68 protein-coding genes, 1 tRNA gene and 1 pseudogene (2 of these 70 cut by a window edge) are annotated in these 115343 nt (G+C 42.0%); 52 read left to right on the forward strand and 18 right to left on the reverse strand.

The features are described from left to right. The 5 genes in view from H8796_RS09240 to H8796_RS09260 are tightly spaced (at most 27 nt apart) and all read right to left on the reverse strand, a layout consistent with a single transcriptional unit that may run on beyond the window. Window positions 1-285 carry the 5' end (the start) of an aspartate aminotransferase family protein gene (locus tag H8796_RS09240; protein WP_008649668.1) on the reverse strand. The gene continues 837 nt to the left of window position 1, outside the view, so only the first 285 of its 1122 coding nucleotides appear in the window; the start codon lies at window positions 283-285; its stop codon lies off the left edge, out of view. Between the two features lie 12 nt (window positions 286-297). Then, on the reverse strand, window positions 298-1266 hold the full coding sequence (argC, locus tag H8796_RS09245; protein ID WP_004313800.1) for an N-acetyl-gamma-glutamyl-phosphate reductase: 969 nt from the start codon (window positions 1264-1266) through the stop codon (window positions 298-300). Further along, window positions 1263-2471 (reverse strand): argininosuccinate synthase, encoded by a 1209-nt coding sequence (locus tag H8796_RS09250; protein ID WP_117936122.1) that lies wholly within the window; start codon window positions 2469-2471, stop codon window positions 1263-1265. The genes argC and H8796_RS09250 overlap by 4 nt, the downstream gene beginning before the upstream one ends. 13 nt (window positions 2472-2484) lie before the next feature. Further along, on the reverse strand, window positions 2485-3063 hold the full coding sequence (locus H8796_RS09255; RefSeq protein WP_004299851.1) for a GNAT family N-acetyltransferase: 579 nt from the start codon (window positions 3061-3063) through the stop codon (window positions 2485-2487). A gap of 27 nt (window positions 3064-3090) precedes the next feature. After that, a complete protein-coding gene (locus tag H8796_RS09260) occupies window positions 3091-3564 on the reverse strand; it encodes an arginine repressor (RefSeq protein WP_004310466.1) in 474 nt (157 codons plus the stop codon). A 220-nt stretch (window positions 3565-3784) separates the two neighbouring features. Here H8796_RS09260 and H8796_RS09265 point away from each other — a divergent pair, with 220 nt between their 5' ends. From H8796_RS09265 to H8796_RS09350, 18 genes and pseudogenes are all read left to right on the forward strand, one after another. Next, window positions 3785-5026, forward strand: coding sequence for an ATP-binding protein (locus H8796_RS09265; RefSeq protein ID WP_117936120.1), 1242 nt, complete (start codon window positions 3785-3787; stop codon window positions 5024-5026). 165 nt (window positions 5027-5191) lie between these two features. Then, window positions 5192-6652, forward strand: a complete 1461-nt coding sequence (gene rhaB / locus H8796_RS09270) for a rhamnulokinase (RefSeq protein WP_117936118.1) — start codon at window positions 5192-5194, stop codon at window positions 6650-6652. A gap of 46 nt (window positions 6653-6698) precedes the next feature. Then, entirely contained in the window at window positions 6699-7955 is a 1257-nt protein-coding gene (locus H8796_RS09275; RefSeq protein WP_004299875.1) for an L-rhamnose isomerase, read from the forward strand. A gap of 3 nt (window positions 7956-7958) precedes the next feature. Beyond that, window positions 7959-8978, forward strand: a complete 1020-nt coding sequence (rhaT, locus tag H8796_RS09280) for an L-rhamnose/proton symporter RhaT (protein WP_008997895.1) — start codon at window positions 7959-7961, stop codon at window positions 8976-8978. Window positions 8979-9071: 93 nt separating this feature from the next. After that, on the forward strand, window positions 9072-9881 hold the full coding sequence (rhaD, locus tag H8796_RS09285; protein WP_008997894.1) for a rhamnulose-1-phosphate aldolase: 810 nt from the start codon (window positions 9072-9074) through the stop codon (window positions 9879-9881). 88 nt (window positions 9882-9969) lie between these two features. Beyond that, window positions 9970-11124 (forward strand): lactaldehyde reductase, encoded by a 1155-nt coding sequence (fucO, locus tag H8796_RS09290; protein ID WP_117936116.1) that lies wholly within the window; start codon window positions 9970-9972, stop codon window positions 11122-11124. A gap of 175 nt (window positions 11125-11299) precedes the next feature. Continuing rightward, window positions 11300-12199: an AraC family transcriptional regulator gene (locus H8796_RS09295; RefSeq protein ID WP_004310460.1), complete on the forward strand. Its 900-nt coding sequence runs from the start codon at window positions 11300-11302 to the stop codon at window positions 12197-12199. Window positions 12200-12307: 108 nt separating this feature from the next. Further along, window positions 12308-16333 carry a hybrid sensor histidine kinase/response regulator transcription factor gene (locus tag H8796_RS09300; protein ID WP_117936113.1) on the forward strand — a complete coding sequence of 1342 codons (4026 nt, stop codon included), beginning with the start codon at window positions 12308-12310 and terminating at the stop codon, window positions 16331-16333. A gap of 335 nt (window positions 16334-16668) precedes the next feature. Continuing rightward, window positions 16669-19806 (forward strand): TonB-dependent receptor, encoded by a 3138-nt coding sequence (locus tag H8796_RS09305; protein ID WP_008997890.1) that lies wholly within the window; start codon window positions 16669-16671, stop codon window positions 19804-19806. A 13-nt stretch (window positions 19807-19819) separates the two neighbouring features. Further along, window positions 19820-21288 (forward strand): annotated as a pseudogene (locus H8796_RS09310) (RagB/SusD family nutrient uptake outer membrane protein). A 13-nt stretch (window positions 21289-21301) separates the two neighbouring features. Then, complete coding sequence (locus H8796_RS09315; protein ID WP_117936109.1) at window positions 21302-21913, forward strand: fasciclin domain-containing protein; 612 nt, start codon at window positions 21302-21304, stop codon at window positions 21911-21913. Window positions 21914-21941: 28 nt separating this feature from the next. Beyond that, window positions 21942-23459, forward strand: a complete 1518-nt coding sequence (locus tag H8796_RS09320) for a hypothetical protein (protein ID WP_117936107.1) — start codon at window positions 21942-21944, stop codon at window positions 23457-23459. 131 nt (window positions 23460-23590) lie between these two features. Then, window positions 23591-25144 carry a hypothetical protein gene (locus H8796_RS09325; protein ID WP_117936105.1) on the forward strand — a complete coding sequence of 518 codons (1554 nt, stop codon included), beginning with the start codon at window positions 23591-23593 and terminating at the stop codon, window positions 25142-25144. A gap of 57 nt (window positions 25145-25201) precedes the next feature. Then, on the forward strand, window positions 25202-26215 hold the full coding sequence (locus H8796_RS09330) for a DUF6528 family protein (RefSeq protein ID WP_117936138.1): 1014 nt from the start codon (window positions 25202-25204) through the stop codon (window positions 26213-26215). A gap of 56 nt (window positions 26216-26271) precedes the next feature. After that, a complete protein-coding gene (locus H8796_RS09335) occupies window positions 26272-28065 on the forward strand; it encodes a glycoside hydrolase family 71/99-like protein (RefSeq protein WP_117936103.1) in 1794 nt (597 codons plus the stop codon). An 8-nt stretch (window positions 28066-28073) separates the two neighbouring features. After that, window positions 28074-30431, forward strand: coding sequence for a TIM-barrel domain-containing protein (locus H8796_RS09340; protein ID WP_117936101.1), 2358 nt, complete (start codon window positions 28074-28076; stop codon window positions 30429-30431). Window positions 30432-30450: 19 nt separating this feature from the next. Continuing rightward, window positions 30451-33126: a glycoside hydrolase family 2 TIM barrel-domain containing protein gene (locus tag H8796_RS09345; protein ID WP_117936099.1), complete on the forward strand. Its 2676-nt coding sequence runs from the start codon at window positions 30451-30453 to the stop codon at window positions 33124-33126. 17 nt (window positions 33127-33143) lie between these two features. After that, the gene (locus H8796_RS09350) at window positions 33144-33941 is read left to right on the forward strand and encodes a sialate O-acetylesterase (protein ID WP_117936097.1); all 798 of its coding nucleotides are present in this window, start codon (window positions 33144-33146) and stop codon (window positions 33939-33941) included. 260 nt (window positions 33942-34201) lie between these two features. On the opposite strand, the gene H8796_RS09355 is transcribed toward H8796_RS09350, so the two are convergent. Further along, a tRNA-Met gene (locus tag H8796_RS09355) sits at window positions 34202-34274 on the reverse strand. 237 nt (window positions 34275-34511) lie between these two features. On the opposite strand from H8796_RS09355, the gene H8796_RS09360 reads away from it, so the two are divergent. The 4 genes from H8796_RS09360 to H8796_RS09375 all read left to right on the forward strand — a co-directional run bounded on the left by H8796_RS09360 (window position 34512) and on the right by H8796_RS09375 (window position 39036). Continuing rightward, the gene (locus H8796_RS09360) at window positions 34512-35102 is read left to right on the forward strand and encodes a TetR/AcrR family transcriptional regulator (RefSeq protein WP_074558967.1); all 591 of its coding nucleotides are present in this window, start codon (window positions 34512-34514) and stop codon (window positions 35100-35102) included. A gap of 16 nt (window positions 35103-35118) precedes the next feature. After that, window positions 35119-35865, forward strand: a complete 747-nt coding sequence (gene fabG / locus H8796_RS09365; protein ID WP_117936095.1) for a 3-oxoacyl-[acyl-carrier-protein] reductase — start codon at window positions 35119-35121, stop codon at window positions 35863-35865. Window positions 35866-35874: 9 nt separating this feature from the next. After that, complete coding sequence (locus H8796_RS09370) at window positions 35875-36546, forward strand: RluA family pseudouridine synthase (RefSeq protein WP_074558966.1); 672 nt, start codon at window positions 35875-35877, stop codon at window positions 36544-36546. A 219-nt stretch (window positions 36547-36765) separates the two neighbouring features. Next, window positions 36766-39036 carry a GH92 family glycosyl hydrolase gene (locus tag H8796_RS09375; protein WP_117936093.1) on the forward strand — a complete coding sequence of 757 codons (2271 nt, stop codon included), beginning with the start codon at window positions 36766-36768 and terminating at the stop codon, window positions 39034-39036. Between the two features lie 301 nt (window positions 39037-39337). On the opposite strand, the gene H8796_RS09380 is transcribed toward H8796_RS09375, so the two are convergent. The 5 genes from H8796_RS09380 to H8796_RS09400 form a co-directional block, all read right to left on the reverse strand. Further along, window positions 39338-40498, reverse strand: coding sequence for a glycoside hydrolase family 130 protein (locus tag H8796_RS09380; RefSeq protein WP_187343963.1), 1161 nt, complete (start codon window positions 40496-40498; stop codon window positions 39338-39340). 495 nt (window positions 40499-40993) lie between these two features. Beyond that, a complete protein-coding gene (locus H8796_RS09385; RefSeq protein ID WP_117936091.1) occupies window positions 40994-42439 on the reverse strand; it encodes a glycoside hydrolase family 125 protein in 1446 nt (481 codons plus the stop codon). 59 nt (window positions 42440-42498) lie between these two features. Beyond that, complete coding sequence (locus H8796_RS09390; RefSeq protein WP_117936089.1) at window positions 42499-43656, reverse strand: glycoside hydrolase family 76 protein; 1158 nt, start codon at window positions 43654-43656, stop codon at window positions 42499-42501. A 52-nt stretch (window positions 43657-43708) separates the two neighbouring features. Then, window positions 43709-44659: an endonuclease/exonuclease/phosphatase family protein gene (locus H8796_RS09395; RefSeq protein WP_117936087.1), complete on the reverse strand. Its 951-nt coding sequence runs from the start codon at window positions 44657-44659 to the stop codon at window positions 43709-43711. A 53-nt stretch (window positions 44660-44712) separates the two neighbouring features. Then, window positions 44713-46995: a GH92 family glycosyl hydrolase gene (locus H8796_RS09400; protein ID WP_117936085.1), complete on the reverse strand. Its 2283-nt coding sequence runs from the start codon at window positions 46993-46995 to the stop codon at window positions 44713-44715. 210 nt (window positions 46996-47205) lie between these two features. Here H8796_RS09400 and H8796_RS09405 point away from each other — a divergent pair, with 210 nt between their 5' ends. From H8796_RS09405 to H8796_RS09435, 7 genes are all read left to right on the forward strand, one after another. Continuing rightward, window positions 47206-51246 carry a response regulator gene (locus tag H8796_RS09405; protein ID WP_117936084.1) on the forward strand — a complete coding sequence of 1347 codons (4041 nt, stop codon included), beginning with the start codon at window positions 47206-47208 and terminating at the stop codon, window positions 51244-51246. A gap of 188 nt (window positions 51247-51434) precedes the next feature. Next, window positions 51435-53408 carry a LamG-like jellyroll fold domain-containing protein gene (locus H8796_RS09410; RefSeq protein ID WP_117936083.1) on the forward strand — a complete coding sequence of 658 codons (1974 nt, stop codon included), beginning with the start codon at window positions 51435-51437 and terminating at the stop codon, window positions 53406-53408. 18 nt (window positions 53409-53426) lie between these two features. Beyond that, window positions 53427-54674, forward strand: coding sequence for a SusE domain-containing protein (locus tag H8796_RS09415; RefSeq protein WP_117936081.1), 1248 nt, complete (start codon window positions 53427-53429; stop codon window positions 54672-54674). Between the two features lie 14 nt (window positions 54675-54688). After that, entirely contained in the window at window positions 54689-56080 is a 1392-nt protein-coding gene (locus H8796_RS09420) for a glycoside hydrolase family 76 protein (protein ID WP_004313036.1), read from the forward strand. A 36-nt stretch (window positions 56081-56116) separates the two neighbouring features. Then, on the forward strand, window positions 56117-59362 hold the full coding sequence (locus H8796_RS09425) for a TonB-dependent receptor (RefSeq protein WP_117936079.1): 3246 nt from the start codon (window positions 56117-56119) through the stop codon (window positions 59360-59362). 13 nt (window positions 59363-59375) lie between these two features. Then, window positions 59376-61304, forward strand: coding sequence for a RagB/SusD family nutrient uptake outer membrane protein (locus H8796_RS09430; RefSeq protein ID WP_117936077.1), 1929 nt, complete (start codon window positions 59376-59378; stop codon window positions 61302-61304). Window positions 61305-61340: 36 nt separating this feature from the next. Next, window positions 61341-62912, forward strand: a complete 1572-nt coding sequence (locus tag H8796_RS09435) for a LamG domain-containing protein (RefSeq protein ID WP_117936075.1) — start codon at window positions 61341-61343, stop codon at window positions 62910-62912. Window positions 62913-63032: 120 nt separating this feature from the next. Here H8796_RS09435 and H8796_RS09440 read toward each other — a convergent pair whose 3' ends face one another. The 6 genes from H8796_RS09440 to H8796_RS09465 all read right to left on the reverse strand — a co-directional run bounded on the left by H8796_RS09440 (window position 63033) and on the right by H8796_RS09465 (window position 73408). Then, window positions 63033-63299, reverse strand: coding sequence for a hypothetical protein (locus H8796_RS09440; RefSeq protein ID WP_117936073.1), 267 nt, complete (start codon window positions 63297-63299; stop codon window positions 63033-63035). Between the two features lie 274 nt (window positions 63300-63573). Continuing rightward, window positions 63574-65130: a sulfatase gene (locus tag H8796_RS09445; RefSeq protein ID WP_008776381.1), complete on the reverse strand. Its 1557-nt coding sequence runs from the start codon at window positions 65128-65130 to the stop codon at window positions 63574-63576. A 60-nt stretch (window positions 65131-65190) separates the two neighbouring features. Then, window positions 65191-66573, reverse strand: coding sequence for an alpha-L-fucosidase (locus H8796_RS09450; protein WP_117936071.1), 1383 nt, complete (start codon window positions 66571-66573; stop codon window positions 65191-65193). Window positions 66574-66581: 8 nt separating this feature from the next. Continuing rightward, window positions 66582-68024, reverse strand: a complete 1443-nt coding sequence (locus tag H8796_RS09455) for a sulfatase (protein WP_117936069.1) — start codon at window positions 68022-68024, stop codon at window positions 66582-66584. Between the two features lie 149 nt (window positions 68025-68173). Continuing rightward, window positions 68174-70222 carry a RagB/SusD family nutrient uptake outer membrane protein gene (locus H8796_RS09460; RefSeq protein ID WP_117936067.1) on the reverse strand — a complete coding sequence of 683 codons (2049 nt, stop codon included), beginning with the start codon at window positions 70220-70222 and terminating at the stop codon, window positions 68174-68176. Between the two features lie 15 nt (window positions 70223-70237). Then, window positions 70238-73408: a TonB-dependent receptor gene (locus tag H8796_RS09465; RefSeq protein WP_117936065.1), complete on the reverse strand. Its 3171-nt coding sequence runs from the start codon at window positions 73406-73408 to the stop codon at window positions 70238-70240. A gap of 178 nt (window positions 73409-73586) precedes the next feature. Between H8796_RS09465 and H8796_RS09470 the strand changes: the two genes are divergently transcribed. Beyond that, window positions 73587-77678: a two-component regulator propeller domain-containing protein gene (locus tag H8796_RS09470; protein WP_117936064.1), complete on the forward strand. Its 4092-nt coding sequence runs from the start codon at window positions 73587-73589 to the stop codon at window positions 77676-77678. Window positions 77679-77867: 189 nt separating this feature from the next. Here the strand turns inward: H8796_RS09470 and H8796_RS09475 are convergent, their stop codons facing one another. Continuing rightward, window positions 77868-79241 (reverse strand): sigma-54 dependent transcriptional regulator, encoded by a 1374-nt coding sequence (locus H8796_RS09475; RefSeq protein WP_117936062.1) that lies wholly within the window; start codon window positions 79239-79241, stop codon window positions 77868-77870. Window positions 79242-79328: 87 nt separating this feature from the next. Between H8796_RS09475 and H8796_RS09480 the strand changes: the two genes are divergently transcribed. The 22 genes from H8796_RS09480 to mrdA form a co-directional block, all read left to right on the forward strand. Then, window positions 79329-80168, forward strand: a complete 840-nt coding sequence (locus H8796_RS09480) for a peptidylprolyl isomerase (protein WP_004304934.1) — start codon at window positions 79329-79331, stop codon at window positions 80166-80168. 5 nt (window positions 80169-80173) lie between these two features. After that, window positions 80174-81412, forward strand: a complete 1239-nt coding sequence (locus H8796_RS09485) for a pitrilysin family protein (RefSeq protein ID WP_117936060.1) — start codon at window positions 80174-80176, stop codon at window positions 81410-81412. Between the two features lie 84 nt (window positions 81413-81496). Further along, the gene (locus H8796_RS09490; RefSeq protein ID WP_008997864.1) at window positions 81497-82855 is read left to right on the forward strand and encodes an MATE family efflux transporter; all 1359 of its coding nucleotides are present in this window, start codon (window positions 81497-81499) and stop codon (window positions 82853-82855) included. A gap of 40 nt (window positions 82856-82895) precedes the next feature. Next, window positions 82896-85226, forward strand: a complete 2331-nt coding sequence (locus tag H8796_RS09495) for an ATP-binding protein (protein ID WP_117936058.1) — start codon at window positions 82896-82898, stop codon at window positions 85224-85226. A 65-nt stretch (window positions 85227-85291) separates the two neighbouring features. Continuing rightward, window positions 85292-85867, forward strand: coding sequence for an RNA polymerase sigma-70 factor (locus H8796_RS09500; RefSeq protein WP_187343964.1), 576 nt, complete (start codon window positions 85292-85294; stop codon window positions 85865-85867). Window positions 85868-85900: 33 nt separating this feature from the next. Then, window positions 85901-87073 (forward strand): FecR family protein, encoded by a 1173-nt coding sequence (locus H8796_RS09505; protein ID WP_117936054.1) that lies wholly within the window; start codon window positions 85901-85903, stop codon window positions 87071-87073. A gap of 16 nt (window positions 87074-87089) precedes the next feature. Continuing rightward, window positions 87090-90434 carry a SusC/RagA family TonB-linked outer membrane protein gene (locus H8796_RS09510; RefSeq protein ID WP_117936051.1) on the forward strand — a complete coding sequence of 1115 codons (3345 nt, stop codon included), beginning with the start codon at window positions 87090-87092 and terminating at the stop codon, window positions 90432-90434. A gap of 20 nt (window positions 90435-90454) precedes the next feature. Beyond that, complete coding sequence (locus tag H8796_RS09515; RefSeq protein WP_117936049.1) at window positions 90455-91870, forward strand: RagB/SusD family nutrient uptake outer membrane protein; 1416 nt, start codon at window positions 90455-90457, stop codon at window positions 91868-91870. A gap of 12 nt (window positions 91871-91882) precedes the next feature. After that, window positions 91883-92338 carry a hypothetical protein gene (locus H8796_RS09520; RefSeq protein ID WP_117936047.1) on the forward strand — a complete coding sequence of 152 codons (456 nt, stop codon included), beginning with the start codon at window positions 91883-91885 and terminating at the stop codon, window positions 92336-92338. Window positions 92339-92350: 12 nt separating this feature from the next. Further along, on the forward strand, window positions 92351-95152 hold the full coding sequence (locus tag H8796_RS09525) for a pitrilysin family protein (protein ID WP_117936045.1): 2802 nt from the start codon (window positions 92351-92353) through the stop codon (window positions 95150-95152). 48 nt (window positions 95153-95200) lie between these two features. Beyond that, window positions 95201-96703, forward strand: coding sequence for a hypothetical protein (locus H8796_RS09530; RefSeq protein WP_233530348.1), 1503 nt, complete (start codon window positions 95201-95203; stop codon window positions 96701-96703). 99 nt (window positions 96704-96802) lie between these two features. Continuing rightward, entirely contained in the window at window positions 96803-98326 is a 1524-nt protein-coding gene (locus tag H8796_RS09535) for a calcineurin-like phosphoesterase C-terminal domain-containing protein (RefSeq protein ID WP_117936043.1), read from the forward strand. A gap of 268 nt (window positions 98327-98594) precedes the next feature. After that, complete coding sequence (locus tag H8796_RS09540; protein WP_187343965.1) at window positions 98595-103106, forward strand: translocation/assembly module TamB domain-containing protein; 4512 nt, start codon at window positions 98595-98597, stop codon at window positions 103104-103106. Window positions 103107-103108: 2 nt separating this feature from the next. Next, window positions 103109-105451 carry a BamA/TamA family outer membrane protein gene (locus tag H8796_RS09545; protein ID WP_117936039.1) on the forward strand — a complete coding sequence of 781 codons (2343 nt, stop codon included), beginning with the start codon at window positions 103109-103111 and terminating at the stop codon, window positions 105449-105451. A 128-nt stretch (window positions 105452-105579) separates the two neighbouring features. Then, a complete protein-coding gene (locus tag H8796_RS09550; protein WP_074558949.1) occupies window positions 105580-106491 on the forward strand; it encodes a nucleotidyltransferase in 912 nt (303 codons plus the stop codon). 142 nt (window positions 106492-106633) lie between these two features. After that, a complete protein-coding gene (locus H8796_RS09555; RefSeq protein ID WP_117936132.1) occupies window positions 106634-108592 on the forward strand; it encodes an ABC-F family ATP-binding cassette domain-containing protein in 1959 nt (652 codons plus the stop codon). A 47-nt stretch (window positions 108593-108639) separates the two neighbouring features. Further along, window positions 108640-110676, forward strand: coding sequence for a M13 family metallopeptidase (locus H8796_RS09560; protein WP_117936130.1), 2037 nt, complete (start codon window positions 108640-108642; stop codon window positions 110674-110676). Between the two features lie 151 nt (window positions 110677-110827). Then, window positions 110828-112351: a bifunctional phosphoribosylaminoimidazolecarboxamide formyltransferase/IMP cyclohydrolase gene (gene purH / locus H8796_RS09565; RefSeq protein ID WP_117936037.1), complete on the forward strand. Its 1524-nt coding sequence runs from the start codon at window positions 110828-110830 to the stop codon at window positions 112349-112351. Window positions 112352-112366: 15 nt separating this feature from the next. After that, window positions 112367-113389 carry a rod shape-determining protein gene (locus tag H8796_RS09570; protein WP_004304915.1) on the forward strand — a complete coding sequence of 341 codons (1023 nt, stop codon included), beginning with the start codon at window positions 112367-112369 and terminating at the stop codon, window positions 113387-113389. 7 nt (window positions 113390-113396) lie between these two features. Further along, the gene (gene mreC / locus H8796_RS09575; RefSeq protein ID WP_117936035.1) at window positions 113397-114242 is read left to right on the forward strand and encodes a rod shape-determining protein MreC; all 846 of its coding nucleotides are present in this window, start codon (window positions 113397-113399) and stop codon (window positions 114240-114242) included. Further along, window positions 114239-114736, forward strand: a complete 498-nt coding sequence (mreD, locus tag H8796_RS09580; protein WP_117936033.1) for a rod shape-determining protein MreD — start codon at window positions 114239-114241, stop codon at window positions 114734-114736. The genes mreC and mreD overlap by 4 nt, the downstream gene beginning before the upstream one ends. Before the next feature lie 2 nt (window positions 114737-114738). Next, window positions 114739-115343, forward strand: the 5' portion of a protein-coding gene (mrdA, locus tag H8796_RS09585; RefSeq protein WP_117936031.1) for a penicillin-binding protein 2. The gene runs 1258 nt beyond the window's last position; the window shows 605 of its 1863 coding nt (coding positions 1-605); its start codon is at window positions 114739-114741; the stop codon falls past the right edge of the window.

Below are 115343 nucleotides of genomic sequence, written 5' to 3' on the forward strand. Positions count from 1 at the left end.
ACTGTTAATCAGGAACAGGCTGTAGTCTTCGTAACCGGAAATTTTGCCCAGTCGTTCGGCTACCTCTTGTTGGAGCTTGTTGATGACAGAGTTTGAGTAGAAACCAAGTTTAGCCACCTGGTTACTGATCATTGCTGTATAGTGAGGGTGTGCATGTCCGATAGAGATAACGGCATGACCTCCGTAGAGATCCAGATATTCCGTTCCGTTCTCATCCCATACCTTGCAACCGTCGCCCTTGACAATGTTGATGTTATATAAAGGATATACGTCGAATAATTTCATAATTCTTTGTTTTTAAAAAGCTGAAGGCTTCAAACGTAGTCCTACGGTTTCTTCCAGATTGAACATCAGGTTCATGTTATGAACCGCTTGTCCGCTGGCGCCTTTCAGCAAATTGTCGATACAAGAGATAATCAATAGTTTGTCACCGTGTTTCTCCAGATGTATCAGGCACTTATTAGTATTAACGACTTGTTTCAAGTCAATATTCTTGTCTACGATGTGTACAAAGGAGTCTTTTGCATAATATTCCTCGTACATACGAACGATTTCTTCCAGTGCTACTTTGGTTTTGACTACCATCGTTGCAAAGATACCACGGGCGAAATCGCCACGGTATGGAATGAAGTCGATCTCCGCATCGAAACTGTTTTGCAGCTGTTTCAGTGATTGCTTGATTTCCGGAACATGCTGGTGCTCGAATGCTTTGTACACACTCATATTGTTGTTTCTCCAACTGAAATGACTGGTAGCACCCGGTTTCACTCCGGCTCCCGTACTTCCTGTAATGGCATTTACCATTACATCATCCGTCAGCATCAGATTCTTGGCAAGCGGAAGCAAACCGAGCTGGATGCAGGTTGCAAAACAGCCGGGATTGGCTACGTGCTTTGCCGTACAAGTGGCACGGCGGTTCAGTTCCGGCAGGCCGTAGATAAAGTCGTGGTCGTCGCTCATAATGCGGTAGTCCATCGAGAGGTCGATAATCTTCAGGTCTTCCGGTATGTTGTGACTTTCCATGAATTTCTTTGTATCGCCGTGGGCGGTGCAGAAAAAGAGAACGTCGATTTCGTCCAGAGGTAACTGGTCGGTGAATCTTAGATCTGTTTCTCCATACAAGCCTTCGTGTACGTCGGTAATTCTGTTTCCGGCATTACTGCTGCTGTTGATAAATACGATTTCAGTTTCCGGATGGTTGAGCAGCAGACGGATTAATTCGCCTGCTGTATATCCTGCGCCACCAATGATTCCTGCTTTAATCATATCTCTTCGTCTTTGTGGTTATTATAGTAAACACGTAGCGGAGTAGAAGTGACTTTGATAAAGCCTTTGGCGTCTTCGGCTGTCCAGCCTTTCTGCATTTCACCGTATTCTCCGAATTTAGTCTTCACCAGATCGTCTTCCGATTCTACACCTACGGTAGAGAAGGAGAGAGGGCGAAGCTCGAGGATAGCCGTACCGTTTACGTTACGCTGGCTTTCCTGCAACATCGCTTCGATGTCACGCATCACCGGTTCGAGGTATTGGCTTTCGTGGAGGAACATACCGTACCAGTTGGCAACCTGGTCTTTCCAGTATTGCTGCCATTTGCTCAATGTATATTTCTCAAGGAAGCGATGGGCGCCGATAATCAACATCGGGGCTGCTGCTTCGAATCCTACACGGCCTTTAATACCGATAATTGTATCACCCACGTGCATATCACGGCCGATACCGTATGCTGCGCCAATCTCTTCCACTTTCTGGATGGCTTTGATCGGATCGTCAAACTTCTCGTCGTTGACCGCTTTCAGTTCCCCTTTTTCAAAAGTCAGGCGGAGCTGTTCACTACCTTCTTTTTCAACATGTTTGAGGTAAGCTGTTTCCGGCAGTCCTTGTGCAGAGTCGAGGATTTCGCCACCACAGATGGAAGTACCCCATAAGCCGACGTTATAAGAGTATTTCAGCTTAGTGAAGTCTGCGCTGAAACCATGCTTGTTCAGGTAATCGATTTCTTCTTGACGGCTCAATGCCATGTCGCGGGTTAATGTGATAATTTCCACATTCGGAGCCAGTACGAGGAAAGTCATATCGAAACGGATCTGGTCGTTACCAGCTCCGGTAGAGCCGTGTGCTACGGCGTCCGCACCGATTTCGTTGGCATAACGGGCGATGGCAAGCCCCTGGAAGATACGTTCGGAACTAACTGAAATTGGATAAGTACCGTTGCGCAGTACATTTCCGAAAACCATGTATTTCAGGCTCTTTTCGTAGTATTCTTGAGTAACGTCCAGCGTTACATATTTTACTGCTCCCAGTTTGTAAGCATTTTCTTCGTTTGTTTTCAGTTGTTCTTCACTGAAACCACCCGTATTGGCACAAGCTGCATATACTTCGTAACCTTTTTCTTTGGCGAGGTACATGACGGTGAACGATGTGTCCAGTCCGCCGCTGAATGCCACCACTACTTTTTTCTTCTTCTCTTCCATAGTGCTGTATCTTTTAAATATTATTTCTTTCTTGTTCTTTTTTTATGTTCCGTGGCTCTGTCGGATCGTACAGCATGGCTGTACAGATGCAGAATTTACGGTTCTTCGCTACCAGAATATCATGGTTGATGCATCCTTCGCATCCTTTCCAGAAAGCTTCGTCGTCTGTCAATTCGTTGAAGGTGACAGGTACGTAACCCAGTTCGGTATTCATCTTCATGACAGCTGCTCCGGAGGTCAGACTGAATATTTTTGCTTTCGGCCATCGGAGACGTGCCAGTTGGAAAGAAGCCTGTTTGATACGCTTTGCCAGCCCTAATCCACGAAAATCGGGATGAACGATCAAACCGGAAGTAGCCACGTACTGCTTGTTTCCCCATGATTCGATATAGGTAAATCCGGCGAAAGTGTCACCGCAAAGAGCAATAATCGCCTTACCTTCTTTCATCTTTGTCGCTACGTATTCGTGTGTGCGTTCCGCAATTCCTGTTCCTCGTACGGCGGCAGCATTTCTGATAGTTTCCAAAATAGTGTCAACGTAAACCTCATGTGAGGCGTCGGCTACCATAACATCTATTTGTTGAGTGTCCATTTCTTTATTATATAATAATAGGTATAATTATTCGATATTGGGAATGATGAGTGACAAAAGCTGGCGTATTTTGCTGATGGCAACTCCTTCACGCAACACCAACATGATCGTATCGTCACCGGCAATGGTTCCCAGAATTTCACTGAATTCATTGTTGTCGATGTCATAAGCCATGCTGCTGGCATAACCGGGACGGGTGCGGATAACGGCGATGTTACCGGAAAACTGCAAAGAGATAAATCCGTTGTTGCGTAACATTTCACCGGCACTCTGGTCGGTAGAACGTTTATACATAATATTGTTCGGCAGTACATATACGTACTTTCCATTCATACTGGCAGCCTTGGCTACTTTCAATTGTTTCAAGTCGCGGGAGAGGGTGGCCTGTGTCAGTTCGAAGCCTTCGCGGTTCAGCTCTTGCAGCAGTTCTTCCTGCGAACCGACCTCCTTGCTTGAGATAATCATTTTGATGGCGTCTAACCGATTTGCTTTCTTCTTCATTGTATAATTATTCTAAGAATGGCGCAAAAGTATGCATTATTTTGGAGAAAATATGCATAAAACCAAAGTTTTTTTGCATAAAAGTGAAAAAAGTGCACTTTGTAATAAATAGGACTGAAATCCTTGAGATATGCTTGACGTATATGATAAATATGATGAAAAGTTCAATTACGATTGAAACTTTTATTATATTTGTGGCTGGATTAAAACATAATTGAATATGAAAAACTATATCCCTCGTCCTTTATATGCTAAGAGAATAGAGCCTTTTATCGATAAAGAACTGATAAAAGTGATAACCGGTCAACGTAGAATAGGTAAAAGCTATATTCTTTTGCAAATATCAGATATGATAAAAAAAGAAAAGCCGGAAGCTAATATAGTTTTTGTGGATAAAGAACAGCTCGCCTTTGCAGATATCAGGAACTACATGGAACTCTATCAATATGTACTGAAAATGACGGCAGGACATGGATGTAACTATCTTTTTATAGATGAGATACAGGAAATAGAAGATTTTCAATTATGCTTGCGGAGTTTGTTGAACGAAAATAGATGTGACATTTATTGTACAGGGAGCAATGCAAAGATGCTTTCTGGTGAATTGGCTACTCATTTGGCGGGAAGATATGTAGAGTTTCCGGTTCACTCGCTTAGTTATGAGGAGTTCTTAACATTCAATCAGCGACAAGATTCTTCGGAAAGTTTGAGACTCTATCTCACTTTCGGAGGAATGCCTTATATCCATAATTTAACAATGGAAACAAATGTAATATTCGAGTATTTGAAAAATGTCTACTCTACCATCTTGTTGAAAGATGTGGTTGCGCGGGAATCTATTCGAAATGTATCTTTTCTGGAGAATCTGGTAGCTTATCTGATAGACAATACCGGTTCTCTTTTCTCTGCCCAGAATATCAGTAAGTACTTGAAATCGCAACAGGTAAATATACCTACACAAACCATTTTGAACTATTTGAGAGCATTGTGCAACAGCTTCTTTATTTATAAAATACAGCGGGCGGAAGTTCAAGGGATGAAAATCTTTGAGATTGGTGAGAAGTATTATTTTGAAGATTTAGGATTGCACAATGCCATACGTCATTTTGATTTCCGAAAAGATATCAATAAATTGATGGAGAATGTTGTCTGCATTGATTTGCTAAGATCCGGTTATGAAGTATATGTTGGAAAGTACGGAAATAAAGAAATAGATTTTATTGCCTCGAAAAGCGATCATCGGATTTATATTCAAGTAACATATATGCTTTCTGATGATACAACTATTCAACGGGAATTCGGCAATCTGTTGGAAATCCCCGACAACTATCCTAAATATGTGGTTACCATGGACGAGATGCAAAGCGGAGGTAATTACCAGGGAATCAAACAGATTTCTTTGCGTGATTTCTTGTTGGCGGAAGATAAGGAAAACATAAAAAGCTCTCTCACATTTCTGTGAACGGTCATCTGAATATTGTCTTATTGGTATTCTAAAAAATCCGAAACGGATTTTTGTGTCAAAATGTATACCCTTTCAATCAAAATACATAAGGAAAAGGAGGAGGGAATCGCCTATCTTTGCCATGTAGGTAAATGTATACCTTAAATATATAGACAGAATACCATGAAACAAAACTTTTTTGCAGTCGACCTGGGCGCAACGAGCGGCCGTACAATCTTAGGAACTTTCATTGAAGGCGGATTGAATCTGGAAGAGATTAATCGTTTTCCTAACCACCTGATTGAAGTGGGTGGACATTTCTATTGGGATATTTATGCATTATATCGTCACATTATTGATGGATTGAAGTTGGTTGCTCACCGTGGCGAATCCATTGCTTCTATCGGTATCGATACCTGGGGAGTGGATTTTGTATGTGTCGGAAAAGACGGTAACCTGCTTCGCCAGCCTTATGCATATCGTGACCCGCATACAGTAGGAGCACCAGAGGCTCTTTTCTCTCGTATTTCGCGTAGTGAAGTCTATGGCAAAACGGGTATTCAGATTATGAATTTTAATTCACTTTTCCAATTAGATACTTTACGTCGCAATCACGACAGCGCGTTGGAGGCGGCAGATAAAATTCTGTTTATGCCGGATGCGTTGAGTTATATGCTTACCGGAGAGATGGTGACGGAATATACGATTGCTTCGACAGCCCAGCTGGTGAATGCACAGACACGACGTTTGGAGCCGGAGTTGCTGAAAGCGGTAGGATTGAGCGAGAAGAATTTCGGACGTTTTGTATTCCCGGGTGAAAAGGTGGGAGTATTGACGGAAGAAGTGCAAAAGATAACCGGACTGGGTGCGATTCCTGTGATTGCGGTAGCCGGCCATGATACCGGTTCTGCTGTTGCTGCCGTTCCGGCATTGGATCGCAATTTTGCTTATTTGAGTAGCGGAACCTGGTCGCTGATGGGAGTTGAAACGGATGCTCCGGTGATTAATGCTGAAACGGAAGCGTTGAATTTTACCAATGAAGGTGGTGTGGAAGGAACTATCCGTCTGTTGAAGAATATCTGTGGAATGTGGCTGTTGGAACGTTGCCGTCTGAATTGGGGAGATACAAGTTACCCTGAATTAATCAGTGAGGCGGATGCTTGTGAACCGTTCCGTAGTCTGATTAATCCGGATGATGACTGTTTCGCGAATCCTGCGGACATGGAAAAAACTATTACAGAATATTGCCGGGCTACTGGACAGTCGGTTCCCGAGAAACGCGGACAAGTAGTGCGTTGCATCTTTGAAAGTTTGGCTTTGCGTTATCGCCAGGTGTTGGAGAATTTGCGTTCACTTTCTCCCCGTCCGATTGAAACATTGCACGTGATTGGCGGAGGTAGCCGGAATGATTTGCTGAACCAGTTTACTGCCAATGCGATAGGAATTCCTGTGGTAGCCGGTCCGTCTGAAGCGACCGCCATTGGTAATGTAATGATTCAGGCCATGGCGGCAGGCGAAGCAACGGATGTTGCCGGTATGCGGCAGTTAATTAACCATTCTATCCCGTTGAAGACTTATCAACCGCAAGACACGGAAGCTTGGGATGCGGCTTATATCCATTTTAAAAATTGCGTTCGGAAATAAATAGAACGATCGACAGAATAATCATTTTTAAAACTAATAGAATATCATGAAAAAAGAAGAACTGATTCAGAAAGCGTATGAAATTGCTGTGGAACGTTATGCAGCAGTAGGTGTAGACACCGAAAAAGTATTGAAAACTATGCAGGATTTTCATCTGTCACTTCACTGCTGGCAGGCTGATGACGTTGCAGGATTTGAAGTACAGGCCGGTTCATTGACCGGAGGTATCCAGGCAACCGGTAATTATCCGGGCAAAGCTCGTAACATTGATGAACTGCGTGCTGACATCTTGAAAGCTGCTTCTTATATCCCGGGTACTCATCGTTTGAACTTGCATGAAATCTATGGCGATTTCCAAGGTAAGGTGGTAGATCGTGACCAAGTGGAACCGGAACATTTCAAGAGTTGGATAGAATGGGGTAAAGAACATAACATGAAACTTGACTTCAACTCTACTTCTTTCTCTCATCCGAAATCAGGCGATTTGTCACTTTCTAATCCTGATGAAGGTATTCGTCAGTTCTGGATTGAACATACCAAACGTTGTCGTGCAGTTGCAGAAGAAATGGGTAAGGCACAGGGCGATCCATGTATCATGAACCTTTGGGTGCATGACGGAAGCAAGGATATTACTGTAAACCGTATGAAATATCGTGCGTTGTTGAAAGATTCTTTGGATCAGATTTTCGCTACCGAATATAAGAATATGAAGGATTGTATCGAATCTAAGGTGTTCGGTATCGGTCTGGAAAGCTACACGGTAGGTTCTAACGACTTCTATATCGGTTACGGTGCTTCTCGCAATAAGATGATTACGTTGGATACCGGTCACTTCCACCCGACAGAAAGTGTAGCTGATAAAGTATCTTCATTGTTGCTTTATGTTCCTGAATTGATGTTGCACGTAAGCCGTCCAGTTCGTTGGGATTCAGACCACGTAACTATCATGGATGACCCGACTATGGAACTGTTCAGCGAAATCGTTCGTTGCGGTGCTTTGGACCGTGTACATTATGGTCTTGACTATTTCGACGCATCTATCAACCGTATTGGCGCTTATGTGATTGGTAGCCGTGCAGCACAGAAATGTATGACTCGTGCTTTGCTCGAACCGATTGCGAAGTTGCGTGAATACGAAGCAAACGGACAGGGATTCCAGCGTCTGGCTCTGCTCGAAGAAGAAAAAGCGCTGCCTTGGAATGCAGTTTGGGATATGTTCTGCTTGAAGAATAATGTTCCTGTAGGTGAAGATTTCATCGCAGAAATCGAAAAGTACGAAGCCGAAGTAACTTCTAAACGATAAGTTATGGATATTTTAATCGGCTTATTGATTATAGCCATCGGTAGCTTTTGCCAGTCCAGTTCTTATGTGCCTATTAAAAAGGTAAAGGAATGGAGCTGGGAAAGCTTCTGGTTAATACAAGGTGTATTTGCCTGGTTAGTGTTCCCGTTCCTGGGTTCACTACTGGGGGTACCCCAGGAAAGTAGTTTGTTCGACTTGTGGGGAGCGGGAGGTGCTGGAATGAGCATCTTTTATGGTATCCTGTGGGGAGTAGGCGGTTTGACTTTCGGACTTTCCATGCGTTATCTGGGGGTTGCGCTGGGACAGAGTATCTCATTGGGTACTTGTGCCGGTTTCGGAACTCTTCTTCCGGCTCTTTTTGCAGGCACAAACTTGTTTGAAGGCAACGGGTTGATTCTTTTGTTGGGTGTTTGCATCACATTGGCGGGTATTGCCGTTATCGGGTATGCCGGTAGCTTGCGTGCACAAAACATGAGTGAAGAAGAAAAGCGTGCTGCCGTAAAAGATTTCGCATTAACAAAAGGTTTGCTGGTTGCACTTCTTGCCGGTGTCATGAGTGCTTGTTTTGCTTTGGGACTGGATGCGGGAACACCTATCAAGGAAGCAGCTTTAGCCGGTGGAGTGGAAGGGCTTTACGCCGGTCTTCCGGTGATCTTCCTGGTTACCTTTGGCGGATTCCTGACAAATGCAGTTTACTGTCTGCAACAGAATGTGGCTAATAAATCGATGGGTGACTATGCTAAAGGAAAAGTATGGGGCAATAATTTGGTTTTCTGTGCGTTGGCTGGTGTACTATGGTATATGCAGTTCTTTGGACTGGAAATGGGTAAGAGTTTCCTTACGGAGAGTCCGGTATTGTTGGCTTTCTCCTGGTGTATTTTGATGGCATTGAATGTCACATTTAGTAATGTTTGGGGAATTATTCTGAAAGAATGGAAAGGCGTGTCAAACAAGACCATAACTGTGCTGATAGCTGGTCTGATCGTACTTATCTTCTCATTAGTGTTCCCAAATTTGTTTTAAAAAATTTAGGTATGGATTATATGGATTACGCAGTTTTTTTATAACTTGCGACGAAATCAGTGTAATCCATGCCTAATTAAAATTATATATAGAATGAAATCAATCTTAGAGAATCGTCCGGGACTTGCCAAAGAAGTAAACAAGGTAGCAGAAGTTGCCGGATACTTGTGGCAGAAAGGATGGGCTGAACGTAACGGTGGTAATATCACTGTTAATATCACAGAGTTTGTAGACGATGAAATCCGTCAGATGAAACCGATCAGTGAAGTTAAACCTATCGGTGTGACTCTTCCTTATCTGAAAGGATGCTATTTCTACTGCAAGGGAACTAATAAGCGCATGCGCGATTTGGCTCGTTGGCCAATGGAGAATGGTTCGGTGATCCGTATTCTGGACGACTGTGCCAGCTACGTAATTATTGCGGACGAGGCTGTGGCTCCGACATCGGAATTACCTTCTCACTTGAGCGTGCATAATGACCTGTTGAGTAAAAACTCTCCTTATAAAGCGTCTGTACATACACACCCGATTGAACTGATTGCCATGACACATTGCCCGAAGTTCCTGGAAAAAGATGTGGCTACCAATCTGTTGTGGAGTATGATTCCCGAAACAAAGGCATTCTGCCCGCGTGGTTTGGGTATCATTCCTTATAAATTGCCTAGTTCTGTAGAACTGGCGGAAGCTACCATCAAGGAATTGCAGGATTACGATGTTGTGATGTGGGAGAAACATGGTGTATTTGCAGTAGATTGCGATGCAATGCAGGCGTTCGACCAGATCGATGTACTTAATAAATCGGCTCTCATCTATATCGCAGCGAAAAATATGGGCTTCGAGCCGGATGGTATGAGTCAGGAACAGATGAAAGAAATGACAGTTGCTTTCAATCTGCCTAAATAATATTTTTACCAGTCATTGAATTTAGCAACCGCAGCATTTTCTACCCTGGAAGGTGTTGCGGTTAACCCTTTAAACAAATAGCACAACCATGAATCGCATTATTTTAAATGAAACTTCTTACTTCGGTGCCGGATGCCGGAGTGTGATTGCTGTGGAAGCAGCCAGACGTGGCTTTAAGAAAGCCTTTTTTGTAACGGATAAAGACTTGATTAAGTTTGGAGTAGCTGCCGAAATCATTAAAGTATTTGATGAAAACCAGATACCTTACGAACTTTATAGTGATGTAAAAGCCAATCCAACGATTACAAATGTGCAAAACGGTGTGGCAGCTTACAAAGCTTCCGGAGCCGATTTTATCGTTGCTTTGGGCGGCGGTTCTTCCATCGATACTGCCAAAGGAATCGGTATTGTTGTGAATAACCCGGATTTTGCGGATGTGAAGTCTCTGGAGGGTGTAGCTGATACCAAACACAAAGCGGTGCCTACTTTCGCGCTGCCTACTACTGCCGGAACAGCTGCCGAAGTAACGATCAATTATGTGATTATTGATGAAGATGCCCGCAAGAAAATGGTTTGTGTAGACCCGAACGACATTCCTGCCGTAGCTATCGTAGACCCTGAACTGATGTACTCAATGCCAAAAGGACTGACTGCAGCTACCGGTATGGATGCTTTGACTCATGCCATCGAAAGTTATATCACTCCGGGTGCCTGGGTAATGAGCGATATGTTCGAATTGAAAGCCATTGAAATGATTGCTCAAAACTTGAAAGCAGCTGTGGATAATGGTAAAGATGTGGCAGCCCGCGAAGCTATGTCACAGGCACAATATATTGCCGGTATGGGATTCTCGAATGTCGGTTTAGGAATTGTTCATTCGATGGCGCATCCGTTAGGTGCATTCTATGATACTCCTCATGGGGTAGCCAATGCCTTATTGTTGCCGTATGTGATGGAATACAATGCTGAATCTCCGGCAGCTCCGAAATATATCCATATTGCGAAAGCAATGGGAGTGGACACTACCGGAATGAGTGAAGCCGAGGGAGTAAAAGCGGCTGTTGAGGCAGTGAAAGCACTTTCTGCCAGTATCAATATACCGCAGAAATTACATGAAATCAATGTGAAGGAAGAAGATATTCCTGCACTGGCTGTAGCTGCTTTCAATGATGTTTGCACAGGCGGTAATCCTCGTCCTACTTCGGTAGCAGATATCGAAGCTCTATATCGCAAAGCTTTCTAAAGTTAGTTTTTGCGGAAGTTCTTTTCACCACAGATTACACAGATTTACACAGATTATTTTCTAATCGGAAGCCGATATTTAAGAATTAAATCTGTGTAAATCTGTGTAATCTGTGGTGTTTTTCTGAAAATAATTCCTATTTTTGTCCAACTCAATTACATGAAAACACATCGGTATGATCGAGGATAATAGTTTGGGATTAGAATTTAAATATCTGATTGTAAATGACATGGATCGTAAATTCGGTCTGTGGGTAAATACCGTCGGCTATCAATCCATTCCTCCTGATTCACCTTATCCGTTGAAAGAGCATCCTTCCGGTTACTTTTTTAATGCAGAAAAAGGAAGAGTGCTTCGTGAGTATCAATTGGTATATATTACCAAGGGGCGTGGTTTGTTTTCATCTGATTCTACCTCTGAAAAGCAAGTTTGTAAAGGTCGGCTGATGGTATTGTTTCCCGGACAATGGCATACTTATCGCCCGTTGCGGCAGACTGGTTGGACGGAATATTATATCGGTTTCGAGGGGCCTATGATAGACGCCATTGTTGATGATGCTTTTTTGTCGCAGGAACAGCAAATACTGGAAATAGGCCTTAATGAAGAGTTAGTCTCATTATTCTCCCGTGCTCTTGCCGTAGCCGAAGCGGATAAGATTTCCGCGCAACAATATCTTTCCGGGATTGTGCTCCACATGATAGGGATGATTCTTTCCGTCTCCAAGAATAAGGTTTTCGAGATGAGTGATGTGGATCAGAAAATCGAACAGGCAAAAATCATTATGAATGAAAATGTTTCCGGCAATGTGGACCCGGAAGAGTTGGCTATGCGACTCAATATTAGTTATTCATGGTTTCGACGTGTTTTTAAGGAGTATACAGGCTATGCTCCTGCTAAATATTTCCAGGAATTGAAACTTCGTAAAGCTAAACAAATGCTGGTGGGAACTTCCCAGTCAGTAAAAGAGATTTCTTTTTTTCTAGGTTTCCAGTCAACCGAATATTTTTTCTCTTTCTTCAAGAAACGTACGGGACTTACTCCGTTGGAGTATCGTTCGTTCGGGCGGGAAGAATGAATAGGATGAAGTCCATATCTATTAGTTATTTGGCTCTGATTTTGGGAATATCATAAAAACTGTTACTTTTGTGGCGAAGATAATGTGCTATAAACCATCATTCTTGATATGCGCGGACAAAAACTATCTAAGATCCATTTTCTTATTCTGTTATCTCTTTTAGGATTTATATCTCCTCTTCAATCACAGGAATATAAGTTCAGAACATTGGGTGTAGAGGATGGATTGTCGCAAATAACGGTGAGCGATATTTGCCAGGATGAGAAGTCGCGTATATGGATTGCCACGCTGGACGGGCTGAATTGTTTCGATGGCAATCATATCAAAGTCTTTAATCATTTTCATAACGATTCCATCAGTTATGGTAATCTATATGTCACCCAGATGGTGGAGGACGGCCAGGGGAGTCTTTTTCTCTTGACCTCTACCGGACTTTTCCAGTTCGACCTTGAAACGGAGAAATATTATATTCTTCCGGTGCCTTCTCCTTCCACTCTTGCCAAAGGAAAGTTGGGAGTGTGGATTGCAGAAGGGGGAAAACTCTTCTTGTATGATAAGAATACCCGTTCCGTGAAACCCATGTATGCGGAGGTACATTTGCCGGACACCGGGCCGACAATGGTAGAAGGTTCGGAAGGAAATCTTTGGGTTGCTTTGAAAGATGGCGGGGTGATGCGTGTAGATACTTGCGGATCGATGTCACTTCACTTGCCCGGAATTAAAGTGATGAAACTGATAAAAAGTAACGACCAGAATATTTGGATCGGTTCGCAGGATCAGGGCGTTTTCTGTTTTTCACCTCAAGGTACGATCATACATCACTATGAATATAATGATAAGAGTGTTTACACGGTTCGGGACGATATGGCGAGAGCGTTATGTCAGGACCTGGAAGGGAATATATGGGTAGGCTACAGAAGTGGATTGAGTAAGATTGAAGTGGCTACCGGGAAAATATTCCATTATCAGGCTGATCCTAACCGGGTGGGTGCTATGTCCAATCGTTCGGTGACGTCTCTTTATACGGACAAACAAGGAACTGTTTGGGTGGGGACTTATTGGGGAGGAGTAAACTTCTTCTCTCCGGAATATCAGCATTTTGTGCATTATCATGCTTCGGACACCGGATTGTCTTTTCCGGTGGTCGGTGCTATGGCAGAAGATAAAGCCGGGAATATCTGGATTTGTACGGAAGGAGGGGGATTAGATTTATATCAACCGGAACAGGGAAAGTTCAAGCATTTTAATGCGCATACGGGATATCATTTCAGTACGGACTACCTGAAAGATGTTGTTTTTGATGAGGCTAATAATTGCTTATGGATTGCAGCCGATTTTACCAATAAGGTGAATTGTTTTCATCTTAATAACTATCGGAATGATATCTATAATCTCGAACCGCTTGGAGAAGAAAGTGTAGGAGAAGCCCTGTTTGCCTTGGCAGATACTCCTCGTAAATTGTATGTCGGGACAACATCCGCTATTGTGAGTTTGGATAAACAGACCTTGAAATCCGAGGTGTTGTTTCATCAGAAGGAACTGTTTACACATAATTATAACACCCTATTGCTTGATTCGAAAAACAGATTATGGTTTGCTGCCGACGACGGTTGTGTAGCCTATGTGATTGATGAAAAGCGGTTTGAAACCTATAGGATAAGTCTGAAGAAACGGGTCAGATCTCAAAAAGAGTTGGTCAATGTTATCTATGAAGATCGAAAAGGAAATATTTGGGTAGGGACACATGGCAACGGACTTTTCTTGCTGGATAAGAAAGAACGTTTGTTTCGTTTACATACTCCTGAAAGTGTGTTGTCGGGAGAAAATATCAGGGTACTGGGGGAAACCCCTTCCGGGAATTTATTGATTGGTACCGGGCATGGATTGTCAATGCTGGAACAGAAAGAGGGAAAAGTGATAAACTTCAATTCTAAAACCGGATTTCCGCTGACTCTTGTGAACCGGAAATCCATGCATGTATCCCGCAACCATGATATTTATATGGGAGGAGCTACCGGATTGGTAACCATTCGTGAAAGTAGTCTGTATTATCCTCCGAAAATATACGATCTGGAGTTAGCTCATTTGTATGTCAACAACAAAGAGATAACAACAGGCGATCAAACCGGTATTTTAAATAAATCCTTTGCCTATACCGGACGGATCAAATTGAATTACTTGCAAAATGTATTTTCTATCGGTTTCTCAACAGATAATTTTCTGCATATAGGCGGTGGTGAAGTAGAATATCGGTTGATGGGGTATAATGATGAATGGAGCGAGAACCGTTTGGGAAATGATATTACCTATACAAATATCTCTCCGGGTGATTATGTCTTTGAGATCAGATTGAAGAACTTCCCGGAAGTAATCAGATCGCTGGATATAACGATTACGCCACCTTTCTATGCCACTTGGTGGGCCTATACTATTTATGTATGCGTGATTCTGACTATTCTATTCTTCATCGTGAGAGAATATAGAATCCGTCTGTTCCTGAAAACTTCATTGGATTTTGAACTTCGCGAGAAGCAATACATTGAAGAGATGAATCAATCCAAACTTCGTTTCTTCACGAATATCTCGCATGAAATCAGGACTCCGATCACTCTTATCTTGGGGCAGGTTGATCTGTTGCTGAATTCCGGCAAATTGTCTACCTATGCTTATTCGAAACTGTTGAATATACATAAAAATGCAGGTAACCTGAAATCATTGATTACGGAGTTACTTGATTTCCGGAAACAGGAGCAGGGACTTTTGAAACTGAAAGTTTCTCAATTTGACTTATATTCTTTGCTCAAAGAGCATTATGTATTGTTTAAGGAGTTGGCTGCTAACAGGAATATTTCGTTTGTTTTGCATGCCGACTGCGAGCAATGCCTCGTGTGGGGAGACCGGATGCAAATACAGAAGGTGGTTAATAACTTGCTGTCTAATGCTTTTAAATATACTTCAGACGGTGGAACTATCCGTATGGAATTGGCTGATGGAACGGAGGAATGTATGTTTTCCGTTTCCGATAATGGTGCGGGAATATCCGAGGAAGACTATGTTAAGATATTCGAGCGGTTCTATCAGGTTGAGAATATAGGACAGTATGGAGGAACTGGTATCGGGCTGGCTTTGAGTCAGGGTATTGTGAAAGCTCATCAGGGGGATATAACAGTAGAAAGTCAGTTGGGAAAAGGTTCTTGTTTTAAGGTCACTCTGAAAAAAGGGGATGCTCACTTTGACTCTTCTGTGGCCCGGATTGAACCGGAGCAGGATAAGGAATATATTTATTATTCGGAAGATAAAGAACTGCTGGTTAAAGAGGTGCAGTCAGCCCAAAGTGAAAACGGGACTACTGACTGTAAATTACTGGTGATTGATGATAATGAAGAAATCAGAAATATCCTTGTAGATATCTTCTCTCCGCTGTATACGGTTGAAACTGCAAGTGATGGCAAGGAAGGGTACGAGAAAGTAAAGGTAATGCAACCCGATCTGGTAATTTCGGATATCATGATGCCCGGAATGCCCGGAACAGAGTTATGTGCCAAGATCAAGAACAATATAGAAACCTGCCATATACCTGTCGTTCTTCTGACTGCCCTTAGTGCTCCCGAACGTGAGTTGGAAGGATTGAGAATTGGAGCGGATATTTATGTGGTGAAGCCATTTAATATGCGGCGGCTGGTGATGCAATGCAATAATCTGATTAATACCCGCAGACTTTTACAGAATAAATATGCCCATCAACTGGATAGCAAGGCGGAGAAGATTGCAACGAATGAACTCGACCAGAAGTTTATCGAACAAGCTACTCAAGTGGTGGAAGATAATATGGAAAATCCCGAATTCAGTGTAGATGCTTTCTCACGGGAGATGGGAGTAGGACGTACCGTCTTATTCCAGAAGATAAAAGGTATTACGGGAAGTACGCCAAATAATTTTATCATGAATCTTCGTCTGAAAAAAGCAGCATATTTTCTACTGAATGCTCCGGAGATGAACATTTCGGATATTGCTTACCGGTTAGGATTTGGAAATCCTCAATACTTCAACAAATGCTTTAAAGAACTTTTTGATATTGCTCCTACACAGTATAGGAAATCTCATGATGCCCCTTCCGATCCCTCTGTAAAGTGATTAAAATAAGTCATCTGAATTTTTAGACTAGATAAAACGAACAATTCGATAGGGTGCAATATGCTCAAATGCGATACTTTTGTGGCGTTGGATCATGCCAGCTTGTACTTGAGTTTTCTTTAATTGGGTGTGTCCGCACACACTTTTATTTAGCAGACCGGGTATTGTATAATCTTTATTCTAATATAATAATTATTGTATAGTATTATGAAAGACGATTATCTATGTAATAAATAAAAGATAACATCTTACGGGAGAGAGCCAATGTATTTCTCCTAATTAATTAAGTAGTGAGTAAAACCTTGATAATTAACCAATTTAATTTTATTCTAGTTATGAAAAATTTGCAGAGTAGGACAAAAGTACGGTTGTTGCAGTCGTTTCTTTTGATTTCCTTGAGTCTCTTTTTCCTTGCCCATCCGGCTTATGCTCAAGGCGGGTTTGCAGTGAAAGGAGTTGTTGTGGATAAAACAGGATTTCCTTTGCCTGGCGCTAATGTGATGGAGAAAGGAACATCTAATGGAACGATTACGGATTTAGATGGTAATTTCTCATTGAATGTTTCAAAGAAAGGAGTTACTTTGACTGTATCATTCATGGGATATACCCCTAAAGATGTGGTAGTGAAAGATAAAACAACGAATATTACGCTTGAAGAGAACTCTAAGTTACTGGACGAAGTAGTGGTAGTGGGTTATGGTACGATGAAAAAGCGTGATGTGACGGGAGCTATTACTTCCATCTCAAGTGAGGCTATTGAGCAGAAGATGGCTACTAATGTTTTTGAAGCACTGCAAGGTACTACTGCCGGTGTACAGGTCGTGTCCGGCTCGGGACAACCCGGTGAATCTTCTTCTATTAAAATTCGTGGTACTTCCACTTTCTCCGCCGAAGGAGTTACTCCCCTTTATATTGTAGACGGTGTGCCTTTGGAAAGTATAGACGGTATCAATACCAATGATATTACTTCCATGGAGATTTTGAAAGATGCTGCTTCTGCAGCTATCTACGGTTCCCGTTCGGCTAACGGTGTGATTATTATCACAACCAAGAGCGGTCAGGAAGGTAAGGCTCGTATTGATATCAAGTATAATCACTCATGGGGTACATTGTCTCATAAGGTACCACAGGCAAATCGCAAAGAGCGTCTGTTGTACGACCAGTACCGCAAAGAGTATTTTGAAACATACGGCGGAGGTAATCCGGATGAAAGTATTGATATTCTGAATGATCCGTTGAACTCATTCTTCAATGTAGACAATGATTATCTGGACATGATTACAAGTACTGCGCAGAAAGATCAGGTGGATATCAGCGTAGGTGGCGGTACAAAGAAACTGAAATATTTCATCAATACCGGTTATTATAACGAGAAGGGTATTATTTCCAATACCGGTTTCCAAAGATTAAATACTCGTATCAACTCCGATTATTCACCGACAGACTGGATGAACATGGGTAGCCGTATTTCTTTGACTTATTCCAAGAAAAAAGGATTGGATGAGGGTACCTTGTTAAGTGCTGTGTTGACTCGCCGTCCTTATTTCAATACTTATTATCCGGATGGTTCTTTGGTTGGAGTGTTCAACGGTCAAAAGAACCCTATTGCACAGATTAATTATACGACTGACTTTACAGATTCTTATAAAGCAAACTTTTTCCAGTTCTTTGAAATCAAGTTCAACAAGTACCTCAAGTTCAGAGCCAATATCAATGCCAACTTCTATCTGGACAAGCGCAAAAAACTCGAACCGAGTCTTATCACCGATGAATGGCAGAAACAAAATAGAGGATACTCTTACAACTATCTGAACTGGAACTGGATGAATGAAGATTTCATCACTTATGCACGCAAAATCAAAGGACATAATTTCAGCGCGATGGTGGGTGTCAGTGCTCAACAATGGCGTTATGAAAATGAAACCTTTGTAGGTTTGAATTCATCTACCGACTTTATTTATACGATGAATGCATTTGCTGCCAATTTGGATTTGTCATCTACAGGATCTACCTTGAGTAATCATTCCATGGCTTCTGTCTTTGCACGTGTGACGTATGATTATCTGGGAAAATATCTGTTTACAGCGAATATCCGTCGTGACGGCTCTTCTCGTTTTGCGAAAGAAAACAAATGGGGTAATTTCCCTTCAGTATCAGTGGGATGGCGTTTCTCTGATGAGAAATTCATGAAGTTCTCGAAGAAATTCCTGGAAGATGGTAAGATACGTGTAAGTTATGGTATTACCGGTAATGAAGCGATCGGAAACTATGATTATATTTATTCTTATTCTCCGAATTCTATCTATGACGGAGTGGGTGGTGTTATTCCGACTCGTATCGGTAAAGACAACCTGAAATGGGAGGAAACCAAACAATTCAACCTTGGTTTGGACTTGAATTTCTGGAATAGCCGTTTGACAATCACTGCCGATTACTACGACAAATATACAGACGGTTTGTTGGCAAACTACCAACTGCCTAAAGAATCCGGTTTTGCATATATGAAGACAAACGTCGGTGAGATGAGCAACCGCGGTTTTGAAATTGCCGTTACCGGTGATATTATCCGTACAAAGGACTGGAAGTGGAATGCTTCTTTCAATATCTCCAGAAATATCAACCGCATTGAGAAACTGTCTGAAGGTAAGGCATATATGGAAGGTGATATCTGGTGGATGCAGGAAGGCGGTCGCGTAGGTGACTTCTATGGATTTAAAAGTGCCGGTATCTTTGCTTATGACGAATCGAATGCTTTTACAGATAAATGGGAGCAACTGACTCCGGTGTTTGAAAATGGTGTATTCCAATACAAGTATTTATTGAATGGAAAGGAATATGCAGGTGATATTCGCCAGAAAACGTTACCGAACGGCAAACCGTTCCGTGGCGGAGATTACAACTGGGAAGAACCGGAAGGAACCCGGGATGGTGTGATTGATGATAACGACCGTATGGTGATTGGTAATGCCATGCCTGATGTGACCGGTGGTTTGAATACAACCGTGACCTGGAAAAACGTAAGCCTGTATTTGGGATTCTATTATTCTTTGGGGGGACAGATTTATAATGCCGCTGAACATAATCGTAACATGTTCAAATATACGGGAACCACTCCTTCACCGGAAGTAATTCATAATATGTGGTTGCATCCGGGCGACCAGGCTATCTATCCGCGTCCGTATAATGATGATTATAACAATGCACGTATGGGTAACTCGTTCTATCTGGAAGATGCTTCCTTTATTCGTCTGCAGAACGTACGTATAGCCTATGATCTTCCAGAAAACTGGATAAAGAAGCTGATGTTGAAGAATATAAATATCTACGCTTTTGTAAACAATGCATTGACATGGACCAACTATTCGGGATTTGATCCTGAATTCTCTACGAGTAATCCTCTGCAGGTAGGTAAAGACTCTTACCGCTATCCGAGAAAGAGAGAATATGGTATTGGTTTTTCTGCAAACTTTTAATTGAAGATATCGTATGAAGAATATAAAATATTTTGTTGGAGCTGTATGCCTGGCTCTATCATTGAATAGCTGTTCAGACTTTCTGAATGAGGAACCGGTGAGTGAAATCCCGGCAGGTGACATGTGGCAGACCGCCCGTGACGCTAAAGCAGGTATAAATGAAATTTATGGACTGTTGCGTTCCACTTTACGCGAGAATTATTTTTATTGGGGTGAATTCCGTTCGGATAATGTAGCTCCCGGAGCACCGGTGATGGCCGATCAGGCACGTGTGATTAACAACCTGATGTCTACGGACGAGAAATGTGCGAAATGGACGACCTTGTATCAGATGATTAACCAGACCAATCTGGCCATCAAATATGTTCCTAATATCAGTATGCCGGATGTGGCAGACCGTAACGATTACCTCGGACAAGCGTATGCGTTGCGTGCTTTGGCTTACTTCTATGCTATCCGTGTTTGGGGAGATGTACCTTTGTTTATAGAACCTACTGAAAAGTATTCGGAGGCTATCTACAAGGAACGTACAGATAAGAATTATATACTGGAACATGTTATTCTTCCTGACCTGAAAAAGGCGGAAAGCCTGATTAACCGTAATAAGAATTACGAACGCAAGCGTATTTCTATCTGTGGTGTATGGGCCATCATGGCGGACGCCTATATGTGGGCTGAAGAATATAATCTGGCTGACCAGACCATCGATAAGATGGCAACTATTGCTTCCAAAAGGGGGGGCGTTTTGTTGACTTCGAACCTCTTATTGCTACATGGCATACCATGTTCACGGAAGAACTGAACAATAAGCCTTCTGATGATACGCCCGAAAATGATGAATATAACTCCAGAGAGTTTATTTTCCTGGTTCATTTCAATATGGATGAAGTCGGCACGAATGGTTACAGTTATATGTATCAATGGTTCTCCGGTTCAGGAAACCGTGCAGCAGTTATGTCTGACAAGTTTATGAGCATTTTTGACGAAGAGGATATGAAAGGTGATTTGCGCAAAGATTATACGGTGAAGAATTACCAGAATGGAAATGAATTGCGTAAATATATGGCGGGTGATATTAGTAATTCTTTGAATAAGACTTGTGAGGTTGCTTATCCGATTTATCGTTATACAGATATGATGTTGCTTCAAGCAGAAGCTCGTGCTCATCAGGGCAAATGGGGTGAGGCTTTGGAACTGGTGAAATCTGTACGTGACCGTGCTGGATTGAACACACTGACTGAAAATGATTTTGCTTCTGAAGAAGAGGTAGTCAATTATATCTTGCGTGAACGCCAGGTGGAATTAGCCGGCGAAGGACGTCGTTGGTTTGATTTGCTGCGTACCGGAAAGTGGAAAGAAGTGATGAAACCTATCAACGGAATGGAGCAGGATGGCAATGAACTTTTCCCGATCCACTATTCACATATTCTGGAAAATCCGAAGATTGTGCAGAATACGTATTATGGCAATACTAACAATTAAAAAGATAGAAACAATGAAAAAGACAATATTATATAAGGCTCTTTTCTTTTGTTGGGCCATTCTGGCGTTGACCGGTTGTGATCTGGACTTACAAAAGAACTATGACTATGAACCTTCGGTGGATGATCCGTATGTAAAAGTGACAGCGTGGGAATATTTCCAGGATCATAAAGATATGTTCTCGGAGTTGATAGCAGCTATTGAGTATACAGGTCTGAAAGACTATTATACCCAGACTGACAATAAATATACTTTTCTGGCTTTGAATAATGCAGGTATGCAACTTTATCGTGAGAATGAATTTGCAGGTGCGGCATCCATTACAGATTGTGATAAGGATAAAGTAACAAACATGTTGCTTTATCATATTGTAGACGGTGAATATAGTTCTTATGGACAGTTGCAGGTGGAACCGATGTTCGTATTGACGATGCTGAAAGGAGAGAATGGGCTGATGACAATGTCTGTATGGAAAAACCCATGGCAGGCTGCGGTAGGTAAGATTCTGGTGAATCAGACCGGAAGCAACGGGAAATCTCCACAGCGTCAGGCTAAAACCAGCAACATTCTGCCAACGAATGGTGTGATTCATATATTTGAGAACTATTGCAAATATTCCAAATAACCACAGTTAATTAAAAAGAGAACTAATTATGATTCGTAAAATATATACCTTATTAATGCTAGGACTTTGCTTGGGTTTTGCTGCCTGTAGCGATGATAATGATGGTCTGGATCCTAATTCGGCTGCTCCTGTGATTAAATTCCCGATGGAACAACTGGATGTGGATTTAAATAAAGTGGATAATCTGCCGGTAGTGGCTGTCATTAAGTCTCAGGCCGGACTCCAGAGTGTGACAATGAAATTGCAGACTGTGGAGGGAGTGACCGAATATAAAACGGTGACTGAATTCTTTAATCCCAATTCTTACAGCTTATCCGAAAACCTGGAGTACAATGCAAATTACGAAGCTTTTATCATTGAGGCTACGGACAAATTGAATCATGTTACGAGCGGGACTTTACCAATTGCTGTTACCGATGTGATGGCGCGCCCTGTCATTACATTCGATCCCGAAGAGATTATATATGATGAGATGGATGAAAATCCGGTAATGCCTCGTACCACTTTTAAAATCGTTTCGGAGGCAGGTTTAAAGAAAGTAGAAAGATTCTTGGTTTCTGTTGATGGACAAACATCGAAAGGGGGAGATGTGTTGAATGGTGATAAAATATTTGAGTATGATGAATTAATAGAATATAAAGAAGGTGATAAGGGCTTTAAAGTGAAAGCTGAAGATATATATGGTAATATCACAATTTCTACTTTGCAGGTGTCATATAAGACAGTTCCGGTTCCTGTATTGACTTTAGGTAAAGAACTTATTACTACCGATGAAGGAGTAGATACGGAAGTTCCAATGCATATTGAATCGGTTCGTGGTATCAGAGAAGTAGTTATTTATCGTATAGAAAAAGGAATCGAAACGGAAATTTTACGTAAAGGATTTAGTGGTGATAAGAATTTAGATTATAATCCAAAAGTACAGCTTACGGAAGAGACGTCTCAAATCAAAATTGTTGTATCCGATGGTAGAGAAGGAAAAGATGTGAATGGAACAGTGAAGACTTATGTTAGTATGGAAGTTGTTGATCTTCAGGTGGGTAGCCAAAAAATGGCGAACGCAGAACCATTTGCTTTGATTTCTTTGAAGGATATGAAGACTTATTCTGTGGATGAGGCTATTGTGAGTGAAGAAAGTGCTAAAAATATCGATATAAAATTCTATGCGGCATCTAATAGTGGAGTGATAACTTTCCGTCTTTACTCTCCGGAAAATGTAGATGGTAAGAATGGAGAATATGCAGGGAGTACAGGTAAGTTAACAGCCTTGAAGAAAATGAATATGACACGTTTTGCTAAATTGTCTAATTTTGATTATGAACAGGCAACTCGCTCGTCTATTGAAGAAGAGTTCGGAAAAGCGACAACAGCCGCTAGGGCAGATGTGAATGTTGGAGATATTATTGGATTTAAAACGGGAGGTTCTTCCAGTGCTGGCGGCGGTAGAATTGGTGTTATTAAAATTGTTGATATATCCGATAAGATGGGTACCGATGCAACAAAACGCATCGCGACTGTTGAAATTAAATTCCCCAAACAGAAGTAATTGTTATTTTCTTTTGATAGTTAGGTGTGTCATACTACCTAACTATCAATTGATTGCTATCTTCTAATAGAACAAATGTTATCCCGGTTTTATCTGATTCTTAAATAAATATATGCATAACTGGAATTAATATGGCAAGACCTATTTATCAGTGTTTTTTGACCTTTGGTATGGTTGTACTCCTTCTGCTGACAATAGCCTGTTCATCTTCTGAAACGACTGAATCTTCGGGATTGGAACAGCCCATTTTACCGCATCCGACAGGGAATGAATATACCTTTCTGAATGTAGAGTATAGAAAATGGCAGAACGGGACTTTCCAAGCATGGACAACGGCAGACTCGAAGGAAACTCGAACCATTGACTATATGAATTGGTATGTTCCCTCCTCGGATTATAGTCGGACTGCTTGGGGAGGACGGATAGGTTTGCAACCATCTTCTGTGGTTGGAAAAGAAGGCTTTTTCCGAGTGGCTAGTTGCGCAGGACGTTCTTATTTGCTCGATCCGGATAATGGAGCCGTTATTATTCATGGAATTCAGCACGTCCGTCCGGGAGAATCTACTGCACATAAGAAGGCTTTCAGCACTCGATATGGCAGTGAAGCACGATGGAGTGAAGAGACAGGTAAACTGATTGCGGACAATCATATAAACTATATTTCGTATGGATCGAACCGCATTGAAGCATTTCCTGCAGCGGTACGTAATAACCTGCTAACACCTAAGACGCAAAAGATTGCTTATGCGGAGAATCTGTATCTGCTTCGTACGTTTATGTGGGATATGAGCAAGAATTTAGGCTATACGTTTGAGGATGATAAGTACAATCGCCTGATTCTTCTTTTCGAACCGACGTTTGCCGCTTACATAGATCATCTTGTACAGGAAAAGTCTGCTTTATTTGCCGGTGATAAACATTTTATCGGCTTCTATCTCGACAATGAACTACCGTTTGCCAGTTATCAGAATACCGATCCTTTGCGCGGAATCGATCTGAAGCATTTCCTGTCCTTGCCCGAACGTTATAAAGCAGCCCGGGAGTATGCAGAAAGGTTTATGCGGGATAACGGCATAGCCTCTGCCGGAGCGATAACCAAGAAAGATCAGGAAGACTTTCGGGGGATGGTTGCCGATTATTATTATCAGTTGACTACCGCTACCGTCAGGAAATATGATAAAGAGCATTTGATTTTGGGAACACGTCTGCACGATTGGAGCAAATATAATCAGAAAGTAGTGGAAGCCTGTGCTCGTTATTGCGATCTTGTTTCCATTAACTATTATGCGCGTTGGCAACCGGAAAACGATTTTTTGGCAAACCTGAAAAACTGGTGTGGAGCGAAGCCTTTTTTAGTTTCGGAATTCTATACGAAAGCAGAAGATGCCAGTTATCAGGGAACTCGATATGCCAATACCGAAGGAGGTGGATGGCTGGTACATACACAAAAGAATAGAGGTGAGTTTTATCAGAACTTCTGTCTTCGTTTGCTGGAAACCCGAAACTGTGTGGGCTGGGTACACTTTGAGTATAATGACGGCTACGATTCTGATGGAAAAGCTTCCAATAAGGGAGTGGTGTCCATCGAATATGAACCTTATGGACCTTTCCTGTCGCAGATGCGGCAGTTGAATCTTGCAGTTTATTCACTGATCGATTATTATGATGCAAAATCAGTTCAATAGATCAACGGAAATTTAAAAAAGACAAATTGAATATTTAGAATTAAAATAGTTATGACCATGAAGAAGTTTAGTTTATTCGCAATCCTTTTAGGATTTAATATAGCTTTGGGAGCATGTTCCGATGATGATACCGCTCCTGTAGTGCAAGATGAAATCTTTCAACTTCCGGAAAAGGCTTATGTGCTGGCGGAGCAATCCAGACGGGCTATTGTCATCAGAGATGCGGAAACGCATCGCAATATTTGGAGTTGGGATCCTTATACTGCCTGTGTACCTGCTGCCCAACAGGGTTGGTTTGTCAATCCGAGTGAAGTAAAACCGGTTTTCAATAGACGCTATATCTTAATGACTGCCTCCGGCGGGGCTGTGGCTCTAATCCGTTTGTCGGATCATAAATTAATGTTCTATGCAAATTGCGGACAGAATCCTCACTCCGCAGAGGTGTTGCCGGATGGAAATATTGTAACAGCTGAATCTAAATCCGGTGAAATCAATACCTTTGTGGTTGATACAGTTAAAGTATTGGGAGCGAAAGCTAATACGGTGAAATTGGGTAATGCGCATAATGTAGTCTGGGATAAGAAGAGATCGTATCTTTATGCTACAGCTACCACGGCGGATAAGGTGACAGCATTATTTCGTTTTAAGTATAATGGGGATCGGAATAATCCGAAGTTGACCAATCAGACGCGTATCTATACATTCAAAGATGAATCGGGTGGACATGATTTGTTTCCGGTATATGGTGAAGAAGACAAATTATGGCTTACTGCTGCTTCGGCTGTTTATAAGTTTGATCTGACTGGGGTTACGGATGCCACGACTAATGAGTCGGCTGAACCGACCTGTGAAAAAGTATACAGCATAGCCGATATAAAAAGTATCTGCAACGGACCGGATGGCATCCTGATGTTGAAACCGACTGAAGAGTGGTGGGCAGAAGGACTTGTAAATGAGAAGGGAGAGGAACTTTTCAAAATGGACGGAGCCAAGATTTATAAAGGCCGTTGGATGATAGACAATCTTTTCAGTTATCCGGAAAAGCATGATTTTGTGTTGGGTGAGGACTGATTAAGTATGGTGGAAGATTGATTAAGTACATAAGTTGAATAATTAAGTTTGGAACAATGAGGAAACTTCTTCTTTTTTTATTGGTATCTATCGCATTACCGGCCTTGGCGCAGAATGGAAAGAAAGTGTATGCCGACTTTCACGGAGTGCGCTATACCCGGCAGCATGACGGAAAGCTGGGGCGTTGGGAGATGTATGCCAATACGGAAAAATCAAGTACCGGAAGAAAGTCGCTGTGTTATAATGCCGACCTGATAGACAGCGAAGGACGGCATGAAATAGCAGCAGTGGCCTATCCACAAGTCGGAATGCAGTCCAATCTCGATCCCGATTATATTGAATATCAGATTTTGTCTGCGAAAGCAGCCAAGATAGATGGATTCTTTATTGAATGGGGATTCAAGCCTCACGAAAATGACATCTTGTTGCGTGAAATGCAGAAAGTGGCGGCGAAGTACGACTTTGAGATTGGTGTAAACTGGTGCGACGGTTGGTTGTATTATGACTGGATTACTAAACTTTATCCGGAAATCAATACCCGTGAGGTAAAGACCGAATACATGGCTAAATGTTATCAATATTTGGTAGATAGCGTCTTTACCGGTCCTACAGCTCCTATGGTGAAGGGAATGCCTGTTTTTTATCATTTCGGTCCCGGAGCGAAAGTGGATGAATATAAGAAAGTATTATCACTGGCGAAGTTACCGCAAGGAATGAAGCAACCGGTTGCTTTACGCCGTTGGGCGGATTGGGGAAAACTGGAAAATGATAAATATATCCCCGTCACTCGTAGCGATGAAATGGATGCCTGGAAAGAAGTGGGAGAAATACCGACTGCATGGCTTCCTGCCCGTGTCCGTACAAGAGATCAGGCACATGCCGAATGGGATAATTACGCCACTCAGGATGATGTTATCGAGTTTATGAAACCTTTCCGCGATTCCATCTGGCATAGTAACAATCCTGCGTATACAATTAAGTCAGGATTTGCCATGCCGGGAATGGATAACCGCGGTTGTGCAGGCTGGGGACGCGGACATTTCTATTATATTCCGCGCAACAATGGAGAAACCTACCAAAGTATGTGGAAGTTCTGTATGGCGGAGAAAGACAGCTTGGATATGATGTTTATTGCTTCGTGGAGCGACTATACCGAAGGACACGAAATAGAGCCAACCATTGAAAACGGTGACCGCGAATTGCGTACTACTTTAAAATATGCGGCAGAGTTCAAAGGTGAACAGGCGGATGAACGTGGATTAACCTTGCCTTTGATGCTTTTCCGTTTGCGAAAAGAAGCCCGTTTCCTGGAAAAGACAAAGATGGATGTATCTGGTTGTCATCGTTCCCTCGATAAGGCAGCATTGTTAATCAGCCAGGGACGTTATCCGGTGGCGATAGGCTTGTTGTCACAAATTGAAAATGATGTCAAGACAGCAAAGTCAGCTTTGGCAGTTGAGATGATGCGTTTGCGCGATTCGGACATAAAGATTCAGGGAAAGCGAAAATCCGGTGGTTACAGTGCCGAAGAAACCCTCTCTATTTCTTTGCCAAAAGAGTTGGTTTCCAAACTACAAATGAATAACTATGTCGGGTATCTCTATTTTGAGTATTTGGACAAAGGAAATGAATCCCTTTTTATACGTTCGTCTACGCTGCGTGAACCGAAAGAACCGTTTAAAATTGTGTCCCGGATACGTACCGATAATACGGGTGAATGGAAAAGCGCAAAAGTAGAATTGTATAAGGATAATATCGTGAATGGATTCAATATGCCTACTTTCTATTTAAAAGGAAATGTCGTAGTCCGTAATTTGTCATTGGGTTATACGATCTACACAGTCAAATAAATGCATGGATGAAGAATTTAAATAATTGGTTATTAGTTTTATCTGTACTATCCTGCTTCGGATGTTCCTCTCCGGTCCATGAAGATGACAGGGGATGTGCTTTCGTTTCTGACAGTATTCAATATCGGGTTGAGTTTATGTCGGCGGGGTGCGTGCGGATTCTCTCTTTTCCCGAAGGTGATACGCTGGTAACAAAAAGATTGGTGGTTGATTCGGAAAAGCCGGCTTTCAAAGATTATAAATGGGAAGATACGGGACAGAAGCTGCTCTTTCGCACCCGTGAACTTTCCGTAGTTTTTGATAAGGCAGATGCGGCTTTCACTTTTCAGGAAACATCCACAGGTAAGTTATTACTAAAAGAGAAAGGGGATAGAAAGGCACGAAACTTCAAACGTTCGGTTGCCGGAGGTGAACAATGTCTCGAAGTCACTCAACGCTTTGTTCCTACCGAGGATGAGGCCATTTACGGACTGGGACAGTATCAGAATGGAATCATGAACTATCGGGGGAAATCCGTACTTCTGTTACAGGCCAATATGGATATTGTCAATCCGTTCCTTATTTCGACCAACGGATACGGTGTCTTATGGGATAATTATTCTTCTACGAAGTTTGAAGATACGAAGGAGGGCTACTCATTTACTTCCGAAGTAGGTGATGCTTCCGACTATTATTTTGTCTATGGCAAGAATATGGACGAAGTCGTTGCCGGTTATCGGGAATTGACGGGGGACGTGCCGATGTTTGGAAAATGGGTGTATGGCTTCTGGCAGTCCAAAGAACGTTATAAGTCGTTCGATGAATTGAAGGCAGTCGTTAAAGAATACCGTAAACGGGGAATTCCGTTGGATAACATTGTGCAGGATTGGGAATATTGGGGAGACAAACCTCATTGGAACAGCCTGACTTTCCATCCGGCAAACTTTAATCATCCCCGTCAGGTTATTGATGAACTGCATCAACAGGACCATGTTCATTTTATGCTTTCCGTATGGCCCGGATTCGGACCGGAAACGGCTGTCTATCAGTCTTTGGATTCTATCGGTGCATTGTTTAGCGAACCTACATGGGCGGGTTATAAGGTTTTTGATGCCTATAATCCTGTTGCACGGGATATCTTCTGGCAATACCTCAAGAAAGGACTCTATGATATGGGCGTGGATGCCTGGTGGATGGATGCAACGGAACCATCTTTCCGGGACGGATTCACACAGCTGAAGCAGGAAGAAAAGACCAAATCGGCAGGTAATACTTATCTGGGTAGCTTCCACCGTTATCTGAACACTTATTCTTTGGAAATGCTAAAGGACTTCTATCAACGCCTGCGCGCCGAGAGCGATCAGAAACGTATATTTATCCTAACTCGTTCCGCCTTTGCCTCGCAACAGCATTATGGTACAGCTGTATGGTCGGGTGACGTTTCGGCTTCATGGGAGAATATGCACAAACAACTGGTTGCCGGCTTAAACTTGTCTATGTCCGGTATTCCGTATTGGACTTCCGATACGGGAGGATTCTTCGTCACAGAACGGGATGCGAAATATCCCGACGGACTGAAAAGTAATGATTATAAGGAGTTGTATTCCCGTTGGTTCCAGTTTAGCGCATTTACTCCTATCTTCCGTGCTCACGGTACGAACGTGCCGCGTGAAATTTGGCAATTTGGTGAAAAGGGGACATTATCCTATGATAACCAGGTGAAGTATATCCATCTGCGCTACCGTCTGTTGCCTTACATTTACTCGACGTCTCATCAGGTAACCGCCAATAACTATACCATGTTGAGAGGTTTGGCAATGGATTTCACAACAGATACCCGGACTTTTGATATTGATAATGCCTATATGTTCGGTCCTTCCTTATTGGTGCGTCCGGTATTTCATCCGCAATCGGAAGAAAAGAACATCGGTATTTATCTGCCGGAACACAGCGGTAAATATTGGTATGACTTCTGGACTGGAGAAGCTTTTGAAGGAGGAAGGGAACAAATGCAGACAAATGTCCTCGATATACTTCCGCTCTATGTGAAGGCAGGTTCTATCTTGCCTTTGGCAGAAGTAAAACAATATGCGATGGAATATCCCGATCGTGAATTGGAACTGCGTATCTATGGAGGAGCAGACGCTTCTTTTTTATGGTATGAGGATGAAGGTGATTCCTACCGCTATGAAGAGGGTGTATGTTCGAAAGTGCCGATGCAATGGAAAGATTCGGAACGGACATTGACTATTGGGCTGCGTGAGGGAACTTATCCCGGCATGCCGGAACAAATAAAAATGCATGTGAAATTATATCTGCCTGAAGGTGCAGCTCTTGATAGCAAAGAGTGCGTCTACACAGGTAGAGAAGTAAAAATAAAGTTTTAATTATAAGCATACATCGATTATGAAGAAGTTTCTCTATATTTTTATTCTATTGTTTGTTGTGGGATGGGCACAAGCGCAACAGCGCGTGGTGTACACAATCAATGACGGATGGAAATTTACAAAAGGATCTCCGTTTGAAGCGCAGCTGGCCGGCTGTGACGACTCTTCTTGGGAGACGGTCAATATACCTCACACATGGAATAATAAAGATGCAGACGACGAAACTCCGGGGTTTTATCGGGGGCCGGCTTGGTACCGGAAACAATTGTTTGTAGATAAAAGCCAGGAGGGACGTCAGGCTGTGATCTATTTTGAAGGAGCCAATCAGGAAGTGCGATTCTATCTGAACGGTCAGTTTGTGGGAGAGCACAAAGGGGGGTATACCCGTTTCTGTTTTGACATCACTTCCCATTTGCGTTATGGACAGGAAAACCTGTTTGCCATTTATGTGAACAATGTCTATAACCCGAATATTCCTCCCTTATCTGCCGATTTTACTTTCTTTGGCGGTATCTACCGGGATGTCTATTTGCAATTTATGAATCCGGTGCACATTGCAACGAATGATTATGCTTCATCAGGAGTTTATATCCGTACACCCGAAGTGAACAACTCCGCAGCCTCGGTAGAAATCACTACATTACTGACGAATAATACACTCCAACCTGCTGAAATCAGGGTGGAAAATGTAATCTGTGATGCGGATGGTAAGGAAGTGAAAAAGACTCATGCGGAAATAAAGCTGGCATCCGGTGAAACAAAGACGGACATCTCTAAAAAGATAAAAATAGATTCTCCCCGTTTGTGGGATATAGACGATCCTTATCGGTATATGGTATATACGCGTATTCTTGATAAGAAAAAGGGGACTTTGCTGGATGAAGTGGTGAATCCGTTAGGCTTGCGCTGGTTCAAGTTTGATTCGGAAAAAGGCTTTTTCTTGAATGGCAAATGGCGTAAACTGATCGGAACTGCCCGGCATCAGGATTATTTTCAGAAAGGAAATGCCTTGCGCGACGAGTTGCATGTACAGGATGTATTGCTGTTGAAAGAGATGGGAGGGAACTTCCTACGTGTGTCACATTATCCCCAAGATCCTGTAATCATGGAAATGTGTGATAAACTGGGTATTGTGACTTCAGTTGAAATCCCCGTTGTCAATGCTGTTACGGAAACCGAAGAGTTTTTGCAGAACTCCGTTGAGATGGCTAAAGAAATGGTGCGTCAGGACTTCAACCGCCCTTCTGTTATGATTTGGGGCTATATGAATGAGATTTTCCTGCGTCGCCCTTATACCGAAGGCAAACAATTGGAAGATTACTACCGCTTTACTGAAAAAGTAGCCCGTGCCTTGGAGGCGACCATCCGCGAGGAAGATCCTTCCAGATATACCATGATGGCTTATCATAATATGCCTCAATATTACGAAGACGCCCATCTGACCGAAATCCCGATGATTCAGGGATGGAACCTGTATCAAGGCTGGTATGAACCGGATATTAATGAGTTTCAACGTTTGCTTGATCGTGCTCATAAGGTATACAAAGGAAAAGTACTGATGGTTACGGAATATGGGCCGGGAGTAGATCCGGGACTTCATTCCTACCAGCCGGAACGTTTCGACTTCTCACAGGAATACGGTTTGGTGTATCATAAACATTATCTCCGTGAAATGATGAAACGTCCGTTTATAGCCGGTTCCAGTCTGTGGAATCTGAATGATTTTTATTCCGAATCCCGTGTAGATGCTGTTCCTCATGTAAACAATAAAGGAGTTGTCGGATTAGACAGGGAGAAGAAAGATGTCTATTGGTTTTATAAGACAGCTTTGTCACGTCGTCCGATACTTGTTATAGGTAATCGGGAGTGGAAAAGCCGTGGGGGAGTGGTGAATACTGCACAGAAAGAATGTATTCAGTCTGTCCCTGTATTCTCTAATGCGGAAGAAGTAGAGCTGTTTGTGAACAATAAAAGTCTGGGAAAGAAAAAGGTAGAAGATAATTATGCCTTGTTCGACGTACCGTTCGTTGGTGGAGAGAATCTCTTGGAAGCAGTTGCCGTGGCTGGTGATAGCAAATTGCGGGATATGCTCCGGATTCAGTTCCAGTTGGTAGGCTCGCAGTTGAAAGACGAAGCAATTCCATTTACGGAAATAAATGTAATGTTGGGTTCTCCGAGATATTTTGAAGACCGTACAGCAAATGTAGCATGGATTCCCGAGCAGGAGTATAAGCCCGGTAGCTGGGGATTTGTAGGCGGAACTTCTTATCGCCGTAAAACAGGATTTGGCAGTATGCTTGGTTCGGATATTGATATTTATGGAACAGATATGAATCCAATCTTCCAGACTCAACGTGCTGGAATAAAATCTTTTAAAGCTGATGTACCGAATGGAGAATATTCCGTATATTTGTACTGGGCAGAGTTGGAGTCGGACAAAGAGAGGGAAGCGTTGGTTTATAATCTGGGAGCTGACTCGGAACAGACGTTTGCCGGAAACCGTAGCTTCGGAATTTCAATGAATGGAACGACTGTTTTGGATGATTTCAACATAGCTCGTGATTACGGATATGCCTGTGCTGTTATCAAGAAGTTTGTAGTAACGGTGAAGGATGGAAAAGGATTGAGTGTTGACTTCCATAAAAAAGAAGGAGAACCTATTCTGAACGCTATCCGTATTTATAGAAACTATTAATCATAAACACTGTCAATATGCTTAGGTCTATTTATTTACTGTCTTTTCTCCTCCTGCAATCCTTATTTGCTTTTGCCGGGAATGTAAAGGAGAGTGTTCCGTCCTCTTTTGATTTGTATGTATGCATCGGACAATCTAACATGGCGGGGCGTGCAACATTAACTCAGGAAGTCATGGATACCCTCCAAAATGTGTATCTATTGAATGATAAGGGGAATTTTGAACCGGCAGTAAATCCTCTCAATCGTTATTCTACAGTTCGGAAAGATTTGTCAATGCAGCGTTTAGGACCGGCTTATGGCTTTGCTAAAGAGATGGTCCGGCAAACGAAACGTCCTGTCGGACTGGTGGTAAATGCCCGTGGAGGCTCGTCCATCAACTCCTGGCTAAAAGGGAGCAAAGACGGATATTATGAAGAAGCTCTTTCCCGGATTCGGGTTGCGATGAAGCAGGGAGGTGTTTTGAAAGCAATCCTTTGGCATCAGGGAGAAGCCGATTGTTCGAATCCGGAAGCGTATAAACAGAAACTGATTTCTTTGGTAAAAGACCTGCGGGAGGATCTGGACATGCCGGATTTACCGGTTGTTGTAGGACAGATTTCACAATGGAACTGGACGAAAAGAGAAGCAGGTACAGTCCCCTTTAATCAGATGATTAAAAAAGTTTCTTCATTTATTCCCTATTCCGATTGGGTATCATCGAAAGGATTGGGATGGTATAAAGATGAGAAGGACCCTCATTTTAATACGGAAGCACAACTGTTATTAGGAAAACGTTATGCGAAAAAGGTCTTGAAATTCTATAAACATCAATAGAATATCCTTTTTCGAAAGAACATAAAAGCCGGCTGATTCATAAGGAATCAGCCGGCTTTTGTATGGTGAATAACTAAATACTGCCTTGTTGATAGAAAATGATTATATATAGTTAATTGTCTTATTCTGAATAAATTAACCTGTTAATAACTTTGTTAATATCCTTGTTGATAACTGAAATGAGGTTGTGAATAAAACCAGTAAAGAAGAGTCGTCATAAAAAAGAAGAACCGCATTTCTGCGATTCTTCTTTTCTTTAGTTGCGGAGATCCGACTCGAACGAATGACCTTTGGGTTATGAGCCCAACGAGCTACCAACTGCTCCACTCCGCGATGTTTAACGGGTGCAAAGGTACGGCTTTTTTTGAAACAAACAAATAATTAGCAGAATATTTTTCAGATAAATCATCACTTTTTTCTTATTTGGTTGAGAATGAGTGAAATAATGATGAAACTTTTTCTTAGCACCTATTAATATACAAATGTTAATATTCTCTCTATTTTCTTGTATGGTCTAAAGAAAAGAATTACTTTTGCTCAAAATATTCAGCAATGTGCAATTTGTAACCTATGACCGTATCCAAGACAAAAGCCAAATTAGTAGATGTAGCCCGTCAGCTTTTTGCGAAGATGGGAGTAGAAAACACAACTATGAATGATATCGCTCTTGCTTCTAAAAAAGGTAGACGAACGCTCTATACTTATTTTAAAAGTAAGGATGAAATTTATTTGGCTGTTGTGGAATCGGAATTGGATATTCTGTCGGATATGATGAAGCGGGTAGCCGAGAAAAATATCTCACCGGACGAGAAATTGTTGGAGATGATATATACCCGGTTGGACGCAGTAAAAGAGGTCGTCTATCGAAACGGAACACTGCGTGCTTATTTCTTCCGTGATATATGGCGGGTGGAGAAAGTTCGCAAGAAGTTTGATGCAAAGGAAGTCCAGCTCTTTAAAGCAGTTCTTCTGGAAGGACAGGCAAAAGGAGTCTTCCATATTGATGATGTGGAGATGACTGCCGACTTGATACATTATTGTGTGAAAGGAATTGAAGTTCCTTATATTCGTGGGCATATAGGTGCACATCTGGATGAAGATACAAGAAATAGATATGTGACCAACATTGTGTTTGGCGCACTGCATAGAACAGAAATTTAATTAAATAACTTTTAGTATGGGATTATTAGACGGAAAAACAGCCATTGTAACCGGTGCTGCTCGTGGTATTGGTAAGGCTATCGCTCTTAAGTTTGCTGCCGAAGGTGCAAACATCGCATTTACTGACCTTGTCATTGACGAAAATGCAGAAAATACAGCAAAGGAACTTGAAGCAATGGGCGTGAAAGCCAAAGGCTATGCATCTAACGCTGCTAACTTTGAAGATACTGCAAAGGTCGTAGAAGAAATCCACAAGGACTTCGGACGGATCGATATATTGGTAAACAATGCCGGTATCACTCGTGACGGTTTGATGATGCGTATGAGCGAACAGCAATGGGATATGGTGATTAACGTGAACCTGAAGTCAGCGTTTAACTTCATTCATGCTTGTACACCTATCATGATGCGTCAAAAAGCTGGTAGTGTTATCAATATGGCATCTGTTGTAGGTGTTCACGGAAATGCAGGACAGGCTAACTATGCTGCTTCCAAAGCAGGTATGATTGCATTGGCTAAGTCTATCGCACAGGAGTTGGGCTCTCGTGGCATCCGTGCTAACGCCATCGCTCCGGGATTCATCCTGACAGACATGACGGCTGCTCTTTCTGACGAAGTAAGAGCTGAATGGGCAAAGAAAATACCTTTGCGTCGTGGTGGTACTCCTGAAGATGTGGCAAACATCGCTACCTTCCTGGCTTCTGATATGTCATCTTATGTGTCAGGTCAGGTGATTCAGGTAGATGGTGGTATGAATATGTAATCGAACAGAATGACTGTTGTATACGAAGACAACCATATCATTGTAGTCAACAAGACCGCTTCCGAGATTGTCCAGGCAGACAAGACGGGGGATACACCGCTTTCGGAGACTGTGAAACAGTATCTGAAAGAGAAGTATCAGAAACCCGGAAATGTTTTCCTCGGTGTGACACACCGGTTGGACCGCCCCGTAAGCGGTCTTGTTATTTTTGCCAAAACGGGTAAGGCACTTACACGGCTCAACGAGATGTTTCGCACCAGTGAGGTGAAAAAGACTTATTGGGCGGTTGTGAAAAATGCTCCGCAAGAACCGGAAGGTGAACTGGTACATTTTCTTGTACGTAATGAAAAGCAGAATAAAAGTTATGCATACGACAAGGAAGTGCCAAACAGCAAGAAAGCGATCTTGCATTACCGGTTGATCGGTCATTCGGAGAATTACTATTTGCTCGAAGTCGATTTAAAAACCGGACGTCATCATCAGATTCGTTGTCAGCTGGCAAAAATGGGATGCCCTATCAAAGGGGATTTGAAATACGGTTCTCCACGCTCCAATCCGGATGGGAGCATTTGTCTGCATGCCCGGAGAGTACGGTTCACACATCCTGTCTCAAAAGAACTGATAGAGCTTGAAGCTCCTCTTCCCGAAGGGAATTTATGGAAAGGATTCGCCATAGATTAACACGAATTTCCACAGACTCATCTATTATGTTATTTAATAGACGGTATGTAGTTTATCTGTGGAAAATCGTGTAAATCTGTGGTCGGAACTTGCCAAAAGAGTAAACTTGCCTGCCATTTTTCTTGTAAACTCTAGCGACAGTTAGTTAATTCCTAAATAGGTAGTATATTTGCATCATTCGCTAACTATAATTTTCAATCATACCAAAGAAAAATACGAATGAAGGCATTTAAACTACTTGCACTTACTTCTTGTGTCTTGCTTGCAGCGGGAAATGGAGTAGCGCAACAGAACTATTCAAAAAGTGAAGGATTATTGCAGTACGTCGATCCGTATATCGGATCCGGTTATCATGGACACGTCTTTGTTGGGACGAGTGTTCCGTATGGAATGGTACAGCTGGGTCCTACCAATATCCATAAAGGTTGGGACTGGTGTTCGGGTTATCATTATTCCGATAGTATTTTAATCGGCTTTTCACATACCCATTTGAGCGGTACGGGTTGTACTGACTTATGTGATATTCTCATCATGCCATTGAATGAGATCCGTACCCCCAGAGGCAATCAGGATGATATACGCGATGGGTATGCTTCCAGATATTCTCATGCGAATGAAATCGCCCGTCCCGAATATTACTCTTTGCTTCTCGACCGTTACAACATCAAAGCCGAACTGACAGCTACAGATCGTGTAGGCTTCCATCGTTATACTTATCCCGAAGGAAAACCTGCTTCCATATTGATCGACTTACGTGAAGGAAACGGATCGAATGCTTACGACAGCTATATCCGTAAGGTAGATGATTATACGGTAGAGGGGTATCGTTATGTGAGAGGCTGGAGTCCTTCCCGCAAAGTTTATTTTGTGTTGAAAAGTGATAAAAAGATAGAGCAGTTTACTGCCTATGACGATAATGCCCCGCAACCTTGGGACCAACTGAAAGTGGCATCGGTGAAGAGTGTCCTTACTTTTGGTAACGTGAAAGAAGTGAAGATAAAAGTAGCTCTTTCTTCTGTCAGCTGTGACAACGCAGCGATGAACCTGCAATCCGAACTTACTCACTGGGATTTTGATAAGGTGGTGGATATGAGTGCCGCCCGATGGAACAAGCAACTGGAGAAGATGACAATAGAAACTGATGATGAGGCTTCCAAACGAGTGTTCTATACCGCCCATTATCATACTATGATTGCCCCTACGCTTTTTTGCGATGTGAATGGAGAGTATAGAGGAATGAATGACATGATTTACACAGACCCGAAGAAAGCCAACTATACGACTCTTTCTTTATGGGATACCTACCGTGCATTAAATCCTTTGATGACTATTACTCAACCTGAAATGGTTGACCATGTAGTCAATTCGATGATTTCCATCTATCGTCAGCAGGACAAACTCCCTATCTGGCCTTTGATGAGTGGAGAGACCGATCAGATGCCGGGGTATAGCTCCGTGCCGGTGATTGCCGATGCATATCTGAAAGGATTTACCGGGTTCGATGCGGAAGAAGCATTGCAAGCAATGATAGCTACAGCTACTTATGAAAAGCAGAAAGGAGTACCTTATGTAGTCAAAAAAGGCTATATCCCTGCCGACAAAGTTCATGAAGCTACTTCCATAGCCATGGAGTATGCAGTGGACGATTGGGGAATTGCCGCTATGGCACGTAAGATGGGAAAGGCAGAAGATGCTGAAACATTCTCAAAGCGTGCTCATTATTACAAGAACTATTTTGATTCTTCTATCCATTTTATTCGTCCGAAACTGGAAGACGGTTCTTGGCGTACTCCTTACGATCCGGCACGTTCCATCCATACTGTTGGAGATTTCTGTGAAGGAAACGGATGGCAATATACTTTCTTTGCTCCACAAGACCCGTATGGGCTGATTGCCTTGTTTGGAGGTGACAAACCTTTTGCAACGAAGCTTGATGGTTTCTTTACCAACACCGACAGTATGGGCGAAGGAGCTTCGAGCGACATAACCGGATTGATCGGACAATATGCGCATGGAAACGAACCGAGCCATCATGTTGCTTATCTTTATGCGTATGCCGGTGAACAATGGAAAACGGCGGAAAAGGTTCGTTTTATCATGAGTGATTTTTACACAGACCAACCAGACGGCATCATCGGTAATGAGGATTGTGGCCAAATGTCTGCCTGGTATCTTCTTTCATCTATGGGACTCTATCAGGTGAACCCATCGGATGGTGTATTTGTTTTCGGTAGCCCCTGTTTTAAGAAAGTAGAAATGAAGGTACGTGGTGGTAACACTTTTACTGTAGAAGCACCAAATAACAGCAAAGAAAATATCTATATCCAGAAAGTGTATTTGAATGGCAAGCCTTATGATAAGAGTTATATCACTTATCAGGATATAATAAATGGCAGCACATTGAAGTTTGTAATGGGAAAAAAGCCTAATAAGAATTTTGGTAAGGCTCCGGCAAACAGACCAGTTGTTTTGAATAAGATAAATAGATAAAGATGACTTACTTATAAAAGACAGCTAATTATTGAAAGGAGGAAGAAGCCTCCGACAATGAAAGAATAAAGCTGGTTCTCAATATTCAATTCAGTTTTCAATAGGTATTATAAGGCTTTCCGATTGTAGCATTTAATTCTGCTTCGGAAAGCTTTATTTTATACTAGAAACGGCTGAAAAGCAAATCCTTAACAAGAACTTACTGTTTTCATCCGTTTTTGGGGATATAGTTTTAAGAAATAAGTTAGTCCTGATTACATCTTTCCTTTAAAAAAGAATGTAATCAGGATTATTTTTATAACTATGGCAGCGGATCAGCCTTTGCCGGCCGTTTCGGATCATAAACGGCTACTCCTACTTTGGAGTCAGCACAACCATAATACAAATACCATTTGTTTTTGAAGTAGACCATTCCTTCGATAAATACGGTTCCATCCACATATTGCCCACTCTTTTCAAAGCTGTCCATCGGGCGGAAGAACGGTTCGTCGAGACGGGTGATAAAGCGGGTAGGATCATTGGCGTCGAAGAGCGCTTGTCCGGCAGCATAGACATTGGCGGTATAGCGTTTGTCACCTCTTCCTGAATGGTTCTTACCATTATAAAGAAGGACGATTCCTTTCGGAGTGTAGATAGCTGGAGGCCCACATTCGGTGAGATGGCTGTCAAAGTAGCCGTCACGGGGAGAAAACAGCTTTTTTAGGGAGCCGTCAATGTTGACAATCGGTGTCCAGTGGATTAAGTCATCGGAAGTAGCTGCGAATACATGCTCTTCTCCCCAGTACATAAAGTATTTCCCGTTGATTTTCTTGATAATCTGCTTCCCTTTAACAACTTCGGTCAGGATAGAGCCGGACTTACAACCCAGGTTGAAGAACTTTCCATCAAATGCTTTGGCAAAAGCAGGACCGTGTTTTGTCCAGTCTTTTAGGTTGCGAGAGGTCGCTACTGCCAGGCGAGGCACATGGCGATTCCATTGGGTGTACATCATTACATATAATCCGTCATCGGTTACGGCAATTCGTGGGTCTTCGCAGCCGCCGGGCCATTCCAACTCTTTTTGTGAATCATTATCCGGATAGAATACAGGAGTCTTTTCCCGTTGGAAATGTGTGCCGTCGGTAGAAGTGGCATAACCGAGACGGGAAGTCCGGTGTCCGATACCGACACCTGATTTATCTTCTGCACGGTATAACACGACAATCTCACCATTGTAGAGTGTAGCAGCCGGATTGAATGTATCGTTCGATTCCCACGCAATAGAATCTTTGGTCAATGGACAGTAAAACTTGGTGTTTTCTATAGGAGATATTACCGGATTGACATTCTTTGGACGTTCAAAACCACCGAAGGCCCAATCGGGTAATTGGTTCTCTTTATGGTTGGAAGACTGTCCGTAGACAGTACAAGTCATCATGGTTGTAGTAAGTAGGAATAAAAAAGTTGATTTCATATTGTTCATATTATATGGGGCATTTATTTTTTAGGAGTCATATACTCTCTACATATAAATTGGAAAATAAATAAAATGCTGTCATCTGTCACCTGATTGGATATAAATGATTGATTATAAATATACTGCAGTGTGACAGCATGATGTGATGGCAAGGTGACGACAACTTTGCTGTCACCTTGTCGAAAGTAAGGATTTTATTGCTTCTCTGCTATGTGGGTATTTATTTCTCTATCCGGAGCGGTATTCAAGGATTATCAGACTATTACGGAAGAGAGAGTTTCAGTACTTGAAACTAAAAGTTCTATTGCTTGAAACTTTTGTTTCGTCAGCGGGAAACTTTAGTTTCATCGGTGAGAAACTCTAGTTTCTCTTACTTGAAACTGTGGTTTCAAAGGCGTGAAACTAAAGTTCTTCAACCTTGAAACTACTTTGGAAGCGTAAGCTTCAAGGTTAGAAACAGTTATCTCATAAGCAGGAATACAATAAAAACATAATAGAAGACTATTGAATACTATTCAGTAAGTCTACCTTTCCTTCATTCACGAGTTTTAGGATTAGTTCTCCGAACAGCGTATTTTGCCATGCAAACCAAGAACGAGTAAAGTTTTTCGGGTCGTTCTTGTGGAAAGATTCATGCATGAACCCTGTTCCGGCATCCGTATCCATCAGCATTTTGATGCAGGTCTTGATTTCTGCGTCGTTTTGACTGGTGAATGCTTTCATCATAATACTCATGGGCCAAATCATATCATATCCGATGTGCGGACCGCCAATTCCTTCGCCGGCAGTACCTTTGAAGAAGTAAGGATTATCTTCGCTCCATACAAACTTACGGGTATTCTGATAGATAGGATCGTTCACTTTCACATCCCCAAGATAAGGCAGGGCAATGAGACTCGGCACATTGGCATCATCCATTAACAGTTGATTGCCGAAACCGTCCACTTCGAAAGCATAGATTTTGCCATATTTCGGATGATTGTAAACCGCATACTTTTTCAGGGCTGCTTCCACTTCGTTAGACAGTGTAGTACATTCTTTAGCTAAATCAGGTTTCTTGTTGACCGTATTCAGAATTTCGGCAGCTTTGCGCAATGAAGTTACAGCAAAGAAGTTGGACGGAACGAGAAACTGGAAAGTTGTAGCATCATCCGAAGGACGGAAAGCAGAAGCAATCAGTCCGACCGGCTTTACAGGATTACCCCAGCCGTCGTTGGTCATCGTATCGAGTGCACGTTCCGTTTTACGTTGGAAACGATAAGGACCTTTCGGATCTTCTTTTCGTTGCTGTTCCTTAAACGTTTTCAGAACCTTGGCGATGGCTGTAAGCCATTCGTCGGAGAATATACTGGCATCTCCCGTCGTCTTCCAGTAATGATAAGCGAGACGGATAGGATAACAGAGCGAGTCGATTTCCCATTTGCGTTCGTGCAGTTCGGGCTTCATGTCCGTAAGGTCGCTCATCCATTCGCCGCCTTCGGAATTCATGTTGAAAGCATTGGCATACGGGTCGATATTGATACACTTGAACTGACGTTTGATAACGCCGGCGAGCATTTTTTTCAGTTCTGCGTCTTTGTTGGCGAGTTGCACGTAAGGCCATACTTGTGCACCCGAATCGCGCAACCACATGGCGTGGATGTCACCAGTATAAACAAACGTATCATCTTTACCGTCAAAATGAACAGTAGTATCCAGTGTGTTCGGGAAACAGTTTTCGAACATCCATGCCAAGCGGGCATTCGTCAGAAGTTGCTTGATATGCGCAATCTGTTGTTCCACAGCTTGCGAGACAAACAGACGTTTCGATGCTTCCGGACGGTTCGTCTGATAGTTGTTGATTTTGGTATTATCTTGTTGGATGACAAAATCACTGTTTGTTATAGCCTGCATATTGCTAGCACCCAAGAGTGCTATGGACAAACAAAAGGCTTTAGTTATATTCATGGTAATAGTCTTTTTTTGTTGATTAGTATTGATTATGAAAGTGTTGCGGAGAAGAAGTGTTAAATCTCTGCAAAGAATTCAATCAGACAGGCATTGTCGAGCAGCCATTTATACTGCTCCTTGTTGTGTCCCGACCAATCCCTGCCTAATAATCCGTTTTCATCCCGGTAGTTTTCCCAGGCGTGAAGCGCATTCTCCACCATCGCATCGACATACGCAGGATTCTTGTCAATCTTGTACAGAGCTTTCAGTCCTCTGAACAGAATCACGTTAAACCAGGCCATGTCTTTATGCACTTTGACAGTCGGGTCTTTTTTATCGGCTTTTGTGCGGAAAAAGGCATCTGTTCCTGCGGCTGTTTGCTGTGCATCGCGCAAATACTGTTCATCTCCTGTTTCCTCATAGAGTAATACACCCGCCTGAATCATCTGTCCACTGTTGTAGGCGTACTTCTCTTTGGAAACTTTCCCTTTCAGGTTGATGTTATCCCAGTAAAGATGGTCGATAGGGTCGCATAGATGCTTTTTCGTCCAGGCATACGTCTCTTTTGCTTTTTCGAGGTATTTGGTATTCTTCGTCAGCCGGTACAACTTGACGCCGAGCACAGTAGACGGTGCATTGGAACAAGTATGTTTCGCTTCCTTCTGCTGTTCACACCAAAAGATGCCACCATCTATCTCGTCGCTCCATCCACTGTAGATATATTGATACAATGCAACGGCTTTTTCCAAAGATGCAGGCTTGTGAGTCAGTTGGTAATAATCGCAGTAATCCAGTGCAATCCAGATGTTATCGTCATAATAACGTCCGTGCTGCCCGTACTTGGTGGGGTATGACTGATAACAGGCCGGCAGGCGGCTGTTATCCCAATACTGTTCCATCCCCGGTAGAATTCTTTTCTCGAGAATCTTTTTGTACTTCTTGTTTCCGGTCACTTTGTACAAAGCCACACAACCCGACATCATCCCCGAATACGGCCATAGAAAAGAAGCCTTCAGCATTCCGTTCTGCTGCGTTCCGCCCGCCAGATAAGTAATTTTTTGGTCGGGATTGACAGGATACGTTTCTGTTAGTAGTCCGTCATTCGTCTGATAGAGATTCAATACATTAGATAGAATCGAGTCGGCAATAGAAAGATAACGGGTATTTCCCGGTGTCTTTCCCACTGCGGAAGTAAGGCAAAATAACATACAGGCTACAAAACATATATTTCTCATAGGAATATCGGGTTGTGTGGTGAAACTTTCAGGTTATAACTAGATACAAAGATTATTTCTGCTGACGCTGGTCAAATTCCAGTTCCACCTTTACGGGGAAATGGTCTGAAGGAGTGCGCGCCTGATAAGTCTTGATGTCGATTTCTTCCGGGCAATCGTTCGCCTGCTTCTTTTCTCCCTTGCCTACGATGCTGCGGTAAGTATCCGTCAGCACACCATATCTTTTCACTAGGAAAGACGGAGAAACGAATACATGGTCGATACGGCTTTCCGTAAAGCTGTTCGGGTCGAAGTCGTTGAACGTGCCGTTGATAGCATAGCGGAAGCCGGCCTTCTCGTAAGAGTCGCACAACACCCCTTTGCTCACAAAAGCATCATAAGACTGGTGGGTCTGGTCGACATTGAAGTCTCCCGTCAGGATGGCCGGAAGCTCTTTGTCTTTGCCAAGTTCTTTCATCTTGTCCTGTACGAGGAACGCACTTTCCACGCGTGCTTTCTTGCCGATATGGTCCATGTGCAGGTTGAAGAAAAGGAATTCGAAGCCGGTATCCTTGCATTTGAAGTGTCCCCAACTGCAAATACGAGGCAACACGGCATCCCATCCTTTGCTCGGCACGTCGGGAGTTTCCGATAACCAGAAATCACCTTTCTCTATCACATCAAACTTGTCTGTGCGATAGAAAATAGCAGAATGTTCACCTTTCTCTTTGCCGTCGTCGCGGCCTACACCGATATAATCATAACCGGGTAATGCTTCTTTCATATCTTTCAGTTGATGAATAAAGCACTCCTGCGTGCCGAAAATATCGAAATCGTGGTATTGCACTATTTGGGCAATGACCGGGTAACGTTGTCCCCAACCGTTTCCGTTGATTGAATCGCCACCGTTGGCGTTTCTCAAATTGTAGGAGGCAACGGTGATAGAAGTAGGCTGATAGTTACTTTGGCAACCGCAAAAGACGATCGCAACAAGGGCAATTAGTAAAAGGCTTTTCAGTTTCATGTTTTTATAGTTTGTTTGGTAGATAATTCATTGATCTCCAAAAGTACAATATTTTATTCAAACGAAAGAGAGTAAGGTACATCTTTTTCTGTGGTTCCCCGTTGTTTATTGGGCACGGGGCTCATTTGAAATTGAATATTAGCACCTTTAATCAGCTGGTCATGTGTAAGGAAATTACGGGTTTGTGATTTCCCGTTTACTTTCATTTCCTTGATGTAGCGGTTGTCAAGCTGGTTGTTATCTGCCTTGATCGTGATGGTCTTTCCGTTCTCCAAATGTAACTTCGCTGATTTAAAGAGCGGGGTTCCTATGATATATTCATCCGTTCCCGGGCAAACCGGATAGAAACCGAGTGCGGAGAATACATACCAGGCGGAAGTCTGTCCGTTGTCTTCGTCACCGCAATAACCGTCGGGACCGGCGGTATATAGTTTGTTCATAATCTCACGTATCCAGTATTGAGCTTTCCAGGGTTCGCTTGAATAATTGTAGAGATATACCATGTGCTGAATAGGCTGGTTGCCATGCGCATATTGCCCCATGTTCATTACTTGCATTTCACGCATTTCGTGAATCATGCCGCGGCTTTCCATTCCCAGTTTACCCGGGATGACAAAAACAGAATCCATCATCGCGTTGAATTCTTTCTTGCCTCCCATCAGGTTGATAAGTCCTTGCGGGTCGTGGAATACGCAGAAGCTCCAGTGCCAGCTATTCCCTTCGCAAAATTCACCGCTCCAGTCCACTGCATCGAAATTCGGATTGAATACGCCTTTGTTATCTTTGCCAACCATCAGTTTGCGTTCCGGGTGATAGACATTTTTGTAGTTCAGCGCGTGTTTCTTATAAATGTCGATTTCGCTCTCCGGTTTACCGAGTTTCTTACCTAATGTATAAATTGCCCAGTCGTTGTAAGCATACTCCAATGTACGTGCAACGTTTTGTCCTATGCCGATATTGTTGGCAACATATCCCAGTTGGTTGTAAGATTCGTAACCGAGACGACCTGAAGCAGTCCCGCGAAGATGTGCATTTGCTCCATGTTTCAATGCTTCCCAAAGAGTTTCGATATCATATCCGCGCAATCCTTTGATGTAAGCGTCGGCCACTACGGAAGCCGAGTTGTTGCCTACCATACAATCCCGATGTCCCGGGCTGGCCCATTCCGGCAGGAAACCGCTTTCCTTGTAAGTATTTACTAGTCCCTCCTGCATCTTTTGATTCATTGACGGATACATCAGGTTGAGGAAAGGGAACAGGCAACGGAACGTGTCCCAGAATCCGGTGTCGGTAAACATATAACCGGGACGCACTTCGCCGTTGTAGGGGCTGTAATGCATGACTTGTCCCTTAGCATCTATCTCGTAGAAACTGCGTGGAAAAAGCATGGAACGATATAAACAGGAATAGAAGGTGCGTAAATTATCGATATTATCGTCTTCTATCTCTATTTTACTCATTTCACGGTTCCAGATCTCTCTTCCGTTCGCTACCAGTTGGTCGAAACTGTTTTTGCCAAGCTCTTTGAGATTCAACTCCGCCTGTTCGGAGCTGATAAAGGAGGAAGCAATACGTGCGTGTACGATTTCTCCCTTTTTCGTGGCGAATCCGATCACGGCCCCTGTGTGGTTTCCTTTTGCTTCTGTTTCATTCGGAAGAATGTTGTTTTCGAAAACTGTGGAAACGAATGTGAACGGTTTGTCGAATTGAATCACGAAATAGTTTTTGAAGTTTTCCGGCACACCGCCGCTATTCTTGGTTGAATAGCCGATAATCTTGTTTTCTTCCGGAATCACTTTCACATAAGAACCTTTGTCGAAAGCGTCTACAATCACGTAGGCATTCTTTGTCTCCGGATACGTGAAACGGAACATGACGGCACGCTCCGTAGGAGCAAGCTCGGTTGTTACATCATGGTCGGCAAGGTACACCTTATAATAATAAGGTTTGGCAACTTCCGCTTTGTGAGAGAACCAACTGGCACGTCGGTCTTGATCGAATACCAGTCCGCCTGTGATAGGCATGATGGCAAACTGCCCGTAGTCGTTCATCCAGGGACTGGGCTGATGTGTTTGTTTGAATCCCCGGATTTTGTCGGCATCATACGTGTACGCCCAACCGTCTCCCATTTTACCGGTCTGCGGTGTCCAGAAATTCATTCCCCACGGCAATGCCGTAGCCGGATACGTGTTTCCGGTAGACAGTTCAAACTTGGATTGAGTGCCTACCAGTGTGCTGACATAGTCTACCGGATTCTTAACGGCAGAAGATTGCAGGCTGTACAACACGGCACCTCCAAGAAATAGCAAGTGTTTAAATGAAAAATGTGTTTTCATGAACAAATGAATTTATAGATTTGAAAATAATTTCTACGACGAAAATAGGGAGAAAAGGAATGTGCTTCTAGTAATAGAGGGGCTAAATCGCCTCTTGTCGCTGAAATTAACTACTCTGGCACGGAGCCTTACTTATATTCCGGCCAAAAAAAAGCTCGGAATGTTTTTTTGTTTACCTTTGTCATATAGCAAATCTAAGAATAATACACTATGGGAAAACAGTCGGTTTTTATTCTATTATTTTTTCTTAATCTGTTGATACATAACGCTTATGCTTATAATTTGAAGCAAGTTGCAGATAAAGAGTATATGTCTAATAGTTCGATTACATCTCTGTGCCAGGATGAGCGTGGATTGATGTGGATCGGAACCTGCGACGGACTGAATATTTATGATGGACAGGAGATTGAGGAATTTAAGACTCGTGACAAGGAGGATTACTTATCTGGTAATCTGATTGACAATATTGTGTATACGGGCGAAGATATTTACTGGATTCAAACCTACTATGGGTTGAACCGTTTGAACCGGAAAACCAATACAATCACTCACTATAATGAATTTCAGAAACTCTTCTTTATGAATAAGGATAGTCATGGCAATCTGTTCATTATCCAGGATAGTAACTGCATCTATTATTATCATAAAAAAGAAGGAGTCTTCAAGAAAATCAACATCACGGGAATCCCGATTTCCGATATCGTAAACTTCTTTATCGACGGTAACAACCGGATGTGGGTAGTCATGAAAGGATACAACCGCTGTTATGACATACAGCAGGAAGCCGCATCGGGAGATATCACCCTGTTACCCCAGAAAACAAACCTGATTTATCAGACTTCCTTGATTTATTGTTTCAATGACGAGCAATCTCTTTATTACATAGACAAGGAATTTAATTTTTATGCTTTCCATATTCCGACCCAGAAGAATGAATTTATTGCCAATCTGGGTAAGGAAATACAGGAACGTGGCAAAATTTCGTCCATCGTTCATTATCATAACAGCTATTTTGTGGGCTTTTTGATGGATGGTATTCTCCTGTTGGAGAAACAGAAGGAGACAGAGCATTATCAAATTCAGTCGTTACCTATCAACAGCGGTGTATTCTGTCTCAAGAAAGACCGTTTTCAGGATGTTGTTTGGATTGGTACTGACGGGCAGGGCGTTTATCTTTATTCGAACCCGCTTTATTCTATCAAATCAATGGTGCTTAGCAATTACACCGAGAAAATAGAACGCCCCGTGCGTGCCATCTATCTTGATGATGAACGTACTTTCTGGGTGGGAACCAAAGGAAACGGAATTCTTAAAATCTATGATTACGAATTCGATAAAAACATCTCCGACTGCCGGGCAGAGGTGTTGACTACCTCTAATAGTGCTTTGAGTAGTAATGCCGTTTATTGTTTTGCCAAGAGCCACCGGAATTTGCTTTGGATAGGAGACGAAGAAGGACTAACTTATTATTCATATCGGGAAAAACGTATCAAGAGTATACCGATACGGATCGGTAACGAAGATTTTAAATACATCCATGACATTTACGAAACAGCAGATTCCGAACTGTGGCTGGCGAGTGTCGGCATGGGAGTGGTGAAGGCTCGTATTGCCGGAACACCGGACAATCCGGTGATTGTGGATGCGCAACGTTACATCATCAATGACGGCGAACTGGGATCGAACTATTTCTTTACTATTTATGCAGAGAATGAAGCCAACTTGTTGTTTGGTAATAAAGGATATGGGGTGTTCCGTTATAACGAAACGACGAACGGCCTGGAACCGGTGTCTACTCATAAATACGAAAACATGACCCTGAATAATATTCTCGCCATCAGTAAAGACAGCAGCAATAACTATCTTTTTGGAACGAGCTACGGATTGATAAAGTACACTTCGGAAACTTCTTATCAGCTCTTCAATGCCAAGAATGGTTTCCTGAATAATACCATTCATGCAATTCTTAGAAACTCGTCCGACAACTTCTGGTTGAGCACCAATCTCGGATTAATCAATTTCGATACGAAACGGAATGTCTTTCGTTCGTATGGCTTTGGAGATGGTTTAAAAGTGGTAGAGTTTAGTGACGGTGCCGCTTTTCGGGATTCCCGGACTGGTACTCTGTTCTTTGGCGGAATCAATGGAGTCGTAGCTATCCGGGCGGATGGCCGTCCGGAGCAGCTTTATATGCCTCCTGTTTATTTTGATAAGCTGTCTATCTTCGGTGAACAATACAATCTGGGCGAATTTCTCACTCGGAAAAAAGAAACTGAAGTCTTGAATTTGCAGTATGACCAGAATTTCTTTTCTGTTTCATTTGCCTCTGTGGATTATCTGAATGGTAATAACTGTACCTATTTTTATAAACTGAAAGGATTGAGTGACCAATGGGTAAACAATGGTTCGGAAAGCGGAGTCTCTTTTACGAATATGGCTCCCGGCGAATATACCTTACTGGTGAAATATTACAATAGTGTTTTTGATAAAGAGAGTGATGTCTATTCCCTGGTCATTCGTATAGGCGATCCGTGGTATGCTTCCTGGTGGGCTTATTTGATTTATGCCTTTTGTCTGCTTTTACTGGCAGCCTTACTGATACGTTCCTTTATCCTGCGTTCCAAACGTAAAAAGCAGGAATTGCTGAACGAGATAGAGAAACGCCATCAAAAGAATGTCTTTGAGTCCAAACTTCGTTTCTTTACTAATATCGCACATGAATTTTGTACTCCGTTGACTTTGATTTATGGTCCTTGCGGACGAATCCTTTCATCGAAGGGACTTAGTAAATTTGTCGTAGACTACGTACAGATGATTCAGACGAATGCGGAGCGTCTCAACAACCTGATTCATGAGTTGATCGAATTCCGTCGGATTGAAACGGGAAACAGGGAAGTACGGATTGAGTCATTGAATGTGTCTTCCATTGTGAAAGGAATAGCCAAAACGTTTGTCGAGATGGCTAAATCCAGAAACATCACTTTCTTGAGCAAGATACCCGAACAGGTGATGTGGAACTCGGACAAAGGATTCCTGAATACAATTATTATTAATCTGATTTCTAATGCCTTTAAATATACTCCCGACGGACAAAGTATCAAGATTGAAGTGGATACGAGCGGGGAAAACATGCTGACTCTTCGTGTAGCGAATGAAGGAAGTACCATCAAGGAAAAGGATTTTCAGTATATTTTTAATCGGTATGCCATTTTGGATAATTTTGAGAATCAGGATGAAAAGAACTTTTCACGGAACGGACTGGGGCTAGCCATCTCTTATAATATGGCAAAGTTGCTGAATGGTACGTTGAAAGTGGAAAATACTCCTGACGGATGGGTGATGTTTACACTAACCTTGCCGGTCGTGGAACTGACTACCGGAGTGGTGGAAACCAAGCGGCTCACAGCGGAATACATCCCTAAGATAGATACTCAATCGATACTGAAACTTCCCCAGTATGAGTTTGATAAGATGCGTCCTACGCTTTTGGTTGTCGATGATGAAATCGAAATGCTATGGTTTATTGGAGAAATCTTCTCGGCTGACTTCAATGTGGTAACCTTGCAAGATCCTGAACGGCTGGATCAGGTGATGAATGAGGTTTATCCGAATGTGATTATCTGTGATGTCATGATGCCGGGAATGGGTGGCATTGAACTGACCAGGCGGATTAAATCGGTGAAAGAGACGGCGCATATTCCTATTATTGTGGTTTCCGGACGACACGAGATGGAACAACAGATGGAAGCCCTTTCTGCCGGTGCGGAAATGTATATCACAAAACCGTTTAGTGCGGAGTATCTTCGTATCTCTGTCTGTCAGGTGATAGAACGGAAAGAGGTGTTGAAAAATTATTTCAGTTCGCCGATCAGTTCTTTTGAAAAGTCGGACGGGAAGTTGACGCATAAAGAGTCGAAGAAGTTCCTTCAGTCGGTTTTGAAGATTATCAATGATAATATAACGAACAAAGATTTGACTCCGCGTTATATCGCCGATCGACTGGCAATCAGTCCCCGGAGTCTTTATCGGAAGATGGAAGAGATAGGAGAGGATAGCCCGACCGATCTGATTAAGGAATGTCGTTTGCACATAGCGAAAGATTTATTGCTGACCACTAAAAAGACGATTGATGAAATTGTATTCGATTCGGGATTCTCGAACAAAGTTACTTTCTTTAAGGTGTTCCGTGAAAAGTATGAGTGCACGCCAAAAGAGTTTCGGATGAAACATTTGGAAGAGGTTCAGCAGTAGCCTGTGGCGGGAATTTTTAAAGAAAAAGAAGAAGTAAATATCCGTGTTAATATAGTAAATATCCGTGCCAAAAGGTAAAAAAGGATAGTTAATTTTCTTTTGGTAGAGTTTAGTGATTTTATCTTTGTCTCATCGAAGTTTTTAAATAGATAAACTTGAAAAGTATTAATTTATTAATCTTTAATCTAATGAAAAGGAAACTTAGTTTTTTATTTCTTTCAGCATTGACCATTCCATTTTTTATGGTATCGTGCAGTGATGATAAAGAAGAACAGGAAGTGAAACCGGCAACAGATCTGGTTGTCGATAATAATTCGGTGACACTACTACAAGGAGACGAAATTACGGTGAGTATCACCTCCGGTAATGGCGATTATTATGTGAAGCCATTTGATGAAAACGTGGCGACGGCTACAATCAATGGTAATAAGGTGACTATTAAAGCTACCGAAAATAGCCAGTTGGAAGAAAATAACCGTACGGAAACTACTATATTAATAGTAGACGGACGTAAGAAGGTAGCTAGAGTGCTGGTTCGGGTAGCAAAACTCTGGGATTTGACGGTAGATGCACCGGAAGAAGGTTTTGACCTCTTTATCGGTGAAAAGAGACTGGTGAAGATTTTGACCGGTAACGGAGATTATCAGATTTCCATACCGGAAGGCGCTGATAAGTTTTTGGAAGTGGGCGAATTATCCGGACAGGTTATTCCGTTGACTGCCAAGTTTGAGACTGGAGCTGATCCGGTAAATATTACGATAACAGATAAGAAAGGTAAGACAATCACTATTCCTGTGGTAGTGAATATAGTGGATCTGACACTGAAAAGCAATGAAGCCACTTTTGCCGAACCGGATGCCGAATCTCAATATATCTCTATTGAGAGAGGTAATGGCGGATATAGTTTCACTTATCAGGTGGGAGACGGTGAGCCTACTACGGATGCAACGATTGTGGAAGCTACTGAAAAAGAGAATCTGATTACCTTGAAACCCAAAGCTAGAGGTAATGTGAAAGTGATTGTGACAGACCAGAAAGGTTCTGTGGAGGAGATTGCGGTGAAAGTGAATCCGTATAACCTTAAACTGGAAAATGAAGCAACTTCTTTAATCATCGGTGGTTATGAGGCATCTACAGAAATAGCTATTATCAGAGGAAATGGTGATTATAAGTTGGCACAACTCACAGATGATAATAAAACCTATTTGAAAACCGCTGAATTGATTACGGAAGGCGGGGCTACCAAGTTAAAACTAACAGGAAAGAAGCTCGGGACTACCACACTGGAACTGTCTGATCCGGCAGGTCAGAAATTGACGTTACCAGTTTATGTGAATCCGGTATGTTATCGTATGGAATATGACGTATGCTTTAAAATTGATATTAAAAAGTATGCCGAATCACATTCAGAGGTGAAAAGTATGAATCAGCTTACTTTTGAGGTTGTGTTCTATCCGACTTATACTCGTTCTATGCAATCGTTTATAGGTTTGGAAAGTGTATTCCTGCTTCGTGCAGAAGCTAAGGATGTGAATCCGCGTTTTGAAATAGCCACTAAAATTAATGGTAAGAGTGATCCCCGTTTCCGTAGTCAGCAAACTATTTATTGCGATGATTCGGAAGGTGGACGTAAGACTCCGGGTAAATGGTATCATATAGCCATTGTATATGATGGAACGAAATCAAGTACTAAAGAGGCTTATAAAATGTATATAAACGGGGTGAGAGAAACGTTGACTCCTGCAGATAACTCTTATGAGGATTGTGCCCCTAATTCATCTCTCAATCTGACAGATGTAGGTGGAAATGATAAAGCACTGTTGATTGGACGTTCCGGAGATTCATATCGGGTAGGATATTGCAAAGTTTATCAGGCACGGATGTGGAAGAGAGCGTTGGACGAAAGTGAAATTAAAGCGAATATGTGCAAAATCCTTAATGCAGAAGAACACTCTGACTTGATGGGATATTGGGTATTCTCGAAAGGTGTCGGAGGTACTACAGTTTTTGAAAATTGGGGAAATGGCGGCAACGGATTGGATGCGCAAGTTTGTTTGCAGAATATAAGCGAAAATAAACCTGCCTGGGGAGCGGAACTTCCTGCAACTTATAATGGAGATAAGAGCCGCTTTGAACCAATTGAATGTCCTCATTCATACTAAAACTAGGAATATAATAATATGAGAAACAATATGATAACAAAAAAACTAATCAAATTTGCCCTGCTGTTTTTTCTTATCGGACTGACGGCTTGTGACAATAAACTGAATCCGGGATTTGATCTGGATGATTATGAACCGATTGTTCCGCCTGAACCTGTTAGAACCATGGATGCAATGGCTAGTGGCGAGCGGGTAGTACTTTCGGGTGCTTCGTTGACAGATATTGTTCTGAAATGGACGCCTACCGAAAAACACGGAAATACAGTATATCGTTATGAAGTATTGATTGATACGATCGGGGGCGACTTTACCAAACCGGTAGAAACGATCTTTTCTGACAATAACGGTTTGGAATCACAGTTGACTTTAACCCATTATCAGGCAAACACAATAGGTAAACTGGCTAAATTCCGTTGTAATACCAACGGTACACTGCGTTGGAAGGTGCGTGCTTATTGCGGATTGGATCAGGCTCTTAGTAGTCTGGAAGGCTATTTCGTGATCTTCATGATGGATGGCATCGATGATATGCCTGCTGAAAATGACCCGGTTTACATCACGGGTGTGGGTACGGAAGATGATGGTGATGAAGCGGAAGCACAACAAATGCTCCGTCAGAATGAAGGAATCTATCAGACTTTCACTCAATTGAAAGCCAACCAGCCGTTTGTCTTTATGTCTACTGTCGAAGGTCGTAAGTGTTATTATTATGTAGACGATAATGGAGTGCTGCGTGAACGTAACGATGGTGAAGAATATACGGTGACTGTCCCTCAATCGGGTATTTATCGTATTACCATCAATATGGGTGAACAAACCATCAGTTATGATGAGATAGGAGCCGTATATCTTTATAACCAGTCTGGAGGGTACAGACAAAACTTCGACTATCTGGGATATGGCAAATGGGGTGTGAAGAATTATACAGCACGTAAGCAAAAAGAGGATTGGGCAGGAAGCGGTGAAACCCGTCATAGCTTTAAGATGGAGATCAACGGAACGACTTACCGTTGGGGACATAAGGAAAGAGATAAGGGACAGCCTAATTTGGATACCGATAAGAGTTATTATAATCTATATCAATTAGCATTGGGTACTGATGCCTGGGATTATAGTTTCCGTTTCTGCGACGAATTACTGCAGTGGGGTGCTATACAGGGAAATGTATATTATGCTACGGTGAAAACCGATGTAACCCTTTATTTCAACGCAGAGCTTGGAACGTATACCCACCGTTGGGTAGCTTCGGAAACGAATGAAGATTAAAACTTAATAATAATATGAAGAACTATATAGTATCATTATCAAAAAGAGTTTTGCTGTTAAGCGGTGCACTGGCAATATTCGCAGCTTGTGACGATGGCGATTTGGGAGACATCTACAAAGGTAACTCATCCGGCGAATATGTGTCGGATGTGAACTGGACGGATGCAGCCGACAAAAGTACAGGAACATATATCAAATATTTCTATGAGAATGCCAGTGGACGGAATACCTTTTGCGGAAGCATCTATTGGGAAAAACCGAATACACCGGAAACCGGAGAACCAACAAGTACAGGCGGTAGCGGTGGTTGGTCACAGGGACATGCATTGGATGTTATCACCGATGCTTATATCCGCCATGCGAACAATCCCGAATATCAGACTTATTTGTATGAAAACATCATGAAACCTTTCCTGCCGGCTTTTGATGACTGGAATGAGCATTGCGGTTATGGTGGCAAGGATTTTTGGAATAACTTCTATGATGATATGGAATGGATGGCACTAGCTTCCCTGCGGGTATACGAGTTGACTGGTGATCCTGATTATTACAGTGCATTGATGAAGATGTGGAATCATATCAAGGGAGCAAAGAATGACTACAAAGGGGCAGGAGGAATGGCATGGAAAACGGATGCGCCGGCTTCGCGTATGTCTTGTTCCAATGGTCCCGGTTGCCTGTTGGCTATGAAGTTATATCAGCTCACCATTAAGGAGGCTAAAGACGGTTGGGAAGAGCAGGCTGCTTATTACCTGAACTTCGCCAAAGAGGTATACAACTGGATGACGGCTTATCTGTGTGATATTTCCACCGGACAGGTATATGATAATTTGAGTATTAAAGATGACGGTACACCGGGAGATCCTGATAAAGTAGCCTTGTCTTATAATCAGGGAACATTTATGGCGGCTGCCTTGGAATTGTACAATGCTACCGGTGAGGAGGAATATCTTCGTAATGCGGTTGCTTTCGGCTCTTATCAGGTAAATAAGAAAATGGACTCTAACTATCCGGTATTCAGTGGTGAAGGAAATTCGGGAGATAATCTTTTATTCCGTGGAATATTTGTCCGTTACTTCCTGGATATGGTGAAACAGCCGACTAACAGCCTTTATCCGGAAAAGACCAAGAATAAGTTTATCGCTGCATTGCGCAGCTGTTCTGATGTGCTTTGGACGTTGGCTCATCCCGAAGGCTATTATGTGTGGGAGTACGACTGGGCAAAAGCACCGGCCTTTGGTAATCGCGACAACAGGGAAGATCGCCTGACAATCTCCTTGAATGCGGAAGTCCCGGGAGCAACAATGATTGAAATCCGTGCCCGTTATGAAGACTGGGTGCAAGGTAAAGCAACGGAAAAGGCCAACTGGGTCGGACCGGATTTCGGTAAGAAAGCAGAGGAATAAGATTGATTTATTACACATAGAAAATCGAAAAGAAAGATGATACATATAAAAAGAAATATTTGTCTGGTGGCTGTTTCTTGCACTCTTCTTGCAGGTATACCTTTGCAGGGTGTGGCGCAAACGGGAAGAACGGCAAAGGTGCAGGCCACACAAAGCAATAAGATAACAGTGTCGGGTACGGTATTGGACAAGACGACAAATGATCCGTTGATCGGTGTGTCTGTTGTCGTGAAAGGAGTAGCCAATGCAGGTACGATTACGGATATGGATGGTAAGTTTACGCTTAAACTGCCTTATGCGGAAGCTCCGTTGGTGTTTTCTTATCTGGGTTACCAGCCACAGGAGATTGTTCCCGGTGCAAAGAAAGAACTGACTGTCTTATTGCAGGAAGATACGAAAGCATTGCAGGAAGTGGTTGTAGTTGGTTATACCAAACAACGTAAAGAAACCATGATCGGTTCTGTGGCTACCATCACAACGAAAGATCTGACGCAGAGTCCTACTGCCAATATCAACAATGCGCTTGCCGGACGTCTGCCGGGTTTGATTGTAAACCAGTATGCGGGTGGTGAACCGGGTGTGGATCAAAGTGAATTGTTTATCCGTGGTAAGGCAACTTACGGTAACCAGAGCGCTATTGTCATTGTCGATGGAATCGAACGTGACATGAGTTACCTCGCACCGGATGAAATTGAAACATTCACTATTCTTAAAGATGCTTCCGCCACTGCCGCTTATGGTATCCGTGGTGCAAATGGTGTAATCGTTATTACTACCAAACGTGGTAAGGCAGCGGAAAAGGCAACCGTGAACCTGAAAGCCTCTATCGGCATTAACCAGCCGATTGGTTTCCCCGAATATTTAGGCTCTGCCGATTATGCAACTTTATATAATGAAGCCAGATTGAACGATGCCAAGATGACGGGCGCAGACATCAGCAGTTTGAACCTTTTCTCTCAACAGGCAATTGACAATTTCCGCCGCGCCAAAGGGGATAACTCCGATGGCTTGGGATATGACTGGGATTATTATGATTTTGCCTTTAAACCGGGCTTGCAGGAAGATGTCAGCCTCTCCATCCGTGGAGGTACGGACAAGGTACGTTATTATGTACTGGCCAATTACTTTTCACAAGGAGGTAACTACAAATATGCGAATGCCGGTGAATATGATTCACAGACTAAATTCACCCGTTACAATTTCCGTTCGAACATCGATATTAACATTAATCGTTATTTGAGCACCCGTCTGGATTTGGGTGCCCGTATTACCGACCGTAATGCACCGGGTACAACAGCCGGTCGCCTGATGACCATCTGTGCTACCCAGCCTCCATATCTGCCCATTCTGGTGGAAGAAAACGCGCATCCGCAGAATGAGGAATACATTCAGCAAAACCCTCGTGGAATGCTTTATGGTGACAATATCTACCGTTACAATCTTCTGGGTGAATTGAGCCGTACCGGTTATCTGAATGAAAAGAACACATATCTGAATGGTAGTTTTGCCATGAATCTGGATATGGAATTTCTGACGAAAGGATTAAAGGCGGAAGTGATGTTCTCTTATGACGCCTCCGAAGGACGCTGGATAAACCGCAAACTGGATACTTACAAAGACGGATATCGTGAATATCCGAAGTATGCAACATTTATGCCGATTGAAGGCTCGGATGCTTATATGGCAGGCGGACACTATACGGGTGCTTACAAAACGGGTAACAAGTATGATATTGACCAGACTATCGGCAACGGATTCAGTCATAACGCTTCTGACGGACGTACTTATATACAGGCACGTTTGGATTACAACCGTTTGTTTAGCAACCATCACGAAGTGACAGCCATGTTATTGGCAAACCGTGGTAACCGTACTGTTAACAATGAACTGGCTTATCATAGCCAGGGTATCACCGGACGCTTTGCTTATTATTATAATCAGAAGTATCTGATGGAATTTAACTTCGGTTACAATGGTTCCGAGAACTTCGCGCCGGGCAAACGTTACGGATTCTTCCCTGCTGGTTCAATCGGTTGGGTAGTCTCTGAAGAGGAATTTATGAAAAAGGCTTCCTGGATTGACTTCCTGAAGGTAAGAGCCTCCTATGGTTTGGTAGGTAGTGACAATGTCAGCAGCCGTTTCCCGTATCTGGCTTTCTACGGTGGTGGCAGTGGTTATGATTTCGGTAATAACTTTGGTACGAATGTAGGCGGTACTTCCGAAGGCAATCTGGCTAATGCGAATCTGACTTGGGAGAAAGCACGTAAACTGAATGTCGGTATCGACTTTACTACCCTGAATCAACGCTTGGCATTGACGATAGATGCATTTTACGAATATCGTTTTGACATTATTACAGATATGAACAGTGATGGTATCATGGGATATCCAGACATTGTAGGTAAAGATGCAGCTTTACAGAATCTGGGTGAAGTAAGCAACCGCGGTGTGGATATCGAATTGAGTTGGAATGATAAGATTGGAAAGGATTTCCGTTATTATATCCGTCCGAACCTGACTTTTTCCCGCAACCGTCTGGAATATAAGGCGGAAGTTGCCCGCAAGAACTCTTGGCGTAAAGAGACAGGTAAACGTTTATACGAAAACTTTGTCTATGTGTTCGATCATTTTGTAGCCGATCAGGAAGAAGCTGACCGCCTGAATAAGATCGGTTATCAACCGTGGGGACAATTAATTCCGGGAGATGTTGTTTATAAGGATTTGGATCGTAACGGAGTGATTGATGATGAAGACCGTACGGTAATGGGAAATCCGCGTAGTCCGGAACTGATGTTCGGTATTCCTTTCGGTTTCCAGTATAAGAACTTTGATTTTAGTGTATTATTGCAAGGTGCGACAAAATCATCTATTCTGTTGAATGGGGCGGCTGTATTTGACTTCCCGCAGTTTGAACAGGATAAGATCGGACGTGTGAAGAAAATGCATCTGGACCGTTGGACACCGGAAACGGCTGCTACTGCCAAATATCCGGCATTGCATTATGGAACACATGATAACAACAAGAATGGAAACAGCAGTTTGTTTTTGTATGATGCTTCCTACCTGCGTCTTAAGAATGTGGAAATTGGTTACAATGTATCGCCCAAATTATTACGTAAATTCCATGTGCAACAGGCACGTATTTATGTGCAAGGTCTGAATCTGTTGACTTTTGATAAACTGGGTGATGTGGATATTGATCCGGAAACGAAATCCGGAGACGGAGCTTCCTGGTATCCTATTCAAAAGGTATTCAATTTTGGTATTGATATTACATTCTAAATAAGATAGAAATATGAAAAAGTTATATAGATTTTCAGCAATTGCTTTATTGGTCCTGCCGTTGGTCTTTACTTCGTGTAGCGATTACCTGGACCGGGACGATGATGATAATATTACGGAAGCGGACGTTTTTGCCCGTTACGAAAAAGTGAACGGACTAGTCTCCGACGTATATGCGGCTGCAAAGAAAGCAGACCGTCCGCTGGTGTTTTTCGAGCACTTCAGCAACAGTGCCATTACGGACGAATGTGAAGGAACCAACGTAGAGGGGAACATTACGAATAACTTCAATAACGGCGCCTGGAACCCGAACTCTTTGCCCGGTAGTGTAGGGCAATATTGGGAAGCTCTTTATGAAGGAATCCGTAAAGCGAACCTGATTATAGAAAATGTACAGAAGTATAACACGCCCGACAACCCTCAACAGGATGGTGATCTTCGTAACCGTATCGGTGAGATGTATTTCATGCGTGGTTATTTCCACATGCTGTTACTGCGTATGTATGGCGAAGCTCCTTATATTGACCGTGTGATTAATGCCGGAGATAATATGGACTTCAAGAAAGAGTCTGTTCATTCGATGGTTGAAAAGATTGTGACCGATGCACAAACTGCTTATGGCATGGTTCCTAATAAGTATGTGAAAACTTCCGAGAACTTTGGCCGTGTGGATAAGGGAGCCTGTCTGGGATTGATTTCTTTTGTTCGCTGGGTAGCGGCTACTCCGTTGTGGAATGGTGCTTCTCAATATGGATACAACTTGCGTCGTGTGTTTGAAAATGAGTATGCTTATGATGCTACTCGTTGGAGAAAAGCCAAAGAAGCGGCTAAAGCAGTTCTGGATTTCGAAGTCGGCGGCACCAAGCGTTATTCTCTCTATACGAAACATGATGCAAATGATTTCAAGGATCCGGCTGACGGTAATCTGAATGACAGTCGTGTATATGCTCGTTTGTGGGATATGTTTTATGATATGGATGCCTTTGCCAATGAGTATGTGTTCTTTATGACGAAGAGCAAGGATCAGGCATGGCAGGGGGATATTTATCCGCCCAGCCGTGAGGGAAGTTCGCGCCAGCAACCAGTGCAGGAACAAGTGGATGAATATGAATATATCGTAGGTGATTATGGCTATCCGGTATATTCGGCAGAAGCTCGTAAAGGTGGCTATGATGATACTAATCCGTATATGAAAGGTACTCGTGACCCGCGTTTCTATCGCGATGTAATTTATCACGGAGCTCCTTATCGTAATAATAAGAACGAGTCGAAAACGATCAATACGGCGAGTGGTTCCGATAAGATTGGTGCTACCAATGCAACTACTACCGGTTATTATTTACGTAAATTTCAACAGGAGTCATGGAACAAATCCGGTAACTTCAGTATCAATGCGCCCGCCATCTGGCGTCTTCCGGAGTTTATCTATATTTATGCAGAGGCCTGTAATGAATTGGGCGAGGATATCGATGAAGCTTATAAATTGGTGAATACGGTTCGTGAACGTTCTTTTATGAAACCGATGCCACCGGAAGTAAAGACTAATCAACAGTTGATGCGTGAATACATCCAGCGTGAACGTCGCGTGGAACTCTTTTATGAGGGAAAACGTCCGTGGACTTGCCGCTTGTATCTGGAGCCCACCAGTAAGGAAGAACTGGCAAAGGAAAGCCTTTGGAAATCCAGCGGAAGCGATAACTCAAAACGTACGCAAAAATACTGGGCTGCCAATAACGGTGCATTACCCCGTTGCCAGCGAATGATTAACGGAATGCGTCCGGTGCAGGATGAGAATGGAGCGATTACGGTTGACGGTGTGAAATATAGAATGGAGCGTTTCTGCGTGGAAGAACGTACTTTCTCTATTCAGCATTATCTGTTCCCGATTCGCCAGAGTGAGTTGCAGAAGACGCCGACCATTGAACAAAATCCCGGATGGTAAACCGGTAGGAATGTATAACTTTAAAAAGAAAATCAGATGAAACGAATCTATACATATATGTGTCTGTTGCTATTGTCGGTATTATCGTTTGCCGTTACAGGTTGTGACGACGATGATGATGACGATGTGGCTAAAGACTTGATAGAGTTGGTTGTGAACAAACCGGTGATACGTATCGGGCAGAATGAGGAAGCCAAAGTGAATGTAGTGGTTGGAAACGGAAACTATACCGTGAGAAGTTTCAACACTGCTATTGCAACGGCTACCGTTTCCGACGAATTGATAACTGTAAAAAGTGGCTCACAGAATGGAGCCACTACCATCGAAGTAATGGATGGAGAAGGAGTAGTTGCCAATATCTCTGTGAATGTTGGTGTATTTGAATTGGAAGTGAATGAGTCGGAGGTGATCTTGGAAGTTGCCGGTGAAAAGCAACTGATTGTCAGCATGGGAAACTTTTCCAGCAATGATGAATTGTCTTATGAGGTGGAGGATGAAACGGTTGTCGGCATGGTTAATACAGATCAGTTCCGCCCTTTCTATACTTTGACAGGTTTGAGGAACGGACATACAACAGTGACTTTTACAGACCATAAAGGAAAACAGGCGGTGGTTCAGGTGACGGTAAATCCGATTTCTATCGATGTCTCCAATCTGACACCGAGAGTGGGAGTCAACAATAAGATCATGATTACGGTAGAAAAAGGAAACGGAGGTTATAGTCTGACAGCAGAGAATGAAGAGATTGTAGCTATTCAGCAGGTGGATGACACTCGTTTCAATTTAATAGGTAAAAAAGCGGGTATCACTACCGTGTTTGTCAGAGACGAAGCGGAACAGGAATTAAGTCTGACCGTAACGGTGGTACAGGCAGATAAAGTGGCAAACCTGGGTAGCGGTAATTACTTTAAAGTACCGTTTGAATATAATGGTACGGCAGATGAATCGCTAAAGAATTTGAGTACGCTCACATTTGAGGCTCGTTTCAACATTGAGTCGTTGAATGGCAATGACAATGGAAATGCCCGGATTAATACGGTGATGGGTATAGAGAAGAAATTCTTGCTGCGTGTCGATGTGCATAAGGGAGGAAGCAATGATGAGGAACGTTTCCTTCAGCTTGCTGCAGATGATAAAGGTAGTATTCGCTATGAGGGCTCTACTAAGATAGAAACCAATAAGTGGTATGATGTGGCTGTGGTATTGGATAATAGTAAGAGCGGAAGCGAGCGGATTGCGTTGTATGTAAATGGTGTCAGAGAAACGCTTCAATTATCAAACGGTACGCCGGATGATTTGAAAGAGATCAATCTTACTTCTGATTTCTACATCGGCCAGTCTGATGGTAAACGCCGGTTGAACGGAGCTATCAGTTATGCCCGTATTTGGACAAAAGCCTTGTCGGATCAACAGATCTCCGAGCAGAGCGGTAAGTTGTTGAGTGAGGATAAGGATGGAATGGTAGCTAATTGGTTATTCAATAATGGAAATGGTAATACCAAGACATTTGTGTCTTTGGCAGGAAAGAGCTTCGAAGCAGAGGCGGCAAATATTGTTTCAAGTTGGAAAACTGATCCGATATTGGAAACAAGTGCTCCTACAGAATGATTGTAAGAAGATAGGATAATAAAAAAGCCATCCCCGGAATAGACGAAAGTAGGGATGGCTTTTTTTTGTAGTGTGCTTACTATTCTTCGGCAGACTATGTCCTGCATGTTGTTGGCAAGGTTATTCCTTGACAGGCTCAGCCGGTTTGTCTTTTGATGTAGTGTCTGTGACAACTGTATCATTGACAATGGCGGCTAGTGCAACCAGTTCTGCCTTTGCAGGCGCGTCTTCTTTAGTTACAGTATCTTTAACTACTGTATCGTTGACAACTGTCGCATTGATTTCTGTCGGGGCTGTCACAGCTTCTGCAGAACTCTGAGCCTTTACAAGGAATGAACCACCACAAACAAACATAAACATTGCTACTACTAATACTAATTTTTTCATAATCGTTTGCTTTAATGATTATTAGATATATGTTTTCAATTCTCTACCTTTGTGTTAAGGAATCGGTTATTGCTTTTCGCTAACGTTTAATTAAAGATCAAAGCGCGTGCCAAAATTAGAGAATGTATGATAAGTGATTGATAAATAAAGGAATGAGGAAGATGATGCCAATTAGGATAGTGGGGAAGTATGTGTGGAGTGTGTGGAAACTGTGGCGGGGAGTGTGGAATTATTCCACACTCCCCGCCACCATTCTTTTATTTAGGTAATCTATTTACTTGATTTCATCCGGCCAGGGACAAGGTTTGCCTGTCGCTTTGAAAGTCGGTCGTTGTGCATCTACTTTTCTTAGATAGTTGCCCAGCTCTTTAGAAAGTTTTTTCACGATGTCCGGATGCTGTGCACTAAGATCGTTGCTTTCTCCTATATCATCAGGTATGTTGAATAACTCTTTCTTGCCTGTTCCATAGTAATAAATCAATTTCCAGTCGCCGTTTCGAACGGCACAATTAAAGTTGATTCCGGGACCGTCATTTCCCCAGTTGTTAGGCATATTCCAGAAAAGACTCCGGCCTTTGGCCGGGTTGCCTGTCTGTTTCAGCAGAGGGATGAAACTGATACCGTCTAGCGGCTGAACTGTCTGGTAGTTCTTGACACCTGCCATTTCAAGAATAGTAGGGTAGAAGTCTTCTATCAACAAGTAGTTGTTGCATTTGCTTCCCGGAGCTACTACTCCCGGCCAGCTGACAATCATCGGTTCGCGGATGCCACCTTCGTAAGTAGAACCTTTACCACTGTTCAACGGATAATTCTGTGTATGCAGCTTGCCGTCACGCCATCCGGATTCGGATGCAAGTCCTCCGTTATCACTCATAAAAATGATAATAGTGTTGTTGGCTTCTCCATTTTTTTCCAGCCAGTTCATTAAATCACCTAAACTTTTATCCATTCCTTCAATCAGTGTGGCGTAAGCAGCTTCATGGTCTGTCATTCCTTTTTTCTTGTACTTTTCATAGAAGCGCATATCTTTGTTCAAAGGAATGTGGATGGCATATTGCGACATATACAAATAGAAAGGCTGATTATACTTTTTCGCTTTATCCAGTGCTTTAATGGCTTCCAACGTCAATGCTTCAGTTACAAATGTTTCCGTTCCCCAATATTTCTCTAATCCGGGAACAGACATCAGTGATACCGCTTTTCCGTCTTTGGTATGTCCGTAATTCTCTTCTCCCAGGTAACTGGCAAGTCCACCAGCCGCATGTCCGGCAATATTTACCTCGAATCCCCAATGATGCGGATCTTCCCCTGGAGTATCTATCGCTCCGAAATGGGCTTTTCCACAATGTATAGTATGATAACCACTATTCTTTAGCAGTTGCACGAAGGAGGTTCCTACGAAAGTATGATTAGTGCCGGACACTTGACTTACTCCATTGTAATTCCAGTCAGGGACTGCCAGAATGCTATCTTTACGGTCTGTCATTGTATTCTTTTGCAGCGTCCAGTTAGTGACTCGATGGCGTGCGGCGTTTGTTCCGGTGATGAGGCTGCACCGGGTAGGAGAACTGATACTGTTGGCATACGCTTGAGTAAACATCATTCCCTGTTTTGCTAACCGCTCCATATTGGGAGTCTCGTACAATTCGTTATAGTGTGTTTTCTGTGTCCAGAATGGGAGTGAAGTATCCTGCCATCCCATATCGTCTACCATAAAGAGAATGATATTCGGACGTTTGTCCGCGCGTTCTATTTGCATATTGCTTTGTGCTTGCAGATTGGTTGCTGCGAGTGGCACAAATGCAAGGGGTAATAATGTTTTTTTATTCATGGGGGTCATTTTTTAGTGCTATCTTTATGCATTCTTGACTGTTTAATTATTGAAACTTGTTTATTCAACAGAATATGCACTGAAATTGATAATATCCGGTGGTGCAATAGATTCGGTTATGGTCAGTTTCAATGCATTTGTTTCTATCGGAGCGAATTTCTCAATGCGTTTGTGCCCTACTGACTCACCTTGGCAGACGGTTTTCCACTTGCCGTCTACTCTGGCTTCTATCTTATACTGTCGGATACGTTCTCCTTTCTTTATATTTTCTTGAATGATGCAATAGTTAATTGGTTGCTTTTGCTTCATCTCCAGAAGTAAACTTTTCTTTTGTCCTGAAGTGTACGCTATCGGGGAAGAGAAATGTCGGTTGATTTCATTCCCAAACTCTTTGAGACGTTCAACGTCTCCCGGCGGAATTAGTCCGGTAGGATCGGGAGTCAGACCAAGGATCAGTGTGGCATTTCGTCCGACAGATTTTTCGTACATGGTCATAAGTGTAGTCAGGGGATAAATGTTATCATCGTCGTCCGGTTCCCAGAACCATTCATGACGCCCGTTAGCTCCACGCAGTGGAGAATCAGCCATAGCAGGCACCCAGTATTTACCATCTTTATCACCATGTTTGAGTAGCAGGTTGTGGTCGCGTGCCGGTTCGGTGGCATTACTGTGGCTATACGGATAAGGAAAAGTAGACCAGCAGGGGTATTCTACTGTGCCTGTTTCGGAACCACCCCAACGGAAGTCTGCACGATCAACGTTGTGATAGAAGAGACATTCAGGCTGGTATTTGTTGACGATGGGTTCTACATCCGGACCGTCACCATGTGGATCATCAGCTCCTCCGTCAAACCATATCATATATAGGTCTCCGTAGCGGGTGCAAAGTTCTGTAACCATCTTTTCACAATACTTTTTATACCATATCTGGCGATTACGGGCAAATTCGTCTTCGCCTTCTGCCTTAAAATTGTGGATACCTAATAATGAATTCCAGCGGATTCCTATATAAATCCCTGGTTGTAATCCGTACTTGCGACAGGAGTTGACGAAGTCGTGTACAATGTCCCCTTTTCCATCACGCCATTTTACAGCTTTCAGGCAGTAAGGATTGATGTCACTTTGCCAAAGTCCGAAGCCTGTTTCGTGAGTGGCTGTCAGTACGGCGAACTTACATCCCGCCGCTTTGGCTGCTTCCACCCATTGGTCGGTATTCAGCTTGGTGGGGTTAAAAATGTTATAATCTTCTATGGGGCTGATGCGGTTGTTACCCTGTCCATAACGGATGCCGTCAAATACGTGAAGGTCGTAATGGAATACAGCTCCCAGTTCAGCTTCATGCCATTTTAGCTGGTGAGGCTTGGGGACAGGGATAATCTGTTCTTGTGCAAAAATATAGATTGAACAAACGATCAATAGAAAAAAAAAGTATAGCTTCTTCATATAGTCATTTATTGTATGGTCAGATAATTGGTAAATGAATCATTAGTCTGGTTTAACCATGTTTTTAATTGTTTGTAGAATTGCCCGACTTGCTTGGGGGAGCGCCGGGCTATATTATGGATTTGATAAGGGTCGTTTGACCGGTCATAAAGAACTGTTTCGTCTATTTTTCCATTTGTAGCATGGACTACAAAAGTATATCTGGCAGTACGTAACCCACGATAACCGGTAGAGTGGTTGTCATACTGTACAAAATAATAAGGTTGTACGATATCTTTGGGAGTTTTGCCGAGAATCTCCTGAGATAGGTCGAATGTTTGCACGGTTTCGGGAATTTCTTTCTGAAATCCCATCATGGATAGAAGTGACGGATACAAGTCGGCAAAAGCAATCATCAGTTGTTTGTCTTTGCGTGGCTTTATTTTTTCAGGCCACGAGATAATCATAGGGATACGCATTGATTCTTCGTAAAAGATATCTTTTCCCGGTTGATTATGAGCACCCATACAAATACCATGATCGGAAGTGAAAACAACGATTGTGTTTTCAAAAAGATCATTGGCTTTAAGTGCATTAATGATACGTCCTACGTTCTCGTCCACTCCGGTGATGCAGGCATAGTAATTGCGTATGTTGTTTCTGAAATAATCTCCCATTTCAGTTCCTTTAGCTGGTATATCCGGGCGGTTGTTGCATAAGGCTTCTACATCCATATCCTTATATATGGCTTTGTAGTTGTCAGGAACCAATTCGTAACCTGTGTGCGGTGGATTCATGGAAACTACTAAGGCAAAAGGATGATCGTTCGCTTTTTGTGCTTCGATGTATTCAATGGCTCTGTCTGCTTCATAGGCGGGTCCCCATTGGTTTACATAGTAGAAACTGTCACGCGGAGCTGTAGTGTTCCAATACATTGGTTTCAGATGATAATCGTAGGTACCGTAAGCTATCCAATGCTCGAAGCCATGACGGCGTTCGGGAGGACACCATTCGTTCCATGCTATTTTTCCCCGATTATTGTAGGTATCCACATAAGGTTTGTAAGGAGAATCCAAGTGCCATTTACCTATATAGCCGGTATGATAGTTCATGTCTTTCAGTACATCGCTCCAGCAACGGACCTCTTGTGGAAGTTCCACTCCATAAGGTGCAGTTTGTGAATTGCAGTTGCCTGTAACTTTGTTGTGAGGTGGATACATACCTGTCATCAACATGGCTCTTGCCGGAGATGAAACCGGATAACTGCTGATGGCGTTGGTAAATAGAACACCTTCGGAAGCAAGGTTATCCAGGCAAGGAGTTTTTACCGGTTCTTTACCAATGCAGCCAAGTGCGTCACCCCGATATTGATCTGCCATGATAAAAAGGAGGTTAGGGGTTGTTTGGGCAACAACAGGCAATGAGAATATAACTCCACTAACAAATCCTAAAGGGTAAATTATTTTTTGCATGGTAACATTTATAATGGATAAAGATACATATATTACTTCATATATTATGATAGGGAGGTAAAGTTATTTTGGTGAAAGAAAACTTTTCCTCCCTAGTGTTAATGCAAAGGCTGGTATTCTTTGCTGCTACCTGAAAACTTTCATATCTTCTAATCGCCTACAGGTAATGTACCGTCATTCTTAGTCCATCCCGGGTTTTGATAGATACTGGAAGTATCAAAATCACCGGAACCGGCTACTGTAGTGGTTAAACGGAACTCTCGGTTACTTATAGGATATAAATATTTAGCAGTGTTCCAATTAAGTCCGTTAAATCCTATATTAGCTTTATTCTTACGGTAAGGCAATAGGTATTTTCCTTCTGCATATTGGTCATTGCGTGATGAAACATTAGCTGTTTCTTCCGTAGTTCCATATTCAATCAATGTCATTTTCGCTAGTGTGGAAGCTGCATCTTCTGGTTGGGGATTTGTATATAGTTGGCTAATGCCTTCCCAGAAATTGCATCCCTGAATATGTACGTTCTGTACTTGGTCAAGAGCTCTCCAGCGTTTCAGGTCATTCATGCGATGTCCTTCAGCGGCCAATTCTATCCGACGTTCACGGCGGATATTGTACAATGTAGCATTCACTTGAGCTCCGGCAGAATAACTTCCCCAATCATTCTTTTCTTTTTCCATGATGGTATTATTGATCGTATTCTGATAATCTGTATCTACGTTGGCTCGACTGCGTAGTGCTTTCCAGTAAGTATCACAGTTACCTTGTAAATTTCCATGTAATTCATAATATGCTTCCAGATAATTCAGATAAGCTTCTGCGGCACGGAATATCGGGCATCCGGTATAAGATTCTTTGGTAGTCTGCATGCTGCCGGAAGTGTTTAATCCCTTGCGGAGGCAGTAGCCGGTAGCATTACCGTTTTCAACCTGTCCTTCGAAGATTGGTGCACGATAGAAATAACCCTGACCATCTTTTTTTATATACTCTATCAGGTTGGGACCGTCAGACAGGAGATCTCCGGTTTTCAGGATAGTCTGATCCATACGGGGATCTCTATTGGCGAATAAGTTTTTATAAGAATCGTCACCTTGAAAGTCTGAATTGTTGGCATAAATCGGCAAACCGTTTTTCATCAGGTAGGAATCTACCATTGAACGTGTGAAAGCAACATTTCCACCACCGTTACGTTGCAGATAACTGACTACAAAATGATAAGAAGTAGCCTCTGAATTCAAGCTGTATTTACGCCATAGCAATACTTCATTCATTCCACTCAAATCTACAGAGTTGAACATGGCAGCATAATCGTTATTTAATATAGGATGCGCTTTGGCTACGATATCAGCAGCTTCGACAGCTTGCTCCAAAAAGTATTTAATCTCAGAGTCAATGTTGATATTAAAATCTTTTAGATAATCCATATTTGCTCCGGGCCAACCGGGACCACCAGGAACAAATTCAGTACCTTTATGATATTTTTCCCAAGTTCCTTCAAATAAAGCTACGCGGCTTTTCACCAAGGCTGCACAATCCCTGTTCAGACGGTTGGTTACAGGAGCGGTAGGTAGCATATAGTTGTAAGCATTATCCAGGTCAGAGAGAATGAAACGGGCAACTTCGTTACGTGGACGGCGTTTAGATGCCTCGCGCACAGCATCATAATCATCGGTTACCACTTCTTTTAAAATAGGGAAATCACCTAAGTTTCGTAATGCCATAAAATAAATATAGGCACGGAAAAAGTAAACTTCACCGATATAGTGTTTGATATTAGCATCATTACCTGTAATCTCTCCATTCTCAAAGCGTTGAATGACGGTCTGCAAGAAATAATTGGTTGCACGAATCTTACGGAAGTATTTATACCAGAGATTGTCATCTCCGACATAGGACTGTCCTTTTACGAGCAATTTATTGGGAGTGTCGGCTGTTTGATTATCGGTTCCGTTGTCATCATCAAACAATCCCATGTTATAACTGCCTGACCCATGTGATGGAAGAATGTTTCCATATTCGCCGTTGTCTTCATTCTCACTGTCATTATAGAATTTAGCGGCATAGGCGGCTAAGTCTGACTCTGAATAGAGGTAGACTGTTGTACTCACACTCGTGATTGGTTCACAGTCCAGATAATCGTTGCATGAGGCAAATATGCCTGATGCAGCCATAAATGTATATAATAATATCTTTTTCATATGTGTTCTGATTGTTTAGAATGTTGCATTAATACCAAAAGAAATTGTACTCTGGAGTGGATATGTCTTACCTGAAAATTCTTCTTGGTAGACAGAATATGTCGTTTCCGGGTCGAATCCGCTAGGCAAACTGCTGATGGTCAATACATTTTCTGCGCTGACAAATACACGCAGATTCTGCATGCACAGCTTACTGATTAACTGTTTAGGTAATGTATATCCTATTTGGATATTTTTCAAACGTGCATAGGCTCCATTTTGCAGGTAGCGGCTCTGTACTTTTTGGTTCATATCTTTTCCCATGTAAATTCTGGGGAAATAGGCATCAGTATTGGGACCAAATACGGAATTTGTATTTTCCGGACGGTAATAATCCAAATGTTCTTTGAGGCCTGTTGATTGCCATTCACCACCGGAGAGTCCCCAAAACATGGCTCCTGTCAAAGCCAGATCACGTTTGGCTACTCCTTGCCAGAACATGCTGAAGTCTAATCCTTTCCATTCCAATCCCAAGTTAATACCGAAACGGAAACGTGGAGTGGAGTTACCGATAATTTTGCGGTCTCCCGGATCATCTACTGTATTGGCACCTTCATTGATAACGTTATCATTATTCAAGTCAGTATACATGATGTCACCTTCGCCCCAACCCGAACCCCAGGAAGGATTGTTCTTGGTTATCCATTCATCCATTTCTGCCTGGCTTTTGGCAATGCCATGGGTTACATATCCCCAGATTTCTCCTAATTCCTGTCCTTCGTAATAGGTCTTGATTGATTTGTCAGCATTGGGGTATTTGTCAACAAAAGAGCGGGAGTCAGCAATGTTGAAACCTACGTTATAGTTAACTTGTCCTATATGGTCACGCCATCCGATAGCCAATTCCCAACCTTTGGTGCGGAGATTGGTATTGTTGGTTTGTGGCATACCTGTTCCATAAATACCTGCTATTTCTGACGCAGGTCCTACCATATCAAGTGTTTTGCGGACAAAATAGTCGAAGTTAACAGTCAGACGATTGCGGAGCATACCCAGGTCGAAACCAACATTAAGTGATTTAACAGTTTCCCAGGTCAGTGAACTGCTGATTGTTCCGGGGACGCTTGCGATTGACGGTTTTGAATCTCCCATTAACCAGCTTCCGCCATTCACCTTGACAGTCTGCAGTAAATACATCGGATAATATGACTTGGTATTTTGATTACCTAATGTACCCCAGGAAAAACGTGGCTTTAATTGGTTGATAATATCTTTATCTACAGGGAAGAATTCTTCGGCAGCTATATTCCAGCCTAAAGAGAAAGATCCGAAGACTCCCCAACGGTCTTTACGCAGGAAACGTGAAGAACCGTCGTAGCGTAGATTTGCCGCAAAGAAATATTTGTTAGAGTAATCGTAGTTAATACGACCGAAAAAACCTGCTGTCGCCCATGAGTATGCGCTGGCTTCATTGATAACATCTTCTCCGGTAGCGGCACCGATTTCCGGAACGTTTTCAGATATCAGGTCCATACGTTTGACAGATAAATAACGGTTGTTGTATTTTTCCGTATTGACGCCGGCCATTACTTTAAACATGTGTTGGTTGATGGAAAAAGAATAATCTGAATATAAACTGGTAGTCAGATGATTGTCATTCGTCCAATGTTGCATGGCACCGGTTTGTCCTGCAGTGTAAGTTGAACCATAAGACAGCAGCAAAGGTTCATTTTCCACATTGTATTCATATACTTTGTTCAGATTTTGTTTCTTGAACTGGCTGATAAGGCGTAAACCTACATTGGCATAAATATTCCAGCCTTTCATAGGGTGAAACACCAGTTGACCTTGCAGATATACATTGTCATTGCTGGTTTTGGAACGACTGTCATTCGTCAATTGTGCTAATTTACCGTTACGCATATAGTGTCCGTTCGGGTCTTCAAATGGCATGGTAGGCCACATGCGTACAATGTCATGATAAAGCAGACCATCCAAGTCTGTATAGAATGGATTGTCGAGATTGGTGTGCACATATTTGGTATTCACTTCAATGTCCAGCCATTTGTACGGTTGTGCGTTGAACTTAGCGTTTGTGGAGATACGGTCATAAGTATCTTCTCCGAAACGTAAATTTCCGTCTTGATTTAAATAGTTGGTTGAAACATAATATTGGCTTTTGTCTGTACCACCACTTATATTCAGATTATGTTCATGTGCCCATGACCATTTATATTGTTTTTTATACCAGTTTACATTGTCATTCGCTTTTTCATGAAACTGCCAGTTACCGTTAGAATTGGCAATAGTGCTGGTATTGATTTCTCCATTCATGTACTTCTGGATACGATCCATTGTGTCGTCGTCAAAAATCGGATTGGCAGCACCTGAATTAGCATTACCTTCATTGAAATAGTTTGCAAACTGCCATGAGTTCATTAAGTCGGGCAAATGGTTGGGACCGTAGTAACGTGCATTTCCGGAGTAAGTGACATTTATTTTACCGGCTTTTCCTTTTTTGGTTGTGATTAAGATCACACCAAAAGCGGCACGAGAACCGTAGATAGAACTTGATGCAGCATCTTTTAAAACAGAAATTGATTCTACATCGTCAGGATTCAGATTATTCATATTCCCTTCGATTCCATCGATTAATACTAAAGTTGCTGCATTGGAGCCTTGTGATATAGTACCGGTACCACGAATGTTGATGTCCAGTGTTTGTCCTAATTCACCACCACGGCTGCCGACGGAAAGATTTAAACCGGGGACTGTACCTTGCAGTGATTGTCCCAAGTTTGTTACCGGACGTGAATCCAGCATTTTTGTGTCTACGGTGGCTACTGCATCGGTCAGATTGGCTTTTCTCTGGGTACCAAATCCTACTACAACCACTTCATCCAATGTCTGTGTATCTTCATCCAAAGAAACAGCATATTGCTTTTCAGAAGTGATCTTAATCTCTTTAGTCTGGTAACCTATATAAGATATAACCAGAGTTTTTCCTACTTGAACATTGGAAACTGCAAATTTACCATCGAAATCAGTAATTGTTCCGTTTGTACTTCCTTTTACGATTACGCTGGCACCAATGATGGGTTCATTGAGCTTTTTGTCAGTCACCGTGCCTTTAATGTTGATTTGCTGTGCATACATGAAATTAATGCTAAGCAATAACATGATGAGTAATGATTTAAGTCTTCTCATTGCATTTTATTTAAAGTTAAACATAAGGTTGTATACTGCAAAAGTACGCGGATTGGGATTTTGGGGGTATGCATGTTCTTCTCATTTAGCATACATGTTTAATTCAAATATTATTTCTTTATAACTTTTTTTCGTGCTTTCGGATATATTTAGTTTATTTGCATCAAAACGAAAAATAATGAAGTGCTTAAATCTAATTCTTCTTATTCTGATTGTGAGTAGTTGTCCGATAAGTCTTATTCATGCTTTTTTTGATAAAGACATTCGTTTGCTGACCATGCAAGATGGTTTGGCCGATAATACAATCACTTCTATATATAAGGATGATGATGGATTTATGTGGTTTGGAACAAGTAATGGGATAAGCCGTTATGACGGTAGGACGGTCCGGAATTTCAAACCAGCAGAAAGCTATCTTCCAAATTCTGTTATCGTACGATTGTCGCATGATTATTTGGGAATCGTTTCTAATGGAACTTTTCATTTTTTCAACCGGAAAATGGAATCTTTCATTCCTGTCTTTTCCGGTTCCAATATGGAGAAGCTTACTTTAGATCGAATATTGCCTGCTGACGAATCTTCTTTTTGGGGAATATCTGGGAATAAATTACTATTGTGTCAATGGGAGGAACAAACAGAACCGGAAAGACGTACATTGACTATTCGTATCAGGCTGCAAAAAGAATACAATTTATTGTCAAAGGATGGTGGCTCCTTTAGTACTATCTGTTATGATGGGGAGAATAAGAATAGAATCTGGTTGGCAACTAATAAAGGCTATCTGTGTCTATTCTGTGTGGATACTTCGGAGGTGTGTCAAAAAGTTTTGCTGGATAGTGGAGGGGCATTACATATAACTTCTGCTTTAAGCAGACAAGGTATTGTCTGGATTTCAACTTTGGCTAGAGGAATTATTCGTTATCATACACGCACAGGTCTTGTTGACTGTATTTCTTATGGTGGAGTGGGAAAAGAAAATCTTCTCTCCCATACGGATGTTTATGAAACTATATACATCGGAAATAATCGTTATTTAGCGGCAACATGGAGTGGCTATACCTTACTGATGCCGGATGGAGAAAATGGGGAAGAGATGACTTCTGAAATATATAACTACACATATACACAAATTCACCGGAATCTTGAGACGAGGTTGATTTCTGCCTATTATGACCCGAATGGTGTTTTATGGATAGGTACCAATGGCGGTGGAGTGATGTACTCGGACTTGAGGTCGCAATTTTATAACCGTTATTATCAGAATAGACATAATGAAATATGTAGTGTACTCATGGATGATGAGCGACATATATGGTTAGCTACTTTTCACAAAGGGATAATGCGGAGTGATATGCCGTATGTTCAAGGTAAGAAACTGACCTTTTCTGGGGTAGATACAAAAAAAGAAAAGTCGGAAGAAACAGTATTATGTGCTTTGAAAGATTCTGCCGGAAATCTTTGGTTTGGAAATAGGAATGGTATGCTGACTGTTTATAACACTAAATCCGGTAGGTTTACAACCCAGCCTTTGTTGATAAAGGGAAGTGTTAGCAAATCTCCTGTATGGGCTTTGTATATGGATGAAAAAGGCCGGTTCTGGATTGGTACGGAACAAGGGCTTCTTTTATATGATCCTCAAATAGGGACATGTGTAAAATTGCCGGTGGAGCGGTGTCTAAATGAGAAAGGTTCTCTTTGGGTGCGTGCCATTACCAGAACCAGAGATGGGGCAATATGGCTGGGAACAAGTGAGCAGGGAGTATGCAGAATTACAGAGTTAGCTTCCGGTGATATAACGGCAAAAAAAGGTTATGAACCTAATATAAACCTTGATTATCATTCGGTGCGTTCTTTATTGGCATCTTCAGATGGAAATTTATATATCGGCTATGTGGATGGATTTGCTGTTCTTTCGCCTTCTCAAGATACAATCAGCGAATTTTATACTACTAATAATGGATTGTGTAGTAACTTTGTCGGATGTATAGTGGAAGATGGTAAGGGGCGCATCTGGCTGGGCAGTAATTCAGGAATATCACGTTATAGTCGTCATCAACATCTTTTTTATAATTATTATATAGCAGGAAGTAACCGTTCTGCTATATTCAGTTGTAATACGTTGTTTTTTGGAAATAATCAGAGTCTGACTTATTTTGATCCGGATGAAATAGATGCTTATCCGAACAACGAACGGGTTTTGATTACCGGTTTGGAGGTCGACAATCGCTCCGTTGAGATCGGAGAAACGATAAATAACCAAATTGTGCTCGACAAAATGATTTCTTATACAGATCAGGTAATATTGAATAATGATAATCGGGACTTTTCTCTAGTGTTCAATAATCTATCTTATTCAAACGAACAGCAGAAATATCACTACCGGCTTTTACCCTATCAAGAGGGCTGGCTAATATCTGACGATGGAGAAAAAGCGTCATATACCAATTTATCTGCCGGAGATTATATCTTTGAAGTGAGGAGTATTTATCCGGATGGAAAGACTGGTCCTGTAACTTCTTTGAAAATCGTTATTCTTCCTCATTGGAGTAACACTTTAATCTTCCGCATTTGCATATTTTTGTTGGTATTGGGTGGGATAATTTATTGTATACGGTTGATAAAAATGCGCCAAAAGCGTTTGGAACGCGAAATGCAGATGAAACATGAGTTGTTGACCGTCAATATGGAACGTGAGAAAGAACACCAGATACGTATGGAACGTGAAAACTTTTTCACGGGTGCTGCCCACGAGCTACGTACTCCACTAACTTTGATTCTTGCCCCTTTGCAGGAACTGATGAAACAATATAACCCGTTAGAGCCTTTTTATAAGAAGCTGCAAGTAATGTATAAAAATGCAACTTCGTTGCACACCCTGGTCGATCATTTGCTATACGTGCAGAAGATAGAAGCGGGAATGGTAAAACTTCAGTTATCTGAAATTGATATAGTTCAATTGATAAAGACCGCGTCAGATTCTTACTGCCAAATGGCAGAAATCAAAGGCTTGCATTTTGAGATAACCTTGCCGGAAAATAAATTGATGGTTTGGATAGACGAAGCAAAGATCTTCTCAGCAGTTCAGAATCTCTTATCAAATGCATTTAAATACACATCTCCGGGCGGGAGTATTTTGTTGTCCGTTTCACATACGATAAAGGACGGACAAGGATATTGTCAAATCGCTGTTTCAGACACAGGTAAAGGTATTTCCGAAGAACTGCAAAAACATGTTTTTGAATCTTTCATAATAGGAGACAATCTTCCTGAATTTTCTACAAAGGTGGGGATCGGTTTACATATTGTCAAGCATATGATGGATTTACATCATGGCATGGTTACATTACAAAGTGTACCGGGTGAAGGAAGCACATTTGTACTGTATATTCCTGAGGGAAAAGCACATTTTGCAAAAGATGATTATGAATTGCCGGAACCTCATTTGAAAACAACGAAACAAGGACATGAAAAAGAACTTCCGGTTTTGCTATATGGAGAAGACACACAGGAAGTTATGACTAAAAAGAGTTTGTTGGTCATAGAAGATAATGAAGATGTACGTGAATATATATGTAGTTTGTTTAGCTCCAGGTACCAATTATATGAAGCTGTCGACGGGGAAGAAGGTGTACGAATGGCGAAAGAGAAACTTCCCGATTTGATTATTTCGGACGTGATGATGCCTGTAAAAGACGGATTTACTTGTTGTCAGGAGATTCGTTCACAACAAGAGACGGCACATATTCCTATCCTTATGCTCACGGCTAAGGCGGAAGATGCTGATATATTGGAAGGTTCACATAGTGGTGCGGATGATTATATGATGAAACCTTTTAATCCCGAAATTTTGAAGGCGAAAGTCGACAATCTGATTTTACAGCGTGAGCGATTGAAACGGATTTATACTAAAGCATTGATGCTGAAGCAAAAATCGGAAGAAGGAGAACAAGAAGATGACTTTCTGTTACAGCTCATTCATGTGATAGAGTTGAATATCTCTAATGAGAACTTCAACGTTAAAATGCTGGCAGAACAGATGAATATGAGCCAGCCTACCTTATATCGTAAGGTGAAGCAGCGCAGTGACTTATCCATAATAGATATGATTCGCAGTATTCGCATCAGTAAAGCTGCTGCACTAATTCTGGAGAACCGATACTCTATTCAGGAGATAACAGAACTGGTTGGTTATTCGGATACCCGCACTCTCCGCAAGCATTTTACGGAACATTTTGGGGTATCTCCTTCTAAATATATGGGAGAAATATAGATATTTTATCACCTAAAACTAGCGAAAAGAAGAAAGGTAGTACAACCATTATCAGGGAAGTGCAAAAAGGAATCATTTCTCACTACTATGAGAATAAATACTCATAGTAATGAGAACTTTTTCTCATCGCATTGAGAAAATTTTCTCATAGGCATGAGAACACTTGAGAAAATGCAAGAACGTAACTTGTTACAAATCAATATTGTATAATTTCAATTTATTATATAAAGTCTTCCGATCAATATTCAGTAATTGCGCTGCTTTACTCTTATTGTTTCCTGTTTGGCGTAGTGCCTCCAAAATATGCTCTTTTTCAGTCTCTTCATTGCGTAATGCAATGCTCGTATTGCTGGATGCAGGAGTTTCTAAAAGCTCGGTCCCCAATTCCAATAGAGTAATGAAACTGCCTTGTGCCAATAAAGTTGCTCTTTTGATGATGTTCTTCATTTGGCGCAAATTTCCCGGCCAATGATAATTCATTAAAGCTTGCGATGCTTTTGCATCGAAACCAATCAGGTGTTTATCCAGTTCCTTGTTTGCCTGATCGAGGAAGAAATTGGCAAAGAGCAGAATATCTTCTTTCCGTTCTTTCAGATCGGGCATCCGGAGAGTAAATTCATTGATGCGATGATAAAGGTCTTCACGGAAAGTACCTTTTTCAATAGCTTGTTCCAGATTCTCATTGGTGGCAGATACCAGACGAATATCTACCGATATCTCCTGTGTAGAACCTACCGGACGTATTTTTCTCTCTTGCAAGGCACGAAGCAGTTGTATCTGCACTTCATAACTAAGGTTTCCGATCTCATCCAGAAAGATAGTACCACCGTTGGCTGCAACGAAAGCCCCCGTTTTATCTGTCAGAGCACCTGTAAACGAACCTTTCACATGACCGAAAAATTCGGAAGCAGCCAGTTCTTTGGGGATAGATCCACAATCTACGGCAATAAACGGTTTATCGTTTCGTTTGCTAAGTTGATGAATACGGTGCGCCACATACTCTTTTCCTGTTCCGCTGGAACCGTTGATAAGTACGGACATATTGGTCGGAGCTACCAGACCTACATAATTGTAGAGCTGTTTGGCTGCATCACTTTCTCCTTCCAGATAAGCACGATGATTTTCTGTTGAATCTTTAGATGAAGTAGAAGCACCTTTTTTAGAAGAAGATTTAGCAACGTTATGAGTAGCAGGACTCTTTTCAGACTGCAGACATTCAGAAATTTTCTTCAGTAATTCTTCCGGATTTACCGGTTTGGCTATATAATCACGTGCTCCCAGTTTCATTGCCTGTACGGCGGATTGTATATCCGCATAGCCAGTCATGATGATTAAAGGAATGTCCATGCCTTGTTCATTCATCCATTTCAGCAGATCGATACCTTCGTGGTCGGGTAGTCGCAGGTCTGATAAAATCAGATCGACGTTTTGGCTTTCGATATGTTTTCGGGCGCGGGCAATATTACTCACTGATGATACTTCAAAGCCCTTTTTGCCTAGCCAGGTTTTTAGCATCATTCCAAAAGTGATATCATCTTCAACGATCAATATGGAGCTCATCATGTCAGGTTTTGATTCTTTTAAGTCACAAAGGTAAGAGGATTTAGGCGAAAGTGGTATATTTGCAAACTTAAATTAAATAAAAGTGTTATGAAAAAGATTCTATTGATAATATTAACCATATCGTTTTGCGGACTTACTGCCTGCAAAACCGGAACAAAAAAAGGAGGAGACATGGATAAAGAAACGTTGGTAAAGATTGAAACAACTGTAGGAGATATCGAGGTGAAACTATATAATGAGACACCGAAACATCGTGATAATTTTATCAAACTGGTGAAGGACGGTGTTTATGAAGGCACACTGTTTCATCGTGTTATCAAAGATTTTATGATTCAGGCTGGTGACCCGGACTCAAAGAATGCACCGAAAGGAAAAATGCTGGGTACGGGAGATGTAGGTTATACTGTTCCCGCTGAATTTGTATATCCTAAATATTTCCATAAGAAAGGTGCCCTGTCCGCTGCCCGTCAGGGAGATAATGTGAACCCGAAGAAAGAATCTTCCGGTTGTCAGTTCTATATCGTGACAGGTAAGGTGTTCAATGACTCTACCTTGCTGGGTATGGAAAGCCAGATGAATGAGAATAAGATTAATGTTATTTTCAATACGCTGGCACAGAAACACATGAAGGAAATTTATAAGATGCGAAAAGCAAATGACGAAAACGGTCTTTATGATTTGCAGGAAAAGTTGTTTGCAGAGGCACAGGAAATGGCAGCCAAACAACCGGAATTTCATTTCACTCCGGAACAGATTGAAGCCTATACAACGGTGGGAGGAACTCCGCATCTGGATGGCGAATATACTGTGTTCGGCGAAGTAGTGAAAGGTTTGGATATTGTGGATAAAATCCAGCAGGTGAAAACCGACCGTAGCGATCGTCCCGAAGAAGATGTAAAAATAACAAAGGTGACAATACTTGACTGAAATATATGAAAATCAACAGGCATATTCTTGATAATGGGTTACGTCTGGTACATTCGCAGGACGAAAGTACGCAGATGGTTGCCCTTAATATATTATATAATGTGGGAGCTCGCGACGAAGATCCCGAACATACCGGTTTTGCCCATTTGTTCGAACACCTGATGTTCGGAGGGTCGGTGAATATTCCCGATTATGATATGCCGCTTCAACTGGCGGGTGGAGAGAATAATGCCTGGACGAATAATGATATAACCAATTACTACCTCACTGTACCTCGTCAGAATGTAGAAACCGGCTTTTGGTTGGAATCCGACCGGATGTTGAGTCTTGATTTTAGCAAACGGAGTCTGGAGGTACAGCGGGGAGTAGTAATGGAAGAATTCAAACAGCGATGTTTGAATCAGCCTTATGGGGATATCGGACATCTTTTGCGTCCTCTGGCTTATCAGACGCATCCTTATCAATGGCCTACTATTGGAAAAGAGTTGTCGCATATTGCCAATGCTACGCTGGAAGAAGTGGAGGCATTCTTTTTCCGTTTTTATGCTCCTAATAATGCTATATTAGCTGTGACCGGCAATATCTCTTTCGAAGAGGCGGTTGCTTTGACAGAAAAATGGTTCGGCTCTATTCCTCGTCGGGAAGTTCCTCAACGGAACCTGCCACAGGAGCAGGAACAGACGGAAGAGCGCCGGCTGACGGTAGAGAGAAATGTTCCTCTCGATTCTTTATTTATGGCATACCACATGCCTGCCCATTGCCATCCGGATTATTATGCATTTGATATTCTGTCGGATGTGTTGAGTAACGGGCGTTCCAGCCGTTTGAGCCAGCGTTTGGTACAGCAGAAACAATTATTCTCAAGTATAGATGCCTATATTTCCGGCAGTGTAGATGCGGGGTTATTCCATATTAGTGGTAAACCTTCGGCAGGTGTCACCCTGGAACAAGCGGAAGCGGCAGTACGGGAAGAACTGGATTTGTTGCAACAAGAATTGGTTGACGAACAGGAACTGGAAAAGGTGAAGAATAAATTTGAGTCTACCCAGATATTCGGCAACATCAATTATTTAAATGTGGCAACCAACCTGGCTTGGTACGAATTGCTTGGTCGGGCGGAGGACATGGAAAAAGAGGTCGATCGTTATCGGTCTGTCACAGCCGAACAATTGCGGGCGGTAGCTCAATCTGCTTTCCGTAAGGAGAACGGAGTAATACTTTATTATAAGAAACAACAAAATTAAATTCTCCCTTTTTATAATCTATCAGTGAAAGGGAAAAGTCCCTTTGCCTGAAAATGGAGATACGTTTAGGTAACGGAAAAGTAAATGAGACATATTTATAGTACATATAAAGAGCATTATAAAGCACTAATTTTTCTCGGACTGCCGATTGTGATCGGTCAAATAGGAGTAATCGTTCTTGGATTTGCGGATACGTTAATGATCGGACATCATAGTACGATTGAGCTGGGAGCAGCTTCCTTCGTCAATAATGTGTTCAATCTGGCGATAATTTTCAGCACGGGTTTTTCGTATGGGTTGACTCCGATTGTGGGAGGTTTGTATGGAACCCGCCAGTATGCCCCTGCGGGACAGGCTTTACGCAACAGTTTGCTGGCAAACCTGATGGTTGCATTGCTGCTGACTATCTGTATGACTGTTCTTTATCTAAATATAGAACGTCTCGGACAGCCGGAAGAATTGATTCCCCTGATTAAGCCGTATTACCTTGTTTTGCTCGCTTCACTCGTGTTTGTTATGCTTTTCAATGGATTCAAGCAGTTTACAGACGGAATTACGGATACAAAAACCGCTATGTGGATATTGCTTGGTGGAAATGTCTTGAATATCATAGGAAACTATATCCTGATTTATGGAAAGCTCGGATTGCCCGAGTTAGGTCTGTTGGGAGCAGGTATCAGCACGCTGTTCTCGCGTATCGTGATGGTGATTATATTTATCATCATCTTTATGCGTAGTCCGCGTTTTGTCCGCTATAAGATTGGCTTTTTCCGTTTGGGATGGTCACGAGCTATATTTGGACGTTTGAACGGCCTCGGATGGCCGGTTGCTTTTCAAATGGGAATGGAGACAGCCTCCTTTAGTCTAAGTGCGATCATGATCGGTTGGCTGGGTACTATCGCTCTGGCTTCTCATCAGGTTATGCTGGCTATTTCACAGTTTACATTTATGATGTATTACGGTATGGGTGCCGCTGTGGCTGTTCGTGTCAGTAATTTCAAAGGTCAGAATGATATCATCAATGTACGTCGTTCTGCCTATGCAGGTTTTCATCTGATGATGACATTGGGCGTTGTGCTTTCTTTGATTGTCTTCCTTTGCCGGAATTACTTGGGAGGCTGGTTTACCGACAGTCAGGAAGTGGCTGCTATGGTGACCTCTCTAATCTTCCCTTTCCTCGTTTATCAGTTTGGCGACGGACTGCAGATTACTTTCGCCAACGCTTTGCGTGGAATTTCAGATGTAAAACTAATGATGGTGATTGCTTTTGTCGCCTATTTCATTATTTCCCTTCCTGTAGGTTATTTCTGTGGCTTTGTGATGGGATGGGGAGTAGTAGGTGTCTGGATGGCGTTCCCTTTTGGCTTGACAAGCGCAGGATTGATGCTTTGGTGGCGTTTTCACCACATGACGAAACTCCCCGAACCTCATCCCAAAACCTGATACTAAATACTTGATACTTAAAACTTAATACTTAACCCCAATGGCTTCCTTCCGTTTTACAAAGTTGAAAATAACCGCCGGTTACACTTTGTTGCTGGCGATCCTCCTTTTCTCGCTGGTGTTTGTACATCGTGAGATGGAAGCGTTGTCGGCCGCCGACGATCAACAGAATTTAAGAACAGACAGTCTATTGACCCTTCTCCATGAGAAAGATCAAAACACGATTCAGATGTTGCGGGTGCTAAGTGAGGCAAACGACAGTCTTCTCTCTGCTTCGGAAATCGAAGAAATCATTTCCGAACAGGATTCTGTTATTACCCAGCAGCGGGTACAACATCGGGTCATAACCAAGCGTGACTCTTTAATCACTACTCCTAAAAAGAAGGGATTCTTTAAGCGACTCGCCGAAGTGTTTTCCCCTTCTAAACAAGACAGTGCCGTATTAGTAAATACATCGTTGGAAGTCGCCACCGATACCATTCTTCAACCTACCACTTCCAAAGACTCTCTTCAGCAGAAAATCCGCATGGCTACCGAAGAAAAACGACTGCAACGGAGGAAAACAATCCGGCGTACCAGTACAAAGTACCAGCGGATGAATACGCAGTTGACGGCACGGATGGATAGCCTGATTAAACAATATGAGGAAGAAATGACCTTGCGTGCCCGTCAGGATGCTGAACTTCAGCAGGAAGTGAGGATGCGGTCGGCACGTATCATCGGCGGTATCGCGGTTGGTGCTGTACTATTATCTGCTTTTTTCCTGATATTGATTATGCGGGATATCTCCCGTAGCAACCGTTACCGCCAGCAATTGGAGGTGGCGAATAAACGGGCGGAAGATTTACTGATCGCCCGTGAAAAATTGATGCTTGCCATTACCCATGATTTTAAAGCTCCGTTAGGCTCAATTATGGGATATACCGAACTCCTGTCCCGATTGACAGAAGATGAACGGCAACGATTCTACCTCGACAATATGAAAAGCTCTTCAGAACATTTATTGAAGTTAGTCAGTGACTTGCTTGATTTCCACCGACTTGATCTCAATAAAGCGGAAGTGAATCGTGTAACCTTTAACCCCTCCCAGCTATTTGATGAAATTTATGTCAGTTTCGAACCCCTGACTGCTGCCAAAGGATTAGCCTTGCAATGTCACGTCGCTCCGGAACTGAACGGAGGATATATCAGCGATCCTTTGCGACTCCGGCAAATTGTGAATAACCTTTTGTCCAATGCCGTAAAATTTACTCAAAAAGGCGAGATCAGTCTGACCGCCGGTTATGATTCTTCAAAGTTAACCATTGCCATAGCCGATACAGGAAAAGGAATGGCGTCAGAAGATCGTGAACGCATTTTCCAGGAGTTTACACGTCTTTCCGGCGCACAGGGAGAAGAAGGATTCGGGCTTGGATTGTCTATTGTGAAGAAGCTGGTTACCTTGCTTGAGGGAACAATCGACGTGCAGAGTACATTAGGTGAGGGGAGCTGTTTTACGGTCGTTCTGCCTCTGTATCCGGTAGGTAAATCCCTTACAGAGAGCGAATCTCCGGAAAGTGAATCTTCGGAGAATGAAAGTCCATACGCTCCCAAACAGTCGGCTGCCATTCCTCCCATGAAAGTCATTCGTGTGCTTTTGATTGATGACGATAAAATTCAGCTGAATCTGACTGCTGCCATGTTGAAACAGCATGGTATTGATGCGGTATGTTGTGAACAGCTGGAACAGCTGATTGAACAACTTCGCTCTTCCGTCTTCGATGTATTGCTGACAGATATACAAATGCCTGCCATTAACGGGTTTGATCTGGTAAAACTATTACGGGCTTCTAATATACCACAAGCAAAAACAATTCCTGTTATTGCTGTGACTGCCCGTAGTGAGATGGATAAAGCCGCTTTACATGAACATGGTTTTGCCGGTTGTTTGCATAAACCGTTTACAGTAAAGGAATTGTTGCTAACAGTAAATGAAGGTCAACTTTCGGCCGATGAAGCGCATATAACAGAAGATATGCAACTAAATGTAAATGCACTCACTTCTTTTTCGGAGGATGATCCTGAAGCTACACATTCCATTATCCAAACATTTATAGAGGAAACACAAAAGAGTGCTGATCGGATGGCGCAGGCATTAAATGCCAAGGAGGTGGATGAAATAGCTGCAATAGCTCACAAACTTCTTCCTCTTTTTACATTGATTGGAGCTGGGAATGCTGTAATTCTACTGAGTTGGTTGGAGGCAAGGCGTGGGGAGGACTTTTCTACGGAAATAAATGAAAAGGTTGAGAGCATTCTTCAAGAAATTCAGAAAATCTTGAAAGAGGTAAACGGTGTAGAGTGTTCGAATATTCTTAATTCTGAAATATGATTTAATGTTTATTTATTGTTTTTTTCTATCGTTTATTTCTATATTTGCTGTCTAAAACTTGCTAAATGATACGTGAGCCTGGTTTTTCTATTAATCGGAAAGATATATTTGAAAGATTGTTCAGTGATTATTACGGGATATTAGTATGTTATGCTCAAAAATATACGAAACGTGAAGATATAGCTGAAGATATCGTACAAGATGTATTTGCATCTTTGTGGGAAGAAAATCGTATATTTCCTTCGCAAGCGAATTTTCGTTCATTTCTTTATATTTCGATAAGAAATGCGGCTTTTGATTATTTGCGACATCAAAATGTAGAAAGTCGTTATATTGAAGAAGCTTTGACTGCAAATCGTTTCTTGTCGGATGATTCTTCTCAGAAAGAAGAAGTTTTTCGCTTACTCTTTAAACAGATTGATTTACTTCCGGAACGTTGTCGGGAAATATTCCTGTTACATCTGGAAGGCTATGACAATGATGCTATTGCTAAAAAATTATCGTTGTCAATAGAAACTGTTAAAACTCAAAAGAAACGTGCAATGAAAACTCTTCGGAACAATCTGAAAGAGAAATTGCAAAAAAAATATCCAGATACCTCATTTTTTATTTTTTTCTTGTACCTCGATTTATATCTATAATCGTTTGTGTAATACAAATGATAATTAGATAGTATGGAGATTGAAAAACTAATTGTTAAATACTTGGTCGGGTGTTTATCTAAAGAAGAAGACCAAATTCTAAGAAAATGGCTGCAAGAGGATGAATCTCATCAGAGTTTTTTTCAGAAAATCAACTTGGATAAGACTGCTGTTGAGGATTATCGTCAATATCATCGTTTTGATGCTAAATCGGATGAGGCTTTCCGTAAAGTATGGACCTCTTTACATAAGGGAACTAGAAGGATATCAACGCAAAGAAAAATAGGCTTTTTTTCTCGTCGTTGGTTGAAGATTGCTTGTGCTCTACTGATATTGCTATTTTCTGTAGGGGGAGGACTCTATTTTTACTATGAGGCATCACGAATAACTCCTGGAGAGTCAAAAGCAATATTGACTTTAGAAGATGGTAGTGCTAAACAATTGAAAAAATCTGGGCAAGAACATTGGATTTATATAGGTGATACGCCTATTGCAAGAGAGTATGATGGGATGATTGTTTATCATATTCCAGAAACATCAAAAGTAGAAATAAGTCAACAGAATACTTTGTCTGTTCCACGTGGAGGAGAATTTCGATTAACTTTATCGGATGGAACAAGGGTACATTTGAATTCTTTATCAGAGTTGAAATATCCGGTTAGTTTTAAAGGTATGAATGAACGGACTGTAGAATTGAAAGGGGAGGCGTTTTTTGAAATAGCAAAAGATTCATTGCATCCATTTAAAGTAGAAACTCAAGGAATTTTGATACAGCAGTTTGGGACGGCGTTTAATGTGAAGTCTCGTGTGGAAGGAAAAGTTGAAGTTGCTTTAGTGCAGGGTAGCATTGGAATTTATACTCAATCTCAAAAGTTGCATAAACTATCACCTGGACAGCTAGCCATATGGGATGCTTCTACGGATCTTTTATCAGTTGAAAATAAAGATTTGTTATTAAATACCGCTTGGCATTCTAATCGTTTTATTTTTTATGATGAGAGTCTGGGAAGTCTGATGGAAGAACTTGCATTGTGGTATAATGTAGATGTTGATTTCTTAGATAAATCATTGAAAGAACTTCATTTCACAGGCAGTTTGTATCGATATGACGATATAGCTGTCATTTTGAATGCTATCGAAGAGACAGTAAATGTTGACTTTAAGATTTCCGGACTTCGTATTAAAATTGATCGGAAGAATAAATAATAATATATAAGTGATTATGAGAATTCTAATTATTATAATGTTGCTATGTACAACATTGATCCCTAATTACCTGTATGCCATTTCTCATGAAAATTATAGTGAGGAATCGTTCTTGTTCGTTGGTGAAGATTATATGCAAGAGAATTATAAGGTAACGTTACATTTGAGTGGTGTTTCTGTTAGTACATTGTTTAATGAGATCCAAAAACAGACCAAACTGGATTTTGTTTATAATACAGAATTATTGGAGACTATAACACCGATTTCCGTTACGGCAGAAAAGGAATCTGTTTTTGATGTTTTGAATCGTTTGTTTAATGGAACAGGTTTTATTTTTAAAAAGTCTGGCAATATTATCACTGTTAATAAAAAAGAAGAACTACAGCAGGATGATAAATTCTTAGTAACAGGAGAAGTAAAGGATGATGCCGGTGAACCATTAGTTGGTGTAACTATACAACAAAAGGATACTCGTAATATTACGATAACGGATATGGATGGACGCTATTCAATTCAAGTGTCTAGTAAGGCAGAGGCTTTTTTAACTTTTTCATTTGTGGGGATGAAAACGAAAACAGTACCCGTTAAGGGAAGAGTACTTAATGTAAAACTTGTTCAGGATGCGATTTCTATTGATGATGTCGTGGTTGTAGGAGCGTATGGTACAGCACAAAAGAGGTTAGACCAAGTCGGTAGTGCTTTTCAAGTGAATGCTGACCAGTTAAAAGCACTACCAGCTTTACGAGTGGATAAAATGTTGGATGGCTTGATTCCGGGAGTGAAAATTGATCCGAATACAGATTCACCGGATAATACACGTGCACGCTACAATGTAAGGGTTCGTGGAGATGCTTCTCTATCTGCTTCGAACGAGCCATTGTGGGTTGTGGATGGGACTCCTATTTATACAGGTGAACATACTAATTTGATTCCTGGAATGAGTACGACTATTAGTCCGTTATCTTTTATCAATCCTGATGATATTGAGTCAATAACAGTACTAAAGGATGCTACGGCAACTTCCATTTACGGAGCGAATGGTGCAAACGGAGTCATATTGATAACAACTAAAAAAGGAAAAGAAGGTGACTTGCGTATTCATTTAACGGCTCAATATGGGGTTGCAAAGATTGATAAGAGCACTAGTCCGAAAGTTCTGAATGCCAATCAATATCTAATGTTAGCTAAGGAAGCTTATCAAAATGCAGGGAACGATTTAAAATACTTTCCCTATACTGATAATGAAATGAACAAATACAGCCTTACAAATACAGATTGGACAGATGTGTTTTATGATACCGCTAATACTTTTCAAACAAATTTATCTTTAATGGGAGGAGCTCGGAATACGGCGTATTATTTATCAGCTTCTTATTTAGAGAATACAGCAACGGTGAAAGGGAATAAACAACAGCGTTTTTCTATTCGTTCTAATTTGGATTTTACTTTTCTTCGAAAGTTTAAGGTCTCGGTTGATCTTGCTACTTCTTATAATGTGAACGATTTGTTTAATCCAGGAAGGGATTATTATGAGTACTTACCGATATTTGAACCATATAATGAAGATGGAACTTTTCGTCTTTACAATAAGGTTATATCCGGAAAAGAAACGGATGGAAGTCCTAAATGGTCGGAAAACCGTTTCTTGAACAGTGTAGCGGAAAGGGAAGAGAATATTTACAATCAAAAGACTTTATATACGAATGCCAATTTAATGTTGAGGTATGATATTCTTTCAGGGTTATCTTACACAGGACAATTTGGTGTTGATTATCAGTCTGGTAAGGAAGAAATTTATTATGCTCGTACTAATTGGTCCGGAATGACGAGCGCTGATGGTCCGATAGGTTATTCCACTAGAAATTCATTAAATATGATGAACTGGACTACTGTACATCGCATTAATTATAAGCAGTCTTTTGATAAACATGATATAAGTGGATTATTGGGGATTGAGGCTGGTTCACAGGACTATGTGACACTTGGAGTTACAGGGTCAGGCTTCATAAATGATCATATTCAAGATGTGTCTTATGCAAAAGAGCGTAAAGGGACTAATACTAGTAAGACGAAACGCAAAGCTTCTATGTTAGGACAGCTTAGTTATTCTTACGATCATCGATATTATGTGACATTAAATGGACGTAGAGACGGAAATTCACAATTTGGGTCAGATGTACGCTGGGCTAATTTTGGTTCTATAGGAGTTTCTTGGAATATTCAGAATGAGAGTTTCTACAATATTCCATGGATGAATATTTTGAAAATAAAAGCTAGTTATGGAGCAAATGGAAATTCCCGCTTAGGTTCTCAGGAAGCTCTTGGCTTATATTCTTATGGGGAAAGTTATTCTTATGCAGGAGAAATAGGTGGTGTTATGTCGGGGTGTCCAAACAGCCGTTTGAGTTGGGAAACTACTTATATGACAAATATAGGTGTTCGTGTACGCTTGTTCGATCGTTTGGATATAGAAGTTGAAGGGTATCATAATAAGACAACTAATTTGTTGAGTAATTTAGATGTTTCTCGAACGACAGGTGATACTCGTGTGTATAGAAATGTGGGAACAATATTAAATAAAGGGATTGAAGTGACTATAACTAGTCACAATTTCCGGCCGAAGAAAGATGGTGATTTCAGTTGGTTAACTGATCTGAATCTAGCACATAATAGTAATAAACTCTTAGAACTATATAATGGCATTCAGAAAAATATGGGTGAGATGGTTTGGAGGGAAGGATATGACATACATACATATAACTTAGTACGCTGGGCTGGAGTTGATCCTCGTGATGGAGCACCTTTGTGGTATGATGCAAAAGGGAATATAACACGAATTTACAGTACGGATAACCGAGTCCCGTATAAGAGTTCAACTCCTGTTCTAGCTGGTGGCTTGACAAATACTTTAACGTACAAAGATTTTAGTTTACGTTTTATGTTCAATTATTCAATAGGAGGCTACGGATTTACATCTTTCGGTAGGGCAAGTAATTCGGATGGGTTGAATATAATGACGGAAAATCAGTCTATTGACCAGTTGAATCGTTGGCAAAAATCTGGTGATTTAGCACTGAACCCTAAACCAATATGGGGAGTCTCTACTCAGTCGGTGATGAACTCTACCCGTTATTTGTATAACAAAACTCAGGTTCGTTTGCAGAATCTAGTATTTTCCTATCGAATTCCCCGGACAATTCTACATTCGACTGGCTTAAAAGATTGTTCTATTTCCTTGATTGGAGATAATTTATGGGTCTGGACCCCTTATTCGGGAAAGGATCATAATTCTTATAAAACATGTATGAGTGGTTATCCGATGGAAAGATATTTCTCGATAGCACTAAATATAGGATTATAATTAAATAGGTTTAAGATAACATGAAAAAAAGAATATATCTACTAGTCGGTGCTTTATGCATCATTATGCAATTGATTAGCAGTTGTACCAATTTTTTAGAAGTTGAAGAAAAAGGAAAAACGACAATCCCTTCATTCCTTTCAGATCCTGACGGACTGAATGCAGGGCTGGTTGGCGCATATAATAAGATGTATGCTTATTATGACAATGAGTTTACAAAATATCCGGATGTTGCCGGAAATATGTTATCAATGAAGTATGTCTCTGCAGGAGCAGATATGCTTGATCAGTATAATTTTACTTCTGATGCTTTACAAGAGACAGGAGCTGTAGGGTATATTTGGCGTAAAATATATGAAGCCTTGGCAAATGTTAATAATGTAATTCAATATCAGCCTCAGGTGATCTCAGCTTATCCGAATGCAAAGGATATGTGTCAACGTATTCTCGGAGAAGCTTTATTCTTGAGGGCATTGTGTCATTTCGATTTATGTAGGGTATATGCACAGCCTTATAATTACACGTCAGATGCTTCACACTTAGGAGTTCCTATTCTATTAAAAACTCCAGGTCCCGATGATAATGTTTCCAGAGAGAGTGTGAAGAAAGTATACTTACAAATTTTAGCAGATTTGGAACGAGCTGCCGATTGTTTCAGGGGCATTGAAGCAAATGGAATATATTATGCTTCTTTACAAGCGGTCAACGCATTATATTCGAGAGTCTATTTGTATATGGAAGATTGGAATAACGCCCTGAAGTATGCAAAACTGGCAATTGGAACAGGGCAACTGTCTCAAGGAGATACCTATTTAAATATGTATCAGGATCTTTCTACTGCGGGAGAAGCTATCTTTCGGTTGAATGGAATAGATCAATCAGGAAAATTAAAGGCTTTTTATGATGCTTCCTGTGTTCCCGCAGATACATTATTTACGTTATTCGATGAAGGGGATATCCGTCTTGGCTTACTTAGAAATAAGGATGGAATAGCTTATTGTTCCAAATATTATTCTCTAAAACAGCCGGATAACCAAGTGAATAGGGATGATCCATTTGTTTTTCGTCTTTCCGAAATGTATATGAATGCTGCTGAAGCAGCTTGGCATCTGAAAGATTATACAGCTGCTTCCGGATATATTAAATCTATTTTGGAGCGTGCTGTAGATACAGACTATGCAGTCAATGTACTTAGTCAATATTCAGACGCAAAACTGATACAACTGATAGAGAAGGAACGTGTAAAGGAACTCTGTTTTGAGGGACATAACTTCTTTGACATTATACGCTGGAAGCAGGATCTTAAACGTGAGGAAAACACGAATTCTTCAGTGGAAAAGATCGTTTATCCTAGTGATTATTTTGTATTGCCTATTCCGCAAGTAGAATTGAATGCGAATACAAATATGCAACCCAATCCGACAGTAAACAATTAAAATAAATCATTTATGAGATCACTATACTTTATATTACTAATAAGCTGCTTTTGGGCATGTACTACTGATGAGAAAGAGCCTTATGATACGCCTTTTATTCATATTATGACAGATAAAGGTGTATCTAAAGTTATTGTCAAGTCTGATGTGAATAACATCAATACTTACAGTGTGTATCTAAGTTCGAAACCTCTGACTGAGAATCTGGAAGTGAACTATCAAGTCATAGTGGGAGATGGTCTGAAATCAGGTGTTGATTTTGAACTGGTAACAAAGGGTAGTACATTAACTTTTCTACCGGGTATTTATGATATGCCCATACGCATCCGATGGATGCCAAATCATTTAGATGAGAACAAAGACAATACAATAACCATTCGTTTGACTGGCAATAATCAAGGACTGACTATGGGACTTCCAGGTCCCGACGGGTTACAGCGCGAACTGGTGATAGAGAAACAGAATTAATGAAGGAGTAGAATGAAAAAGTTTTTGTGGCTGATTTTTATAGGCTTATTACTAAGCCCTGTTGTATACGGGCAATCATCAGAGTTCTTACAATATGATAAGAATCTGATTGTAGGAAAACTGGATAATGGATTAACCTATTATATTTACCCGAATACGAATCCCAAAGGGGAAGCCGTTTATCGTTTGTTTGTGAAGGCTGGCTCCGTCATGGAGAAGGAGAATCAACGGGGATTGGCTCATTTTCTAGAACACATGGCATTTAATGGTAGTTATCATTTCCCCTCTGATGGTATGGTTCGTTTCTTAGAGTCGAAAGGAGCCAAATTCGGGAAAGATTTAAATGCGCACACCTCGTTTAATGAGACTGTGTATAAATTGCAGTTGCCTTCATCCAATCCTCAAATGGTAGATTCAACATTAACTATCTTAGCTGATTGGGCAGGCGGGCTTTCTATCGATTCAATGCAGGTAGAAAAAGAACGTGGAGTTATACTTTCGGAATGGTTGTCGAAGAGAGATGCCAAACGCGATAGTGATACAGCTTTTCTATTGGAACTTCTGAATGGTTCGCACTATTCCGAACGAATGACTATTGGTGATACGGCTGTCATTAGAAACTGTAAACGAGAGGATATTCTGGATTATTATCAAACATGGTATCATCCTTCACTAATGGCTGTGGCCGTTGTAGGTGATATAAATCCCGAACAGGTTAAGATGCTTATAAAGGAGAAATTCGGGAAACTATCGTCTGTAGCCTCTCCTACTTGGAAGCAATGCCATATTCCTGTTTATAAAAAGGAAGCGGTAAGGATACTTACCAATGAATCGCTGAAAACAATAGAATTGGATATGATTCAGTTGCTGCCACTTTCAAAACCGGTTCGGACGGCAAAGGATTATAAGGCTTATTTGACCCGAACATTATTGAATCGCCTTTTTAAGATGCGAATGAATGCTTGGGCTTTTGAAAATCCTTCTTATAGGAAAGCCAGTATTCAGTACTCAAGTTTTCTGAATGCAACTGGGGTATTGTTATGTTCGGTAGAACTACTACCTGGCAAAATGGAAAAAGGTATTTCGGAGTTTATTGCACAGCAACAGCAAATCTTTCGTTATGGGTTTACTGAGACGGAAATAGAACATGCCAAAAAGGTTATTTATAATAACTTGGAGAATAAACTTCAAAATCAGCAAAGTCCTGCTTCCGTTGAATTGATGAACGATATTTATGCAGATTTTTATGTAGGAAATAGATTTACCTCATTACAAGAAGAGTATCGATTAGTTCAACGATATTTTCCAGAACTAGACTCTGTTGCTTTGGTTAGGAATTTGGCAAAAGTATATTCACCCCAAAAGATGCATTATCTATTGCGAGCAAATGAAAAAGCTAATGAGGAAGTGAATGGAGATGCGACTTTGATGTCAATTATAAAAGAAGCCAGAAAACAATCTTCGAAACGGTATAATAAATACTTTTCTGTACCGGATGAATTATGTCAATTACCGTCGGGGGGACATATTGTCAGAGAAGAAAATATACCGGAGATAGGAGCTGTGTCTCTTTGGCTAAATAATGGTACGCGCGTTATATTTAAGTCTTCAGAACTCGATAAGGGGAAGGTGTTGTTGACTGGTTTTCGGAAAGGTGGGCTTTATTCTTTAGATTCTCTGCATTATTATACAGGTATATTCGCTCCCAGTATTATCTCACTTTCCGGAGCTGGGAATTTTTCAAGGGATGCATTGAACTATTTTCTGGCAGGAAACTCTGCTTCTATGCGTCTACTTGTTGATAAGACACGTACTGGACTAGCTGGAGTATCACAGGTAAAGGATATGGAAACAATGTTCCAACTACTCTATACCAAATGGATGTACCCTCAGTTGGATACAGCAATTTGTAAACAAACAATAGAGAAGACAAAAGAAAATTATCGTGTCAAACAAAAAAGTCCGACGGAGGTTTTTCAGGAAGAATTAATGTGGCTTTTGAACGGACGAAATTACACAAATACAATACTTTCTGATTCTTTAATAACACGATATGTAAAGCAAGAGGATATGCTTCCTCTATTCAATCGTTTTTATGGTGCAGCGAAAGATTACACTTTTGTTATTTTGGGAGACTGTACTATAGAAGATATAAAGCCGTTAATCACTATATATATCGGTGGATTACCTAAAGGATCGAATGATACAGATTGGCGTTATACAGAACGTAATATACCTCATAAATCCCGTTCATTGATACATCACACGGGGGATTCTCCTAAAGCATCAGTTTCATTGATTTTCCAGCAAGACAGTTTGTTAGAGGAGTTTAGCTCATTCACATTGAAATCGAATGTAATGAAAGCGATGTTGCGCACTTGTTTACTTAACCGTTTGCGTGAGGAAATGGGAAAAGTCTATAGTGTAAGCGTAGCTTCGAGTGCGGGTCTATATCCTTCTTTCTTATCACGAACGATGATTGGATTTGTCTGCTTGCCAGAGGATGTTGATAGTTTGGTTAATGCTACACAAGAAGAATTACAAAGACTTTATGAATATCCGGAATCATTTGAAGGCATATTAATGGATGTTAAGAGTAATCTTTTGAAAGATTTTGAATTGGATAAACAAAAAAACTCTTTTTGGACTTCTTGGATTCGCAATTCCATATTCAATCAACAGGGGGATTGGAAATATCTGAATGATTATGCACAAACTGTAAATAGTATAACAGCAAAAGATATTTCTTCTTTTGCAAAATCTTTATTGAGCACTACTCCTATGATAAAAGCTGTACTTTACCCTAAGAATTAGTAATAATATGATTGTATAACAGGACTCCGGTCCACAAATATTTATGATATGAATAGAATGAAAGATTTATTTTGGATGGCAGTAATTGTTTTGTTTGCTGCGTTTTCATCTTGTTCGGATGACAAGAATGATGGGACAGATGAAGGAGTTGAAGCTAAGCTGTTAACCTTTGGGTTTTATGCTGAAGATAATTCAAGTATATTATCAGATGATTATATAGCTACCCTATCTTCCACAACAGCTAAGGTTACTATGCCTGCATTTATAGACAAAAGTGCACTTGTTGCTCGCTTTACGACGAATGATGGTAATATAGTCTTAGTGGATGGGGTTACACAAGTTAGCGGTGCTACTGCCAATGATTTTACAGCTCCTGTAGATTACATTGTTAGTAATGGAAAACAGAATGTAAAGTATACGGTAACAGTTGCTAAGTCTTCTAATATGGCTTGGGTAAGAATGCCGGACTTTACAGCGACATCAGTTTTTAGTGGATCTGTTTTAAAAATAAACCCCGTGGATCAACTTCCATATCTTGGTTTTAAACTAAAAGAAGAAGAGAAAATGGCTGTCATAAAACTTGTTGATGGTACAACTTGGACAGCAGTTGGTTCTTTAGAGGGCTTTGGAGGAGAAGTTAGTTTGTCAAATTATGATTTTGATATTGACAAGGACGGAACTCCTTATGTTGTTTATTCTGATAACAGCGCTACCACAGTTGCAGGTGCTGCGTCTTTAATGAAATGGAATGGGACTACCTGGAATTATGTAGGTAATCAAGGATTTGTAAATGCTCAATCACAGCAATTACATTTAAGAGTATTAGATAATGGAGAGGCTATTGTTTCACAAGTGAACAATAGCAACAAAGTTTCTTTCCCAAGACGAGTATTGGTTATGTCTATTTATCAAAACAGTTGGGCGAGTAGTGAATTGCCACTTTTGGCTTCTGGGACTCCAGTCTATAATTGTAATCTTGCTAAGACAGAGCATGCCGCCTATTTGTTAGTGATTAATCGTGGGACAGTAGCAGGTGTAAATTATGGTCATTCAGTGTATGAATATAAAAATGGAACATGGAGTATTCTATTAAATAATTATGTAGAACCAAATGCTACTCAGACTGGCATTGTTGGACTGGATATTGAAGCGGAAGAAAATGGTACACTTTATATCTTAACAAGTGATGATGCTGTGACATCAGGTGTGTATAACTTGAGACTAAAGAAATATGATCCGGTAACAAAACAATGGTCTACAGTAGGGGGAAATCCATTGCCTTTGGATTTTAAAACCTCAACTTCAACTTCAGTGGCCATATCAATAGCTCCTGATGGTACTCCTTTTGTTGCCTACAGAGATGAACAAGATCAAGATTATCCAAAGGTTATTTATTTGGATAATGAAACTAAGCAATGGTCAGATCCTCATAAATTAGCAGATATTGCTTCTAGTAATTTGAATATAGCTTTTTCCTCCACAGGAGTTGGATATATTTCATTTACAGATGCCAATAACCATGCTATAGTTTTTAAATATACAGATAAGTAAATGCTATGCTTTTAATAAAATAATGTAAATGCGAGGAAGGGCATAAATGGTTTTACCTTAAGATGTCCTTCCTTGTTTTTATATTAATAAAATGAAAAAATGAAAAAGTTCATGATTATATATATATTCTTCTTATTTGGCAGTCTTGTTTCCACAAAATGCTTGGCTCAAGATGCTGCTTGGATAGAAGGTTGTGTCTATGAAGATAGTAATCAAAATGGGATTCAGGACAAAGGAGAAAAAGGTATTTCGGGAATAGCCATATCTAATGGAGATACTGTTCTACTTGCAGATAAACAAGGACATTTCAGAATCAGACTTTCTAAGGGAAACAGTATCTTTCCGATTTTTCCGAATAATTGGACACTATTGTCTAATCAAATAGTAAATTCAGGATTTTATTATTGGAATAGTCATGGGGATACCGAGACGCAACAAATCAATTTCGGATTGAATAAGAAAAAGGTGAATAAGCATTTCTCAATAAACGCAATAGGAGATGTACAAGTCGGTAATTCTCAGGAGTTGGATTATGCTTCACGTTCTTTATGGTCAGAACTTTTGCAAGCAAATTCGTCTTCGTTCAATATATTTCTAGGTGATTTAGTGAATAATAATTTAAATTTATTTCCCGCTATCAAACAAATGATGGAACTATTGCCTGTACAATCATGGACAGTTATAGGTAATCATGATCGGGATGCTGATTCTATAAGGATTAATCAAACCTTTTCATATAATACAGCTTTTGGATCAGCTACTTATGCTTTTAACGAAGGAAACGTACATTTTATTGTTCTCAATAATGTCTATGGTAAAGGAACACGTTCATATATAGGTAAGATTTCTGATAGTCAATTGCGCTTTGTCTCAAATGATCTGAAACTTGTACCTAAAAGTGCTCAGATCGTACTTTGTATGCATATTCCATTAGTACATACTATTAATTCTTCCGCATTGATTGAGATATTAGAAGGACGAGGGAATGTTTTAGCTTTGGCTGGACACATGCATCAGGTGGAGAGGAATTTTTTACATGGTCAGGATGTTTGTGTACATGAATTAGTAACAGGGGCTTCTTGTGGTTTCTGGTGGGTGGGAGAAAAGGATTGGGAAGGTATTCCGTCTGCTTTGATGCAATGTGGTACTCCTCGTAATTATTTTGTTTTTGATTTTACAGAGAAAGGCTATTCTTTCCGGTATAAGGGCATAGGGATGGATGCTTCCCGACAGATGAATATTTGGATTGCTGGTATTGACTCGACAGATGTTTATGTCGATGAATTGAGAAACAAACACCAGGGAGAAATGCTTGTAACTGTTTATGGAGCTTCAGATAGTACAGTAGTACGTTGTCGTTTGGATAATGGTGAATGGTTGTTATGTGAGAAGAAAGAAGAACTTGATGTGAATGTAGCAAGAGTGAGAAATTGGAATCAGCTAAAAATATATCCAACTCGTTTTAATCGTAGAAATCCGTTCAGAAGGCAATCTTCTCCTCAAATTTGGGGACTACGATTACCTAAAGAGTACTGTGAAGGTGTTCATTTGATTGCTGTTGAGGCTTCTGATCAATGGGGATTTAAAGCTAGTGGCGAACGCTGCTTTTATTATCAAAGATAGTATTCTTATTAAGGAATTCTGTATATCTGTAAATCGAGCCGATATCTGTCTTACTGGATAATCGGACACATTGGGTTACATGATTAACAAGTAACTTCATCTCTTTTACTATGATATAAATGAAGCAATATAAGTCGCTTCCGGTGAAGTCCGAAAAAACAAAATACTTATATTTCTTTTGTTGCAGAACATTTTGCTCCTGACGTCAACCTTTTTTCGGAATAATTTGTTTACTTTGTGTCACCTTATTTACACTGACACATTTTACATGAAACGAAAATGGATACGTTGGGTAAGCTGGATACTGCTTACTCCTATAATACTCTTTGTAATACTAATGGTATTGCTTTATGTACCTCCCGTTCAGAATCTTTTGCGTCGGGAGGTTACTGCATACGCCTCTAAAGCAACTGGCATGCAGATTCAGGTGGAGCGGATAGACCTTCGTTTCCCACTTAATCTGTTGGTACGTGGCGTGGAGGTCATTCAACAGCCGGACACCCTTTTATCTTTAGAAAGCCTCAATGTCCGTGTACAGGCATGGCCGTTGATAAAAGGAAAAGTTGAAGTGGATGAAGTGACTTTGAGCCGGGTAGCCGTTAATTCAGCCGATTTGATGGAGGGAATGAAGATCAAAGGCGTTTTGGGACGTTTCTTCCTGCAAAGTCATGGCGTCGATCTGTCTAATGAACTAGCGGTAATCAATCAGGTCGAACTATCCGACACTCACGTGCAGCTACTGATGAATGATACCACAACTACGCCCAAAGATACCACAGCTTCTGCTCCGATCAACTGGAAAGTAGCTCTTCATCAGTTGAAATTGAAAAATGTATCGTTCAGTATGCAACTTCCTGCTGATTCCATGCGTATGGCGGCCCATATTGGAGAAGCAGCCATCGATGATGCTCAAGCAGATTTGAAGAATCAATACTACGACTTGAAGAAGTTCTTATTATCGGGAACCTCCGCCAGCTATGATACCGGAACAGCTCAACCGGCAGAGGGCTTCGACGCTTCTCATATTGCCGTCCGGGATATTCGCATCGCTCTGGATTCTTTGCTGTATAAAGGGAGGGATATGAACGCAGTCATTCGTGAATTTACCATGAACGAACGTTCCGGATTGAGCGTCACTTCCCTGACGGGTAGAGCCTACTCCAATGATTCTGTTATCTGTGTTCCCGGTTTGAAACTGAACACTCCCCATTCTGAAATCGATTTATCTGCCCATACCTATTGGGAACTGGTCAATATCCCCACTACGGGACGCTTATCCGCCCGTCTCAATGCCTATATCGGCAAAGAAGACGTCATGCTATTTGCCGGCGGTCTGCCCGAAAGCTTCAAAGAAGCCTATCCATTCCGCCCGCTCGTCATCCGTGCCGGCACGGACGGCAATCTGAAAGAAATGCAGATTTCCCGTTTTACGGTAGACCTGCCGGGTGCTTTTGCATTGGAGGGCGGTGGTCTTTTGGAAAACCTCGCCGACAGCCTCACACGCACCGGAACCATCGGCCTGAAAATGACCACTCAAAACCTGAACTTCCTGACCGCTCTGTCGGGAGAAGCGCCTAATGGTACGCTTGTCATTCCTGACAGCATGAATCTGGTGGCGAAAGTGGATATCAAAGGTCCTGAATATAAAGCAAATCTCCGTTTGAAAGAAGGACAAGGAGCTATGGACGTGAATGCAGCCTTGAATACCACTACCGAAGTCTATAAGGCTGATCTGAAAATAGACAATCTGCAACTTCATAGTTTCCTCCCGAAAGACTCTATCTATGAACTTTCTCTTTCGGCTGCGGCTAATGGTCGTGGATTAGATGTCATGTCCTACCATTCATTTGCCAAATTGAATCTTTCATTAGATCAGCTTCATTATGCTAAATACCATCTTTCCAATCTTGATCTGACGGGAGAACTTAAAGGCGCATTGGTCACTGCACATCTGACAAGTGACAATGCTTTATTGAAAATGACAACGGATGCTGAATACAATCTGGCACACAGCTACCCCGACGGTAAAATAACGATTGATGTCACCCAACTGGATTTGCATGAACTGGGAATCATGCCGGAGCCAATGAAGCGTCCGCTGACTTTTAACTTAGTTGCCGAAGCCCGTCGGGATTTAGTTTCGGCACATTTAATCTCCGGAGATATGAAACTCGATTTGAGTGCACGTTCCGGTGTTAATCCTTTGATTCGCCAGTCCACTCATTTTGTGGATGTACTGATGAAGCAGATCGATGAGAAAGCCTTGAATCACGCTGAATTACGCAAAGCATTGCCAACTGCTATTTTCTCTTTCTCCGCAGGACAAGAGAACCCTTTGGCATATTTCCTGGCTACCAAGAAGATAGCTTACCATGACGCTTCAGTGAAATTCGGAACGGCTCCCAACTGGGGAATCAATGGAAAAGCCGCTATCCACGCCTTGAAAGTAGATACCTTGCAATTGGATACCATCTTCTTTACCGTCAAACAAGATACCACACTCATGAAATTGCGTGCCGGAGTTATTAACGGTCCCAAGAATCCGCAATTCTCCTTCTCTACCACACTGACGGGAGAAATTCGTGATCGGGATGCCGAATTGCTGGTAGACTTTAAGAATGGAAAAGGAGAAACAGGAGTATTGCTCGGTGTCAATGCACGTCCCTTGTTCGAGGGCAAAGGAAAAGGCGATGGACTGGCTCTCACCTTGATTCCGGAAGAACCGATAATCGCCTTCCAGAAGTTTCATTTCAATGAAAATCATAATTGGATTTATGTGCATAAGAATATGCGTGTATACGCCAATGTAGATATGTGGGATGACGAAGGAATGGGATTCCGTGTACATTCTGTACGGGGAGACACCGTTTCTCTACAGAATATTGATGTGGAAATCCGAAGAATCAGTTTGGCTGATTTGAGCAGTGTACTTCCTTACTTCCCGGAAATAACCGGTTTATTCTCTGCGGAAGCGCACTATGTACAGACCGAAAAGGATCTTCAACTTTCGGTTGAAGCAGCTATTGATGAATTGACTTATGAACGTCAACGAATTGGTGACGTGACAGTGGGAGCCACCTGGCTGCCGGGCGAACAGGGAAAACAATACCTGAACGCCTATCTGAATCACGACAAAGTGGAAGTGATGGTGGCGGATGGTAAGCTGGTTCCAACCCAGACAGGAAAAGACAGTCTGGAAGTAAACGTTACTCTGGAGCATTTCCCGCTACGTGTAGCTAACGTATTTATTCCTGATAAAATGGCTACGCTGGCCGGTGATATGGATGGTAATCTGAATATTGCGGGTAGCACCGAACAGCCTTTGATAAATGGCGAACTGATATTGGATAGCGTTTCTGTCCTTTCCCGCCAATATGGTGCTAATTTCAGGTTCGACGACCGTCCGGTACAGATAAAGAATAATCGGTTGGAATTTGATAAATTCGCTATCTATACAACAGGAAAAACTCCATTCACGATTGACGGTTATGTTGATTTCAGGGATATGTCCCGACCGATGGCAAATCTGAATCTGCTGGCGCAGAACTATACGCTTCTGGATGCCAAACGCACTCGTGAGAGTCTGGTCTACGGAAAAGTCTTTGCCGATTTCCGGGCAACAGTGAAAGGGCCGTTGGATGGATTGAACATGCGTGGAAACATGAGCCTGCTGGGTAATACAGACGTTTCCTATATCTTGACCGACTCACCGTTGACGGTACAGGATCGTTTGGGAAGTCTGGTAACCTTTACTTCGTTTAGCGACACCACTACGGTTGTTCAACAAGAAGTGCCGACTGTTTCTTTAGGCGGGTTGGACATGGTGATGATGGTACATATCGATCCATCCGTCCGTTTGAAAGTCGATTTAGATGCAAGCAATGACAATCGTGTCGAACTGGAAGGGGGAGGTGACCTCTCTATGAAATATACTCCGCAAGGTGATCTGACATTGACCGGACGCTATACGTTGAGCGGCGGTTTGATGAAATATGCTTTACCTGTCATTGCCGCCAAAGAATTTGCTATCGATAACGGTAGCTATGTGGAATGGACAGGAAACCCTATGGACCCGATGTTGAACTTCAAAGCAACCGATCGTATCCGTGCTTCTGTTTCCGAAGGAGAGAATGGCGGAACACGTTCGGTTAATTTCGATGTGTCCATTGTCGTCAAGAACCGGCTGGATAATCTTTCCTTTGCATTTGATGTATCTGCTCCCGAAGATGCAACCATACAAAACGAGTTGACAGCCATGGGGGCGGAAGAGAGAGGTAAACAAGCCCTCTATATTATGGTTATGAAAACCTATCTTGGCACCGGATCGATTGGTGGCGGAGGTGGTGGATTGGGTAAACTGAATATGGGTTCCGCACTGAACTCCGTATTAAGCAGCCAAATCAACTCATTGATGGGAAATCTGAAAAATGCCAGTGTTTCTGTCGGTATCGAAGATCACGATTTGTCGGATACGGGTGGTAAGCGTACGGATTACAGTTTCCGTTATTCACAACGTCTCTTTAACAACCGTTTCCAGATTGTAATCGGAGGTAAGGTTTCTACAGGTGAGAATGCGACGAATGATGCGGAATCCTTTATCGACAACATCTCTCTGGAATATCGTTTGGATAGAACCGGAACCCGTTATGTCCGTCTGTTCTACGATAAAAACTACGAGAGTGTACTCGAAGGCGAGATTACGGAAACCGGAGTCGGTCTGGTACTTCGCAAGAAACTGGACAAACTCAGTGAACTGTTCATCTTTAAGAAAAAGAAGTAAACATGAAAGGGATATATAGTAACATATTAGCAAGTTGTCTGATTGGTATCATTTTGTTTTCGGGCTGTTCGGTGACAAAACACCTGCCTGAAGGGGAGGTACTTTATACCGGAGGAAAAACGGTGGTAGAGAATAAGTCGGCAACACCGGTAGGAGAGACGGCTTTAACAGAGATTGATGCGGCTCTTGACAAAACTCCCAGTACAAAGATGTTAGGAGGCCTTCTGCCTATTCCTTTTAAAATGTGGATGTATAACGACTTTGTGAAATATAAAAAGGGATTTGGAAAGTGGATGTTCAACCGCCTGGCTGCCAACCCTCCGGTATTTATTTCCACTGTCAACCCGGAAGTGCGTATCAAGGTGGCTACTAACCTGCTCCGTGATTATGGTTATTTTAATGGGAAAGTGACTTATGAAACCTTGGTGGATAAGAAAGACAGCCTGAAAGCAAGCATTCTTTATACGGTTGACATGAAGAACCCTTATTTTATTGATACGGTCTATTATCAACGTTTCACTCCCCAAACTTTACGTATAATGGAACGGGGACGCCGGATGTCCTATATAAGTCCCGGTGAGCAGTTTAACGTGGTCGATCTGGATGAAGAACGTACCCGTATCAGTACGCTGTTGCGTAACCGGGGATATTTTTATTTCCGTCCCGACTATATGACTTATCAGGCAGATACAACCTTAGTTCCCGGAGGACACATCAGTCTTCGTTTGATTCCTGTGTCAGGGTTGCCTGCTGCTGCGCAGCGTCCTTACTATGTAGGAGATGCTTCCGTCTATTTATACGGGAAAAATGGAGAAATGCCGAATGATAGCATGTTGTACAAGAATCTGAATATTCATTTCTATAAGAAACTGCAGGTTCGCCCGAACATGCTTTATCGGTGGTTGAACTATCAGCAATTTGTGCGGAATACACAGATGCGTGCTTCCAATCGTACCCGGCTTTACAGCCAGTATCGGCAGGAACAGATTCAGGAGAAGCTCAGTCAGCTGGGAATATTCAGTTACTTGGATCTGCAATATGCTCCAAAAGATACAACAGCCGTTTGCGATACCTTGCAAGTGACGATGCAAGCTACTTTTGCCAAGCCGCTGGATGCCGAACTGGAATTGAATGTCGTAACCAAGAGTAACGACCAGACCGGCCCGGGAGCCTCATTCGGCGTCACCCGGAACAATGTGTTCGGAGGTGGAGAAAGCTGGAATGTAAAGCTGAAAGGTTCTTATGAGTGGCAAACCGGCGGAGGAGAGAAGAGTTCTCTGATGAATAGCTGGGAGATGGGAGTTTCTACTTCTTTGACTTTCCCACGGGTGGTCTTCCCGCATTTGGGAAAACGGGAGTTCGACTTTCCGGCAACGACGACTTTCCGCCTGTACGTCGACCAGTTGAACCGTGCCAGATATTACAAACTGTTATCCTTCGGTGGAAATGCGACCTATGATTTCCAGCCGACACGTACAAGCAGACATAGTATTACCCCTTTCAAACTGACATTCAATGTCCTGCAACATCAATCGGACGAATTTATTGCAATAGCGGAAGCCAATCCGGCCTTATATATCAGTTTGAAAGACCAGTTTATTCCTGCCATGGAATATACCTATACGTATGATAACGCTTCCGCACGCGGTATAAAAAATCCGATTTGGTGGCAATCTACCGTCACTTCTGCCGGAAACCTGACCTCCTTGATTTACCGTGCTTTCGGCCAGCCTTTCAACAAAGAAGATAAGCGTTTGCTTAACGTACCTTTCGCACAGTTTGTAAAGCTGAATACGGAGTTCCGCCATTTGTGGAATATGGACAAGAATAATAAGATTGCTTCCCGTGTGGCCTTGGGTGCTCTCTTCTCTTACGGTAATGCAACGATAGCCCCTTACAGCGAACAATTCTATGTAGGTGGTGCCAACAGTATTCGTGCCTTCACGGTGCGTAGCATCGGACCGGGTGGCTACCATCCGTCGGAAAGCCGCTATTCCTACCTCGACCAGACGGGTACTTTCCGTTTCGAGGCAAATGTGGAATATCGTTTCCGTATTTTTAAGAGTATCTGGGGAGCTACTTTCCTGGATGCCGGAAATGTCTGGTTGATGCGTAAGGATGAGGCTCGTCCGAACTCTCAGCTCGAACTGAAAACTTTCCCGAAACAAATCGCCTTGGGTACTGGTGTCGGTATTCGGTATGATATGGATATTCTGGTGTTCCGTCTCGACTTCGGTATACCTTTGCATTTGCCTTACGATACCGAAAGAAGTGGATATTACAATGTCACAGGAACCTTTATGAAGAATCTGGGAATACATTTTGCTATCGGTTATCCCTTCTAATGAATGATTTTTGTACGATTTAGGTAAATAATGATTGATATTTGTCCTGTTGGATTCAACTATTTTTGTAATTTTGCAACGAAATCTGATGCCGTTGACATCACTAACCTTTTAATATTACACAATTTATGAAACCAACTTTATTCTTATTGGCAGCCGGTATGGGTAGCCGTTATGGAGGCTTGAAGCAATTAGACGGACTGGGTCCTAATGGCGAAACTATTATGGATTACTCTATCTATGATGCTATCAATGCCGGATTTGGTAAGCTTGTATTTGTAATCCGCAAAGATTTTGAGCAAGATTTCCGTGATAAAATTATTTCCAAATACGAAGGTCACATCCCTTGCGAACTGGTATTTCAGTCTATCAACGATCTTCCGGAAGGCTTTACTTGTCCGGCAGACCGTACAAAACCATGGGGTACAAACCATGCAGTAATGATGGGTGCTGATGTGATTAAAGAACCGTTTGCAGTAATCAACTGCGATGACTTTTATGGTCGCGATTCTTTCCAGGTAATGGGTAAATTCCTTTCAGCTCTTCCTGAAAATTCAGAGAACGTTTATTCAATGGTAGGTTTCCGTGTAGGAAATACCTTGAGCGAAAGCGGTACGGTATCTCGTGGTATCTGTAGCACAGATGCTAAAGGATTGTTGACATCTGTAGTAGAACGTACGAAGATTCAACGTCTTGACGGTGAAGTGAAATATATCGGTGATGATGGCGAATGGACTGCTACTCCCGACACGACTCCGGTAAGTATGAACTTCTGGGGCTTCACTCCTGATTACTTCGCTTACAGCCAGGAATTCTTCAAGACTTTCCTTAGCGATCCGAAGAACATGGAAAACCTGAAGAGCGAATTCTTCATCCCATTGATGGTGGATAAATTGATTAATGACGGAACCGCTACTGTTGAAGTACTGGATACTACCAGCAAATGGTTCGGTGTTACTTATCCGGAAGACCGTCAGAGCGTGGTAGACAAGATTCAGGCATTAGTAGATGCCGGCGAATATCCTGCTAAGTTGTTCTAAAGAAGAGACATTGGTAAAGATAGAGGGCAGTCATTCAATAAGAATGACTGCTTTTTTGTTTTTCATAACGTATAATACTAAGCTGTATCTAATAAATATTCAGTATCTTTGCAGTCCAAAATGTTATAAATCAGAAGCAGAAGTGATTTCAGTAGAAGGATTATCAGTAGAATTTAATGCGACGCCGCTTTTTGAGGACGTCAGCTATGTAATTAATAAGAAAGATCGCATTGCGTTGGTCGGTAAGAATGGTGCCGGCAAATCAACCATGCTGAAAATATTAGCCGGCTTGCAGTCGCCGACACATGGCATTGTAGCCACTCCGAAAGATGTAACCATCGGATATTTGCCACAGGTCATGATTCTTTCCGACAACCGGACGGTGATGGGAGAGGCGGAACTGGCATTTGAACATATTTTTGAACTTCAGGCGAGGTTGGAACGGATGAATCAGGAACTAGCCGAACGAACAGACTACGATTCGGAAGAATACCATCAGTTGATAGAACGTTTCACGCATGAAAACGACCGCTTCCTGATGATGGGCGGTACGAACTATCAGGCGGAAATCGAACGGACTCTGCTCGGACTGGGATTCAGCCGGGAGGACTTCGAACGTTCTACTTCGGAATTTTCCGGCGGATGGCGTATGCGTATCGAATTGGCAAAATTGCTTTTGCGTCGCCCGGACGTGCTCTTACTCGACGAGCCGACCAATCACCTCGATATTGAAAGTATCCAATGGCTGGAAAACTTTCTGGCTACACGTGCCAATGCAGTCGTATTGGTCAGCCACGACCGTGCTTTCCTCAATAATGTAACGACCCGTACCATCGAAATCACTTGTGGCCAGATCTATGACTACAAAGTGAAATATGATGAATTTGTAGTCCTGCGTAAAGAACGTCGCGAACAACAGCTTCGTGCATACGAAAACCAACAGAAACAGATACAGGATACGGAAGACTTCATCGAACGCTTCCGCTATAAAGCTACCAAAGCCGTACAGGTGCAGAGCCGTATCAAACAGCTGGATAAAATAGACCGCATTGAAATAGATGAAGAAGATAACTCCTCGCTTCGTTTGAAGTTTCCTCCTGCCAGCCGTAGCGGAAACTATCCTGTGATTTGCGAAGATGTGCGCAAAGCGTATGGCAGCCATGTTGTTTTCCATGATGTAAACCTCACTATCAACCGGGGAGAGAAAGTCGCTTTCGTTGGTAAGAATGGAGAGGGTAAATCTACATTGGTAAAGTGTATCATGGGAGAGATTGACTTTGATGGTAAGCTCACCATCGGTCATAATGTACAAATCGGCTATTTTGCACAGAATCAGGCGCAAATGCTGGATGAGAACCTGACTGTATTCGATACGATCGACCGGGTAGCTACGGGCGATATCCGTCTGAAAATACGTGATATACTGGGAGCTTTCATGTTTGGAGGCGAAGCCTCGGACAAAAAAGTGAAAGTCCTCTCCGGTGGAGAACGTACCCGATTGGCAATGATTAAACTTCTTCTGGAACCCGTCAACTTCCTGATTCTGGACGAACCGACCAATCACTTGGATATGCGTTCGAAAGACGTATTGAAAGAAGCGATCCGCGAATTTGACGGAACCGTAGTTCTTGTCAGCCACGACCGTGATTTTTTGGATGGACTTGCGACTAAAGTATATGAGTTCGGTGGCGGACTAGTAAAAGAACACCTCGGCGGTATCTATGAATTTCTGCAAAAGAAAAAGATAGATAGCTTGAACGAACTTCAGAAAGGGGCAGGCTTATCCACTTCTCCTACGGCATCTGCCAAAGGAAATAATGAACAGGAAGCCGCACAACCTTCGGAAAACAAACTCTCTTATGAAGCTCAAAAAGAACTGAATAAGAAAGTGAAGAAACTCGAGCGCCAAGTTGCGGATTGCGAAACCTCGATCGAAGAAACCGAATCGGCCATAGCCATCATCGAAGTGAAAATGGCCACTCCCGAAGGAGCTTCGGATATGAAACTGTATGAGCAGCATCAGAAACTGAAACAGCAGTTGGATACTATTGTTGAAGAGTGGGAGCGGGTTTCGATGGAACTGGAAGAAGTGAAAGGCTAGAACTACCTTTCCAATAACATGATAATTCTATAACATATTATATGAGTATGAAAGTAACCAAGTATTTACCAATTCTTGCCGTATGCCTTATGACAACAGGATGTAACAGTAAGAAAGAGGCCGTGCTGACGTCCGGTATCGACCTTGCTAATCTGGATACCACGGCTGTGCCGGGTACAAGTTTTTATCAATATGCCTGTGGAGGTTGGGTGAAAGATCATCCGCTGACAGACGAGTATTCACGTTTTGGCACATTCGATATGTTGCGCGAAAACAGTCGTGAACAACTGAAAGCATTGATTGCCGAATTGGCAGCAAAGAAAGATAACGCACCGGGCAGTGCTGCCCAGAAAGTAGGCGATCTTTATAATATCGCAATGGATAGCGTAAAACTGAATCAGGAAGGTGTAGCTCCGATCAAAGCGGAACTGGCAGCCATTGACGCTCTCAAGGATAAAGGAGAAATCTATGCATATATCGCCGAAAGCCAGAAGAAAGGCATCCGTCCTTACTTCACCATGTTCGTAAGTGCAGACGATATGAACAGTTCCATGAATATCGTACAGACCTATCAGGGAGGTATCGGAATGGGACAACGCGACTATTATCTGGAAGATGACGAGCAGACTAAAAATATCCGTAACAAATATCAGGAGCACATCGCCAAGATGTTCCAGTTGGCAGGTTATGATGAAGCTACTGCACAGAAAGCGGTGAAAGCAGTGATGAACATCGAAACCCGTCTGGCAAAAGCAGCTCGTTCACAAGTGGAATTGCGTGATCCTCATGCTAATTATAACAAGATGGACATGGCAACGTTGAAAAAGAACTTCCCGACTTTCGACTGGGATACTTATTTCACCGTTTCCGGTTTGAAAGACCTGAAAGAAGTGAACATCGGTCAGCCTGCTGCCATGAAGGAAGTAGCCGATGTGATTAACACCGTATCGCTGGACGATCAGAAACTATATCTCCAATGGGGATTGATAGATGCTGCCGCTTCCTATCTGGGCGATGCTTTTGAAGCACAGAACTTCGATTTCTACAGCAGAACAATGTCCGGCAAGAAAGAAATGCAACCTCGTTGGAAACGTTCTGTGAGCACCGTAGACGGTGTGCTTGGCGAAGTGGTAGGTCAGATGTACGTAGAAAAGTACTTCCCCGCTGCTGCTAAAGAACGTATGGTTACACTGGTGAAGAACCTGCAAACTTCTTTGGGTGAACGCATCAAAGGTCTGGAATGGATGAGCGAACCGACCAAGGAAAAAGCATTGGAGAAACTGGCTACCTTCCATGTAAAAATCGGTTATCCTGATAAATGGAAAGATTACTCTGCACTGGAGATCAAAAATGATTCTTACTGGGCAAATATTGAACGTGCGAACCAATGGGATTACAACGAAATGATTGCTAAAGCCGGCAAACCGGTAGACAAGGATGAATGGTTGATGACTCCTCAGACTGTTAACGCTTATTATAACCCGACTACCAATGAAATCTGCTTCCCGGCAGCCATCCTGCAACCTCCGTTCTTCGATATGAATGCGGACGATGCTATGAACTACGGTGCAATCGGCGTGGTCATCGGTCATGAAATGACTCATGGATTTGACGATCAAGGACGTCAATATGACAAAGACGGAAACCTGAAAGACTGGTGGACGGAAGAAGATGCTAAAAAGTTCGAAGAACGTGCCCAAGTAATGGTGAACTTCTTTGACAGCATTGAAGTGGCTCCGGGCGTACACGGAAACGGTAGCCTGACATTGGGAGAGAACATCGCCGACCACGGAGGTTTGCAGGTTTCTTTCCAGGCTTTCAAGAAAGCAACAGAAGCTGCACCACTGGAAATTGTTGACGGATTTACTCCGGAACAACGTTTCTTCCTTGCCTATGCTAATGTGTGGGCAGGAAATATCCGTCCCGAAGAAATTCTCCGGTTAACTAAACTCGATCCTCACTCATTAGGAAAATGGCGTGTGGACGGTGCTCTTCCTCATATCGAAAACTGGTATGAAGCATTCAAAATCACCGAGCAGGATCCGATGTTCGTACCTAAGGATAAACGAGTATCTATCTGGTAATAGTTTTTGAATAGAGAATACATCTGCGAAGAGGCGTTGATTTTCCATTGAGGAAGGTCAACGCTTTTTTTTATTAATTCACACCTTATTTATTACGTACGATAAACAATATTTCGTAACTTTGCACACCAAATACTTAATAAGCAATTCAATGTCAGAGTCTAAAAAAATAAAAACTGCATTGGTATCTGTATACCATAAAGAAGGTTTGGAAGAAATTATTACCAAACTTCATGAAGAGGGAGTAGAGTTTTTGTCGACAGGCGGAACTCGTCAGTTTATTGAATCATTGGGATATCCTTGCAAGGCAGTGGAAGATTTGACCACTTATCCTTCTATTCTCGGTGGTCGGGTAAAGACATTACATCCGAAGATTTTCGGAGGTATCCTTTGCCGTCGCGGCCTGGAGCAGGATATGCAACAGATTGAGAAATATGAAATCCCCGAGATAGATTTGGTGATTGTTGATTTGTATCCGTTTGAAGCTACCGTAGCTTCCGGTGCATCTGAAGCAGATATTATTGAAAAAATCGATATAGGCGGAATCTCTCTGATTCGTGCCGCAGCCAAGAACTACAACGATGTCATCATTGTAGCTTCTCAAGCTCAATACAAACCATTGCTGGATATGTTGATGGAGCACGGTGCTACTTCTTCACTCGAAGAACGCCGTTGGATGGCAAAGGAAGCATTTGCCGTTTCTTCTCATTACGATTCGGCTATTTTCAACTATTTCGATGCCGGCGAAGGCTCTGCTTTCCGTTGCTCGGTAAATAGCCAGAAGCAACTTCGTTACGGTGAAAACCCACATCAGAAAGGTTATTTCTACGGAAATCTGGAAGCGATGTTCGACCAGATTCACGGAAAAGAAATCTCTTATAACAATCTTCTCGACATCAATGCAGCTGTTGACTTGATTGACGAATTCGACGACCTCACTTTCGCTATCCTGAAACATAACAATGCTTGTGGACTGGCTTCCCGCACTACTGTTCTGGATGCTTGGAAAGACGCATTGGCCGGTGATCCGGTTTCTGCTTTCGGAGGTGTATTGATTACGAATGGCGTCATTGACAAAGAAGCAGCGGAAGAAATCAACAAGATTTTCTTCGAAGTGATTATCGCACCGGATTATGATGTGGATGCACTCGAAATCCTGGGACAGAAAAAGAACCGCATCATCCTCGTTCGTAAAGAAGCCAAATTGCCTAAAAAGCAATTCCGTGCTTTACTGAATGGTGTATTGGTGCAGGATAAAGATACTAATATTGAAACGGTAGCTGACCTGAAAACCGTGACAGACAAAGCTCCTACTCCGGAAGAGGTAGAAGATATGTTGTTTGCCAACAAAATTGTAAAGAACAGCAAATCCAACGCCATCGTATTGGCAAAAGATAAGCAACTTCTTGCAAGCGGTGTAGGACAGACTTCGCGTGTAGACGCATTGAAGCAAGCAATAGAAAAGGCCAAATCATTCGGTTTTGATCTGAATGGTGCAGTGATGGCTTCCGATGCTTTCTTCCCGTTCCCCGACTGTGTGGAAATTGCAGATAAAGAAGGTATTACGGCTGTTATCCAACCGGGAGGTTCGGTAAAAGACGATTTATCCTTTGCTTATTGCAATGAGCATGGTATGGCGATGGTAACTACCGGTATCCGTCATTTTAAACACTAAAAATAAGAATTAAGAATGGGATTATTTTCTTTTACACAAGAGATAGCAATGGACTTGGGCACAGCCAATACTATCATCATCACGAATGGAAAAATCGTGGTCGATGAGCCTTCGGTTGTGGCTTTGGATCGCCGTACAGAAAAGATGATTGCCGTGGGGGAAAAGGCGAAGTTGATGCATGAAAAAACCCACGAAAACATACGTACCATCCGTCCGTTGAGAGACGGAGTGATTGCCGACTTCTATGCTTGCGAGCAGATGATGCGCGGTTTGATAAAGCAGGTGAATACTCGCAACCATTTGTTTTCACCTTCTCTTCGCATGGTGATTGGCGTTCCTTCGGGAAGTACGGAAGTCGAACTCCGTGCTGTCCGTGACTCTGCGGAACATGCCGGTGGTCGTGACGTCTATTTGATTTTTGAACCGATGGCTGCGGCAATCGGTATCGGCATCGACGTAGAAGCTCCGGAAGGAAACATGATTGTCGATATAGGTGGTGGTTCTACGGAAATTGCCGTTATCTCTTTGGGAGGTATCGTTTCCAACAACTCCATCCGTACTGCCGGTGATGACCTGACGGAAGATATTCGCGAATACATGAGCCGTCAGCACAATGTGAAAGTCAGCGAGCGTATGGCCGAACGTATCAAAATCAACGTGGGTGCTGCTTTAACCGAACTGGGTGAAGACGCTCCGGAAGATTATATCGTTCATGGTCCGAACCGTATCACAGCTCTTCCGATGGAAGTGCCTGTATGCTATCAGGAAGTGGCTCACTGTTTGGAGAAATCTATTTCAAAGATCGAAACGGCTATCTTGAGTGCATTGGAAAATACGCCTCCTGAACTGTATGCTGATATTGTACACAATGGTATCTATCTCTCCGGAGGTGGTGCATTGCTTCGTGGACTGGATAAGCGTTTGACCGACAAGATCAACATTCCTTTCCATATTGCGGAAGATCCTTTGCACGCAGTTGCCAAAGGTACAGGTGTGGCATTAAAGAACGTAGACCGTTTCTCTTTCTTAATGAGATAAACCGGGAATGAGGAATTTATTAAACTTCCTTCTGAAATACAATTACTGGTTCCTCTTCATCGTATTGGAGGTAGCCAGTTTTGTTTTGTTATTTCGGTTCAACCGTTATCAGCAGAGTGCATTTTTCACTTCTGCCAATACGGTTGTAGGGGCAGTTTATGAAGTTTCGGGAGGAATTTCCTCTTATTTTCATCTGAAATCGGTCAATGACGATCTGCTGGACCGGAACATGGTGCTCGAACAGCAGATTACTAATCTGGAGAAAGCATTAAAAGAGCGTCAGCTCGACTCTATGGCCATCAAAAGCATCCGGCAGGTATCGGAGACGGATTATGAGCTGTTCAAGGCTCATGTGATAAAGAACAGTTTGAATCTCGTTGATAATTATATCACGCTCGATAAAGGCTCTTCTTCCGGCATTCGCTCCGAAATGGGAGTGGTGGACGGCAATGGAATTGTAGGGATTGTTTACGAAACATCCCCTTCCTATTCGGTAGTGATTTCGGTATTGAACAGCAAGTCGAATATCAGTTGTAAGATTGTTGGTAGCGATTACTTCGGCTACCTGAAGTGGGAACATGGAGATTCGCGCTATGCTTATCTGAAAGACCTGCCTCGTCATGCAGAGTTTAATTTGGGAGATACAGTAGTCACCAGTGGCTTCTCGACTGTCTTCCCGGAAGGTGTTATGGTGGGAACGGTGGATGATATGTCCGACTCTAATGACGGACTTTCCTATCTGTTGAAGATTAAGCTGGCTACTGATTTCGGTAAGTTGAGTGATGTTCGCGTGATAGCCCGAACGGGACAGGAAGAACAGAAGAAACTTGAAAACAAGGTGACGCAAGAATGATAATTACTTATATACATAGAATTGGATGGTTTATCGGCTTAGTGCTTCTTCAGGTATTGATTCTGAATAATGTGCATATTGCCGGATACGCAACTCCTTTTCTCTATATCTACTTTATTCTGAAGTTCAGTTCCGGCACTTCCCGCAATGAACTGATGCTGTGGGCTTTCTTCTTCGGACTGACCATTGACATCTTTTCCGATACTCCGGGAATGAATGCGGCGGCTACCGTGTTGCTTGCTTTCCTCCGGCCCTCTTTGCTTCGTTTGTTCACACCCCGTGATAATCCGGACAGCCTCATTCCCTCTTTCAAGACGATGGGAATCAGTCCTTTCCTAAAATATACAACTGCAAGTGTTTTTGTGCACAGTCTGGCGTTACTCTCCATCGAGTTCTTCTCATTCACCAGCATTTGGCTGTTATTGTTGCGAGTGCTCCTTTGCACTGTTCTGACTGTAACCTGTATCATAGCTATAGAAGGGATTAAGAGGTAACGATGGCAAAAGATTATATCTTAGAGAAGCGCAAATTTGTAATCGGAGGTATTGCTCTCTCCATTGTTCTGATTTATCTGATACGTCTTTTTGTATTGCAGATCACGACCGATGACTACAAAAAGAATGCTGACAGTAACGCTTTTCTGAATAAAATCCAGTATCCCTCACGCGGTGCTATTTATGACCGAACCGGCAAACTGCTGGTATTCAACCAGCCGGCCTATGACATAACGATTGTGCCGAAAGAAGTCGAGAATCTCGATACTCTCGATTTATGCCAATCGCTGAATATCACCCGTTCGCAATTCCTGAAAATTATGAGCGACATGAAAGATCGTCGCCGTAATCCGGGCTATTCCCGCTATACCAACCAGTTGTTTATGTCGCAACTTTCGGCAGAAGAATGTGGTGTCTTTCAGGAAAAACTATTTAAGTTCCGTGGCTTTTATATTCAACGGCGCACCATTCGCCAATATACATACAACGCTGCCGCTCATGCTTTAGGAGATATTGGAGAAGTCTCCGCAAAAGAAATGGAGGCCGATGAAGAAGGATACTACATTCGTGGTGACTATGTCGGCAAACTGGGAGTCGAAAAATCGTA

Origin of the sequence: Bacteroides sp. M10, from assembly GCF_014334015.1 — a bacterium.
In the GTDB taxonomy this organism is placed as follows: domain Bacteria; phylum Bacteroidota; class Bacteroidia; order Bacteroidales; family Bacteroidaceae; genus Bacteroides; species Bacteroides intestinigallinarum.

Bases quoted from the DNA above. Each gene is read 5' to 3' on its own strand.
- argC (WP_004313800.1), bottom strand. From the start codon at position 1,266: ATGATTAAAGCAGGAATCATTGGTGGCGCAGGATATACAGCAGGCGAA.
- H8796_RS09250 (WP_117936122.1), bottom strand. From the start codon at position 2,471: ATGGAAGAGAAGAAGAAAAAAGTAGTGGTGGCATTCAGCGGCGGACTG.
- H8796_RS09255 (WP_004299851.1), bottom strand. From the start codon at position 3,063: ATGGACACTCAACAAATAGATGTTATGGTAGCCGACGCCTCACATGAG.
- H8796_RS09260 (WP_004310466.1), bottom strand. From the start codon at position 3,564: ATGAAGAAGAAAGCAAATCGGTTAGACGCCATCAAAATGATTATCTCA.
- H8796_RS09265 (WP_117936120.1), top strand. From the start codon at position 3,785: ATGAAAAACTATATCCCTCGTCCTTTATATGCTAAGAGAATAGAGCCT.
- rhaB (WP_117936118.1), top strand. From the start codon at position 5,192: ATGAAACAAAACTTTTTTGCAGTCGACCTGGGCGCAACGAGCGGCCGT.
- H8796_RS09275 (WP_004299875.1), top strand. From the start codon at position 6,699: ATGAAAAAAGAAGAACTGATTCAGAAAGCGTATGAAATTGCTGTGGAA.
- rhaT (WP_008997895.1), top strand. From the start codon at position 7,959: ATGGATATTTTAATCGGCTTATTGATTATAGCCATCGGTAGCTTTTGC.
- rhaD (WP_008997894.1), top strand. From the start codon at position 9,072: ATGAAATCAATCTTAGAGAATCGTCCGGGACTTGCCAAAGAAGTAAAC.
- fucO (WP_117936116.1), top strand. From the start codon at position 9,970: ATGAATCGCATTATTTTAAATGAAACTTCTTACTTCGGTGCCGGATGC.
- H8796_RS09295 (WP_004310460.1), top strand. From the start codon at position 11,300: ATGATCGAGGATAATAGTTTGGGATTAGAATTTAAATATCTGATTGTA.
- H8796_RS09300 (WP_117936113.1), top strand. From the start codon at position 12,308: ATGCGCGGACAAAAACTATCTAAGATCCATTTTCTTATTCTGTTATCT.
- H8796_RS09305 (WP_008997890.1), top strand. From the start codon at position 16,669: ATGAAAAATTTGCAGAGTAGGACAAAAGTACGGTTGTTGCAGTCGTTT.
- H8796_RS09315 (WP_117936109.1), top strand. From the start codon at position 21,302: ATGAAAAAGACAATATTATATAAGGCTCTTTTCTTTTGTTGGGCCATT.
- H8796_RS09320 (WP_117936107.1), top strand. From the start codon at position 21,942: ATGATTCGTAAAATATATACCTTATTAATGCTAGGACTTTGCTTGGGT.
- H8796_RS09325 (WP_117936105.1), top strand. From the start codon at position 23,591: ATGGCAAGACCTATTTATCAGTGTTTTTTGACCTTTGGTATGGTTGTA.
- H8796_RS09330 (WP_117936138.1), top strand. From the start codon at position 25,202: ATGAAGAAGTTTAGTTTATTCGCAATCCTTTTAGGATTTAATATAGCT.
- H8796_RS09335 (WP_117936103.1), top strand. From the start codon at position 26,272: ATGAGGAAACTTCTTCTTTTTTTATTGGTATCTATCGCATTACCGGCC.
- H8796_RS09340 (WP_117936101.1), top strand. From the start codon at position 28,074: ATGAAGAATTTAAATAATTGGTTATTAGTTTTATCTGTACTATCCTGC.
- H8796_RS09345 (WP_117936099.1), top strand. From the start codon at position 30,451: ATGAAGAAGTTTCTCTATATTTTTATTCTATTGTTTGTTGTGGGATGG.
- H8796_RS09350 (WP_117936097.1), top strand. From the start codon at position 33,144: ATGCTTAGGTCTATTTATTTACTGTCTTTTCTCCTCCTGCAATCCTTA.
- H8796_RS09360 (WP_074558967.1), top strand. From the start codon at position 34,512: ATGACCGTATCCAAGACAAAAGCCAAATTAGTAGATGTAGCCCGTCAG.
- fabG (WP_117936095.1), top strand. From the start codon at position 35,119: ATGGGATTATTAGACGGAAAAACAGCCATTGTAACCGGTGCTGCTCGT.
- H8796_RS09370 (WP_074558966.1), top strand. From the start codon at position 35,875: ATGACTGTTGTATACGAAGACAACCATATCATTGTAGTCAACAAGACC.
- H8796_RS09375 (WP_117936093.1), top strand. From the start codon at position 36,766: ATGAAGGCATTTAAACTACTTGCACTTACTTCTTGTGTCTTGCTTGCA.
- H8796_RS09380 (WP_187343963.1), bottom strand. From the start codon at position 40,498: ATGAACAATATGAAATCAACTTTTTTATTCCTACTTACTACAACCATG.
- H8796_RS09385 (WP_117936091.1), bottom strand. From the start codon at position 42,439: ATGAATATAACTAAAGCCTTTTGTTTGTCCATAGCACTCTTGGGTGCT.
- H8796_RS09390 (WP_117936089.1), bottom strand. From the start codon at position 43,656: ATGAGAAATATATGTTTTGTAGCCTGTATGTTATTTTGCCTTACTTCC.
- H8796_RS09395 (WP_117936087.1), bottom strand. From the start codon at position 44,659: ATGAAACTGAAAAGCCTTTTACTAATTGCCCTTGTTGCGATCGTCTTT.
- H8796_RS09400 (WP_117936085.1), bottom strand. From the start codon at position 46,995: ATGAAAACACATTTTTCATTTAAACACTTGCTATTTCTTGGAGGTGCC.
- H8796_RS09405 (WP_117936084.1), top strand. From the start codon at position 47,206: ATGGGAAAACAGTCGGTTTTTATTCTATTATTTTTTCTTAATCTGTTG.
- H8796_RS09410 (WP_117936083.1), top strand. From the start codon at position 51,435: ATGAAAAGGAAACTTAGTTTTTTATTTCTTTCAGCATTGACCATTCCA.
- H8796_RS09415 (WP_117936081.1), top strand. From the start codon at position 53,427: ATGAGAAACAATATGATAACAAAAAAACTAATCAAATTTGCCCTGCTG.
- H8796_RS09420 (WP_004313036.1), top strand. From the start codon at position 54,689: ATGAAGAACTATATAGTATCATTATCAAAAAGAGTTTTGCTGTTAAGC.
- H8796_RS09425 (WP_117936079.1), top strand. From the start codon at position 56,117: ATGATACATATAAAAAGAAATATTTGTCTGGTGGCTGTTTCTTGCACT.
- H8796_RS09430 (WP_117936077.1), top strand. From the start codon at position 59,376: ATGAAAAAGTTATATAGATTTTCAGCAATTGCTTTATTGGTCCTGCCG.
- H8796_RS09435 (WP_117936075.1), top strand. From the start codon at position 61,341: ATGAAACGAATCTATACATATATGTGTCTGTTGCTATTGTCGGTATTA.
- H8796_RS09440 (WP_117936073.1), bottom strand. From the start codon at position 63,299: ATGAAAAAATTAGTATTAGTAGTAGCAATGTTTATGTTTGTTTGTGGT.
- H8796_RS09445 (WP_008776381.1), bottom strand. From the start codon at position 65,130: ATGAATAAAAAAACATTATTACCCCTTGCATTTGTGCCACTCGCAGCA.
- H8796_RS09450 (WP_117936071.1), bottom strand. From the start codon at position 66,573: ATGAAGAAGCTATACTTTTTTTTTCTATTGATCGTTTGTTCAATCTAT.
- H8796_RS09455 (WP_117936069.1), bottom strand. From the start codon at position 68,024: ATGCAAAAAATAATTTACCCTTTAGGATTTGTTAGTGGAGTTATATTC.
- H8796_RS09460 (WP_117936067.1), bottom strand. From the start codon at position 70,222: ATGAAAAAGATATTATTATATACATTTATGGCTGCATCAGGCATATTT.
- H8796_RS09465 (WP_117936065.1), bottom strand. From the start codon at position 73,408: ATGAGAAGACTTAAATCATTACTCATCATGTTATTGCTTAGCATTAAT.
- H8796_RS09470 (WP_117936064.1), top strand. From the start codon at position 73,587: ATGAAGTGCTTAAATCTAATTCTTCTTATTCTGATTGTGAGTAGTTGT.
- H8796_RS09475 (WP_117936062.1), bottom strand. From the start codon at position 79,241: ATGATGAGCTCCATATTGATCGTTGAAGATGATATCACTTTTGGAATG.
- H8796_RS09480 (WP_004304934.1), top strand. From the start codon at position 79,329: ATGAAAAAGATTCTATTGATAATATTAACCATATCGTTTTGCGGACTT.
- H8796_RS09485 (WP_117936060.1), top strand. From the start codon at position 80,174: ATGAAAATCAACAGGCATATTCTTGATAATGGGTTACGTCTGGTACAT.
- H8796_RS09490 (WP_008997864.1), top strand. From the start codon at position 81,497: ATGAGACATATTTATAGTACATATAAAGAGCATTATAAAGCACTAATT.
- H8796_RS09495 (WP_117936058.1), top strand. From the start codon at position 82,896: ATGGCTTCCTTCCGTTTTACAAAGTTGAAAATAACCGCCGGTTACACT.
- H8796_RS09500 (WP_187343964.1), top strand. From the start codon at position 85,292: ATGATACGTGAGCCTGGTTTTTCTATTAATCGGAAAGATATATTTGAA.
- H8796_RS09505 (WP_117936054.1), top strand. From the start codon at position 85,901: ATGGAGATTGAAAAACTAATTGTTAAATACTTGGTCGGGTGTTTATCT.
- H8796_RS09510 (WP_117936051.1), top strand. From the start codon at position 87,090: ATGAGAATTCTAATTATTATAATGTTGCTATGTACAACATTGATCCCT.
- H8796_RS09515 (WP_117936049.1), top strand. From the start codon at position 90,455: ATGAAAAAAAGAATATATCTACTAGTCGGTGCTTTATGCATCATTATG.
- H8796_RS09520 (WP_117936047.1), top strand. From the start codon at position 91,883: ATGAGATCACTATACTTTATATTACTAATAAGCTGCTTTTGGGCATGT.
- H8796_RS09525 (WP_117936045.1), top strand. From the start codon at position 92,351: ATGAAAAAGTTTTTGTGGCTGATTTTTATAGGCTTATTACTAAGCCCT.
- H8796_RS09530 (WP_233530348.1), top strand. From the start codon at position 95,201: ATGAATAGAATGAAAGATTTATTTTGGATGGCAGTAATTGTTTTGTTT.
- H8796_RS09535 (WP_117936043.1), top strand. From the start codon at position 96,803: ATGAAAAAGTTCATGATTATATATATATTCTTCTTATTTGGCAGTCTT.
- H8796_RS09540 (WP_187343965.1), top strand. From the start codon at position 98,595: ATGAAACGAAAATGGATACGTTGGGTAAGCTGGATACTGCTTACTCCT.
- H8796_RS09545 (WP_117936039.1), top strand. From the start codon at position 103,109: ATGAAAGGGATATATAGTAACATATTAGCAAGTTGTCTGATTGGTATC.
- H8796_RS09550 (WP_074558949.1), top strand. From the start codon at position 105,580: ATGAAACCAACTTTATTCTTATTGGCAGCCGGTATGGGTAGCCGTTAT.
- H8796_RS09560 (WP_117936130.1), top strand. From the start codon at position 108,640: ATGAAAGTAACCAAGTATTTACCAATTCTTGCCGTATGCCTTATGACA.
- purH (WP_117936037.1), top strand. From the start codon at position 110,828: ATGTCAGAGTCTAAAAAAATAAAAACTGCATTGGTATCTGTATACCAT.
- H8796_RS09570 (WP_004304915.1), top strand. From the start codon at position 112,367: ATGGGATTATTTTCTTTTACACAAGAGATAGCAATGGACTTGGGCACA.
- mreC (WP_117936035.1), top strand. From the start codon at position 113,397: ATGAGGAATTTATTAAACTTCCTTCTGAAATACAATTACTGGTTCCTC.
- mreD (WP_117936033.1), top strand. From the start codon at position 114,239: ATGATAATTACTTATATACATAGAATTGGATGGTTTATCGGCTTAGTG.